Source organism: Paenibacillus sp. USDA918EY (genome assembly GCF_009870825.1).
GTDB classification, from domain to species: domain Bacteria; phylum Bacillota; class Bacilli; order Paenibacillales; family Paenibacillaceae; genus Paenibacillus_AQ; species Paenibacillus_AQ albilobatus.
This window is the reverse complement of sequence record NZ_WTWY01000005.1, coordinates 173,015-288,357: the sequence shown is the minus strand read 5'-3', so window position 1 is coordinate 288,357 and position 115,343 is coordinate 173,015. Positions and strand designations below refer to the sequence as shown.

The 115,343-nt window shown below is 50.9% G+C and carries 110 protein-coding genes, 2 pseudogenes and 2 riboswitches (1 of these 114 cut by a window edge); of the genes and pseudogenes, 70 read left to right on the top strand and 42 right to left on the bottom strand.

The features are described 5' to 3' along the window. Window positions 1–97: 97 nt before the first annotated feature. The gene (locus GQY55_RS13410) at window positions 98–1,327 is read right to left on the bottom strand and encodes an aminopeptidase (RefSeq protein ID WP_160042109.1); all 1,230 of its coding nucleotides are present in this window, start codon (window positions 1,325–1,327) and stop codon (window positions 98–100) included. 199 nt (window positions 1,328–1,526) lie between these two features. After that, entirely contained in the window at window positions 1,527–2,759 is a 1,233-nt protein-coding gene (locus tag GQY55_RS13405; protein WP_160042107.1) for an aminopeptidase, read from the bottom strand. 215 nt (window positions 2,760–2,974) lie between these two features. Between GQY55_RS13405 and GQY55_RS13400 the strand changes: the two genes are divergently transcribed. From GQY55_RS13400 to GQY55_RS13375, 6 genes are all read left to right on the top strand, one after another. Further along, the gene (locus tag GQY55_RS13400; RefSeq protein ID WP_160042105.1) at window positions 2,975–3,241 is read left to right on the top strand and encodes a hypothetical protein; all 267 of its coding nucleotides are present in this window, start codon (window positions 2,975–2,977) and stop codon (window positions 3,239–3,241) included. Between the two features lie 51 nt (window positions 3,242–3,292). After that, on the top strand, window positions 3,293–3,553 hold the full coding sequence (locus tag GQY55_RS13395) for a metal-sensitive transcriptional regulator (protein ID WP_160042103.1): 261 nt from the start codon (window positions 3,293–3,295) through the stop codon (window positions 3,551–3,553). A 78-nt stretch (window positions 3,554–3,631) separates the two neighbouring features. Further along, entirely contained in the window at window positions 3,632–4,096 is a 465-nt protein-coding gene (gene lspA / locus GQY55_RS13390; protein ID WP_160042101.1) for a signal peptidase II, read from the top strand. Window positions 4,097–4,131: 35 nt separating this feature from the next. Further along, window positions 4,132–4,695, top strand: a complete 564-nt coding sequence (locus tag GQY55_RS13385) for a nitroreductase family protein (protein WP_160042099.1) — start codon at window positions 4,132–4,134, stop codon at window positions 4,693–4,695. A 122-nt stretch (window positions 4,696–4,817) separates the two neighbouring features. Continuing rightward, a complete protein-coding gene (locus tag GQY55_RS13380) occupies window positions 4,818–6,065 on the top strand; it encodes a DUF445 domain-containing protein (protein WP_160042097.1) in 1,248 nt (415 codons plus the stop codon). A 40-nt stretch (window positions 6,066–6,105) separates the two neighbouring features. Further along, window positions 6,106–7,014 (top strand): aldo/keto reductase, encoded by a 909-nt coding sequence (locus tag GQY55_RS13375; RefSeq protein WP_160042095.1) that lies wholly within the window; start codon window positions 6,106–6,108, stop codon window positions 7,012–7,014. A 103-nt stretch (window positions 7,015–7,117) separates the two neighbouring features. On the opposite strand, the gene GQY55_RS13370 is transcribed toward GQY55_RS13375, so the two are convergent. Then, complete coding sequence (locus GQY55_RS13370) at window positions 7,118–7,483, bottom strand: MerR family transcriptional regulator (protein WP_160042093.1); 366 nt, start codon at window positions 7,481–7,483, stop codon at window positions 7,118–7,120. A gap of 94 nt (window positions 7,484–7,577) precedes the next feature. On the opposite strand from GQY55_RS13370, the gene GQY55_RS13365 reads away from it, so the two are divergent. Next, entirely contained in the window at window positions 7,578–8,432 is an 855-nt protein-coding gene (locus tag GQY55_RS13365; protein ID WP_160042091.1) for a patatin-like phospholipase family protein, read from the top strand. A gap of 209 nt (window positions 8,433–8,641) precedes the next feature. Here GQY55_RS13365 and def read toward each other — a convergent pair whose 3' ends face one another. Both def and GQY55_RS13355 read right to left on the bottom strand, forming a co-directional pair. After that, window positions 8,642–9,154 (bottom strand): peptide deformylase, encoded by a 513-nt coding sequence (def, locus tag GQY55_RS13360; RefSeq protein WP_160042089.1) that lies wholly within the window; start codon window positions 9,152–9,154, stop codon window positions 8,642–8,644. Window positions 9,155–9,178: 24 nt separating this feature from the next. Continuing rightward, entirely contained in the window at window positions 9,179–9,418 is a 240-nt protein-coding gene (locus tag GQY55_RS13355) for a helix-turn-helix domain-containing protein (RefSeq protein WP_160042087.1), read from the bottom strand. Window positions 9,419–9,954: 536 nt separating this feature from the next. Here GQY55_RS13355 and GQY55_RS13350 point away from each other — a divergent pair. The 11 genes from GQY55_RS13350 to GQY55_RS13300 all read left to right on the top strand — a co-directional run bounded on the left by GQY55_RS13350 (window position 9,955) and on the right by GQY55_RS13300 (window position 23,242). After that, window positions 9,955–11,649, top strand: coding sequence for a M3 family oligoendopeptidase (locus GQY55_RS13350; protein ID WP_160042085.1), 1,695 nt, complete (start codon window positions 9,955–9,957; stop codon window positions 11,647–11,649). 296 nt (window positions 11,650–11,945) lie between these two features. Further along, on the top strand, window positions 11,946–12,380 hold the full coding sequence (locus tag GQY55_RS13345) for an Hsp20/alpha crystallin family protein (RefSeq protein ID WP_160042083.1): 435 nt from the start codon (window positions 11,946–11,948) through the stop codon (window positions 12,378–12,380). Window positions 12,381–12,440: 60 nt separating this feature from the next. Next, window positions 12,441–12,613, top strand: a riboswitch (M-box (ykoK) riboswitch). A gap of 186 nt (window positions 12,614–12,799) precedes the next feature. Further along, entirely contained in the window at window positions 12,800–13,504 is a 705-nt protein-coding gene (locus GQY55_RS13340; protein WP_160042308.1) for a response regulator transcription factor, read from the top strand. A 4-nt stretch (window positions 13,505–13,508) separates the two neighbouring features. Further along, the gene (locus GQY55_RS13335) at window positions 13,509–14,915 is read left to right on the top strand and encodes a HAMP domain-containing sensor histidine kinase (protein WP_160042081.1); all 1,407 of its coding nucleotides are present in this window, start codon (window positions 13,509–13,511) and stop codon (window positions 14,913–14,915) included. 66 nt (window positions 14,916–14,981) lie between these two features. Further along, window positions 14,982–15,515, top strand: coding sequence for an FG-GAP repeat protein (locus GQY55_RS13330; RefSeq protein WP_160042079.1), 534 nt, complete (start codon window positions 14,982–14,984; stop codon window positions 15,513–15,515). Between the two features lie 23 nt (window positions 15,516–15,538). Further along, window positions 15,539–16,669: a putative lipid II flippase FtsW gene (gene ftsW, locus GQY55_RS13325; RefSeq protein ID WP_268895013.1), complete on the top strand. Its 1,131-nt coding sequence runs from the start codon at window positions 15,539–15,541 to the stop codon at window positions 16,667–16,669. A 23-nt stretch (window positions 16,670–16,692) separates the two neighbouring features. Further along, the gene (locus tag GQY55_RS13320) at window positions 16,693–17,823 is read left to right on the top strand and encodes an FtsW/RodA/SpoVE family cell cycle protein (RefSeq protein WP_160042075.1); all 1,131 of its coding nucleotides are present in this window, start codon (window positions 16,693–16,695) and stop codon (window positions 17,821–17,823) included. Window positions 17,824–18,071: 248 nt separating this feature from the next. Next, on the top strand, window positions 18,072–19,247 hold the full coding sequence (locus GQY55_RS13315) for a type III polyketide synthase (protein ID WP_328803737.1): 1,176 nt from the start codon (window positions 18,072–18,074) through the stop codon (window positions 19,245–19,247). Continuing rightward, on the top strand, window positions 19,240–19,977 hold the full coding sequence (locus GQY55_RS13310) for a methyltransferase domain-containing protein (protein ID WP_160042071.1): 738 nt from the start codon (window positions 19,240–19,242) through the stop codon (window positions 19,975–19,977). The genes GQY55_RS13315 and GQY55_RS13310 overlap by 8 nt, the downstream gene beginning before the upstream one ends. Window positions 19,978–19,995: 18 nt before the next feature. Then, window positions 19,996–21,159: an NAD(P)/FAD-dependent oxidoreductase gene (locus GQY55_RS13305; protein ID WP_160042069.1), complete on the top strand. Its 1,164-nt coding sequence runs from the start codon at window positions 19,996–19,998 to the stop codon at window positions 21,157–21,159. Then, the gene (locus GQY55_RS13300) at window positions 21,152–23,242 is read left to right on the top strand and encodes an MMPL family transporter (RefSeq protein ID WP_160042067.1); all 2,091 of its coding nucleotides are present in this window, start codon (window positions 21,152–21,154) and stop codon (window positions 23,240–23,242) included. Before GQY55_RS13305 ends, GQY55_RS13300 begins: the two co-directional genes overlap by 8 nt. Before the next feature lie 36 nt (window positions 23,243–23,278). Here GQY55_RS13300 and coaA read toward each other — a convergent pair whose 3' ends face one another. After that, a complete protein-coding gene (coaA, locus tag GQY55_RS13295) occupies window positions 23,279–24,202 on the bottom strand; it encodes a type I pantothenate kinase (protein WP_160042065.1) in 924 nt (307 codons plus the stop codon). A 287-nt stretch (window positions 24,203–24,489) separates the two neighbouring features. On the opposite strand from coaA, the gene GQY55_RS13290 reads away from it, so the two are divergent. The 6 genes from GQY55_RS13290 (at window position 24,490) to GQY55_RS13265 (ending at window position 30,946) form a co-directional block, all read left to right on the top strand. Continuing rightward, window positions 24,490–25,425: a sugar-binding transcriptional regulator gene (locus GQY55_RS13290; RefSeq protein ID WP_160042063.1), complete on the top strand. Its 936-nt coding sequence runs from the start codon at window positions 24,490–24,492 to the stop codon at window positions 25,423–25,425. 193 nt (window positions 25,426–25,618) lie between these two features. Beyond that, a complete protein-coding gene (gene deoC, locus GQY55_RS13285) occupies window positions 25,619–26,287 on the top strand; it encodes a deoxyribose-phosphate aldolase (protein ID WP_236575588.1) in 669 nt (222 codons plus the stop codon). Between the two features lie 160 nt (window positions 26,288–26,447). Further along, window positions 26,448–27,629 carry a NupC/NupG family nucleoside CNT transporter gene (locus GQY55_RS13280; protein ID WP_160042059.1) on the top strand — a complete coding sequence of 394 codons (1,182 nt, stop codon included), beginning with the start codon at window positions 26,448–26,450 and terminating at the stop codon, window positions 27,627–27,629. A 41-nt stretch (window positions 27,630–27,670) separates the two neighbouring features. After that, window positions 27,671–28,852, top strand: coding sequence for a phosphopentomutase (deoB, locus tag GQY55_RS13275; protein ID WP_160042057.1), 1,182 nt, complete (start codon window positions 27,671–27,673; stop codon window positions 28,850–28,852). Window positions 28,853–28,893: 41 nt separating this feature from the next. Continuing rightward, window positions 28,894–29,601 carry a purine-nucleoside phosphorylase gene (gene deoD, locus GQY55_RS13270; protein WP_160042055.1) on the top strand — a complete coding sequence of 236 codons (708 nt, stop codon included), beginning with the start codon at window positions 28,894–28,896 and terminating at the stop codon, window positions 29,599–29,601. 43 nt (window positions 29,602–29,644) lie between these two features. Further along, window positions 29,645–30,946 (top strand): pyrimidine-nucleoside phosphorylase, encoded by a 1,302-nt coding sequence (locus tag GQY55_RS13265; RefSeq protein ID WP_160042053.1) that lies wholly within the window; start codon window positions 29,645–29,647, stop codon window positions 30,944–30,946. Window positions 30,947–31,207: 261 nt separating this feature from the next. Here GQY55_RS13265 and GQY55_RS13260 read toward each other — a convergent pair whose 3' ends face one another. Both GQY55_RS13260 and GQY55_RS13255 read right to left on the bottom strand, forming a co-directional pair. Then, entirely contained in the window at window positions 31,208–31,621 is a 414-nt protein-coding gene (locus GQY55_RS13260; RefSeq protein WP_160042051.1) for a DUF4190 domain-containing protein, read from the bottom strand. A 99-nt stretch (window positions 31,622–31,720) separates the two neighbouring features. Continuing rightward, the gene (locus GQY55_RS13255; RefSeq protein WP_236575586.1) at window positions 31,721–32,566 is read right to left on the bottom strand and encodes an AraC family transcriptional regulator; all 846 of its coding nucleotides are present in this window, start codon (window positions 32,564–32,566) and stop codon (window positions 31,721–31,723) included. 229 nt (window positions 32,567–32,795) lie between these two features. Here GQY55_RS13255 and GQY55_RS13250 point away from each other — a divergent pair, with 229 nt between their 5' ends. The 5 genes from GQY55_RS13250 to GQY55_RS13230 all read left to right on the top strand — a co-directional run bounded on the left by GQY55_RS13250 (window position 32,796) and on the right by GQY55_RS13230 (window position 36,679). Further along, window positions 32,796–33,854 carry a Gfo/Idh/MocA family protein gene (locus tag GQY55_RS13250; protein WP_160042047.1) on the top strand — a complete coding sequence of 353 codons (1,059 nt, stop codon included), beginning with the start codon at window positions 32,796–32,798 and terminating at the stop codon, window positions 33,852–33,854. Continuing rightward, window positions 33,851–34,708: a sugar phosphate isomerase/epimerase family protein gene (locus tag GQY55_RS13245; protein ID WP_160042045.1), complete on the top strand. Its 858-nt coding sequence runs from the start codon at window positions 33,851–33,853 to the stop codon at window positions 34,706–34,708. The genes GQY55_RS13250 and GQY55_RS13245 overlap by 4 nt, the downstream gene beginning before the upstream one ends. A gap of 30 nt (window positions 34,709–34,738) precedes the next feature. Further along, window positions 34,739–35,611, top strand: a complete 873-nt coding sequence (locus GQY55_RS13240) for a sugar phosphate isomerase/epimerase family protein (RefSeq protein ID WP_160042043.1) — start codon at window positions 34,739–34,741, stop codon at window positions 35,609–35,611. A 307-nt stretch (window positions 35,612–35,918) separates the two neighbouring features. Then, window positions 35,919–36,344 carry an SRPBCC family protein gene (locus tag GQY55_RS13235; protein WP_160042041.1) on the top strand — a complete coding sequence of 142 codons (426 nt, stop codon included), beginning with the start codon at window positions 35,919–35,921 and terminating at the stop codon, window positions 36,342–36,344. 2 nt (window positions 36,345–36,346) lie between these two features. Next, entirely contained in the window at window positions 36,347–36,679 is a 333-nt protein-coding gene (locus GQY55_RS13230; protein ID WP_160042039.1) for an ArsR/SmtB family transcription factor, read from the top strand. A 93-nt stretch (window positions 36,680–36,772) separates the two neighbouring features. Here the strand turns inward: GQY55_RS13230 and GQY55_RS13225 are convergent, their stop codons facing one another. From GQY55_RS13225 to GQY55_RS13215, 3 genes are all read right to left on the bottom strand, one after another. After that, a complete protein-coding gene (locus GQY55_RS13225; protein WP_160042037.1) occupies window positions 36,773–37,417 on the bottom strand; it encodes a helix-turn-helix transcriptional regulator in 645 nt (214 codons plus the stop codon). Window positions 37,418–37,533: 116 nt separating this feature from the next. Further along, entirely contained in the window at window positions 37,534–37,773 is a 240-nt protein-coding gene (locus GQY55_RS13220; protein ID WP_160042035.1) for a DUF362 domain-containing protein, read from the bottom strand. 18 nt (window positions 37,774–37,791) lie between these two features. After that, on the bottom strand, window positions 37,792–38,868 hold the full coding sequence (locus GQY55_RS13215) for a P-loop NTPase (protein WP_160042033.1): 1,077 nt from the start codon (window positions 38,866–38,868) through the stop codon (window positions 37,792–37,794). A gap of 491 nt (window positions 38,869–39,359) precedes the next feature. On the opposite strand from GQY55_RS13215, the gene GQY55_RS13210 reads away from it, so the two are divergent. From GQY55_RS13210 to mnmH, 5 genes are all read left to right on the top strand, one after another. Continuing rightward, complete coding sequence (locus GQY55_RS13210; RefSeq protein WP_373309159.1) at window positions 39,360–39,725, top strand: globin domain-containing protein; 366 nt, start codon at window positions 39,360–39,362, stop codon at window positions 39,723–39,725. Window positions 39,726–39,930: 205 nt separating this feature from the next. Beyond that, complete coding sequence (locus tag GQY55_RS13205) at window positions 39,931–40,467, top strand: NADPH-dependent FMN reductase (RefSeq protein WP_160042029.1); 537 nt, start codon at window positions 39,931–39,933, stop codon at window positions 40,465–40,467. Between the two features lie 198 nt (window positions 40,468–40,665). Continuing rightward, window positions 40,666–41,715 (top strand): M15 family metallopeptidase, encoded by a 1,050-nt coding sequence (locus GQY55_RS13200; RefSeq protein ID WP_160042027.1) that lies wholly within the window; start codon window positions 40,666–40,668, stop codon window positions 41,713–41,715. A gap of 209 nt (window positions 41,716–41,924) precedes the next feature. Next, entirely contained in the window at window positions 41,925–42,974 is a 1,050-nt protein-coding gene (selD, locus tag GQY55_RS13195) for a selenide, water dikinase SelD (RefSeq protein ID WP_160042025.1), read from the top strand. Window positions 42,975–42,984: 10 nt separating this feature from the next. Continuing rightward, window positions 42,985–44,064, top strand: coding sequence for a tRNA 2-selenouridine(34) synthase MnmH (gene mnmH, locus GQY55_RS13190; protein WP_160042023.1), 1,080 nt, complete (start codon window positions 42,985–42,987; stop codon window positions 44,062–44,064). Window positions 44,065–44,141: 77 nt separating this feature from the next. On the opposite strand, the gene GQY55_RS13185 is transcribed toward mnmH, so the two are convergent. Next, window positions 44,142–45,323, bottom strand: coding sequence for an MGDG synthase family glycosyltransferase (locus tag GQY55_RS13185; RefSeq protein WP_160042021.1), 1,182 nt, complete (start codon window positions 45,321–45,323; stop codon window positions 44,142–44,144). Between the two features lie 681 nt (window positions 45,324–46,004). Between GQY55_RS13185 and GQY55_RS13180 the strand changes: the two are divergent. Continuing rightward, a pseudogene (locus tag GQY55_RS13180) lies at window positions 46,005–46,769 on the top strand (SDR family oxidoreductase). Window positions 46,770–46,848: 79 nt separating this feature from the next. Here the strand turns inward: GQY55_RS13180 and GQY55_RS13175 are convergent. Beyond that, window positions 46,849–47,034, bottom strand: a complete 186-nt coding sequence (locus GQY55_RS13175) for a hypothetical protein (protein WP_160042019.1) — start codon at window positions 47,032–47,034, stop codon at window positions 46,849–46,851. Between the two features lie 138 nt (window positions 47,035–47,172). Here GQY55_RS13175 and GQY55_RS13170 point away from each other — a divergent pair, with 138 nt between their 5' ends. From GQY55_RS13170 to GQY55_RS13160, 3 genes are all read left to right on the top strand, one after another. Next, complete coding sequence (locus GQY55_RS13170) at window positions 47,173–49,569, top strand: YcdB/YcdC domain-containing protein (protein ID WP_160042017.1); 2,397 nt, start codon at window positions 47,173–47,175, stop codon at window positions 49,567–49,569. Between the two features lie 146 nt (window positions 49,570–49,715). Further along, window positions 49,716–50,222 (top strand): hypothetical protein, encoded by a 507-nt coding sequence (locus GQY55_RS13165; protein WP_160042015.1) that lies wholly within the window; start codon window positions 49,716–49,718, stop codon window positions 50,220–50,222. A gap of 57 nt (window positions 50,223–50,279) precedes the next feature. Further along, window positions 50,280–50,678 (top strand): potassium channel family protein, encoded by a 399-nt coding sequence (locus GQY55_RS13160; protein WP_160042013.1) that lies wholly within the window; start codon window positions 50,280–50,282, stop codon window positions 50,676–50,678. A 121-nt stretch (window positions 50,679–50,799) separates the two neighbouring features. Here the strand turns inward: GQY55_RS13160 and GQY55_RS13155 are convergent, their stop codons facing one another. After that, window positions 50,800–51,312 (bottom strand): acyl-CoA thioesterase, encoded by a 513-nt coding sequence (locus tag GQY55_RS13155; RefSeq protein ID WP_160042011.1) that lies wholly within the window; start codon window positions 51,310–51,312, stop codon window positions 50,800–50,802. A gap of 225 nt (window positions 51,313–51,537) precedes the next feature. Here GQY55_RS13155 and hemG point away from each other — a divergent pair, with 225 nt between their 5' ends. Together hemG and GQY55_RS13145 are read left to right on the top strand one after the other, a co-directional pair. Beyond that, a complete protein-coding gene (gene hemG, locus GQY55_RS13150; RefSeq protein ID WP_160042306.1) occupies window positions 51,538–52,932 on the top strand; it encodes a protoporphyrinogen oxidase in 1,395 nt (464 codons plus the stop codon). Between the two features lie 229 nt (window positions 52,933–53,161). Beyond that, a complete protein-coding gene (locus tag GQY55_RS13145; protein ID WP_306434040.1) occupies window positions 53,162–54,895 on the top strand; it encodes an RNA polymerase sigma factor in 1,734 nt (577 codons plus the stop codon). A gap of 97 nt (window positions 54,896–54,992) precedes the next feature. On the opposite strand, the gene GQY55_RS13140 is transcribed toward GQY55_RS13145, so the two are convergent. Continuing rightward, entirely contained in the window at window positions 54,993–55,898 is a 906-nt protein-coding gene (locus tag GQY55_RS13140; RefSeq protein WP_160042009.1) for a helix-turn-helix transcriptional regulator, read from the bottom strand. A gap of 96 nt (window positions 55,899–55,994) precedes the next feature. On the opposite strand from GQY55_RS13140, the gene GQY55_RS13135 reads away from it, so the two are divergent. Beyond that, window positions 55,995–56,537, top strand: coding sequence for a dihydrofolate reductase family protein (locus GQY55_RS13135; protein WP_160042007.1), 543 nt, complete (start codon window positions 55,995–55,997; stop codon window positions 56,535–56,537). A 259-nt stretch (window positions 56,538–56,796) separates the two neighbouring features. Here GQY55_RS13135 and GQY55_RS13130 read toward each other — a convergent pair whose 3' ends face one another. The 3 genes from GQY55_RS13130 to GQY55_RS13120 are packed head-to-tail and all read right to left on the bottom strand — an operon-like array spanning window position 56,797 to window position 60,021. Beyond that, entirely contained in the window at window positions 56,797–57,786 is a 990-nt protein-coding gene (locus tag GQY55_RS13130; RefSeq protein WP_160042302.1) for an ABC transporter permease, read from the bottom strand. A gap of 58 nt (window positions 57,787–57,844) precedes the next feature. Beyond that, entirely contained in the window at window positions 57,845–58,858 is a 1,014-nt protein-coding gene (locus tag GQY55_RS13125) for an ABC transporter ATP-binding protein (RefSeq protein ID WP_160042005.1), read from the bottom strand. Beyond that, window positions 58,858–60,021: a COG1470 family protein gene (locus GQY55_RS13120; RefSeq protein WP_160042003.1), complete on the bottom strand. Its 1,164-nt coding sequence runs from the start codon at window positions 60,019–60,021 to the stop codon at window positions 58,858–58,860. The genes GQY55_RS13125 and GQY55_RS13120 overlap by 1 nt, the downstream gene beginning before the upstream one ends. A 229-nt stretch (window positions 60,022–60,250) precedes the next feature. Here GQY55_RS13120 and GQY55_RS13115 point away from each other — a divergent pair, with 229 nt between their 5' ends. Together GQY55_RS13115 and GQY55_RS13110 are read left to right on the top strand one after the other, a co-directional pair. Beyond that, window positions 60,251–60,868 (top strand): RNA polymerase sigma factor, encoded by a 618-nt coding sequence (locus GQY55_RS13115; protein WP_160042001.1) that lies wholly within the window; start codon window positions 60,251–60,253, stop codon window positions 60,866–60,868. Continuing rightward, window positions 60,837–61,688: an anti-sigma factor domain-containing protein gene (locus GQY55_RS13110; RefSeq protein ID WP_160041999.1), complete on the top strand. Its 852-nt coding sequence runs from the start codon at window positions 60,837–60,839 to the stop codon at window positions 61,686–61,688. The genes GQY55_RS13115 and GQY55_RS13110 overlap by 32 nt, the downstream gene beginning before the upstream one ends. Window positions 61,689–61,814: 126 nt before the next feature. Here the strand turns inward: GQY55_RS13110 and queF are convergent, their stop codons facing one another. The 7 genes from queF to GQY55_RS13075 all read right to left on the bottom strand — a co-directional run bounded on the left by queF (window position 61,815) and on the right by GQY55_RS13075 (window position 67,370). Continuing rightward, window positions 61,815–62,312 carry a preQ(1) synthase gene (gene queF / locus GQY55_RS13105; protein WP_160041997.1) on the bottom strand — a complete coding sequence of 166 codons (498 nt, stop codon included), beginning with the start codon at window positions 62,310–62,312 and terminating at the stop codon, window positions 61,815–61,817. Window positions 62,313–62,355: 43 nt separating this feature from the next. Further along, a complete protein-coding gene (gene queE, locus GQY55_RS13100; protein ID WP_160041995.1) occupies window positions 62,356–63,114 on the bottom strand; it encodes a 7-carboxy-7-deazaguanine synthase QueE in 759 nt (252 codons plus the stop codon). Next, the gene (queD, locus tag GQY55_RS13095; protein ID WP_160042300.1) at window positions 63,111–63,602 is read right to left on the bottom strand and encodes a 6-carboxytetrahydropterin synthase QueD; all 492 of its coding nucleotides are present in this window, start codon (window positions 63,600–63,602) and stop codon (window positions 63,111–63,113) included. The genes queE and queD overlap by 4 nt, the downstream gene beginning before the upstream one ends. Beyond that, window positions 63,602–64,270 (bottom strand): 7-cyano-7-deazaguanine synthase QueC, encoded by a 669-nt coding sequence (gene queC, locus GQY55_RS13090; RefSeq protein ID WP_160041993.1) that lies wholly within the window; start codon window positions 64,268–64,270, stop codon window positions 63,602–63,604. The genes queD and queC overlap by 1 nt, the downstream gene beginning before the upstream one ends. Window positions 64,271–64,398: 128 nt before the next feature. Further along, a riboswitch (PreQ1 riboswitch) is annotated at window positions 64,399–64,437 on the bottom strand. Between the two features lie 107 nt (window positions 64,438–64,544). Then, window positions 64,545–65,204, bottom strand: coding sequence for a PadR family transcriptional regulator (locus GQY55_RS13085; protein ID WP_160041991.1), 660 nt, complete (start codon window positions 65,202–65,204; stop codon window positions 64,545–64,547). A gap of 36 nt (window positions 65,205–65,240) precedes the next feature. Then, window positions 65,241–66,464: an MFS transporter gene (locus GQY55_RS13080; protein WP_160041989.1), complete on the bottom strand. Its 1,224-nt coding sequence runs from the start codon at window positions 66,462–66,464 to the stop codon at window positions 65,241–65,243. Between the two features lie 264 nt (window positions 66,465–66,728). Continuing rightward, on the bottom strand, window positions 66,729–67,370 hold the full coding sequence (locus tag GQY55_RS13075) for an FMN-dependent NADH-azoreductase (protein WP_160041987.1): 642 nt from the start codon (window positions 67,368–67,370) through the stop codon (window positions 66,729–66,731). A gap of 319 nt (window positions 67,371–67,689) precedes the next feature. Here GQY55_RS13075 and GQY55_RS13070 point away from each other — a divergent pair, with 319 nt between their 5' ends. Beyond that, window positions 67,690–68,508 (top strand): Cof-type HAD-IIB family hydrolase, encoded by an 819-nt coding sequence (locus tag GQY55_RS13070; RefSeq protein WP_160041985.1) that lies wholly within the window; start codon window positions 67,690–67,692, stop codon window positions 68,506–68,508. A gap of 68 nt (window positions 68,509–68,576) precedes the next feature. Here GQY55_RS13070 and GQY55_RS13065 read toward each other — a convergent pair whose 3' ends face one another. From GQY55_RS13065 to GQY55_RS13050, 4 genes are all read right to left on the bottom strand, one after another. Beyond that, window positions 68,577–69,020, bottom strand: a complete 444-nt coding sequence (locus tag GQY55_RS13065; RefSeq protein WP_160041983.1) for a hypothetical protein — start codon at window positions 69,018–69,020, stop codon at window positions 68,577–68,579. Between the two features lie 156 nt (window positions 69,021–69,176). Continuing rightward, window positions 69,177–70,151, bottom strand: a complete 975-nt coding sequence (locus GQY55_RS13060) for an electron transfer flavoprotein subunit alpha/FixB family protein (protein ID WP_160041981.1) — start codon at window positions 70,149–70,151, stop codon at window positions 69,177–69,179. A 69-nt stretch (window positions 70,152–70,220) separates the two neighbouring features. Next, entirely contained in the window at window positions 70,221–70,988 is a 768-nt protein-coding gene (locus tag GQY55_RS13055) for an electron transfer flavoprotein subunit beta/FixA family protein (RefSeq protein ID WP_160041979.1), read from the bottom strand. A 172-nt stretch (window positions 70,989–71,160) separates the two neighbouring features. Next, window positions 71,161–71,742, bottom strand: coding sequence for a TetR/AcrR family transcriptional regulator (locus tag GQY55_RS13050; RefSeq protein WP_160041977.1), 582 nt, complete (start codon window positions 71,740–71,742; stop codon window positions 71,161–71,163). Between the two features lie 240 nt (window positions 71,743–71,982). On the opposite strand from GQY55_RS13050, the gene GQY55_RS13045 reads away from it, so the two are divergent. The 7 genes from GQY55_RS13045 to GQY55_RS13015 all read left to right on the top strand — a co-directional run bounded on the left by GQY55_RS13045 (window position 71,983) and on the right by GQY55_RS13015 (window position 82,190). Next, window positions 71,983–74,160 (top strand): (Fe-S)-binding protein, encoded by a 2,178-nt coding sequence (locus GQY55_RS13045; RefSeq protein WP_201452148.1) that lies wholly within the window; start codon window positions 71,983–71,985, stop codon window positions 74,158–74,160. Beyond that, complete coding sequence (locus GQY55_RS13040; RefSeq protein ID WP_160041967.1) at window positions 74,157–76,559, top strand: 3-hydroxyacyl-CoA dehydrogenase/enoyl-CoA hydratase family protein; 2,403 nt, start codon at window positions 74,157–74,159, stop codon at window positions 76,557–76,559. Before GQY55_RS13045 ends, GQY55_RS13040 begins: the two co-directional genes overlap by 4 nt. Window positions 76,560–76,583: 24 nt before the next feature. After that, on the top strand, window positions 76,584–77,768 hold the full coding sequence (locus GQY55_RS13035) for an acetyl-CoA C-acetyltransferase (protein WP_160041965.1): 1,185 nt from the start codon (window positions 76,584–76,586) through the stop codon (window positions 77,766–77,768). Between the two features lie 24 nt (window positions 77,769–77,792). After that, on the top strand, window positions 77,793–79,574 hold the full coding sequence (locus GQY55_RS13030) for an acyl-CoA dehydrogenase family protein (RefSeq protein ID WP_160041963.1): 1,782 nt from the start codon (window positions 77,793–77,795) through the stop codon (window positions 79,572–79,574). 48 nt (window positions 79,575–79,622) lie between these two features. Then, the gene (locus GQY55_RS13025; RefSeq protein WP_160041961.1) at window positions 79,623–81,317 is read left to right on the top strand and encodes an AMP-binding protein; all 1,695 of its coding nucleotides are present in this window, start codon (window positions 79,623–79,625) and stop codon (window positions 81,315–81,317) included. 85 nt (window positions 81,318–81,402) lie between these two features. Beyond that, the gene (locus tag GQY55_RS13020) at window positions 81,403–81,852 is read left to right on the top strand and encodes a PaaI family thioesterase (protein ID WP_160041959.1); all 450 of its coding nucleotides are present in this window, start codon (window positions 81,403–81,405) and stop codon (window positions 81,850–81,852) included. Between the two features lie 11 nt (window positions 81,853–81,863). Continuing rightward, complete coding sequence (locus tag GQY55_RS13015; protein ID WP_160041957.1) at window positions 81,864–82,190, top strand: SCP2 sterol-binding domain-containing protein; 327 nt, start codon at window positions 81,864–81,866, stop codon at window positions 82,188–82,190. 427 nt (window positions 82,191–82,617) lie between these two features. Here GQY55_RS13015 and GQY55_RS13010 read toward each other — a convergent pair whose 3' ends face one another. Further along, complete coding sequence (locus tag GQY55_RS13010; RefSeq protein WP_160041955.1) at window positions 82,618–83,472, bottom strand: SDR family oxidoreductase; 855 nt, start codon at window positions 83,470–83,472, stop codon at window positions 82,618–82,620. Between the two features lie 529 nt (window positions 83,473–84,001). Further along, on the bottom strand, window positions 84,002–85,351 hold the full coding sequence (locus tag GQY55_RS13005; protein WP_160041953.1) for a lytic polysaccharide monooxygenase: 1,350 nt from the start codon (window positions 85,349–85,351) through the stop codon (window positions 84,002–84,004). 771 nt (window positions 85,352–86,122) lie between these two features. Here GQY55_RS13005 and GQY55_RS13000 point away from each other — a divergent pair. The 6 genes from GQY55_RS13000 (at window position 86,123) to GQY55_RS12975 (ending at window position 93,655) form a co-directional block, all read left to right on the top strand. Further along, a complete protein-coding gene (locus GQY55_RS13000; RefSeq protein ID WP_160041951.1) occupies window positions 86,123–86,842 on the top strand; it encodes a YebC/PmpR family DNA-binding transcriptional regulator in 720 nt (239 codons plus the stop codon). Window positions 86,843–87,152: 310 nt separating this feature from the next. Further along, a complete protein-coding gene (locus GQY55_RS12995) occupies window positions 87,153–88,196 on the top strand; it encodes a LacI family DNA-binding transcriptional regulator (protein WP_160041949.1) in 1,044 nt (347 codons plus the stop codon). A 593-nt stretch (window positions 88,197–88,789) separates the two neighbouring features. Next, entirely contained in the window at window positions 88,790–89,728 is a 939-nt protein-coding gene (locus GQY55_RS12990) for an ABC transporter permease (protein ID WP_160042296.1), read from the top strand. A 12-nt stretch (window positions 89,729–89,740) separates the two neighbouring features. Next, window positions 89,741–90,625 carry a carbohydrate ABC transporter permease gene (locus GQY55_RS12985; protein WP_160041947.1) on the top strand — a complete coding sequence of 295 codons (885 nt, stop codon included), beginning with the start codon at window positions 89,741–89,743 and terminating at the stop codon, window positions 90,623–90,625. Window positions 90,626–90,669: 44 nt separating this feature from the next. Continuing rightward, on the top strand, window positions 90,670–92,292 hold the full coding sequence (locus GQY55_RS12980) for an extracellular solute-binding protein (RefSeq protein WP_160041945.1): 1,623 nt from the start codon (window positions 90,670–90,672) through the stop codon (window positions 92,290–92,292). Window positions 92,293–92,383: 91 nt separating this feature from the next. Next, on the top strand, window positions 92,384–93,655 hold the full coding sequence (locus GQY55_RS12975; protein WP_160041943.1) for a Gfo/Idh/MocA family protein: 1,272 nt from the start codon (window positions 92,384–92,386) through the stop codon (window positions 93,653–93,655). A 128-nt stretch (window positions 93,656–93,783) separates the two neighbouring features. Here GQY55_RS12975 and GQY55_RS12970 read toward each other — a convergent pair whose 3' ends face one another. Both GQY55_RS12970 and GQY55_RS12965 read right to left on the bottom strand, forming a co-directional pair. Next, window positions 93,784–94,101: a hypothetical protein gene (locus GQY55_RS12970; protein WP_160041941.1), complete on the bottom strand. Its 318-nt coding sequence runs from the start codon at window positions 94,099–94,101 to the stop codon at window positions 93,784–93,786. A 19-nt stretch (window positions 94,102–94,120) separates the two neighbouring features. Next, window positions 94,121–94,354: a hypothetical protein gene (locus GQY55_RS12965; RefSeq protein WP_160041939.1), complete on the bottom strand. Its 234-nt coding sequence runs from the start codon at window positions 94,352–94,354 to the stop codon at window positions 94,121–94,123. Between the two features lie 361 nt (window positions 94,355–94,715). Between GQY55_RS12965 and GQY55_RS12960 the strand changes: the two genes are divergently transcribed. From GQY55_RS12960 to GQY55_RS12945, 4 genes are all read left to right on the top strand, one after another. Continuing rightward, window positions 94,716–95,357, top strand: a complete 642-nt coding sequence (locus tag GQY55_RS12960; protein WP_160042294.1) for a CBS domain-containing protein — start codon at window positions 94,716–94,718, stop codon at window positions 95,355–95,357. 13 nt (window positions 95,358–95,370) lie between these two features. Beyond that, window positions 95,371–96,174: a pyruvate, water dikinase regulatory protein gene (locus GQY55_RS12955; protein WP_160041937.1), complete on the top strand. Its 804-nt coding sequence runs from the start codon at window positions 95,371–95,373 to the stop codon at window positions 96,172–96,174. Window positions 96,175–96,232: 58 nt separating this feature from the next. Further along, a complete protein-coding gene (gene glpX, locus GQY55_RS12950; RefSeq protein WP_160041935.1) occupies window positions 96,233–97,207 on the top strand; it encodes a class II fructose-bisphosphatase in 975 nt (324 codons plus the stop codon). A 278-nt stretch (window positions 97,208–97,485) separates the two neighbouring features. Continuing rightward, window positions 97,486–97,875, top strand: coding sequence for a RidA family protein (locus GQY55_RS12945; protein WP_160041933.1), 390 nt, complete (start codon window positions 97,486–97,488; stop codon window positions 97,873–97,875). Window positions 97,876–97,934: 59 nt separating this feature from the next. Here GQY55_RS12945 and GQY55_RS12940 read toward each other — a convergent pair whose 3' ends face one another. After that, on the bottom strand, window positions 97,935–98,780 hold the full coding sequence (locus tag GQY55_RS12940) for an NmrA/HSCARG family protein (RefSeq protein WP_160041931.1): 846 nt from the start codon (window positions 98,778–98,780) through the stop codon (window positions 97,935–97,937). 142 nt (window positions 98,781–98,922) lie between these two features. On the opposite strand from GQY55_RS12940, the gene GQY55_RS12935 reads away from it, so the two are divergent. From GQY55_RS12935 to xerS, 8 genes are all read left to right on the top strand, one after another. Beyond that, window positions 98,923–99,258, top strand: a complete 336-nt coding sequence (locus GQY55_RS12935; protein ID WP_160041929.1) for a winged helix-turn-helix transcriptional regulator — start codon at window positions 98,923–98,925, stop codon at window positions 99,256–99,258. Between the two features lie 355 nt (window positions 99,259–99,613). Next, the gene (locus tag GQY55_RS12930) at window positions 99,614–100,108 is read left to right on the top strand and encodes a sigma-70 family RNA polymerase sigma factor (RefSeq protein WP_160042292.1); all 495 of its coding nucleotides are present in this window, start codon (window positions 99,614–99,616) and stop codon (window positions 100,106–100,108) included. A 20-nt stretch (window positions 100,109–100,128) separates the two neighbouring features. Continuing rightward, window positions 100,129–101,562: a DUF4179 domain-containing protein gene (locus GQY55_RS12925; protein WP_160041927.1), complete on the top strand. Its 1,434-nt coding sequence runs from the start codon at window positions 100,129–100,131 to the stop codon at window positions 101,560–101,562. Between the two features lie 194 nt (window positions 101,563–101,756). Further along, window positions 101,757–102,734 carry a phosphotransferase enzyme family protein gene (locus GQY55_RS12920; protein WP_160041925.1) on the top strand — a complete coding sequence of 326 codons (978 nt, stop codon included), beginning with the start codon at window positions 101,757–101,759 and terminating at the stop codon, window positions 102,732–102,734. Window positions 102,735–103,186: 452 nt separating this feature from the next. Then, on the top strand, window positions 103,187–104,434 hold the full coding sequence (locus tag GQY55_RS12915; RefSeq protein WP_160041923.1) for an MFS transporter: 1,248 nt from the start codon (window positions 103,187–103,189) through the stop codon (window positions 104,432–104,434). Between the two features lie 702 nt (window positions 104,435–105,136). After that, window positions 105,137–106,108, top strand: coding sequence for a helix-turn-helix transcriptional regulator (locus GQY55_RS12910; protein WP_160041921.1), 972 nt, complete (start codon window positions 105,137–105,139; stop codon window positions 106,106–106,108). 596 nt (window positions 106,109–106,704) lie between these two features. Next, entirely contained in the window at window positions 106,705–107,142 is a 438-nt protein-coding gene (locus GQY55_RS12905) for a DoxX family protein (protein WP_160041919.1), read from the top strand. A gap of 377 nt (window positions 107,143–107,519) precedes the next feature. Beyond that, complete coding sequence (xerS, locus tag GQY55_RS12900) at window positions 107,520–108,590, top strand: tyrosine recombinase XerS (protein ID WP_160041917.1); 1,071 nt, start codon at window positions 107,520–107,522, stop codon at window positions 108,588–108,590. Window positions 108,591–109,176: 586 nt separating this feature from the next. Here xerS and GQY55_RS12895 read toward each other — a convergent pair. Continuing rightward, window positions 109,177–110,037, bottom strand: a complete 861-nt coding sequence (locus GQY55_RS12895) for an SDR family oxidoreductase (RefSeq protein ID WP_160041915.1) — start codon at window positions 110,035–110,037, stop codon at window positions 109,177–109,179. Window positions 110,038–110,130: 93 nt separating this feature from the next. Here GQY55_RS12895 and GQY55_RS12890 point away from each other — a divergent pair, with 93 nt between their 5' ends. Beyond that, complete coding sequence (locus GQY55_RS12890; RefSeq protein WP_201452147.1) at window positions 110,131–110,544, top strand: MerR family transcriptional regulator; 414 nt, start codon at window positions 110,131–110,133, stop codon at window positions 110,542–110,544. 227 nt (window positions 110,545–110,771) lie between these two features. Here GQY55_RS12890 and GQY55_RS12885 read toward each other — a convergent pair. The 7 genes and pseudogenes from GQY55_RS12885 to GQY55_RS12855 form a co-directional block, all read right to left on the bottom strand. Beyond that, window positions 110,772–110,993, bottom strand: a pseudogene (locus GQY55_RS12885) (MerR family transcriptional regulator); the annotation flags it as partial. A 333-nt stretch (window positions 110,994–111,326) separates the two neighbouring features. Next, window positions 111,327–111,587 (bottom strand): hypothetical protein, encoded by a 261-nt coding sequence (locus tag GQY55_RS12880; RefSeq protein WP_160041911.1) that lies wholly within the window; start codon window positions 111,585–111,587, stop codon window positions 111,327–111,329. Between the two features lie 266 nt (window positions 111,588–111,853). Further along, window positions 111,854–112,528: a hypothetical protein gene (locus GQY55_RS12875; RefSeq protein ID WP_160041909.1), complete on the bottom strand. Its 675-nt coding sequence runs from the start codon at window positions 112,526–112,528 to the stop codon at window positions 111,854–111,856. Further along, the gene (locus GQY55_RS32060; protein WP_373309158.1) at window positions 112,525–112,689 is read right to left on the bottom strand and encodes an HNH endonuclease signature motif containing protein; all 165 of its coding nucleotides are present in this window, start codon (window positions 112,687–112,689) and stop codon (window positions 112,525–112,527) included. Before GQY55_RS32060 ends, GQY55_RS12875 begins: the two co-directional genes overlap by 4 nt. Before the next feature lie 474 nt (window positions 112,690–113,163). Next, window positions 113,164–113,928 (bottom strand): helix-turn-helix domain-containing protein, encoded by a 765-nt coding sequence (locus GQY55_RS12865; protein ID WP_160041907.1) that lies wholly within the window; start codon window positions 113,926–113,928, stop codon window positions 113,164–113,166. Between the two features lie 503 nt (window positions 113,929–114,431). Further along, window positions 114,432–114,977: a hypothetical protein gene (locus GQY55_RS12860; RefSeq protein WP_160041905.1), complete on the bottom strand. Its 546-nt coding sequence runs from the start codon at window positions 114,975–114,977 to the stop codon at window positions 114,432–114,434. A 67-nt stretch (window positions 114,978–115,044) separates the two neighbouring features. Beyond that, a protein-coding gene (locus GQY55_RS12855) for a hypothetical protein (protein ID WP_160041903.1) crosses the window boundary here: on the bottom strand, window positions 115,045–115,343 show its 3' portion. 196 nt of this gene lie beyond the right edge of the window; the window shows 299 of its 495 coding nt (coding positions 197–495); its start codon lies off the right edge, out of view; its stop codon occupies window positions 115,045–115,047.

Genomic DNA, 115,343 nt, shown 5'->3' with positions numbered 1-115,343 from the left:
TTCCCGGCTTTGCTTTGGCTTAACATGATTGAAATTATTTTATTTGTTCCCCGCAGAGCACTTGAATCGGTTTCGGAGCACAGCTCCCGGGGGTATTTTAGGCCCAATCGCCGTTGATGAAAATCGGCTCTTCCTTGCCGTCGCGGGTGATGCCCGTGATGCTCATTTCCGGAGACCCAAACATGAAGTCGACGTGCGTGATGCTCGCATTCATGCCGTGAGCGGCCAGCTCTTCGGCCGACATCGTCTTGCCGCCTTCCAGGTTAAAGGCATAGGAGCTGCCGATCGCGAGATGGCAGGACGCGTTTTCGTCGAACAGGGTGGTCAGGAACAAAATATTGCTTTGGGAAATCGGAGAATGGTACGGTACAAGCGCCACTTCGCCAAGATAACGGGAGCCTTCGTCCATGCCGATCAGGCGCTCCAACGTATCCTGTCCTTCCTCCGCCGTAAAATCCACGATTTTTCCGTTTTCGAACGTCAGCTTGAAGCGGTCGATGATATTGCCGCCGTAGCTGAGCGGCTTGGTGCTGCTGACATAGCCGTTGACGCCGGTCTTCAATGGTGCCGTAAACACCTCTTCGGTTGGAATATTCGCCACGAACGGGGTTCCTTTTTCGTTCAAACTGCCGGCTTGCGCCCAAATATGTCCCTCAGGCAGCTCAATGGTCAAATCCGTGCCCGGTGCGACGAAATGAAGCTTGTGGTATTTTTTGCCGTTCAGCTCATCCGATTTGGATTGCAGCGTTTCGATATGTTTGTGCCACGCGGCGATCGGATCCTCCTGGTCTGCGCGCACGGCATGGAAGATGGCATCCCACAGCTTGGCAACCGCTTCTTCCTGCGGCAGGCCCGGGAATACTTTCTCCGCCCAGTCCGGCGAAGGGAAGGCGATGCCCGTCCAGCTCATTTTATCAGCCTGTTGATATTGGCGGTATTTGGCCATGGCTTGACCGAAGGTCCGCTGGTTGTTAGCAATACGCTCGGGATCCACGCCTTTCAGCAAATCGGGATTGGCGGAAATGACGGTCAAAAACGCAGCATTCTGCTCGGCAAGCTCGGTCCACTCCCGCGCTTGTGCGGCAGGGGGAATCAGGAAGGATTCATCCGGGGCCAGATCATATCTAAGGCGCGTAACCACTTCGTCGGTGTAATTGACTTTGACGAAGTTCGCTCCGGCCTCATAGGCTTTTTTGACGATCAGACGGACAAGCTCGGCTGCGTCGATGGCGGCGCTGACGACCAAAGTCTGTCCGGGCTGCACATTCGCTCCGATCTTGACCGCAAGCTCGGCGTAATTGTTTAGTTTTTGTTCAAACGTTAGCATGTCGGAATCCTCCTTCGAAACGATGGGTTATTTTTCTATTGTAAATCAACCACAGGTCAAATAAAACTAAAACTTGTTGAAACGATTATTCGTATGTACGCGAAATGGAGCCTTTCCCGCTTCTGCAGGAAAGACTCCAGCTGGCTCCAAGGTTGACATCGTATGCGGTTAAAGCATTGATGGCTTTTGGAGACAAAACTTAAAATGCCCAGTTTCCCTTTTTAAATACAGGCTCTTCTTTTCCATCCGCCGTGACGCCGAAAATGTCCATTTCGCCGGAGCCGATCATGAAATCGACGTGCGTGACGCTGGTGTTCAGGCCGCGCTCGGCAAGCTGCTCCTGCGTCATGTCTTTACCGCCCTCCAGACAGAAGGCATAAGCGCTGCCGATCGCCAGATGGTTGGAAGCATTTTCGTCGAACAGCGTATTGAAGTACAAAATGTTGGACTCCGAAATCGGCGATTGGTGCGGCACGAGCGCAACTTCGCCAAGGTAACGGGCGCCTTCGTCCATTTCCACGAGATGTTCAAGCACCTGCTGGCCTTGTTCCGCTTCGACCTTTACGATTTTTCCGTTCTCGAACGTGATGGTGAAGCGGTCGATGATATTGCCGCCGTAGCTGAGCGGTTTCGTGCTGCTGACGTAGCCGTTGACGCCGGTTTTCAGCGGAGCGGTAAACACTTCCTCGGTCGGCATGTTGGCTACAAAGCTGTGGCCATTTTCGTTAAAGCTTTCGCCGGCGGCCCAAATATGCCCTTCGGGAAGTTCGATCGTCAGGTCGGTCCCTGGCGCTATGTAATGCAGTTTTTTGTATTTCTTTTCGTTGAGGATTTTGGATTTTTGATCCAACGTCTGCAGATGCTCGGTCCATGCCTCGACCGGATTGTCCTGGTCGACCCGCACCGTATGGAAAATAGCGTCCCACAACTTTTGCACGCGTTCTTCCTGCGGCGCGTCCGGGAACACTTTGTCGGCCCATGCCGGCGACGGAACCGCGATCAGGCACCAGCTGAATTTATCCGCTTGCTGGTACGCGCGGTATTTGGTCATCGCTTGGCCTCTCGCTTTTTGGCTGGCGGCAATCCGCTCCTGTTTAATTCCCTTTAACAGATCGGGATTTTCCGCGAGCACGTGCAGGACGGCCGCTCCTTTTTCCACAAGCTCGGTCATTTCCCCGGCATACCATTTCGGCGCTTCCGAAAATACTTCATCGGCGGCATGCTCGTATTTCAGGCGCGTAATTTTTTCATCGTTCCAGTTGACGCGGACTTCGCTGGCTCCCGCCTGATACGCTTTTTCGGTAATCATGCGCACGAATTCCGCCGATTCCACCGGAGCGTTCACCACAAGGATTTGTCCTTTTTGGACGTTGACGCCGACTCTGACGGCCAGATCGGCATATTTGTTCAAATTTTCCTGAAAGTTTGCCATGGTCTTATACCCTCCAATATGTTTCATCGTGCCCCGCGATTTCGTTGGAATGAAACTTCGTTTGCCACCCTCCCGAGTCCGCCGACTCGAGCGATGGTTTTATTATTGTACTAAATCGGATGACATATTGAAAACATGTTCGCTCTGGATGGAAAGCATACCGTGTATGGTATACTATAGAGACATGGATTAGTTTATAAAGGAGACCAGCTTATATGGAATATCAAATCATGAAAGCAGACATGGCGCAGGACGATGAAAAACACTACCTGGGTCACGTGACGTTTACGCTCGCGGGCCATCAATCGCAATACGAAATTACGCTTTTCAGCAAAAACGGCAAAGAGTGGGATTACAGCTTGAATTTTGCCGGGGATTCCGGGATTGAAGAGGAATTTCTCAAAGCAGACGAGCTGCTTGAGGAAGACGACGACTTGTTCGACGCGCTTGTGGATGCGGCGATGGATTCGATGGAACAATAAAGGACCTGCGGCGCGTCATTCGTAAACTCGCTCAAGAAAGGATGGTTTGACATGAATTACGATGATAACGTTGTCCGGCGCTTAAAGCGGCTTGAAGGCCAAATCCGCGGAGTGCTCGGCATGATGGAAGAAGGAAAAGACTGCAAGGAAGTCATCGCCCAGCTGTCCGCCGTTCGGAGCGCAACCGATAAAGCGATGGCGTACATCGTCGCGACCAATCTGGAGCAATGCATTCTGATGGAGCAAGCCAAAGGAAATGAAACCGGCAATCTGGTGAAGGAAGCGGTAGAGCTTTTGATTAAAAGCCGTTAACCGGCTATCATCCCGGGCAAGGAAGGGGAGCTTATATCATCCCGAAACTTTCCCTGGTAGACCTTAAGGAGGGGTTCGATGGCTTTTTACATGTTGGCACTCATCGTATTGCTGATCGATCAAGGCTCGAAATGGTGGATTCGCGTTCATATGTTCGTTGGAGAACAGCGGAATGTCCTTGCACCGTACCTTCATTTTGAATATTATCAAAATAGCGGCGCCGCCTTCAGTTCATTTCAAGGTTACGGCAAATGGTTTGCGTACCTTGCGGTCGTGGTGGTAGCAGCGCTGATCTACTATCGAGTCAATGGAGCCATCCGCGGATGGGTTTTGGAGCTTGCGGCCGGCTTTATTGCCGGAGGGGCGCTCGGGAATGCACTGGACCGGCTCATATTCGGGAAAGTAACCGATTTTATCGTATGGGGTTCCGGTTCGGGCATTATGAACATCGCCGATCTGGCGATCAACGCAGGCGTAATTCTCCTGATCGTCGGCATGCTGATCCGCAGCTGGCAGGACAAACGCAGCTATTCTTTTAAATGACGTTTACTTGAAGTGGAGAGGTAGAGGAATTACGGATGGAACAGGTGAAAAAAACGCAGCTTGCCCAAATCATCAGGGAAAGACGATCGGTAAAAACGGGTTATAAGGACGATCCAATCCCGCAGGAACTGGTGCTCGAACTGCTGAATGACGCGGTATATGCACCGACGCACAAGCTTCGCGAGCCGTGGAGGTTTATTTTTGTGCCGACCGAAGCGAAACCGTTTTTTGCCATCGAAATGGCGCAGCATTATCCCGATGAAATGTTTGAATACCGCGTCAAATATTTTAACGAACCTGCCGCTTATTTGATCGTCGTCATGGCGGACAGCGGCAATCCGAAGGAACGTGAAGAGGATTACGGGGCGGTCGGCTCGATGATTCAAAATTTTCAGCTGCTTGCTTGGGAGCGCGGGCTCGGTACCGTTTGGAAAACGAATCCGCATATTTACGATCCGAACGTCAAAGAAGTTCTCGGAGTCGGACCGGACGAAAAAATCGCGGGATTTCTGCACCTCGGATTTTTCCATGAAGCGCCGAAGGGGCAGCCGAGAACGCCTGCGGAGGAGAAGTTTACGGTGTACAAGCCGAGGTTTTGAAATTGATGGCTCCCGTCTGAGCGGGAGTTTTTCTATTGGCGGAGGAAGCGGTTGTAAGCTTGCAACTCCAATATGGTTACAATACTATTAGTTAACGGATACATAGAGCGGAGGGATATGACTTGAAATCCAGGTATTTGGCAGGGACCTCGCTGGCGGTCATGGGAGCCGGGTTTCTGATCACCTTGTTTTTGCCCCAGAACGTGGCGGTGCGCCTGCTGCAGGGAGGTTTTGAGGCGGGACTGGTCGGCGGATTTGCGGACTGGTTTGCGGTGACGGCATTATTCCGGCATCCGCTCGGCATTCCGATCCCGCATACGTCCTTGCTGCTGAAAAACCGCAACAAAATCGTCAACTCGCTGATTTCGGCGCTGGAAACGGAGCTGCTGAACAAAGAAAGCATCACGGGACGATTGCGGCAGATGAAGCTGTTCAAAGCGTTGTCGTCCGGGATTTTGAAGCTGATCGGCAAAAAGGAAATCCGCGTTAAAATGATCGATGCCGTCAGCGAAGCCGTGCGGCAAATTCCGCTTCAAAACATCACGCCGGCCGCGCAAAAGCTGCTTGTCGACTTGGTGGGAAAACAGGATTTATCGCCGATGCTCGAAGCGGCATCAAAGCAGGCTTTTCGCAGCCAGCTGGATGAAAAGGCGTTCAATTTCGTGCTGAACTTTGCCGGCCGTTGGATAAGCCGTCCCGAAAATGAATATATGCTAGGCCAGCTCGCAATGAACAAGCTGCAGGAAATCCAGCTGAGCGGAATGAAAGGATTCGCGCTGCAAGCGATGTTGGGTTTCATGAGCGAGGAAAAGCTCGGGAATATGCTGAAAAACCTGATCCAGTCCACGTTATATGAACTTGCCTACGAAAATAGTCCGGTCCGGCAGCGTATTTTGACGGAAGTGCGGCAGCAGGTCACCGATTTCGCGGAAAATCCGGAAGTCGCCGAGCGCATCAAAACCCTGATCGGGGAAAAGCTTGCGGCTCCCGGTACCGAGGAATGGATGCTGCGCAAGCTTGAAGAGATCCGGGAGCGAGTGCTGGCATTGCTGGAGCAGGAGCGGGTGAACGGAGGGCGCGCCATCGTCAAATTGTACCGGTGGGCCACGAACATGCTGCGGGACAAGGAAGAGACGATGGACCGCTGGGAACAGGGCATTTTGTCTCTGATCGTGAAGGCGGTCGAAGCGAACTACTACCGGATCGGTCTGCTGGTGCGCGAGAACCTTGATCAGCTGGATGACCAGTCGCTGGTGCAAATGCTGGAAGAGAAGGTCGGCAGCGACCTGCAGTGGATTCGGGTAAACGGAGCCATCTGCGGATTTTTGATCGGGCTTGTGTTGACGGTCATCCATATGCTGCTGGCGTAAGGAATAAATTCAATCATTAATGACGGGGAGGAGTTTTGATATGAAAAAAAACCGGCTTGGAACTTCGGAGCTGTTCGTTAGCGAAATCGGGCTTGGCTGCATGTCGCTCGGAACGGAAGAACAACCCGCCGAACGATTAATTCATGAGGCGCTTGAGCGGGGAATCAACTTTTTGGATACGGCCGATTTGTACGACGCGGGCCGGAACGAGGAAATTGTGGGCAAAGCCCTAAAAGGCCGCCGCGGCGACGCCATTTTGGCCACCAAAGTCGGCAACCGCCGGATTCCGGGCAAAGAGGGCTGGAGCTGGGACCCGTCCAAAGCTTATATCAAAACAGCCGTAAAAGACAGCTTGCGCCGCCTTCAGACCGATTACATCGATCTGTACCAACTCCATGGCGGCACGCTGGACGATCCCATCGACGAAACGATTGAAGCGTTCGAGGAATTGAAGCAGGAAGGGGTCATCCGTTATTACGGCATCTCTTCGATCCGTCCGAACGTCATCCGCGAATACGTCAAACGTTCGAACATCGTATCCGTCATGAGCCAGTACAGCATTCTTGACCGCAGGCCGGAAGAAGAGGTGCTGCCGCTGCTCGACGGGCACGGCGTCAGCGTCATCGCGCGCGGGCCCGTCGCTTCGGGCGTTCTGGCTGAAACGGGCGAAGCAAAAGCCGGCAAAGGTTACTTGGACTACACTCCGGAAGAGCTCCTGGAAATCCGCAAAAAACTGGAGGCATTCGTTCGTCCCGACCGTTCCATGTCGCAGACCGCTATCCGTTATTCGTTGGGTCATCCTGCGGTAGCGGCAGCCATTCCCGGGGCGAGCTCGCTTGAGCAGCTTCGGCACAATGTGGCCGCGGGCGATTCGCCCGATCTGACCCCGAAGGAATTGGAGCAAATCCGCGGCATCAGCCGCGCCAACGTTTATGAGGCGCATAGATAAAATGACTATGTTATAGGTTTGAAGACAAAAAAACCGTCCTGCTGCCATCATGCAGGGCGGTTTTTTTGAGAAGGAGTACTTATGATTTGAAGCAGTGGTTGAATCATGTTTTTGTTCCCTTCTTCTCCAACAGCGCCAGTTTGTGGGCAATCATCCGGGCGAGAAGTTCCTGCGTTTGCTCCAATTCCTTTTTCCTGCAGTCCATTTCCTTCATCTTCTCCTGCAACAATTCAACGACCCGGGAGAGCTCTCCTTTTTCTTTCATAATGGCTTTAATGTCTCCGAGCGTGAATCCCGCAGCCTGAACTTTTTTGATCAGCCGAAGGTGTTCGACCGCTTCCTCGGTATAATTCCGATAATTATTGTCCATTCGCTCAACATGGCGTTTATCCAGCAGTCCTTCCTTCTCATAATAACGAATGGTAGGCGGCGTTAATCCGGTTTTTTGCGCCAGCATATGAATTTTCATCCGATCCTCCGCACATTAGGCTTGACCTTCAAGTTTACTTTATGGTGTATACTCTAGAGGCTGAAAGAAAAATTGTCAAAAGGAGGGGCTGTGAATGAACGCCCAGAAAAGGAATTCCCCAACCCGAGCCGTCGTTTTGGGCGGCGGCGGCGTGACCGGCATCGCATGGGAGGTGGGCGTTTTAGCGGGATTGTTCGAATCCGGTGTCGATCTCTACCGATCTGACGTGATCATCGGGACGTCTGCCGGAGCATTTGTCGGAGCAGCTTTAGCCAGCGGGTACGACATGAACAAGCTGTTTGCCGAACAGTTGGAGTCGAATCCGACCGAGATATCGGTCGCCGCGTCCAATGAATTGATGCAAGCGTGGTATCATGCATTCGACGCAGGAGGTAGCGATCCGCAAAAAGTAGGGGCGGAATTCGGTCTTATCGCCAAAAGCAATCCCTCCCCGGTGTCGCTCGAACAACGGCGCAAGGTTGTAGAGAGCCGCCTAACGACCAGAACTTGGCCGCCTCATCTTCGGGTGACTGCCATTGATGCCGATACGGGGGAGCTGCATGCTTTCGATCATCAATCGGGAGTTTCTTTGCTTGATGCCGTGTCGGCCAGCGGAGCCGTTCCGGGGATATGGCCGCTTGTTTCCATCGGTGGGCGCATCTGGACCGACGGAGGCATGGTGTCCACGACCAACGCACGACTTGCGGAAGGATATGAACGGATCGTGATTCTTTCCCCTATGCCGAAAGGTTATGGTTCTATTCCGGGAGCTGAGGAAGATGCGGCAGACATGCGTGCCAACGCGGAAGTTTATCTCATCATACCGGATGAACGCAGCGTCGCGGCGATCGGACCCAATCCGTATGACCCCGCCCGTCGGGGCGCAACGGCAATCGCGGGACGGGAACAAGGCCGAAACATTGCCGAAGCCGTTCTGGCCATGTGGTAAGAAGCCTTTATTCTGTTCTAACGAACACAAGGGTGGTATAGGCTCTTTCCGAGGCAAGGAACAACGTTTCAAAAAATTCGGTACAGGACAAATTAGCCGCGAACCATATGGTTTCACGGCTAATTTGCTTTAAAATAATGTTCAAAGGTCGGCAAGAATAGAATTCATTCATGCCAGCATTGTTGATTTATTAACGCCGTCGTATAAGACTATTTTTGCGTTAGCTTCAATGCCTTCAACAGGTCGGCCTTCTGCTTGGACGGCTCGTGATAAAACTGGTCGCCTTCGATCCGGTCGATAAATAATACGCCGTCGAGGTGATCGATTTCGTGCTGGATGCAGCGCGCCAAATAGCCGGTCCCCTCCAATACGACCGATTCGCCCGCCCGGGTCAGCGTTCTGACTTTGACGTAGTCGGCCCGTTTGACGATTCCTGAATAGCCCGGATACGACAAGCAAGCTTCCGGCCCGATTTGCTCGCCGCTTTTTTCGAGTATTTCGGGATTGATCAGTTCAATAAGTCCTTCCCCGCAATCCATCACGACCATTCTGCGCAAAAATCCGATTTGGGGCGCGGCCAAGCCCGCGCGTCCGTCTTCGGCGTACAGCGTATCGACGAGATCGTCAAGGATGCGCAGCATTTTTGGTGTCAGCTCCGTAACGGGTTTTGCGATTTTGCGGAGCACAGGATCCCCGAAGGGAACAATTTCTCTTTCCGCCACTGTTCATTAGCCTCCTGACTTGTATTAAGCGCCTTGAACGCCCGATGGCGTGTGCACCCATAAATCGCCGGTCGTGCATTCCAGCGCCGTGCACAGCGCATCCAGCGTTTCGGCTTTCATTTGTTTAGGTTGTCCCCGCAGCAAAGCGCTGATGGAAGGGGGGGACAGCTCGTATCCGGCTTTTTCCTTCAACAATCTTGCCAGCTCGGCACCCGACCAAATCCCCTTTTGCGCCATGACTTGCCGAAGCATCCAAACTAGCATCTTTGCATGCACCCTTTCCTTATTGTGGTATAATATTAGGTAGCGCCTAAATAATTTATTTGTTACCTAATATATCATGGCTCGGTCCAACACACAATGGTGATCTGGATTCGGCAAAAAAGACGTTTGACGGGCGACGCATAAGGCTTTTCAAAGATATAAGAAAGAGAAGCCTCGAAGCGATGGCATCCTTATAACTCAAGAAAAATTTCCGCCAAGCGCGGCCTGTCTTCAGTGGAGGTACGTCGTTAGATTTTTGTTATGTTATTAAATCGTATGACGGAGGATGGGATGGATGATACAAGGGAGATGGAAAAAATTTGCCTTTATAGCAGCGAAGTTGCTGGCCGGCCTCGTCCTGTTGCTTCTCGGATTGTTTTTCAGCATACAAATTGCGGTGATTTTGATCTTATGGTGGGCCGGTTAAGCGGTATGGAATCAAAGAACATTAAATTTTTTTGAACGGTGGTAGAATCTTCTTCTCAACTCCATGTATAATAGACAATGATCCCAAGGCGAGAGGAAGTGTCCAATCCATGAAATTTAACGAATACAAGTATGAGCGTCCGGATATCGAGTCCATCAAAGGGCAGTTCGGGCAGCTCGTGCAGAAGTTTGAATCCGCTGAACGGCTGGAAGATCAGGAGAAGGCTTTGTCCGAGATCAACCATCTCCGCGGGGAAATGGAGTCGATGGCTCAAATCGTCGCAGTCCGCCATTCGATCGATACCAACGATGCGTTTTATAAAGCCGAACAGGACTATATTGACGAGATCGTGCCGATCTACCAGGAATACATAACCGATTTCTACCGCGCGCTTGTTCATTCCAAGTTCAGAGCCGAACTCGAGGCGAAATGGGGAACCCAGCTGTTCCAGCTGGCCGAGCTTGCCCTCAAGACGTTCAGCCCCGAAATCATTGAAGATCTGCAAGCAGAAAACAAGCTTTCGACCGAATATGCGCAGCTGATCGCTTCCGCCAAAATTCCGTTCGAAGGCGAAGAGCGCACGCTCACCCAACTGACGCCGTTCGAGCTGTCCACGGACCGCGACCTGCGCCGCCGGGCTTCCGAAGCCAGATACCAATTTATGGCCGAACATGAAGCGGATTTTGACCGGATTTACGACGAACTGGTCAAGACGCGCACGCGCATCGCCCATAAGCTTGGCTACAAAAATTTCGTGGAGCTGGCCTATGTGCGGATGAACCGCACGGATTACAACGCCGAAATGGTTGCGAACTTCCGGAAGCAGGTATTGGAGCACATCGTGCCGGTGGCCACCAAATTGAAGGAACGCCAGCGCCAACGGATCGGCGTCGACCAGCTATACATCTACGACGACGGTTTCAGCTTCAAAACCGGTAATGCGGCGCCAAAAGGAGATCCGGATTGGATCCTGGAGCGCGGGGTGAAAATGTATTCGGAGCTGTCGCCTGAAACGAAGGAATTTTTCGGTTTTATGGTTGAAAACGGCCTCATGGACCTTGTCAGCAAAAAAGGCAAACAAGGCGGGGGGTATTGCACGTATATCAGCAAATACGGCGCGCCGTTTATCTTCTCGAACTTCAACGGAACTTCCGGCGACATCGACGTTCTGACGCACGAAGCGGGCCATGCGTTCCAGGTATATTCGAGCCGCCATTTCGAGGTGCCTGAATATCACTGGCCTACGTATGAAGCAGCCGAAATCCATTCGATGAGCATGGAATTTTTCACCTGGCCGTGGATGAATCTGTTCTTCGAGGAAGACACGGAAAAATACAAATTCGATCATTTGAGCAGCGCGCTTCTGTTCGTTCCTTACGGCGTGTCGGTCGACGAATTCCAGCATTTCGTATATGAAAATCCGGATGCAACGCCGACGGAACGCAAGCAGGCATGGCGCGATATCGAGAAGAAATATCTGCCTCACCGCAATTTCGGAGGCAACGATTATCTGGAACGCGGCGGCTTCTGGCATAAGCAGGGCCATATTTTCCAATCGCCGTTCTACTACATCGATTACACGCTTGCGCAGCTGTGCGCTTTCCAATTCTGGAAACGCATGAACGAAGACTATAAATCCGCATGGGCCGATTACTTGAAGCTCTGCAAAGTCGGCGGCAGCATGTCGTTTGTAGGCTTGGCCCAATATGCCGGATTGAAATCGCCGTTCGAAGACGGCTGCGTAGCTTCGGTGATCGGCGACATTGAAAACTGGCTGAATCAAGTAAACGACGAAGCCCTTTAATACTGGGTATGCATTGCCACGCCATACAACAAAAACGCCTGTCCTTCAATACTCGAAGGCAGGCGTTTTGTTCATGCGGGCATAAAAGTCAAAGACAGTTAAGGTCAAGATCTTGAAAACCGGCTCTGTTCGATTCTAATCGCCTGATTTCTCCCGAAACCGGTTTTGCCCGATTTCCGAAGGAAGCATACAATGGAACTGTAAGATTCAACGCCCGCCAAAGCGGCCGCTCGCAAAGTCAAGCCTGCAGGATGCTGCTGATTTTGCAAAGTCATTAATCAAAGGAGGAACAAGACATGTTTGATTTGATTCCTTTCAATAGAAAAAGCGACGTATTTTTTAACAACATGATGAAATCCTTTAACGATTTGTTCGATTCCGTCGGCATGGCCGAGTTCGGAACAAAATCCTTCCGCGCGGACATCCGTGAAACCGAAGACGCCTATTATATCGACGCCGAGCTTCCCGGTTTCAATAAGGAGGATATCCGGATCGAGCTGAAGGATCATGATTTGACCATTTCCGCCAAACGCAACGACATGTTTGAAACGAAAGACGACGATCAAAAAGTGATCCGACGCGAGCGCCATTACGGTGAATTCGTCCGTCGATTCTACCTTGAGCGCGCGGATGCGGAGCAAGTGAAAGCCAAGCTGGAAAACGGCGTGCTTCAGATCGAGATTCCAAAAAGAGCGCAGGACGACGGGACGAAACGCATTCGCATCGACTGACAGCATGTGGACAACGACTTGACAAGTGCCAAGACAAGGATTAAGATGACTTAGAAATTGAATGGTCCTCGTTAGGTGAGGCTCCTATATAAACACAGGCCACTGCCCAGAAATATCGAAAGATACCTATGGGTAGAACAGGGATTGCCGGATTAAGGCTTTTCATAACGTGGCTAAGGGACGAAACGTCCCTTTACGTTGTATAGTGCCAAAACTCGACTAGGGGGAGACGAAGGTGTTATTAATATTCATGCCCTCTAGCTGTGTACATCAGCGGAGGGCTTTTTGCATGGAAAAGAAGAGGTTGGCACCAAGGGAACATTCTATAAACGTTTATACGTTTAAACTCTTCCTTACCCGGTGGAGTTTTTTATTTTTGTCACATTGTTGGCGGTTTGGCCGATGCGGAGGTGGGGATGATGGATATTCAAAAACGGAATCAAGTGCTGATCGTGGAAGATGAAGATCACATCAGACGTTTCATTTCGATCAATTTGGCAAACAACGGATTTGAGGTGAGCGAGGCTGCATATGGAGAAGAAGCGATGAGAAGCTTTCAGGCGAATCGCCACCATGTCGTTGTTTTGGATATTATGCTGCCGGATATGGACGGATTCGAAATATGCCGCAGGATTAGGGAAGAAGACCCGGAGGTCATTATTATCTTCTTAACGGCATCGGGGCAGGATATGAATAAAATCAAAGGGCTTGAAATCGGTGCCGACGATTATATCGTCAAACCGTTTAATCCGCTTGAGCTTGTGGCCCGAATCAAAGCGGTATTGCGCCGTACAGAGGTCTCTTTTAAGCCGCCGATCCAGGTGCTTCATTCCGGTCCCATCCGAATGGATATGCGTTCGAATATCGTCTTCAAACATGACGAACCTGTTGAATTGACGCCGAAGGAATTTCATATGGTACGGGCTTTTCTTGAGCATCCCAATACGGCGCTTTCAAGAGATGAATTGTTGAACCTCGTATGGGGCGAAGATTTCATCGGAGATCCAAAAACGGTTGACGTTCATATACGCAAGCTGCGGGAAAAGCTGGAGGATGACAGCTCCAACCCGCATTGGATCGAAACGGTATGGGGACTCGGGTACCGCTGGAAGAAGGACGAGTGAAGAGATGGGCATCCGAAAAAGATTGGTAGGAAGTTATTTTGGGGTCATTTGTCTCACGGTGCTTATTCTTGAAATTTTTCTCATTTTATTCGTCAACTATTATTATTTTCATAACGTGGAGCGGATCCTGATGAACCAAGCGGAACTGTCCGCTTCTTTTTTTCAGCAGTATTTCGCTGGCGAAGATTTGGAAAAGCAATCCGGCCGCTTGCTGCAAGGGTTTGCCAGTCAGTCCGAGGCGGAGGTCCAAATCTTGGATTCATCCGGCCGGCTGCTACGGGATTCCACCGGCTATCGAGCGGATAAGAGCATGGCGGAATACGCCGATGTGCAATCAGCGATTACAGGTCGGCCCGACACTTGGAAGGGAAATGATCCTATAACCCGGGAGCCGATTTTGGCAGTTTCTTTCCCTTTAAAAGCACATGACAAAACGATAGGGGTAGTCAGGTTTGTCACTTCTTTGACCGAAACGATAAAGACGGTAAGACAAATCGCCGTTTTGCTGGTCGGGGTCGGATTGCTCGTGCTTGCGATCGTTACCTTGCTTTCGCTGCTGTTGTCATGGACCATTACAAGATCAATAAAAGATCTTAAGCAGGCGGCGGATCGGATGACAGAGGGCGATTTCAGCATCCGGGTGCATAAGCGATATCGCGATGAATTGGGTTCTCTCGCGGATACGTTAAACATGATGGCCGGCAGGATCGCGCAAAGCGAGCAGCTGAAAAATGAATTTATTTCATCCGTTTCGCATGAACTGCGAACGCCGTTAACTTCGATCAAAGGCTGGGTTGTTACATTAAAAGCAAATGGGGCGGGAGATGGACGGTTATTTCAAGACGGACTGGGTATTATCGATTCGGAAAGCGACAGACTTGCCCGAATGGTAGACGAGCTGCTGGATTTCTCCAAACTGGATAGCGGGAGAATAAACGTACGGTTTGAAGCCGTGAACCTTCCGGAACTGCTGCGTCACATCGAAAGGCAGCTGGCCCCTAGAGCAGCCAGGCAAGGGGTCACGCTGGAAGTACTCGCGGATGAGAATATGCCTGAGATCCAAGCAGATGAAAATCGGCTGAAACAAGTGCTGATCAATCTTGTGGACAATGCGCTCAAGTTCACGGAGCACCCGGGTCGAATCACCCTTCAAGTTTATTCTAATTCCGGGTACGCTGTATTGGCCGTCGAAGATACAGGTTCGGGCATCTCGGAAGAAAACTTGAAGAATGTAGTTCAAAAGTTTTACAAAGTCGATCCTCATGCCCCCGGCAGCGGGCTCGGCCTTGCGATATCCGAACAGATCATAAAGCTGCATCGCGGCAAACTTCACATCTTCAGCAGGCCGGGGCAAGGAACCAAGGTAGAAATTTGTCTGCCGATCGAAAATGATCGAAATTTAACGATTTGATAACCACTTTTTTGTCACCCGACGATAGAATGAAAATAAGCTTGCCAGCGAGGAGTAGGTGAACAAATGCCGAGAAGGTTCATCATTGCAAGTGTTATATTGACGCCTTTTTTATTTCTTGCAGGATGCGGCGCGCCCGCAACCCCGGTTGATCTGATCAGGCCCCCATTAGCTGTAACGAACCTGCAAACCGACCATATCAGCCGCGACCTGGCCAAATTGCTGCCGGATCAAGCGCAAATATTGTCCCCTATGCAGCAAAAAGGCGGCAAAGATATTTCGTTCGGCGATCTTGACGGCGACGGGGTTGATGAAGCGGTCGTCGTTTTTCAGGTCAAAAACAGGACGGGCAAACTTTTAAAAGCCGCACTTTTTATGCAGCATAACAAAAAGTGGCGCATCGTCTCGGAAGTGGATGGATTCGGTTATGGTTTGGACGTTGCCGAAATTAAGGATGTCAACCATGACGGCCGTCCTGAGCTGGCGCTTGGCTGGTCGCTTGGCGACGCTGGAAACGGTCTTGACATTTACGGATGGGAGGAAGACAAGCTGAAACTCATCTCCAAAAAGGTGTATCAAGGCCCGTTAGAGCTTGATTAATACGCCGTTTTGAAGCTGCGGAGGTGTTTGATGTATTGAATGATAAAATACGAGGTCGACCGGATTTTTTGCTGCTGTTTTTGACCTTCTTTCTGGTTGGGTTTGGCTTGGTCATGATTTTTAGCGCAAGTTATCCGGTTTCGATCTCAAAACATCAAGGTCCGTGGCATTATGTCGTCAAACAAGGCATTTTCGCGCTTATCGGCTTATTTGCTATGTCCTTTTTTATGATTGTTCCTTATTCACGCCTGAAAAAGGTTGCGCCGCTTTTGCTGCTGATTTCGCTTCTGCTGCTGCTGTTTGTGCTAATCGAAGGCGGAAGCATCAACGGCGCAAAACGGTGGTTTTCCGTGGCCGGCTTTACGCTGCAGCCCTCCGAGTTCGTTAAATTAACAGTCATCGTTTATTTGTCGACGATCATAAGCCGAAAAGGCGAGGGCATCCGAAATTTTAAGCGAGGTCTGCTTCCGATCATGGCGGTCGTCGGCCTGATTATACTGCTTGTCCTGAAACAACCCGATTTCGGTACCGTGCTGATATTGACAGGCATCGCCGTCTCGGTCCTCCTCGTGGGAAATACAGACCTGCGCCATCTGCTGCTGCTCGGTCTGGCTTTGATTCCCGTATTTGTGTACCTTGCCTTCAGCAAAAGCTACCGTCTCGCGCGGATCAGTTCTTTTCTCAACCCGTTCGACGATCCGCAAGGATCGGGGTACCAGGTCATCCAATCTCTATACGCATTCCAGCATGGCGGGGTTACGGGAACAGGGATCGGCCATAGCGTGCAAAAGCTTTTTTATTTGCCGGAAGCGCACACGGATTTTATTTTTGCGATCATAGGCGAGGAACTGGGTTTTGTTGGGACTACTCTGGTCATGATTGCTTTTTTTCTATACATATGGCGCGGGTTTACGGCTTCGGTCAGATGCAAAGACGATCCGTTCGGATTCATGCTCGGGATGGGGATCGTCATGATGATTTTCTTTCAGTTCATGCTGAACGCAGGGGCGGCCATCGGCAGTTTGCCGGTTACCGGCGTACCGCTTCCTTTTATTAGTTATGGAGGATCATCGCTCATATTGTGTCTGGCGTGCACCGGCATTCTGCTGAACATTTCGAGGGCAAATGCGAGAAGACGTCAAGAAACACGCTGAAATCGACAAAATGAGGTCTTCCTATGTTCAACATCCGCAACATTGCCAAATTGGACAAATCGACGCTGTTCGTTGTCCTCTGCCTTGCGTCCGCGGGCACGTTTGTTATTTACAGAGCCACTGCGGATACGCATTTAAAAGGTCTTCACTTGTATAATATGTATCTGTTTATCGCGTTTTGCATTCCGATGTTATGCCTTGCTCTGCTGGATTATCGCGTTCTTTTGGGCAAGATGTCCTATGTTTTATATGGGATCGGCATCGTGATGCTGCTTCTGGTCAAGATTGCCGGAGAAAATATAAACGGGGCGGCCCGATGGCTGAGCATTGGAGGGTTCCAGCTGCAGCCTTCGGAATTGGCAAAAATATCTTCGATATTGCTGATTGCTCATTTATTGGGGAAGCGAAATGGCCAAAAGCTCCGTTTATACCAGGATGTATTACCGATATGCGGCGTTTTTTTGATTCCGTTTGTTTTGATCATGAAGCAACCGGATTTAGGCACTTCCCTCGTTTTCCTGGGCATTCTGTTAAGCATGCTGTGGATCGGCAACATCCGTTCGTTGTATATGCTTGTTTTCATCGGAGTAGTCATTCTTGCCATTGGGACGATATTGTGGCTGTATTATGCCAATTTCGAGTTGTTGTCCAAAATCGTGCAGCCGCATCAATTGGCGAGAATCCAGACCTTTCTGGATCCCGCCAGCGATCCCGATAAATCTTGGCATGTGAAAAACGCGATGAAAGCCATCGGTTCGGGTGGATTGGACGGCAGCGACGGCTCGTACGTACGAAGAGGTTTTATCCCTTATGTGTATTCCGATTCGATTTATGTCGTCATCGGGGAGGAATTTGGCTTTATCGGCTCTGCGGCGCTGCTTTTGTTGTATATGCTTCTCGTGTACCGAATGGTGCATATCGCCATGGAAAGCAGAGATTATGCAGGTTCCTATCTTGTAGCCGGTTTTATCGGGATGCTGGTCTTTCAGGTTTCCGTTAACATCGGCATGCATATAGGCATTTTGCCTTTGACGGGTATTTCACTGCCGTTCATCAGTTATGGGGGCAGCTCGCTGCTGACCAATATGATCGCGGTCGGCCTTATTTTGAGTGTTCATGCCCATAAGGATGAAAAAGATATTATGAACGTTTGATTACCAAAAAGGACCATTTCGAATGTGTCCTTTTTTCTATGATTTTGCATATTTTATCCTTTTCAGGAATAGACTTGTCTCACGAAATCTTTTATTTGATGCCCCGTTCCTTGACCTGCTTTTTGATAAACATAGAAATTTTTAGATTTGGGCGAAGTTGATCCATCCTGTGATCGCAAGACTAATCTCCGCTAAACGCGGTCTGTCTTCCGCGAAAGTACGCCGATAGATGTTATTCTTATCATTGAATGAGGGGGAGAAGGATGAAGGACCCCATATTTGCCGGCAGAACGGCCATAACCGGAATCGGTACGAGCATCCCGCCGTACAAATTGGAACAAGACAAGGTTTTTCAGAGGATTGAAGATTCCTGTAAATATCATTCGGATCTTATGCGATGGGCCCGGAGAATCTTCAGGCAAAACGGCGTCGAATCGCGGTATACGGTTGAACCGGATTTTCTGCGGCCGGCCGGAGAGTGCCGCTATCTTCCCGATGGGCCGGGCGTACCGGTTCCAACGACAGCGGAACGGATGGGCAGCTATGAACGGGAATCCGTTCCTCTCGCGGTTCATGCGGCGCGGGAAGCGATGGCCGACGCCCGGATTCACCCGGAAAACGTAACCCACCTTATAACGGTCAGCTGCACCGGGCAATTTTTGCCTGGACTGGATTCCATATTGCTTCAGGAATTGGGGTTGTCCATGCGAGTGAACCGCATACCGCTCCAGTTTCAAGGATGCCATGCCGGACTCAAGGCGATCCAGTTGGCGAGGAACATCGCCGAAAGTACGGGGGAGCATACGGTGCTCGTCGTCTGCGTCGAGCTTTGCACCATACATTTTCAGCCGCCGACCTCTCGCGATGCGCTGTTCGGGGCTTCTTTTTTCGGCGATGGCGCATCGTCCTGCGTTATCCAAGCCGCCTCAAGCCGTCAGGAGAACGTATTTCTCCTTGGACAAGGCCATTCCGTGCTTGTGCCGGATTCGCGGGAAGAGATGATCTGGCGGGTTGGGGATCATGGATTTGATTTATACCTGTCTCCGGCGATCCCTAAGCTGCTTAAAAGGTTTTTGCGGGAAGAAATCCAATTTCTGCTTGACGATCGGGAGCTGCCGTTTCTGTGGGCCGTGCATCCCGGGGGAAGAGGAATCGTTGACGCCGTGCAGGACCTATTCGCCCTGAACGACGCACAGGTTTCATTCAGCCGCAGCGTTCTTAAGCATGTCGGGAATTTATCCTCCGCCACGATATTATTCGTATTCAAAGAAATGAAAAACGAGCTGGTCAAGCAGCGAAAAGCACAAGCCGAAGGAATCTCGCTTGCATTCGGGCCGGGATTGACGGCTGAGCTTCTGGCATTTACGTATGCAGCCAAGACGGAATCGCCAGAGGAATCCAGGAGCGAAAGCATGTATGTTTAGGGCGCTGTCCAGCCGTTCGGCAAAAGAAGAATATATGGACGATTTTGCTGCAGGCGGGGAAGAGCTTACGGAAGCGCTTCGCCATCTGCGCAGATTAAACCGGATCTTCGCGGCCTCCGGGCCGATGTTAAACGGCGTTAAGGAATTATGGAGACGCTCGGGCCGTCCGGACCAGCTTCACCTGATGGATGTCGGTGCAGGATCGGGGGAAGTAAACCGCCGCATTCTCCGCTGGGCGGACCGAACGGGAATCCGCATCCGAATCACGTTGGTGGACATGACCGAAGAGGCATGCCGCGAAGCTGACCGAATTTTCCAAGATGAGCCGCGCGTACGCGTCGTTCGTCAAAATGTGTTCGACATCGGGCATGCCGCAGCCGATATGCTGATTTGCTCGCAATTTTTGCATCATTTTCCGGATGACCGGCTGACGGAGGTGGTGGAACATATGCTGAATTCTTCCAAGCTCGGCATCGTCGTCAGCGACATTCATCGCCATTGGGTCGCCTGGTCAGCCGTTTGGCTTGTAGCACGCCTAATTTCGAAAAACCGGTATATCCGCCATGACGGACCGCTTTCCGTTGCGAAAGGCTTTCAATCCCGGGATTGGGAGCGTTTAAGATGTTCGCTGAAGCAGCAAGGAAGCTACCAATTGAGATATCAGTGGAAGCCATTGTTCCGATACCGTGCCATCATTATGAAGGAAGATTCATTGCCGGAAGTTGAATAAAAGAGGGAGGTAGGTGGAATGCCGGACGCGATCGTCATTGGAGGTGGACCGGCCGGAAGCAGTCTGGCCATCCGTCTCGCACACCGCGGTTGGGAAACGCAGCTGTTTGACCGCCAGCGTTTTCCGCGGCATAAAGCCTGCGGCGAATTTCTATCACCGGAAACGTTAGGAATGTTCAGGGAGCTTGGCGTGTACGATCAAATGGAAGCGCTGCAGCCCGGAAAAATCACGAATGCGCGCATCGTGTTCAGGTTTGGCGGCGTCGTTGAAGCGAAGCTGGAACGGCCTGCATGGGGACTCAGCCGCTATGCGATGGATAAGATTCTGCTGAAGGCGGCGGAAGAAGCGGGCGTACGTGTGCATACGGGAACTTCGGTATCCAGCATCGCCTCCGATGCGGAAGGCTTTCGCGTTGGTACGCGCACCGGCGGCATGTCCGCAATTTCCTATTCCCGAACCGCATTCGCGGCCTGGGGCGTACATCCTCGCGCGGACCTTGCCGATAGAAGCCTGGATCGGCGCGGGAAAAAAGCCTATATCGGGCTTAAAGCCCATATCAGCGGGATACGTCTCGACGCGTCCGTTGAGCTTTATTTCATTCACAAAGGATACATCGGCATTTCGCCCGTCGAAGGCGGAAAATGGAACGTCGCGGCATTGCTGCCGCTGGACGGGATCCGCAAAAAAGGAAGCTCGGTCCGGGAGCTGCTGCAGGCGGCTGCAGCGGAAAACCGGCTTCTTGCGGAGCGGCTTCACGGCGGCGTCCTGATTCCGGATACGGAAGTATCCACCGCGCCGGTCTATTTGTCCTTCAAGCCACAATCGTGGGGGATCGTTCCGCAGATCGGCGATGCCGGCGCGATGATTCCTCCGCTTTTTGGCGACGGCATGTCGGCCGCGCTCCGCTCAGCCCGCAGATGCGCCGATTACGGCGATCTATATCTGCGAGGCGACATCCCGATGGAAGCATGGAAAGCCGGTTATCTTCTGGATATGCAAAAGGAATACGCCCCTATTTTGCAATGGGGACGATTGCTGCAAACGCTGGCGAACATGCCGGTCGTGCCGCGATTGTTTACGGCTTGCGCGCGTTTGTTTCCGCAGCTTGGCCCTTATGTGGTGCAGGCCACAAGGATGGGCGGTAAACCGCCTCTGTCGAGTGGGAACGATGCGTATGGGTGAACGGTTATATCGTTTCGTATATCGCCATTCGGGTGCGATCGTGGCATGCTGGACGGCGATTTTTATTATGTTCGGCTCGTTTTCCGCGATGCTTCCATCGGTTGTCAAAGGGCCGGGATTGTATACGTGCGGATCGGCGTACGAGGTGCAGCAACTTATGAAAGACAGGTTCGGAATGCCGGAGGATCCAATCATCGTCGTTTTCGAGAAGCAAGGAACCGTTTCCGATACTCGCTTCTCGGCTGTCGTCCGGAGTACATTGGAAAAATTGGGCGATTTGCATGGAATGGCCTTCATGATGTCTCCGCTTGAACACGATGAGCTCATGGTACGTGATGCGGCTTATGCGATGCTGGGTTTTGACCCGTCTTCGAATGGTCGGGACGAGATAAAGCAAATTCGGGACCGACTGCCCCGGTACGAAGACATTTCCGTTGCATTAACGGGAAAAACGGTTGTTCAAGAGGATGTCAACCAGGCGAGCATGGAAGATTTTGAACGGGCGGAACGGTTCGGCATTCCTCTGGCATTCCTCGTATTGCTGTTTTCGTTCGGCGGTTTTTTCTACGCGCTTATGCCAGTCCTTATGGGATTGTTGTCCGTCTCGACGGCGATGGGTTTGGTTGCGGTTCTGGGGCGCATTTTTGATTTGGAGCTATCCAATTTCGTTCTAAACGTCATCCCGATGACGGGTTTGGCGCTTTGCCTCGACTTCGCATTTATTGTGATCAATCGTTTTCGTGAAGAGTTGGAAAAGGAAAGCCTTGAAAAAGCGCTGGAAACCGCGATGCGTACGTCTGGGAGAGCGGTTTATTTTTCGACCGTGTGCGTTTTGTGCGGACTGGCCGCTGTTGCGTTGATCCCGATGCCGATGTTCCGGAGCGCGGCCTTCTGCGCCATGTTGACCGTGATTCTGGCGGCCGCCGTGAATTTGAGCCTGGTGCCGGCGCTGCTGCTGCTCTTTTCGCCGTGGCTCAAGCGGAAACGTTTCACAAGTGCTTTCCATCGGAGGAGTTATAAGCTCTGGGCATTTTGGGCCGATATCGTCATGGGCAAACCCGGCAGGATGTTGGTTGCGGCCTGCTGTATCCTGCTGCTGCTTGTTTTACCTGCATTCCGGTTGACGACAGCCGTTCCCGATGCAAGCTCGCTCCCGCCCGGGACGGCATCGAGGGAAGCGGATGAGGCAATCCGGAATCATTTTCGGCAGAATGGCATTTCGGAGGTGCTGCTTGCGGTTCAATCCGCCAACGGGAAGTTTACTTTGGAAGAATGGAGAGAAATCGCGGGATGGATAAAGCAAATTCAAAAGGATTTGTCGGTTACGAGCGTTAAACCGTGGCTCGAAAGCGTCCAATCGAACTTGAAATCATCCGCCAATGCAACGGCACTTTTTCGCATCTCATTGATGGGGGAACCGGGATCATCGGAGGTAAACGAATGGCTGCGGGTGACGGAAAACAAGGCCAAGCAAGCGGGACTTCGCATAGAATTGGGCGGGGAGGCCAAGTCCCGGCAGGAAGTGGTCGATGCGATTGCAGACGTTTTGCCCAATATGCTTTTGTTGATCGCAGGCACCAATGCGCTTGTTTTGTTTGCGGCGTTCCGGTCGGTTTTGATCCCCCTGAAAGCCATTCTGATGAATATGCTCAGCATTGCGGCCTCGTTTGGCGTATTGGTGATCGTATTTCAAAGCGGAATCGCCGGGAAAACCCCCGAAAACATCGCGATTATGGTGCCGGTCTTTGTTTTTGGTTTGGTTTTCGGTGTAAGTATGGATTATGGGGTATTTTTGTTGTCGCGCATGTCGGAAGCCTTTTGGAAAAAGGGAGATGTCGTTACGGCGATCAGGGAAGGACTGGCTTCTACCGGCAAGCTGATCACGGCGGCTGCGGCCATTTTGATCGCGGTGACGCTGCCGTTTGCTTTTGGCAAAGTAGAGGGGGTCAGGCAGCTCGGCGTAGGAATCGCGGCTGCGGTTTTTATAGACGCGACGCTGGTCCGTCTGCTCATGGTGCCGTCATTGATGAAACTGCTGGGGCATTTTAATTGGTGGGTGCCGCGTTGGTTCCGTTCACGCTGAACGTTCGGGGCACCCGTGGTGGAAAAGACTAATGGTCTATTTGCGGAGCAGTACTTTATCGATCATATGGTCGGAGCCTTTTTTGATGATCATTTTCGCGCGCTCTTTCGTAGGCAAAATGTTTTCATGCAAATTTTTGGCGTTGATGTCCTGCCATATTTTGGCTGCAGTATTGATCGCTTCTTCTTCCGAAAGGGCGGCGTATTTATGGAAATACGAGCGCGGATCCTGAAACGCCGAGTCGCGGAGCAGAAGAAACCTTTCGATATACCATTTGCGGATGTTCGTTTCGTCCGCGTCGATGTAAATGGAAAAGTCAAAGAAGTCGCTGACGAAAAACGGTTCGCGGGTGTTCACCTGCAGGACGTTGATCCCTTCGACGATCAAAATGTCCGGCCGATCCACCAACTGCGTCCGGTCGTTTAACACGTCATAAGTGAAATGGGAGTACAACGGCGCCTCCAAGGCCGGTTCACCCGACTTGACGCTGCTGATGAAATGCATCAGCTTGTTGATGTCATAGCTTTCGGGAAAGCCTTTTTTGTTCATGATGCCTTTGGCTTCCAGCACCCGGTTGGGATAAAGGAATCCGTCCGTTGTGACGAGATCCACCTTAGGATGCTCGGGCCAATGCGACAAAAGAGTTTGCAGCAATCTGGCCGTCGTGCTTTTTCCGACGCTTACGCTTCCGGCGATGCCGATGACAAACGGTGCTTTGGTGCCGGGGACGCTCAAAAAAGAATTCATTTTCGATTGAAGCTGCATAAAGGCGGTGACATATACATGGATAAGCCGCGCAAGCGGCAAATACACCTCGGAGACTTCTTCAATCGCGATTTTTTCGTTTAAACCCTTTAATTTTTCGAATTCCTCTTCCGATATGGTAAGGGATGGCAGATCACGGGACAACGCCCAGGATGTCCGGTCAAACTCAAAGTACGGGGAATATGTATTTTTCATGATCGCTCGCTTTCTGTCCGGCCTGCAAGGGCGGGCCCGCGCGTCTTGTATTTCATCGTCCTTTTTCGGGGGCCGGGCTTGTCTTTAACAATATACGTCAATCCGCCATTTTTGTTATACTGTTTGTGACGGAAAATTCACATTTACTATCTTATCAAATAAACGGCGCCGGAAAAAGCATATCTTTCAAGAAGGAATCGGGCAAGCGTACAGGAATTATATTAGGACCGGATGCGCAAACGCAAGACCAAAGAGACTAGAGAGATAAAGACGGGTGATGATCACGAATGGACATAGAAAAACAACGATTGTCGATAGAAGCTGCGAGACTTTACTATCAATCGGACTTCAGTCAGCAGGATATCGCGCAGCGGCTCGGCGTATCCCGTCCGACGGTATCGAGGCTGCTGCAGTTCGCGAAGGAACAAGGGTATGTCAGGATCGAAATCGTGGATCCGCAGGAAGACTCGCACATGTTATCGAAAAAGCTGGAGCAAAAATACGGCCTTGATACCGTCCAAGTGTGTTATTCGCCGTTGAATACCTACGAGGAGATTCAAAAGCATATTGCCAAACAAACCGCGGATTACCTGCATGAAATCGTCCAGGATAAGGATATTATCGGGGTAACCTGGGGAACGACGATGTTCGCGGTCGCCCGGCAGCTGCAGCCCAAGAGCGTAAGGGGCGTCGAGGTCGTGCAGCTGAAGGGAGGCGTGAGCCATTCCCACGTCAACACGTACGCAGCCGATACGGTGAATCTATTTGCTGAAGCCTATCAGACGGTGGCGAGATATCTTCCGCTGCCGGTTATTTTTGACAATATCGCCCTGAAGCGCATCGTCGAGGAGGACCGGCATATCAGCCGGATCATCGAGTTGGGCAAGCAGGCGAACATTGCCGTGTTTACGGTCGGAACCGTTAGAGAGGACGCGCTGCTTTTCCGGCTGGGGTATTTTACCGATGAAGAGCAACATCTCCTGAAAAAAAAGGGGGTCGGAGACATCTCCTCCCGTTTTTTCGATAAGGACGGAAATATTTGCAGCGAGGAAATCAACAATCGAACGGTCGGGATCGATTTGCAGGAGCTGCGGAAAAAGGAAAAATCCATCCTCGTCGCCGGCGGGCAAAGCAAGGTTGACGCGATTCGGGCCGCGCTCGCAGGGAAGTACGCGAATATTTTGGTCACGGATCAATTCACTGCCCAATCCCTTCTTGTATAAAGAATGCAAAATCTGCCATAGGTACATATGGCAGATTTTTTTTGCGCAAAATAGGCGGGTAATTCCACTTCTTCCGTCATGAACATAATTTCAAGACAGTGTTTACATATGTTCTGACGAGTGTTATGATAGGTCTGCAGCAACGAAAGAATGATAGAAATTTTGGGTAATTATTGTTGAAGGAGATGACATGATGGCAAATCTTGCAGGTATGATCGATCATACGTTGCTTCGCGCGGATGCAAGCCAAAGCGAAATCCAAAAACTGACGGAAGAAGCGAAGAAATACGAATTTGCTTCCGTATGTGTAAACCCGACATGGGTTAAATATGCTGCCGAACAATTAAACGGCACCAATGTGAAAGTGTGCACCGTCATCGGCTTCCCTCTGGGAGCGACGACTTCGGCCGTCAAAGCGTTTGAAACGCAAAACGCGATCGAAAACGGCGCCACCGAAGTGGATATGGTGATCAACATCGGCGCATTGAAGGATAAGCAGGACGCGTTTGTTGAACAAGACATCAAAGCCGTCGTTGATGCGGCCAAAGGGAAAGCGCTTGTTAAGGTCATTATCGAAACCAGCCTCCTTACGGATGAAGAAAAAGAGCGCGCTTCCCGCTTGTCCGTGAAAGCGGGTGCAGACTTCGTCAAAACGTCCACCGGATTTTCCACGGGCGGAGCGACGCCTGAGGATGTCCGTTTGATGCGTCAAACGGTGGGTCCGAACATCGGCGTCAAAGCCTCGGGCGGCGTGCGCAGCCTTGAAGACATGAACAAAATGATCGAAGCCGGCGCCAACCGGATCGGAGCAAGTTCCGGCGTGAAAATCATGGAGGGCGGACAGTCTACGTCTTCTTATTAATACGGCTGACGGTTTCGATCTTGCCGGCCGTAAAGCGGAGATAATTGGATAAGCCATGCTCCGCTTTTTCATGAATGCTATGGAAGCGCTTTATGAAAATAACTTTTCAACGCAGGCATCATAAGAATCTTTAAACTAAACTCAACATAGGGAGACAGCCATGAAATATTTGATTGCGGTATTAGGTTTACTCGTTGTGTTCGCACTGTCTTTTGTTGCCAGCAATAACAAGCGTGGCATTCGATATCGTCCGTTGATCATCATGGTTATCCTGCAACTCATTCTGGCGTTTATTTTGCTGAATACGGTTGTCGGAACTGCGCTGATTAAAGGATTTTCGGATATTTTCAAAAACTTGCTGGATTTTGCCGCGGAAGGCATCAATTTCGTGTTCGGCGGTATTGCCAACGAAGGGCAAACTCCGTTCTTCCTGAACGTGCTGCTGCCGATTATCTTCATTTCCGCTTTGATCGGCATTTTGCAATACTTCAAAATACTGCCGCTGATCATTCGGTTCATCGGTCTCGTGCTCAGCAAGATAAACGGCATGGGCAAGCTCGAATCCTACAATGCCGTTGCTTCGGCCATTTTGGGACAATCCGAGGTCTTTATTTCCGTCAAAAAACAGATCGGCTCGCTGCCGAAGCATCGTTTGTATACGCTTTGCGCATCCGCGATGTCGACGGTCTCCATGTCGATCGTGGGCGCGTACATGACCATGATCAATCCGAAATACGTCGTGACGGCCCTCGTCCTGAACTTGTTCGGCGGCTTCATTATTGCTTCCATCCTGAATCCATACCGGGTAACGCCTGAAGAAGACGAGCTGCAAGTGCAGGAGGAGTCGGAAAAACAATCGTTTTTCGAAATGCTGGGAGAATATATCATGGACGGTTTCAAAGTCGCGATTACCGTGGCGGCGATGCTTATCGGTTTCGTAGCGCTGATCGCCATGATCAACGGCATCTTCAACGGTATTTTCGGCATTTCATTCCAGGAACTTCTCGGTTACGTCTTCGCGCCGTTTGCTTTCGTGATGGGCGTGCCTTGGAATGAAGCGGTGGAAGCCGGCAGCATCATGGCAACGAAGATGGTATCCAACGAATTTGTCGCCATGCTGGAACTCGGCAAACATACGGCAATGTCCGCGCGGGCCGTCGGCATCGTATCGGTGTTCCTCGTATCGTTTGCGAACTTCTCGTCCATCGGCATCATCGCCGGCGCGGTGAAGGGATTGCATGAGAAGCAGGGCAACGTCGTGGCCCGTTTCGGCCTCAAGCTTTTGTACGGGGCGACGCTCGTCAGCGTGCTTTCCGCAACGATTGCCGGAGTGTTTTTGTAAAAACAGATGCGTTATACTCATAGATGAAGGAGTGATCATAAATGGCAGATTTTAAACGCGTACATTTGATCGTAATGGATTCGGTAGGGATCGGCGAAGCGCCAGACGCCGCCCAATTCGATGATTTCGACGTCGATACGCTCGGCCACATCGCGAGAGAACGGAACGGTCTGAACATGCCGAACATGGCCAAGCTCGGCTTGTCCAACATTCGGGAAATCCAAGGCGTCGAAAAGGCCGGCAAACCGCTTGCCTACTATACGAAGATGCAGGAAAAATCCGCAGGCAAAGATACGATGACCGGACACTGGGAAATTATGGGCCTGTATATCGATACGCCGTTCCGCGTTTTCCCTGACGGTTTTCCGGATGAACTTATCCAGCGCATCGAAGAAAAAACCGGACGCAAGGTCATCGGCAACAAGCCGGCAAGCGGTACGGAAATCATCGACGAGCTTGGCGAAGAACAGATGAAGACCGGAGCGCTGATCGTCTACACATCGGCGGACTCCGTATTGCAGATCGCCGCGCATGAAGACGTGATTCCGCTCAAAGAGCTTTATGAAATCTGCGAATTTTGCCGCGAAATCACGCTGGATGATCCGTACATGCTGGGCCGCATCATCGCACGTCCTTACGTGGGCCAGCCGGGTTCGTTCAAACGTACGGCCAACCGCCACGATTACGCGCTGAAGCCGTTTAACCGCACGGTGATGAACGAGCTGAAGGACGCGGGCTTTGACGTCATCGCGCTCGGCAAAATTTCCGACATCTATGACGGGGAAGGCGTTACCGAGGCGATCCGCACGTCCTCCAACATGGACGGCATGGACAAATTTATCGCGACGATGGACAAGGACTTTACCGGCCTCAGCTTCCTGAACCTGGTCGATTTCGACGCGCTGTACGGACACCGCCGCGACCCGCAAGGTTACGGCCAGGCGCTTGAGGATTACGATGCGCGCCTGCCGGAAGTTTTCGCAAAAATGACCGACGACGATCTGCTGATCATCACCGCGGACCACGGCAACGATCCGACTTACCGCGGTACGGACCATACGCGCGAATACGTGCCGCTGCTCGTCTATTCCCCGCGTTTCAAAAACGGCGGAAGCGAGCTTGCGCTGCGGAACACGTTTGCGGACCTCGGCGCCACCGTGGCCGACAACTTTAAAGTAACGATGCCGGAATACGGCACCAGCTTCCTTAAAGAGTTGAAATAATCGACGCATTCCTATCAAATACCTGTCGGGAGGACAAATTCATGAGCACACATATTGGAGCAAAAGCCGGCGATATCGCCGAAACGATTCTGCTGCCTGGCGATCCGCTTCGGGCGAAATACATCGCGGAAACGTATCTGCAGGATGTGACCTGCTACAACGAAGTGAGAGGGATGCTTGGTTTTACGGGGACATATAAAGGCAAAAAAGTTTCCGTTCAAGGCACGGGCATGGGGATTCCGTCCATCAGCATTTACGTAAACGAGCTGATCAACGAATACGGCGTCAAAAACCTGATGCGTGTCGGCACCTGCGGCAGCATGCAGAAAGACGTTCATGTCCGCGACGTCATTTTGGCGCAGGCGTCCTGCACGGACTCCGGGGCGAACCGCCATTATTTCGGAGGATATGATTTCTCGCCGATCGCCAGCTTCCAGCTGCTGAAAACAGCTTACGACAAAGGCGTGGAAAAGGGACTGAAGCTGCATGTCGGCAACGTGTTCAGCTCGGACATTTTCTACCGCGACGACAAGTCCGTCGTTGAAAAGCTGATGCAGCACGGCATTCTCGGCGTGGAGATGGAAACCACCGCTTTGTACACGCTCGCGGCCAAATTCGGCGTCAACGCGCTTACGCTGCTCACCGTCAGCGACCATCTGTTGACAGGCGAAGAAACAACGGCGGAAGAACGCCAAACGACGTTCAACGACATGATGGAAGTTGCGCTCGAAACGGCAATCACGCTGTAAGTTATCATAATTATTATCTTTTGAAAGAGAGGCATTGCTACCTATGAGAATGGTCGACTTGATTGAAAAGAAACGTGACGGCGGAGAATTGACAACGGAAGAAATCAATTTCATCATAGAAGGCTATACGAAAGGGGAAATTCCTGATTACCAGGTCAGTGCCTTGGCAATGGCGATTTTCTTTAAAGACATGACCCAGCGGGAGCGCGCCGATTTGACGATGGCCATGGTCCATTCCGGCGATACGATCGATCTGTCGGAGATCGAAGGGATCAAGGTCGACAAGCACTCCACGGGCGGCGTTGGCGATACGACGACGCTGGTGTTGGCACCGCTGGTCGCCGCGCTTGATATTCCCGTAGCCAAAATGTCCGGCCGCGGCTTGGGCCATACCGGCGGAACGATCGACAAACTCGAGTCCATCGAAGGTTTCCATGTGGAAATCGAACGCGAACAGTTCGTTGAACTGGTGAACAAGCATAAAATCGCGGTCATCGGCCAAACCGGCAACCTGACCCCTGCGGACAAAAAACTGTACGCGCTCCGCGACGTAACGGGCACGGTTGATTCGATTTCCCTGATTTCCAGCTCCATCATGAGCAAAAAAATCGCCGCAGGATCCGACGCGATCGTGCTTGACGTCAAAACGGGAGCCGGCGCGTTCATGAAAACGGTCGAGGACGCGAAAGAGCTGGCGCATGCCATGGTCAGCATCGGCAACAACGTCGGACGCAAAACGATGGCCGTCATCTCCGACATGAGCCAGCCGCTTGGTTTTGCCATCGGCAACTCCCTTGAGGTGAAAGAAGCCATCGATACGCTGAAAGGCCAAGGGCCAAAAGATCTCGAAGAATTGTGCCTGGCACTCGGCCGCCAAATGGTGTATCTGGCGAAGAAAGCCGATTCGCTTGAGGAAGCGGAAGAAATGCTGAAGGAAGTCATCCGCAACGGGAAGGCGCTTGAGAAATTCAAGGAATTTATCCGCAACCAGGGCGGCAACCCGGACGTGGTGGATCATCCCGAAAAACTTCCGCAAGCGAAATACCTCATCGAAGTTCCTGCGAAGGAAGACGGCGTAGTAGCGGAAATCGTCGCCGACGAGATCGGAACAGCGGCAATGTGGCTTGGCGCCGGACGTGCCACCAAAGAATCGGAAATCGATTTGGCCGTCGGCCTCATGCTGAACAAAAAAATCGGGGATCGCGTGAAGAAAGGCGAATCGCTTGTCACGATTCATGCCAACCGTGAAAACGTGGACGACGTCATGAACAAAATCTACGAGAACATCCGCATCTCCGACCATGCCGAAGCACCCGTATTGATTTACGGAACGGTGACGGAATAAAATCCGGCAATAATTGCTGTAAAAGCTGCCCTATGGCCATTGATGGCCGGGGCAGCTTTTTTATATAGCCCCAAAACAAATTCGGTTAGGTTTTGTTTCCGGTTGATTATGCATCAAAAAACGCTTCCAAGGTCACATCGCTAATAAGCGGGGTTTCTCGAGAATAAAGGGTTGTACGATAAATTAGACCCTGTACTTCCTTATATGCGCAAAAAAGGATTGAAGCTCTCGCTTCAATCCTTTTTACTTTCTGATTCTGTTTTATCCCATGTTCAACGACGGAATGGACGAAAGCACGTCATAGTAGTCGGTAGAAGCGCTAAAAGCCATCAGGGCGATAACCAGAATAACGATAATGATTCCGTATAACGCGGTTCCGATAATGCCGCACACGAGCCCTCCGATGGCTAGGCCGCGTCCGCCTTCTTGTCTCTGCTTGATTTCCTTAAAGGAGAGGCAGGCGAGAACGATGGCGATGATGCCGAGGATGAGGCCGACGTACGGGATCATCAAGCTGAGAATGCCGAGCACGAGCGCGGCGATCGCCTTGCCGTTCGTCTTCGGCGGCTGCATCGGCGGCATTTGTTGATACTGGTTAAACTGACCGGATGAATATGGATCCAAAGAATTGTTCCTCCTCAAATTGAAACTATATGTATGAAAGATATCAAACATTCAGAACTATTATACCCAGAAAAAAGGAGATTGACCATGCAAAATCCCTATTTTTATTCGACAATATTTGATTTCTTGCACAAACCATGAAAATTTCATTTAGATATGAAAGTTTTTACGCATTTCGGAAGGAGACACATGCTTATATTTTTTGAAAGAACGGCTGAAATAATAAATATCTTTAAAGCCCGTCGATAACGCGATTTCGGAAATGTTCATGCGCGAGTTGCGGAGCAGGTATTCTGATTTGTTGATCCGCAGCGTATTAATATAATCCGTAATGGTGCGCCCGGTCAGCTCCTTGAACAGCCTGCTGAAATGGAACCGGCTTAGGCCCGCGAGCCCGGACAACTGGTCGACGCTAAGATCCTCCGGGTAATGCTCTTCGATATATTGAAAAACGGGCGTAAAGCGCTCCAAATTTTTCAGCCGCTGCTGGTCTTCCTCCGTCGACAATTTATTCGTTCCGTAACGGCGCAGCAAAATGGTTAAAATGCGGTACAAATAGGATTTGATCGACAGCTCGTAGCCGAGCTCGCGCTGGTTCAGCTCCTGGATCAGGGAAGAAACGCAGCTGATGACCTCGGCATCGCCGGTGATTTTGCTGGCGAACAAAATCCGGTTTTGCGAAATCGGCGTGATGAATTTGGTTTCGATCGCATCGATCGAGTGGCTGTGCAGCAGCTTGATGTCTATGATCATCGCATAATAGACCAAATCGTCGCATTGGCTGACCCCGTAATGAAGATCGTTGCTGTTGATGACCACCAGATCCCCTTCGCTAACTTCGTAAGGAACGGAATTCAGCTCGATCATCGCGGACCCTTTTGTGAAATACAGGAATTCGAGATGATTGTGCCAATGATGGTTAAACAGCGTGATCCCGTATTCTTTGGCGGTCGTATGGTGCACTTTGATCGGGAAGAAGCGGTTGGGCATATCCATCGGTTCTAAAAGTGAAAGGGGTCTTTCCATATTGGTCACCTCAAAATCGCACAATTATACAAATAAACAGCAAGGCTCTGCATGGCAGACGAATCTAGAAATATTATAATTCAAAGTAAGAAAAACATCTATCAAAGTACTTCAGCGAGGCCAAACGCATTATACAAAATAAACCGCCGAAGCGCTTCGCAAAAAGTATGAAAACGAGTAAAAGGAGCGTCGAATTCGAATGAGCAAAATCAAAGTAGGGATTATCGGTGCGGGTTCCATTTCCGAATCGCACATGAATTCGTACCAAAAAAACCCGGATGCCGAAATCGTGGCCATCTGCGACCTTAACGAACAAAGAGCGAAAGCGGCCGCACAAAAATACGGCGCAGCGCACACCTATACAGATTACAACGAGCTGCTCGCCAATCCCGACATTGATGCCGTCAGCATTTGCACATGGAACAATTCCCACGCGGAAATCAGCATCGCGGCGATTAAGGCAGGCAAGCATGTCCTGGTGGAAAAACCGCTGTGCCGCACCGTTGAAGAGGCGTTGAACGTGCAAAAAGCGGTACGCGCAAGCGACAAGCTGCTTCAAGTCGGCTTCGTGCGCCGGTATGACCCGAACATCGGCATGCTGCAGGGATTTATCCAAAACGACGAGTTCGGCGAACTGTATTATGCAAAAGCATCGATTTTGCGCCGCCTTGGCAATCCGGGCGGATGGTTCGCGGACAAGGAACGCTCCGGCGGCGGACCGCTGATCGATATCGGCGTTCACGTCATCGACCTCTGCTGGTACATGCTGGGCAGACCAAAAGTGAAATCGGTTACAGGAAACGTTTATCATAAGCTTGGCAACCGCTCGAACGTCAAACATTTGTCCTTCTATAAGGCTGCCGACTACGACGCAAACAAAAACACGGTCGAAGACCTCGCGAATGCCCTCATCCGTTTTGAGAACGGCGCATCGCTGATGGTGGACGTCAGCTTCTCCCTGCACGCGAAAAAGGATGAGTCGGCGGTTCGCCTCTACGGTACGAAGGGCGGATTCGAAATCGATCCGGAAGTGGTGATCGTGACCGAAAAGAACGACGTCATGGTCAACATCGAGCCGCAAATCGATTACAAAGGATTTAACTTCGCAGCCGCGTTCCAAAACGAAATCGACCAGTTCATCCTTAACATCCAGAACAACAGGGAGCCGATGAGCCCGGTGGAAGACGGATTGGAACTGATGAGAATATTGACGGGCATTTACGAGTCCGCCGAAAAAGGAGTCGAAATCCAGCTATGAAAGTGGGAGTAAGCACGTACAGTTTGTACCGTCCCGTGCATGAAGGGAAAATGACGATTCTCGAGGCCATCGAAAAAATCGCGGAAATCGGGGGAGAGCACGTGGAGATCGTGCCGATCGGGTACTCTCTGTCCGACAATCCCGAACTGACGGACCAAATCGTGGCCAAAGCGAAGGAAGTCGGCATCGAAGTTTCCAATTATGCGATTTACGCCAACTTCGGCGTCGACAGCGACGAAGAATTCGCCAAAGAGATCGAACGCGTCAAAAAAGAAGTGGACGTCGCCGCCCGGTTGGGCGTCAAGCTGATGCGCCATGACGTCGCAGGCCGCAGCGACACCTCCATCAAGCAGTTTAACGGGGAGCTTCAACGTCTGGCCGAAGCATGCCGCCAGGTTGCGGATTATGCGGCGCAATACGGCATCACGACAAGCGTCGAAAACCACGGGTATTACATTCAAGCTAGCGACCGCGTGCAGGCGCTCGTTCAAGCCGTGGACCGCCCGAATTTCAAAACGACGCTCGACGTCGGCAACTTCATGTGCGTCGACGAAGACCCGGTCATTGCCGTCCGCAAAAACCTGCCGTTTGCGTCCATGGTGCACATCAAGGATTTCTACCTGCGCCAAGCATCCCAGGATCCGGGCGAAGGATGGTTCAAAACGGCTGGAGGCAATTTCTTAAGAGGAGCCATCGCCGGGCATGGCGACATCAAGCTGCGTGAATCGATCCGCCTCATCAAGGCATCGGGTTACGACGGATATCTGTCCATCGAATTCGAGGGCATGGAAGACGCGGTACAAGGAACGCGAATCGGATTGGAAAACGTGAAACGCTTCTGGAACGAAGCATAAACATACAAATTTGAAAGGAGTCAAATCGATATGAACAATAAAATCGGCGTTATTGTAGACAGCTTTCGCGCAGGCGTTCGGGAAGGGCTGCAGCGGGCCAGAAAGGTCGGAGCGGACGGCGTTCAAATCTATGCGGTAAGCGGGGAAATGGACCCGGCAAACCTCTCTGCGGCGCAGCGCAAAGAGCTGAAAGATTACATCGCTTCGCTTGGCTTGGAAATTTCCGCGCTTGTCGGCGATCTGGGCGGTTATGGTTTCCAGGATAAGAGCGTAAACGCGGAGAAAATCGAAAAATCAAAGCGGATTCTCGATCTGGCCGTCGAGCTGGGCACTTCCGTCGTGACGACGCATATCGGAATCGTGCCAGAAGACCGGAACAGCGAGATTTACCAAAACATGCATGATGCCTGCGAAGAGCTGGCTTCGTACGCGACAAGCATGAACGCCTATTTTGCGATCGAGACCGGTCCGGAGCCGTCCGCAAGATTGAAGGAGTTCCTTGACGGGCTTGGGTCCAAAGGCGTTTCCGTCAACTTCGACCCGGCCAACATGGTTATGGTTACGGGCGACGATCCCGCGCAAGGCGTATACAACCTGAAGGATTACATCGTCCATACGCATGCCAAGGACGGCATTCGTTTGCGTGAAGTGCCGGCCTACTATATTTACGAATCCCTCGGTTATGACGCGCCTGTGAACGAAAACAACACGTTTGTACCGGGCGAAGGGCAATATTTCCGCGAAGTTCCGCTCGGCGAAGGCAGCGTCAATTGGACGGAGTACCTGAAAGCGCTCAAGGATATCGGATATACCGGATATTTGACGATCGAACGCGAAGTGGGCGAAGATCCGGAAGCGGACATTTCCAAAGCGGTACAATTTTTGAAACAGTTCAGAGGTTAATGCGAAGCGTTTTACGGCGAAAACAGTGGACGTGTTGCGGATTATTCCGCGGCGCGCCGCTGTTTTTTTTGTTCAAACCGAAATATGGAATACTACCCTAAAAGGGCAAGGCAAAAATTGGACTTGATATGAAACCAAATGGTTGTATATAATAAAACAGAAATGAAACCAAAAGGTTTCGCATCAGCGAGAGAGGAACGATAAGATGTCAGTCAGCAACGTCGCCGTCGATGACCGGTGGTCCGCGCTGCGTTTTCGTCATATCGACTTGGTCAAATCCAAAAAATAATCCGGGAGGAATAAGACGATGGAAACCGTAAAACCAGGGGCTATGCCCGATATTCGTTACACCGGCGTATTTAAGGCGCCGATTCAAAAGGTATGGAAGGCGGTCGCTACGGCGGATGGCCTGTCGGCATGGTTTATGCCTAACGATCTCGAGCCTGTCGTAGGGCATGAATTCCACCTCAACGCGGGACCTTACGGGATGTCGCCATGCAAGGTGACGGAGGTGGACGAGCCTTACAAAATTTCGTTCCGCTGGGGAAAGGACTGGACGCTAACCTTTGAATTGAAGGACTTGGAAGGCCAGACCGAAGTAACGCTCATCCATTCCGGCTGGAACGAGCATACGCTGACCGAATTCGGACAACCTCATCCCGTTATTCGCGGCGTGATGGACAAAGGCTGGTCGGGTCTGCATCAAAAACTGGGTGCATACGTCGAGGGGTAACCATGGGAGAACCGCAGGCCAAACACGACGTGTTTCAGGCGATTGCCGATCCGACGCGCAGACGGCTTCTGAAGCTTCTGGCCGATCAAGAAATGCCGGTGACGGTCATTAGCGGCCATTTTCCGATGAGCCGTACGGCGGTGTCGAAGCATCTTCGCATATTGTCCGAAGCGGGATTGGTAAAGGAGAGAAGGGTTGGAAGGGAAAACAGGTACCGGCTCGATCCGGAGCCGCTGCAGGAGATTAAACATTGGTATGCCTATTTCGAACGGTTCTGGGAAAACAAATGGGCTGCGCTGCAGCATTTCGTGGAATTGGACGACCCGGACCAGTAAAGAAAAACGTTCATAAAAACGATAAAAAACCTCGCATGAACCAAGCTGCATTCCTTGTGTCGGGAATACGGGCTTCCGGACATCCGGCCCGGATCAATGCGAGGTTTTCTTTTTGTTTTTAAGCGTATAAGCGCATTTTTTGTCGCCTTGTGCCAGGCATTCGGTACGTACCACTTCGGCTCCCAGCAGCGATTCGAACATTTTCATTTCGCAGGTGCAGGCGTGGTTGTATTTTTTGGCGATTCGCGAGATCGGACAGTTGTATTCCAATAACGCATATTCATCTTCGCTGTTTTGTTCAAGCTCGACCATATACCCGTTGTCGTTCTGGATTTCAGCCAAAATGGCGACCTTTTCGCCAAACGATTTGCCTTTCATTTTGGCCGCATGGTTCTTTTGGAGCGATTCGCTGCGGCGTTCGAACAATCGGTCGACCATCGCCGAACCCGCGTCCAATTCAAGCTCGCCAAGAAGGTCCAACGTCAGCGTATGGTATTTGTTCGGGAAAAAGGACTCGGCTTGATCCGTCAAATGATAAATCGCCGTAGGCCTGCCCATCGGCTGCCGAATCGTTTTCGATTCGATCAAACCTTCTTTCTCCAGCGTGTTGATATGCCTGCGCACCGCCATGCTCGTAATCCCGATGAACTCGGTAATCTCCTTGGCACTGAGCTCCCCCTTGGTTTTCAGCAGCTGCAGGATTTTGTCCCGGGTTGAAATATCCAGTTGTTGGTTCATTTTCATCACCGCCTGTTCTGCTTTTTCCTTAAGCTCTGGTGCAAAGTGCATAACAGCCTGCCGACACGGGGATCAACAGGCTGCAACCACTCGAAATGTATCGTTTGTTTATCGAATTATCTGTTTTTGTAGAAATTTTCGGCTTTTTCGATGTATCCTTTTTCTTCTTCAGGCAAATCCGCGTCGTAATATACCGCGCCGACAGGACAAGCCACTTCGCATGCGCCGCATTCGATGCAAATGTCGGTGTCGATGAAATACTGATCCGGACCTTCCTCGATGCAATCTACTGGACAAACATCCACGCAATCGGCCGCTTTTTCATCGATGCAAGCCGAGGTAATAACGTATGCCATTTCTTTCACCCTTTCTGTTTAGTTCGCATTTTTGCTGTTCATAATTTTTGATGCCATATCCATAAAAATATGCCACTGTTCGCTGTTTTCGTCAAACAGGGTCGAAGCCGCATCGGCGCCATCCGGCGTATCGGCTGATTGAATCGGGATCTCCGCCAACAGTTCCGTGTTCAGCTCTTCGGCAAGCTTTTGCCCGCCGCCGCGGCCGAACAGATAATGGCGTCTGCCCTCCGGATCCGTAAAATAGGACATATTTTCGACGACGCCAAGAACGGGGTGGTTCGTCTGCAGCGCCATTTCGCCGGCTCTGGCTGCAACATGGTGCGCCGTCTTATGAGGCGTAGTCACCACGATTTCGGCGCATTGCGGAATCCGGTTATGGACATCGAGCGCAACGTCGCCGGTTCCCGGTGGCAGATCCAGGATAATATAATCCACGGAGCCCCATTCCACTTCGTTCAGGAAGGTGCCGATCATTTTTCCGAGCATCGGGCCTCTCCAGACGACGGGTTTGTTGCCTTGGACGAAAAATCCCGTCGAAATGACCTTCATGCCGTGGCTTTCCACGGGAGCGATCCGGTTGCCCTGCTTTTGCGGCAGCTCCTTGATCCCGAGCATTTCAGGGATGCTGTGTCCGTATATGTCGGCATCGATGATTCCTACGCGGTTGCCTTGCTTGGCCAAAGCTCTGGCCAAATTGACGGTAACGGTAGATTTTCCGACGCCGCCTTTACCGCTGGCCACGGCAATAAACGTCACGCCGGAACCTTCGGATAGAAGCGGGGAATTCATCAGCGTCGGGGCACGGCGCACCGATTTGTTAAGCTTAATAGCTATAATATCATTTTTTTCTTCATTTGAAATCGTTTTGAAGCGTATGTGAATATCGGTAATTCCTGTCTTTTGCACCGCACGGGTGATTTGCTCTCTAAGCTCCTGCTCCCGGGAAACGGAATCGGGGGGAAGGAGGACGGTCATGGCTGCACGATCCTTGTTCGTGGTAATATCCCGGATCAGCCCGATGTCCGTGAGCGGCAGCTGGTGCTCTTCGTCTTTAATATGGGCGATGGCCGCGACCAGATCTTCTTTCGTCAAATGTTCTCACCTTCAATCCACTTCGATCTTTAACACAAAGTATGTCCATTATATCGCAAACCTTTACCGGATTCGCTTGACTGTACCATGCCTGCATGTAATGAAGCCAAGGAAACCAAGGTTTGAAAAACCGCTTGGAACGACCGCGCGCACAATTCAGGACACGGTAATTGTAGAACACGCAACGAATATAGTCAACATATATGTATAAAAAGTAAAACAATATTCATGATCCGTACTTGACAAAGGGTTTAAAGGATTATAATAATTAATATACATTTATGTATACTAATTAGAATGGCTGCGATTGGCAAAAGCGCCGTTCATGAATATGGAAAAGCCGCCTGTCCGTTTTTATGTATTCGGGGATGCGGCGAACATTCCTCATTTCCGGAAGGAGGCTTTATTTTTTTATGAATTCAGACAGCAATCATGACGCTGAAACACAGCCGGGGGGAACGGCGCGGCGGCCGATATCCTACTACGAGCAGATGGGCGGGGCGGAGACGATACGCGCGATCGTTGAAGCGTTTTACCCGAAAGTCGTTGAACATCCGCTGCTTGCTCCGTTGTTTCCGGAAGACATTCGGCCCGTTATGGAGAAACAGGAAATGTTTTTGACGCAATATTTCGGAGGGCCGCAGCTTTATACGATGAAGGAAGGCCATCCCCGCATGAGGGCAAGGCATATCCGGTTCCCGATCACGCCGGACCGGGCGACCGCTTGGCTTAGCTGCATGCAGCAGGCGATGGACGAAGTCGTGGAAGACTCCGCGCTGCGCGAGCAGATGATGGAGCGTCTGGCTATGACCGCATATTTCTTCGTAAACACGGACGAACAAGAAGCCGATATGTAATTTTTCGCTATACAAGCTGCGTTTTGAACGGATATGGGAATAAGATAGGAAGTGTAAGGAACTTAATGTAACGGCAGAAAACGGCTGAAGGAATACTCCCGTTACCGGCAAAATAAAGCGAACATCACCATAGGGGCATTGCCAAACCGGATCCGTGGGATCCTTGCATGTTGCGGCGCCTCTGCATGAAAAGGAGACTGCCTTCATGAAGCTGGTTGGAATATCAGGTGCGATCATCGGCAGCAAAACCGCCATCGTCGTACAAAAAGTATTGGAAGAAGTCAGAAAACTGGATCCGGAAATCGAAACCGAACTGCTGGACATGAAACATTACGATGTCCAATTTTGCGACGGGCGCGATCCGTCCGCGTATACGGGGGACACGAAAAAAGTAATCGATGCCGTCAGCTCCAGCGATTTTTGCCTGATCGGCACTCCGATTTATCAAGCCTCCATGTCCGGCGTGCTCAAAAATCTGTTCGACTTGATTCCGCAGTCCGCGCTGCAGCAAAAAGTCGTCGGATTCGTGGCGACGGGGGGAACCTATCAGCATTACCTCGTCATCGAGAACCAGTTGAAGCCCATCGCCGGCTACTTCAGATCGTACGTTGCCCCCGGTTACGTCTATGTGCATGACGATCACTTTAATGAATTCAAGGAAATCCATGATCCCAACGTGCTGGAACGGATCGAAAGACTCGCCGCAGAACTCGTATTTATGCAAAAACGCCTAAAGTCTTAAAGACTGACGGTTTACATAGCTTTTAAATGAGGATTTTGCAAAATTATGAATTAGGAACGAATGGCCTGATCAATCAGTTGATCAGGTCATTTTTTGTCGTATAATGAAATAGTAGATTCATAGATTTGTAGATCATAATGTCGAAACAAAGGGATTTTTATCGGGGAACAAGCTTAACATGGGGAGAGATGCTCGTTTATGCGTAAATATATCGTTACCTTTGCAGCAGCCGTTTTGATCGTCGCGGGAGGTTTTTGGGCATGGGGGAAAAACCAGGCTCCGGCAGCGGATGGCGCACAGATTGAAAAACCGCCCGCACTGGCACAGCAGCATTCGCAGGGTACGCCGACGACCGTTCTGGATGGACAAAACGACGGTTCGGCTTCATCGGAAAACAAACCTGAGCAAGATAAGGACCAACGGCCGTCCGGCAGCGTGGGCGGTCAGGACAAGCCTGCCAAACCGGCCAAACCGGCTGCGGATCAGTCCAAACCCGCAAAAAACACGAACACGGGAGCGGCGCAAAACGGAAAGCCCTCCCAAAACGCTTCCTTCGGAAAGACGCCAACGGGCGGCAAATCGGCCTCGGGGACGGGAAGCGGCAGCAGCAAAACGGGTGGAAAAGGTTTTATCAATACGTACAGCGTAGAGCATGTCGTATCCAATCCGAAGAGCATCGAGGTGCTGGTCAATAAAACGTACAGGCTCCCGGAAGGTTATGTCCCGCCGGATCTTGTCTACCCGAACGTACCGTTTATTTTTTCGGAAAAAGTGGATAAACGCAAAATGCGCAGGGAAGCGGCGGCGGCGCTAGAGAAGCTGTTTGCGGCTGCGAAAAAGGACGGGGTCGAGCTGGCGGGCGTATCCGGTTACCGGTCGGAATCCCGGCAAAAGACGCTGTATAACAACTACGTCCAGCGCGACGGCGTTAAGGCGGCCGATACGTACAGCGCCCGTCCGGGCCACAGCGAGCACCAGACCGGGCTGACGATCGACGTATCCGGGATCACGGGCAAATGTGCCGCGGAAAGCTGTTTTGCCGGCACGAAAGAAGCGAAATGGCTGGACAAACACGCGCATGAATACGGATTTATCATCCGTTATCCGGAAGGCAAAGATTCGATTACGGGTTATAAATATGAGCCCTGGCATCTGCGGTACGTGGGCACCCGTATCGCGAATGAAATCGCGAGCCGTTCCACGACGTTGGAACAATATTTTGGCAGTGCGGTCCCCGTATCCAAATAAGTTTTGGCCCTCTTCTAGGAAATATTGAGGCGGATGGAGACGTTAAACAGGATTTCCGGCATGCGTGATGCGCGCCGGAGTCCTGTTCTTTTCATTTGCCTTTTTTCCGAGGGATGTGTACGATTTATAGGGGACATTGTCCAATCCGGAACGGAAATGAAAAAAATGGATTCCGATACATTATGTGAGATGAAAGGTCGTGCAAACGAATGAATTCCGATATGAACATTAAATTGACTTCTCTTTCGAGCAAAGGGGGCTGCGGCTGCAAGATCGGCCCGGCCGACCTAAGCCAGGTGCTTCGGAACCTGCCTCCCGCAGAGCCGAACCCGAACTTGCTCGTCGGCCTGGACACCAGTGACGACGCCGGCGTATACAAGCTGAATGACGAATTGGCGCTCGTGCAAACCCTCGACTTTTTCACGCCGATCGTGGACGATCCCTATTCCTTCGGGCAAATCGCCGCGGCAAACGCCATCAGCGACATTTACGCCATGGGGGCAAAACCTTTAACGGTATTAAATATTGTCGCATTCCCGATTTCCACGCTGGATAAACGGATCCTTTCCGAGATTTTGCGGGGAGCGGGGGATAAAGTGAAGGAAGCGGGAGCAACGCTTGTAGGCGGCCATTCCATCGACGACAAAGAGCCAAAATTCGGTTTAGCGGTAACCGGACTGGTCCATCCTGATAAAGTACGCAGCAACGCCGGGGCGAAGGTAGGGGACAAGCTGATCCTGACGAAACCGATCGGTGTCGGCATCATGACCACCTCCATCAAAAAGGACCGCCTAACGGCCGAAGAAATTGCGCGTGTAACTCAGGTGATGTCAACCTTAAACAAAACGGCAGCCGAAGTGATGGAAGGTTACGACGTTCATGCTTGCACGGACGTGACGGGCTTTGGCCTGATGGGCCACTCGCTCGAAATGGCGAAAGGAAGCGGCGTAGAGATCCGGATCCGCAAGGATGACGTTCCCGTGCTTCCTAGAGTGCGCGAACTGGCGGAAGAGGGGCAGGTCCCGGGTGGTTCCAAAAACAACTACGAGCATGTGAAGGACAGCGTTCGTTTTCCGGAAACGATGGATCAAATCGACCGCTGGATTCTGTGCGATGCCGTGACTTCCGGGGGGCTGCTTATTTCCGTGGGCGCGGACGAAGCGGAGAAACTCCATGCAGAGCTCGTCAAAGCGGGCGTCGAGGCCAACATCATCGGCGAGGTTACGGCAAGCGGCAGCGGACAAATCGTGATCGAATAAGGAGATTTCTATGTTCCAGGACATTTCGATAGAAAAACTGAATGAACTTCGCAGCAAAAAAGAAATGACGGTTATCGATGTGCGTTCTCCTTCCGAGTTCGCGGAATCGACCATTCCGGGAAGCATCAACATTCCTTTTTTTACCGATGAAGAACGGGCCGAAATCGGGACGTTGTACAAGCAGGTCAGCGTACAAACCGCCAAGGAGCGCGGCCTCGAGATCATGTCCGCCAAGCTGCCCGCGTTCGTCAAAGAGTTTGCGGAAATTCAGGGCAACAAGGCCGTTTTTTGCTGGCGAGGCGGCATGCGCAGCCGGACGACGGCTACCGTGCTCTCCTTGATGGGGATCCACGTATACCGTTTGGACGGAGGCTACCGCGCTTATCGCCGCTGGGTGGTCGAAACGCTGGGGAGCCTCGAATTTTCACCGGAGGTTTACGTGCTTCACGGTTATACCGGCACCGGCAAGACGGAAATTTTAAGAGCCTTGAAAGACAAAGGATATCCGGTTATCGACCTGGAAGGATTGGCGGGCCACAGAGGATCGATCTTCGGCGAGATCGGGCTGAAAAGCCATAATCAGAAAACGTTCGACGCGCTGTTGCTGGAAGAGCTTCTGCGTTACAACCATGAGCCGTACATTTTGATCGAGGCGGAAAGCAAGCGCATAGGCAAAGTGGTTTTGCCGGAGTTCCTGATCGAAAAGAAGGAAAAGGGCACCCACATCCTGCTGCAGGCGCCGACGGATTTGCGGGTAAGGAACATTATTCAAGATTACCGGCCGGCGGAGCATGCGGAACAAAGCCTCAATGCATTTAAGCAAATCAAATCGCGCATCCATACGCCGATCGCCCAGGAAATCGAAAGCTGCCTGCTGTCCGGCGATTACGCGCGCGCGGTGGAGTTGCTGCTTTCGTATTATTATGATCCGAGATATGCCCATACGGCGTCTTCCTACGGGGAAGAATTCGAAAAATTAAAGCCGATTTCCTTCGAAACGATTGATGAGGCCGTGATGCTAATCGAAGAGCGCCTGCGGGAATTGTCGAAATCGGAGTCGACGGAGCGAAAGGTTCAGCCGGGCGCATAATTTGGCTGAATATCGTTTATATACCGAAAAAGAGAGCTGGCGGGCTCTCTTTTTTTATAGTTATATTTTGCAGCGGATCAAATTCCGACCGGAATGCCATGCACGTTGATCATGCCCTCGCGCTGCTGAGGGTATTCCAGCGTTTTAGCCACCTCAGTCGCGCATCGGCTCGGGCTGTAACTATCCTTGGCGGGGGAGTCGAAGCGGGAAGGCTGGGAGCCGCGTTCCAAGCGGAGCTGTTCGCCGTGCGCCAGCTTGCGCAGCCACTCTTCCAGGACGTTTTCGTTCTGCAGCGCTTCCCCGTATCCGCGTTTGACGAAATATTCGCGGTTCATTTCTTCCTGGCCGGGCAGCGACTCGCAGAACAGCATCGGCAGACCTTTGGCCAGCGCCTCGGTGCAGGTCATTCCCCCCGGTTTGGTGATCAAAAGATCGGAGGCGTCCATCCATTTGCTGATCTCGCGGGTATGGCCCAGGAGCACAATGTTTTCATGCGCGAATCTCGGGTCGTTTTTCAATTTATCCAGCAGCTTCTGGTTGCTGCCGCAGCAGAATACGAGCTGGACCTGGTCTTTCCAGCGAACGAGCTGCTGAACGAGACGATGGTTGGACACGAGTCCCCATCCGCCCCCCATCACCAGGACGGTCGGCATGTTTTTGATGTTCAGCGCGTTCCGGACGCAGGTTTTGTCTTCGGAGGACCAAAAGTCCGGATGGACCGGTATGCCGGTCACTTTGACGTTTTCCGGATATACCCCGCGGTCGAGAAGAAGCTGGCGGACGGTGTCGGTGGAGACGAGAAAGCGGTCGACTTCCTTGTTGATCCATGAAGCGTGCGCGTCGTAGTCCGTAATGACGGTATACAACGGAACATTCAGTCCGGCAGCCTTAAGTCTGGAAATGATGTTGGTCGGAATCGGGTGCGTGCTCACGATCAGGTCCGGACGCAAATGCTCGATGACCTCGGCGGTGTGATGATAAAATATCCGGTGCAGCGCCATGGTGGTCAGTTTGCTCAGCGGTTTATCGTGCTGCTTGCGGTAGAGCAAACCGACAAGACCGGGATTGGTATGAATGGTCAGACGATATGCCGAAATGATCCAGGGAGCGACGGTAGGGTTCAAAAACGAACCCAGTTCAATCACCTTGGCTTGAATGTTGGGGTTCATTTTTTTCATGCCTGCGGCTAACGCGTATCCGGCCTGGGTATGCCCGCTGCCGAAACCTTCGGATAAAATCAGTACTCTTTTCTTGCGCATATGATCACCTTCGATCTTATATATTGGATGCCGTTCGTAAAAAGGCAGCTTATGTTCTAACGTTAAGTAACCCTGTGAATGCATGCGGCGTTCAGCCCTATGCTTGGTCGCGATATGTGATTAATTTAAGTGTATGACGAATCGATACGGGTCCAAAACGGACCGCGGACTGGTTTCATGCTGGACCAAGGTCGGGGGAACACTGCCTGTTCGGGTTGTTCTATGTAGTTAGACGATGCGCAAAAAGATAACCATGCAAGGTTATTGAAATTTTTTCGAAAAGAAAGCAGCGGGCATGAAAATCGGTTGTTATTCTACTAATAATAGATTATTAGGGAATTTATGTCTGATCAAGAGGGCAAATGATGCAAAATATGAAAAGCGGGACGGCAGCACAAGGAAAGTTAACATCGTTGTTTGCCGGGAATTTCTGGTTCCTTGAATATCAATCATAGCCCGAATACGGCAAAATCTGCAGGAAACAAGGCACTGCCCGATTTGAGTTTACAGGCCGATCGTATGCGTCGTATTTTCAGCATGTAAAAATACAATCAAATCATTAGCGGAAATTTGGAAAATAGCCATACTTTCGCGTATAAACGATTTGAAGCCTTCGGGGACAAGCATTACAATATATTATAGACATGATGTCTAATTATATATCCCATAGGAGGAATTGCGATGAAGCTCCAAGACAAAGTTGCGGTAATTACGGGTGCCGGTTCGGGCATGGGAAAAGAAATGGCGCTGTTGTTCGGGCGTGAAGGCGCCAAGCTGGTCCTTGCGGATATCACTCAGGCTTCGCTTGATTAAGTCGTTGCGGAAGTGAAGCAAAACGGGGGACATGCGGTCGGCGTCACCGCCAACGTCGCTAAGGAAGAAGACGTTCAGAACATGATTGAAACCGCTGTCAATACGTATGGTTCGCTGGATATACTGGTGAACAATGCAGGGATCATGGACAAAATGACACCGGTTACGGAATTGACGGATGAGCTGTGGGAACGCGTCATTGCGGTGAATGCGACGGGACCGATGCGCGCGATTCGCAAAGCCCTCCCGATCATGATCAAGCAAGGCAAAGGGGTTATCATCAACACGGCTTCGGTCGGCGGATTGTACGGTTCACGCGCCGGGGCGGCTTACACCGCATCCAAGCATGCGGTCATCGGCTTGACCAAAAACGTGGGCTTCCAATACGCCGATGCAGGCATCCGCTGCAACGCGATTGCTCCGGGAGGCGTAGAGACGAATATTATGGCGGACGCGGGTGACATGAACCCCGAATCGCGCGGGTTAAGGAAAGCCATGTCCGGCGCCGGATTCAACCCTCGAAACGGCAAACCGGAGGAAATCGCCAAAGTCGCGCTTTTCCTGGCTTCCGACGATTCCAGTTTCGTGAACGGCACGGTGATCACCGCCGACGCAGGTTGGACCGCATACTAATTTTCATTGCTTAAGGTTATCCGGGAATCATTAAAAATAGAATGAAGGCGGGGTTCAAACGTCGGGGGTAGGCAACTGGTCAGGAAGCAATAAAAAAAGCGCCGTCGTCCGTGCCTTTACGGCACCACGTTCGGCGCTGCTCCGCTTTTTTGTTCATGACGACTTGCGTCATCGGCTTCCGGTTCCAAGTGATTCGTCCTCCAAGCACCGGCCCTGCTTCTCCGGTCCGTGCGGATCTCGCGGACATCTTATTCCGTTTCTTCATCCAAACATCGCTCCTTGTTATACATGTTACGTTTCCAGCATAAAACATTTTAAACATGAACTCAAGCAAACTGCGTAAAATGAAATGGTATGCTATAATTATTTTGGTTTTATATGGAAATCATGGGAGGTTGAAAGGATGAAGCGCCACAAGTCCAAGAGACAAGCCCGTACGGTTGTTTCCGCCAACAAAGTAGCCAAAACCGTCATTGCCGGAACGATCGGGCTAAGCCTGCTTCAAATCCCTGTCTGGGCGGGAGCATCGCCGGAATCCATATCCGGAACCGGAACGGCGACGGCAAAGGAGAGTCCGGCCGCGCCCGCCGGCGCAGCGACAGGGGAAAAAGCAAAAATCACCAAAGAGGAAGCCGCGAAAAAAATGATCGCCTTGTTTCCGGTTTTGCAGGAAGCGAAGCTGCAGGATACCGAATATTCGGAGGGGATGAACAATCCCGGCACCGAATCGGTATGGATGCTGACATGGACGGTGACGAAAGGAAACAGCACCTATTCTTTTACAACCGGTGTGGATGCCGTTACGGGCGATGTGCTTAGTTTCTATCAACCGGAGTATTTGTCCCCCGATAACAAAGCCTATTATCCTCCTGAAATCAGTAAAGCCCAGGCCGAAAAAGCAGCCAAGGATTTTATCGCGCAAGCCGCCAGTTCGGTTAAAGTCGATGACCTCGTTCCCCAGGATGGAGCCTACTATGGCAGCAAAACGTTGTTCGGACCGGTCACCTACAATTTCAGCTATACCGCCAAAGTGAACGGCATCCCTTCCGATGCCGAAAATTTCAATGTCGGCGTCGACGGAAAAGGGCGAATTTTCAGCTACAACCGGATGTCCACCGTCAAATCGTATCCGTCCGCCAAGCCTAAGATCTCTTCATCGGAAGCGGTGGAGTCGTTTAAAAAGGATCTGTCTCTTACGCTCGCCTACGTGCCTTTTAACGATGTGTTTAATCAAGCTAATGTCAAAAAGGATTGGCGATTGGAATACATACCCGCTCCTTCGTTGACGTCCATGGACGCGGGAACCGGGAAAAGAATCAATCCGCTCCTGATTTCGGATACGCCTGTTCCTCAAACCTTTGAGTATACGGCGCTGCCTGCCGGCAAAGATTCCTTTAAAGCCCGCCAAGGCGGAACGCTGACCTCCAAAGAAGTACTTCAGCTGTATGGCGATATCGCTCCTTCAGGAAACGAATACTCGCTTTCCTCCTCGCTCAGCAGTTATTGGAGTGGGACAGGGAAGCAGGTTTGGAATTTGAACTGGTATAAAAAAACCGGGGCGGGAATGCCCGGCGATAGCGTGTATATGACGGTAGACGCGGAAACGGGACAACTGCTCAATTACAATATTAACGAATATCCGATCTACCTGAATGTGGACGAAAAAGCCCCGGCAAATTCGAAAGCGGGCGCAAACAACAATGCTTCGGCCATTTCCGAATCGGAGGCGCGGGAAAAAGCGTTCGGGCTTGTCGGACGCTTCTACCCGGATGCTGCCCGGACATTAAAACTGTCGAACGAGTCTTCCGTGGATCGGACAGACGGCAAAACGAAATATAGATTCGTGTTCCAGCAATTTTACAAGGATTTGCCATTGTACAACTATCAAGCAAACCTTGTGCTGGACGGCAGCGGAAAAATGATTTCCTATAACGCGAACCTGCCGCTTTCCTCCCAAAACCTAAAGGAGCTTGATGCATTGGCGGCGAAAGTGAAACCGGAAGAAGCGGCTCAAACGTATCGGGATGCTTTGGGAGCGCAGCTTATTTACGCCTCGACCGGCGGTTTTTACACGGAAACCAAATTCGTGGAGCCCAAAGTCCTGCTGGCTTATATGCCAACCTTTCAAGGCGAACGGAGATTGCCGTTCATTAACGCCGTTACCGGAAAAAGCGAAATCTATGCTTACCCGTCCTCCCAAAACGGCGAAGCCGCGGCCGTTCTTCCTTCGGACGCCGCTTCGCATGCTGCAAGCAAGGATCTTGCGACACTGCTGGAATACGGCGTGATCGCGCCGGGAAATGACGGGCTGCTGCATCCGGATGCGGAGCTGACTTACGGCGATTTGCTGGTGATGATCGCAAAAGGGGTAAATCCGGGTTCCAACTATTACGATCCGGGCCGTCTCGGGAAACAATTCAAGGATGTGCCGGCCGATAGCCCTTATGCCGAAGCGGTCCAGTTTTTGGCGGACCGGGGCTGGCTTCCGGATACGTCTGGAGAACTTCGCCCTGAACAGAAATTGACGCGGGAGAAGCTGGCCGAGACGATCGTGAACCTGCTGAATTACGATAAATTGGCCAAGTTTTATGACGCGGATCCTCAAGTCCTCGCTCTGTCCGATGCCGGATCCATCCAAAATAAAGGGGTGGTGAAGCAGGTCATTCAACTCGGGCTGATGTCCGCCAAAGACGGCAAGTTCGAGCCGGGTAAAACGGTGACCAAAGCCGATGCCGCTCAAGTGCTCGTGTTGTTGGCTCACATGCAAGGCAAGGTGGATTCCCCAATCGTTGGCTACTAAACCATCGAATCCGGCTGCGGCATACGGCAGCCGGATTCTTTTTCAAATGATCGATTTTCCGTGTGGCGCGAGATGATGGCGGAGAGCTGGAAAGGGCAATGACCGTTCATGTTTTCATGATTTTATATAGTCCGGAGGTGGGCTTTTTGGCTACTCATACTCAAAAATCCAAACCTTTGTTATGGAGCGTATCAGCCGTTGCGCTGGCGCTGATCGTATACAGCTTGGCCGCTCCGCCGCAGAAACAAGCGGAGGCGCCGTCTTCCGGCGGCGAGCCTGTCCGCGAACAAGAGGGCGGCACGATTCAAACGGCTGCAGCCGACACCCTTAAAACCGATTTCGGCTCCATCATCTACGGCGCCGATGACTACGCGATCAACCTCGTTTTGGATTTAGACCGGATACAATACGACCAAGTAGGAATTACATTCCTCGGCGCGGACGATAAAGGCGTAATGTTCGGGGACATGATTAGCAGCGTAAAAGTTGGGCATGTTGATGATGAGACGACTTTTGTGCCGGTGAACCATAAGCTGGTCCTCTGGACACAGTTGCCGATCCGCTTTCTCGGGGAAACCCGCGAAGGCTGGCTCGAAATGACAGACAAGGAGAGCGGAAAATCCTTATTTAAAGAAAAGCTGTCATTCCGGTAAAGTATTTTGGGAAGGGTGCCAAATGAACCTGCATCGAAAGAATGTGAATATACAACCATGATTTCGTTTGTCCTGACGTTAAAACGGCTGTTAAGCGGCCTGTTCCATGTTTTTCATCATAAAAGGTTCAGGGTTTTGTTCGTGGTGATCGTGTTCATGCTGTTGTCAGGGACGATTTTTTATTCGCGCGAGGAAGGACTGCCTGTGTTGGACGCCCTGTATTTTTGTATTGCCACCCTTAGCACGTCGGGCCATCCGAGTTTCGTTCCTCACACCACATTCGGCAAAATTTTTACGATGCTGTATATCGTCGTCGGCACGGGGCTGTTCATGGCGCTGATGAGTTACATCGCATACGGTGTCATCAAAAGCAGCCAACGGGAAGAGGATAAGGAGAAGGATCAAAAGAAACAACATACCGGCGGGCGGAGCGGACGATCGGAAGAAAGCCGTTAAGGAGCCGGATCAAGCATGAATTGGATATGAAGGGCGCCCGTCTTTTTTTCTAACCATTCAAAAAAATGATGGGGCAAGATGCTCAGATACGAACGGACGCCATGTGGCTGAAGCGAAGAGCTTATTCCCAAGGAAAATCGATGGTTAAGTAATTTGCGAATTTTTTGCTTTCTTCCCTGCGATGCTTGCGCATGTCCGCCCGGCGGGGCGCCGTCTCGTGAAGCCGGGTTTCCTCTTCCGTCTCGGGTATGACCTTCGGCACCGGCGCCGGTTTTTTATCCTCACCGATCGCTACGAACGTCAAAAACGACGTTGCGGCGATATGGCGCTCACCGGTTCTCAGATCTTCGGTAATGACCTTCACGAACACTTCCATCGAACTTCTTCCCGTCCAGGTGACGTACGACTCCAAACAAACCGAATCGGTCATCCGGATCGGCAGCAAAAAATCGACCGAGTCGGTTGACGCCGTCACGACCATTTTCCGGCTGTGCTTCGATGCGGAAATGGAAGCGATGTCATCGATGTAAGCCATCAATTTGCCGCCAAACAGCGTTTCGTGGTTGTTGACGTCCGTAGGAAAGACACGCGCGATCTTAAAACATTTCGATTCTTTTGCAAAACGTTGTTCCATGATCATCCCTCTTTTTGGTTTGCGTTTTTCGTTTCTGTAGTATTTTCCTGTATCCGAATACCCATGCACATTTATTTAGATATACGTAAAATATATTATGTAAACTTGATAGTTATACATACTCATCGCATTGTCGTAGGAACGTCACAAATTGACGCGGGAATCGATCGAACAGGCTGTGATATAATGGAGGCATCGATTATGACGGAAGCAGGTGTCCCGATTTTGAAAAAAGCAGTGATTATCGGCGGCGGCATCACCGGATTGTCTGCCGCTTATTTTTTGCAGAAAAAAGCCCGCGAAAGCGGACAAACCATTCATATTACGATTGTGGAAGCCGAAGAGCGGTTAGGCGGCAAAATCAGAACCGTCCATGACGGAGATTTCACGATGGAAACGGGCGCCGATTCCATTGTAACGCGCAAAACGAACGCGGCCGATCTAATTGAAGAGCTGGGTTTAAAGTACGAAGTCGTATATAACGCAACGGGTGTCTCGTATATTTATGCCGACGGGAAGCTGAAACAAATTCCGAAAGAGGCCGTTTTCGGCATTCCGACAAGCATCGAGTCGCTGGCGACGACGGAATTGGTGTCGGCCGAAGGGAAGGTCGAAGCGCTTAAAGACTTTTATACCCCCAACGAGACTTTTACCAAAGACGACTCGGTAGGCGAGTTCCTTGAAGCATTTCTCGGCAAGGAATTGGTTCAAAAGCAGATCGCTCCCGTCCTGTCCGGCGTATATTCGGGAAAGCTGAGCGAACTGACCATCGCCTCGACGCTGCCGTATCTCATCGATTATAAAAACGAATACGGAAGCATCATTCGGGGATTGTCCGAACATAAGGCAAAATTCCAAAGCGGGGGCGGGAAGAAGTTCCTGTCGTTTCGCCAAGGCGTTTCCCAGCTGATCGACGGATTGGAGCAGAAGCTGGATCAAGCCGAAATCCTCAAGGGCGTCGCTGCCGAAGCTTTGAAGCCCTCGGCGGGCGGCGGCTACGAGATTACGCTGATGGACGGACGCGTGCTTGAAGCCGACGTCGTAGCGATCGGCACCTTATCCGCTGCGGCCCAAAAACTTCTGAAGAACGAACGGCTGGATGAGGAGTTTAATCAATTCCGGCACAGCTCGCTGATCAGCGTGTACATGGCGTTCGACGTGCCTGACGAGGAACTGCCGGCAGACGGCACCGGCTTTATAACGGCGGATAGCGACGATGTGAAATGCAACGCATGCACATGGACAAGCCGGAAATGGGAGCATACGTCGGCGGAGGGCCGGCTTTTGGTCAGACTTTTTTACAAGAGCGTCAATCCGCATTACGAATCCCTGGTGAACATGACCGAAGACGAGCTGCTGCAAATCGGCATGGAAGATATTAAAACCAGCTTGGGAATCGCAAGCAAACCGCTGACATATAACGTAACGAAATGGCATGAAGTGATGCCGAACTATCATATCAAGCACCATCAAATCGTCCAATCGCTCGAAGCGAAAATGGAGAAGCTGTTTCCGAACGTCTTGTTGGCCGGATGCTCCTATTACGGGGTAGGGATTCCGGACTGCATCGCGAACGGGGAGGAAACGGCGGCCAAAATGCTGGAACGCATCTCGGAATAACGCTTTTTAGAAGAAAGGCTCGGACTTTGGATCCGAAGCCTTTTTTGCATTCGCCCGGCAAACCCCCGTCATTGGGATTGGCTAGCACCTTGAAATCACGGATAATGGGGTTAACCTAAATCATCAGAAAAAAAATTTACAAAGAGCCGCTCCATTTTGTCAGAAATCGCTGCCTTTCGAAGTCAATATAGCAAGTCAACGTAAGAGAGGGGATCTTTACTTGAGTCATGTGCGGGAAATGATCGAAGACTGGGAAACATTGGACGATGCGGCGCTGGTCGCGGAAGCCAAGGAAGGGAACCGGGAGGCTTTCGGCGAGTTGGTCCGCAGGCACCGTTCCAAGGTGTACGGATATGCGCGAAGCATGGTTCAGGAAGCCCACGCGGCGGAGGATATCGTTCAGGATGCGCTGATCCGCGCATTTCTCCATCTGGGCAAGCTGGTTGATGTCGAGCGTTTCTTGCCATGGGTTCACCGGATCGTACGCAATCAGGCGATGACCCGTTTGAAACAGGGCGGCCGGCAGCGGGAAACGACCTTTACCGGGCTTGAGGCGGCGATGTCCGGAGGCGAGGAAGAAATCGAAATGTGGGGACGACTGGACTATGTGCTGAACCGCGTCGCCCGCGGGATGGAAAAGGAAATGCTCCAGGATGGCCTGCCGGAGGAACGGCTGATGCGGCTGGAAACGCAGCGGGTGCTTATGGAGATCGTCTCCTGCCTGAAACCGAGGGAGAGGCAAATTTTCGAGTCGCATTTTTTCCGCCAGCTATCCCCTCAGGAAATCGCCCGGGAGTTCAGCCTGTCATCCGCCAATGTCTATCAAGTGATTTCCCGCACCCGTAAAAAAGTGATTCAGGAACGAATCCGGATTACCGTTGACTCTTATATTCAAACGAGAAAGGATTGGGGTACGATGGGTAAAACGATGTTGGAGACGGGAAAATGGCAGGAGAACGCCCATTCTTGGGCAACGGCGGGCAACGTGCTGCATGCGCTGGCCAAGGCGGCCGGGAGAGACGACTCTTTGGCGATGGTCATGGGACTTACCGCATTGGCATTCCGGATTCAGGTGCTGCCGGACGTTCATATTGCCGGACCGACGGCTTTCGATTTTGCGGAGGTGTTCCGCAGAGGGCTTCTAAACTTGGGGCTAAGCGTCAAGATCGTCAACGGGATGAAGCCGGGGATCGTCGAGAACTACAATCTGCTTGATGAAACAGAGAAGGGCCCGAAAGCGATGGCAAAAAGGGGGATCCATCAGGCGCTTCCCGAAGCGCTTGAACTGATTCATCAGTCGTTGGACCGGGGATATCCGGTGCTTGCATGGGATCTGTGCATTCCGGAGTTCGGCATGCTCTACGGATATGACGACGAGCAAAAACTTCTTTACATGGAGGAATGCGGCCGCAAAGATACCCTCGCCTATGAGAGTTTGGGACGGGGCGTGATGGAAGAAATTTTCGTGCTGGCCGTCGACGCCGTGAATCCCGCCTCGTTTAAGGATGGATTGCGCGGGGCGCTGGACATGATCAAGGAGCATTATTCCGGCAAAGAACCGAACGTTCATGCCGGAGCCGTCAATGGTCTGAAAGCGTACGACGTGTGGATCGGAGCGTTCCGCGGCAAAGGCGTGGAAGCAAACGGGAACGCTTATAACGCCGTGGTTGTGGGAGACAGCCGGAAGTATGCGGCATGGTTTTTGGAAGAGGCGGCCCGCAGCTGGGAAGCGGCCGGGCAAGGGGATGAAAAGGTCAAGCGATTATTGAGCGAAGCGGCGGAAACTTATCGTCAAATCGCTCAAGCTTTCGCGGAACTACATGCCTTGTTCCCGTATCCCGAAGGAGGCAATCCGAATGACCCGAAGGTAGCGCCGCAGGCGATCGCTTTGCTGGAAAAAGCGAAAAAGCTCGAAACACAAGGGGCAAAGCAGCTGGAAAATCTGTCGAACTTCATTGATTAATGTCGATAATAATTAATGACATAAAATAAAAAAGAAGGCTTGATCTTAATCGGTCAGGCCTTTTTCCCGTTTCGGGTTTTCGCCGCTTTTCGCAGCTTCATGTCAAATACGGTTTTAAGCTATCCTGAAGAAGGGTTTTGACCATACCTCTCAGCTCTTCCGGATAAAGGACTTCGGCTTCCGGTCCATACTTGAGCAAAAGGCGGGACATGAAAGGGAATTCCTCGGGGGGGATGCTCCCGGCCCACTCCTGCCCGGAAATGTTTTGAAACAGCGGATCGGATTCGGCCAGCCGCACGCCAAAAGGACTAAACCGGATTTTGGCCGGTATTCCTTCATGCGGGCCGGTAGCATGCAGCCATTGTTTGAGGGTTGGCAGCCCGGATTCGGTGCCATCCAGCATCGTTATGTCGACAATCCGATCCGCCCGGTACAGCAGGATCCGATCCCTGCCTAATGCCGGCATATACCAATATCCGTTTTCAAAATACAATCCGACGGGATGTACCTCAAGGTTTTTCCTGCCGGATGCGGAGGCATATGTCATCCGCACGCGCCGTTTGTCCATGGCGGCTTCCAAAATAAGCGAAGTAAAAGGCGATGCGGCCGTGGTAGGCGTCATGCGAAAGGCGACGTAATCCTTCAAATGGTCGACCCGAACCTGCACGTCTTCGGGAAGCTCGGCATAATAGTGTTCGGACAAGTGGGCGCGCACCTCCCCGAACGGGATGTCCGGAAGGTCCTCCAACAGCTTCAGCATCAAAAACAGTCCGATTGCTTCGTCGCGGGACAGGTGAAGCGGGGGGAGAAGCCGATTCGGCAGCGCCCGGTACCCGCCGTGCGGTCCGGTTTCGGTGTAGAGAGGAAGCCCGATCTGCTGCAAATAATCGAGATCCCGTTGGATCGTCCGCACCGAGACGTTAAACCGCTCGGCAAGCTCGCGGGCGGTATACTTTTTCCGCGAATCGAGCATTCTCATTAAAGCAACTCTGCGTTCATTCATCCTTGGTCCGCTCCTTCCGAACATCAATCCCTATATATACGACAACTAATGTCATAAATGTATTGTAGCATAGAATCAGAAGGGAGCGATAAACCAATGAACCAATCGAATGCCAAAAAAGTGGTGTTGTATCTTGCGATCAGTCTGGACGGGTATATTGCCCTGCCGGACGGTTCTGTGGATTGGCTGATGGACGTCAAAGGAGACGGCGGCGACAACGGATACGCCGAATTTTACGGCACGGTAGGCACGATCATCATGGGCAGGCAGACTTACGACGAGATGCTCAAGTTGACTGATGAATTTCCTTATCCAGGCAAACCTTGTTACGTCGTAACCCGCAATCCGTCCGGGCAAAAAGAAAACGCTCATGTCACGTTTACGAACGAGGCGCTGACGGGACTGGTCCAGCGGCTCCAAAAACAAACCGAAGGAGCGGTCTGGCTCGCAGGCGGCGGCAAGCTGGTCCAAGCCTTCATGGAAGAAAGGCTGATGGACGAAGCCATGATTGCCGTCGTCCCGAAGGTGCTTGGCCGCGGCATCCCATTGTTTCCGCAAGGAACCGTTCCCTCGACGTTCGAACTGCACGATATCAAACGACTCGGGGATATTGCCATGCTGCATTATAAGGTTCATTAAAAATAGGTGCCGGATTTCCTGTTCAGAGCGTTGTGGCCTGCCTTGGCCAAGGCGCTTTTTGTCGTTCATAGTAGACAAATTCATCATATTTGCTTGGCCCGTAACTGGTGGGCGTACGAACAGGCTTGAACGTCCTCTTCCATTCCGGTCCACGCAGCGCCCTTCCTAAGGAAACGAAAAGGTCGCTAAACGAAAAGCAGCCTCCCCGGATAGGTTTTCAGGGAGAGCTGCTTTCCGTGGATGTGCCGAAGTTATCGGCTTATGAGCGGCCGCGGATTTCCTGACGAAGAAACATCACATAGGAAATGGCGAAGCAGACCAGCGTCAGCGCAACAAGTCCGGTGACCTGCGGCCACACGAGCAACAGGCTTTGCCCGAACGGAAGCGGGCTGTCGATGGCCCCGTATGCCTGCTCGGTCGTCAACGGCCCCAGGTTGCGCACGGTAGGCATCAGCAGAGTCGATGTCGCTTCATTAAAAAGCGTATACGGCGAAATCCGGCTGAGCCCCATCATCAGGCTGACATGATGCAGCATGTCGTCGACGGATGCGTTTTGGCCGTTGCGCAGCAGCACGGAGGACACCAGATTCAGGATCATGTCGTAAAAGAAGCTGAAGAACAGCCAAACGGCGATCCCGGCCAGCGCCGACGTTGCCGGCTGGCGGAAACGGACCGAAAACAGGATGGACAGGTTAAGCCAAAATCCGATATAAAATACGGTCACGACCAAAAACGCGATAATCCGCAGCAATTCCTCGAAGGACGGGGGAAGCCCCACGATAAGCAAACCGAGCGATAAAACCAGCAGGCCGAGCGCCAAAAACATGAACCCGATGATAAACAGGGCGGCGGTGAATTTGGCGTTGAGCAGATCGTCGCGGTGGATAGGCTGCGCCATGATCCGGCTGAGCGTCCCCTTGTTGCGTTCGCTGTTGACGGCGTCAAAACCGAGGCCGATCCCCAGCAGCGGCCCGAGAAACCCGATGAACCCGATAAAGGAAGGCAAGGTGCCGTCCGAGATGGTGAATAGCTTCAAGATGACGAAATCGCTGTAGCCGTCTTCCGATTTGATGGCATCCTGCAGGCTGTGCAAGGCCGTATAAAGAGAGGCTACGCAAGTCAAAAAAATGATGGCCAGAAGCAGAATAAAGCGCCAGCTCCGGACATGGTCGGCGATTTCCTTGCGGACAAGCACCCGAAATGCTGCCGGATTGGCATTGGACTTGTCAAACCGGTCGCGGTCCGACAAGGAGCCCGCAAATTTCCGGAAGCCGTCGGGAAGCCTCTCGGATACTTCATGTACCCATTTATTTAACCGTTTTTTTAGTGCGCTTGCTTCCACGTTCCTCACCTCCCGCAAAATAACGCCGATAGATTTCGTCCAGCCCGTATTGTTTCCGCTGCAGACTGAATAAGGATACGCCCGACGAGACGATGAACCGGGCAATCGCATCGCTGCAATCCTCGCTGCACCCGATCTGGATCAGGACGCGGCTGCTTGGCGCAAGAAACGCATCCTGATCCTGCGTTGCTACTTCCGCACCCTGAACTCCTTCCAAATCGTTCAATCCGTCCAAAAGCTGCCGGTCGGCGCGATCCACTTCGGCGGTGATCAGGATCGGCGTATCCGTCAGCAGTTGGCGCGTCAGTGTATCGAGATTGCCTTCCGCGAGCAGTTTGCCTTTGACGAACAATCCGACCCGGTCGCAAATTTGCTGGACCTGATGCAGCTGGTGGGAGGATAACAAGACGGTTAACCCTTGTTCCCGGCTTAGTCCGTAAATCAGCGCCAGCAGCTCGTCGATCCCTTTCGGGTCGATCCCGAGCGTCGGTTCGTCGAGGATGATGATTTCCGGCCGCTTGATCAGCACGTCCGCGAGTCCGAGGCGCTGCCGCATCCCGCGCGAATAGGCGCCTGCCTTTTTGTGGGCGGCTTCTTTTAGGCCCACCTGGTCCAGCAGCCTTATCGCGCGTTCATGGGCTTCCTTTTCGCCGATTCCGTTCAGCCTTGCGGTCAGCTTGAGGTTCTCAAGGCCGGTCCAATCCTCGTAAAAGCCGACGTCGTCGGGCAAATACCCGACGCGGCGTTTGACTTCGATCGGCTGCCGGGTCGGATTCATGCCGAGCACGTTAATCGTTCCGCCATCGGGCTCGCTGAGCCCGAGCAGCATCAGAATCGTCGTGGATTTCCCGGCGCCGTTCGGGCCGAGCAGACCGAAGATTTCACCGCGGCGGATTTGCAGGGACAAGCTGTCAACGGCCCGATGGGTGCCGTAGCTTTTGGACAATTGCTCGATGTCGATGACTGTTTCCGCCACCATTATCTCCTCCCGTATTTACGAATAAGCACATAGATTCCGCCGAGGATGACGAGAATGATCAACACGCCGATCCAACCCCAAAGAACGGAGCCTTTGACCGCTACCCGGAAGGTCGCCGTCGAGGAAGCTTCCGAAGCTTGCGCCGTCATGTCCGTGACGTAATCGCCCGCAATGGCTTTATCGCTGGACGTCAGCTTGGCTTCGACGGTGGTTGACTTGCCGGCCGCCAGCTTATCGATCGTTTTCGGATTAAACGTAACCTCCCAATTGCTTGGCGCGGAAGACGTCAAATTGATGTCGGTCAGATCGGCCGTGCCGGTGTTTTTGACCACGAGTTCGACCGTTTTGCTGCCGCCGGCTTTGACGTCGGTGCTGAGCAATCCGCTGGGCGTCGTCAGTTCCATGCTGTATTTTCCGGAAATGGCCGCTTCAAGGACAAGCTGGGCGTCCGTTGATTGGTTATAGGCGCGAATCGGGATTTTAAACGTTCCTTTCGTGACGTTTTCCGCCGGTTTGACGTTGACCGTAATCGCTTTGCTGCCGCCGGGATCCACTTCGACGGAAGACACCTGCTTGCTGTCCGCGCTGAATGTGACGTCCCAGCCGGGTTCCGCTTGGGAGGTCAGCGCATAGGTTTGCTTCTCGGCCGTCCGGTTCTGCAGATTGACCGAATACGTAAACGTCGCGTCCGAATGGCCTTCCAAATTGGCCTGTTCGGTGGTCAGCTCGGTTTGGTAGGTGCCTTTTTCCGTAATTTGCACGGTCAGCGGCAAGGAAGCCAAACTTCCGGCTTTCAGCGTGAAGCGGTACGTGCCTTTATCGATTTGCATCGGCACCGTAACGGCAAGGGAGATCGTTTGCGACGAATTCGGCAGAACCGAAATTTCGTTCAAATCCCAGCCGTCGCCGGTCATTTTGGCGGTCCAGTTTTGAGGCAGGTCGGGGATGGAGAGTGGAGCCGTGATGACGCTGCCGGTATCGTTTTTCAGTTCGACGTTATAATTCAGCGATTCGCCGGGAGGGACCGAGATGGATGTATACGAAGTATACAAAGTCACCCCGCCGGCTGCGTGGGCGGATATGCCGCCGAGAAGCGGCCCGATTCCGAGCGCAATAACAAGAATAAGGCCCGTCAGTTTGATGTTCCTAAGGAATCGTGTCATGAAACATAACCCTCCTAATTGAAATTGTTTTTTTCATTTGGAGTACGTAGCCCGGAACGGAATCGGATTTATCCGAAGCTTAAAAAAAGATAAAAAATTGCTGAAAATCAGATAAAACTCTCAGGAAGGTGAATCCGTTCCCATCCGCTTCTGCTAAAATGTTGCTGAATAATCACGACAGCCCGGACTTGAAAAAGGGTGAATGACACATGAGGGGGGATCATCGAAGATGGAAGAACATCCTGCCGAGTGGCTCAAAGAAATCGCGGAAGGCTCGGCGGCAGCCTTTAACCGTTTCTATGATGCGTTTGCGCCCATGGTTTACCGGCTTTCGGAGCACTGGCTGAAGGATGCGCTCGAAGCGGAGGATGTATGCCAGGAGGTCTTCATCGAAGTGATGCAAAAGGCGGGCCAATACGACCCGGAGCGGGGGAGCGTGGAAGCATGGCTTGCCGTCCGCGTGCGGAGCAGGGCGATGGACCGGCTCCGGAAAAAACAGCGCGTGGCCGCCATGGAACAAACAGGCGGGGATTTGAGCGAGTCGCATTGGGCGGGTCAGCTTGAATCCGCCGAACTGGAAGCGTTCCGGCATCTGGATCGGGAACGGATCCGCCATGCGCTGGGCAGCATCCCGCCTTTGCAGCGGATGGCGCTGTACGGCAGCTACATCATGCAGCTCTCGCACCGCGAACTTGCCGACAGGATGCAAAAGCCCGTGGGCACCGTCAAATCTTTGATCCGATACGGGATTCGCAATTTGCGGGGACAGCTGCAGGAGAATCAGGCGAAACAAGCAGCGAACGGAGGTGAGCCGCATGCATTCATGGAGACCGGAAAGTGGGAATAAAGAGGAGAGCCGCAATTGTGTTGTCCTGCCCGAAGAAAAACTGGTCGATTACGCCATGAATCGTCTGGGGGAAGCCGAGCGGCTGCGGGTTGCGGCCCATGCTGCGCAATGTTCGCATTGCGCGGAAAGGCTAAACGAGTGGGAAAGTTTAATGGCGGTTCCGGAAATGCAAGCCTTAAGCTTGCGGGAGCAAGGAAACACGCCGGAAGATGAAGCCTGCATGGTTGAACCCGACAAAATGATCGCCCGTACCGTTCAACCCGACTTCGGGCCTCCCGCGCGTTTGGGCCGAAAGCTTCGTTTGCTTGCCTTGCTGCGCTCATTCCGCATTCGGCTGAAGCTAAAGCGCAGATTTATCCTTCCAGGCGCAGCCGGGCTGGCACTGATGATATGCTTGTTCGCCGGGCTGTTCGCTTTGAAACATCAAGCAAACCCTTCCGACGCGTCCATCGAGCGGCAGGTAACCTCAAAAATCGCTTACATGCAATCCGCGGACTACGAGAAATACCCTATCGCGCCGCTTCCGCCGCTGCACGGCTCCGGAGGGCTTTGGATCAATCCGGACTCGGGCGAACTGCTCATCGTCATGGACGGATTAAATCCGTCCGAGGAAAAGGATTACCAGGTATGGCTTCAGCATGAACAGCAATCGTTCAGCGCCGGAATGATGTTAACCCGCAATCTGCAAGGAAAAGGGTATTATTACGGATACGGCATCATGAATCCCGACCGGATCGTGATCAGTCTGGAGCCCAAAGGGGGAAGCCTTGTGCAGACCGGACCCGAAACCGTAAGGATCAAGTTGAATAAGCAGCCTTGAGCAAGAAATGCAAAAATGCAAGAAATGCATCTGTCAAATTCCTCTTTATTAGATCGAGAAACGAAGGCAACCGCATTTAAAATGAAAAAGCCGCAGCAATGCGGCTTTTTTGCTTGGTTCGCCCGATTAGCGATTATCGATTTTTTCGGGATACAGATCATGGTTCATGAGGCGGTGTTCCGCCATCTTTTCGTATTTGGTTCCGGGTTTTCCGTAATTGCAATACGGATCGATGGAAATCCCGCCCCGTGGCGTAAATTTGCCCCATACTTCGATATAGCGGGGATCCATCAGCTTGATCAGATCGTTCATGATAATGTTCATGCAGTCTTCGTGGAAATCGCCGTGGTTGCGGAAGCTGAAAAGATACAATTTCAGGGACTTGCTCTCAACCATCTTTTGGTCCGGAATGTAGCTGATATGCAGCGTGGCGAAATCCGGCTGGCCCGTAATGGGGCACAGGCTCGTAAACTCCGGAAAATTGAATTTCACGAAATAATCGCGGTATGCATGTTTATTGTCAAAGCTCTCAAGCACCTCGGGCGCGTATTTGAACACGTATTTCGTCCCCTGGTTGCCGAGCAGCGTCAAATCCTTCATTTCATCAGGTTGTCTTCCAGCCATTGTTTTTCCTCCTTGTTGTAAAAAAGAGATCGTTCGCTTCGTCCTAAACGCCCCGTTTATTGCCCCACACGAGCGTATGAAGCTGCGGAAGCACGCGCACCTCGTTTAATGCTTCCGATGCCGTAACCTTGTCGATCAACGACTCATACTGCATGAGCAGCTCGGCGGCATGTCTGTCCTTGTCCATCCGCGACGTATCCCGGTTTCCGACCTGCAAATACATCGGCACGCCGGGATAACGGAAAAGCACGGACTCCGCGTACTCCAGGTCCCGGTCATCGAATATGACGACCTTCAAGCTGAACGCGTAAGGAACCGGACGTCTGCGGAGCCGGTCCACGATATCGTCCAGCCGTTCCCAATCGGTCGTCATTCCGGAGCTTGGCGGCTTCGGCGATATCGTGACTTCATCGATTTCCGCCAGCCAATCCTGCCATCTCGAGCCTTGGGTTTCTACGGCGATCCGGATGCCTTCGGATTGAAGCAGTTCCACGAGGGAAGAGAGCTGGGGAAGCAGGAGCGGGTTGCCGCCTGAAATCGTCACATGCGAGAAACGGTTTCCTCCGATGCGTTTCAACTCGCCCCATACCTCCGCGGCGTTCATCTTCCGGATGTCCTTGACTCCGCTTCCGTCCCAAGTAAATGCGGAGTCGCACCAAGCGCAGCGGTAGTCGCAGCCGGCGGTGCGGACGAACATCGTTTTTTGCCCGATGACCATGCCTTCGCCTTGAACCGTTGGACCGAATATCTCCAATACGGGAATGGGGGGAGGGGACTTCACGGTGCTGCGCGTTTCGCTCATGCTTCCACCCACTCTCTCCGAAATTCGGCGTAGCTGGTCGGCGTTTCGTATAACCTCACGAATTCCGTACGGCCTTGCTCGATCAGATCGGCATACGGCTTTTCGGCAAGCGCGGCTTCCATTTGCTCATACAGCCAAATCGCCATGTTTTCCGCGGTCGTGTTCATCGGAGGCAGCGTTTCATTGAGATAACGATGGTCGAGATAAGGTTCGATGCGCTGCTTCCATATTTCTTTGATCAGCCCGAAATCGGCAGCGATTCCGATCTCGTTCGGGTATGCGCTGATCCCAAACACCGCTTTATAGGTATGGCCATGCAGGTTTTTGCATTTCCCTTCGTAAGCGTGCAGGTGATGGGCGGCGTCAAAAGTAAATTCTTTGCTGACCATGACACGGTAATGGCGGTATTTCAATTCGCTTGGCTGAATGTCCGTTCCCAGCTGCTGCAGTTTCTCGACGATCCGGAATTCGCCCGGCGTTCGGCCCATCATCGGGATGCCTCCTGCGTCCGGCGCTCCAGGTATTGTTCCAGGCCCCTGCGCCGCAGCTGGCAGGAAGGACATTCGCCGCAGCCGTCGCCGATGACGCCGTTGTAGCAGGTCAGCGTCCGCTCGCGAACAAAATCGAATGCGCCGAGATCGTCCGCCATGGCCCAGGTTTCGGCTTTATCCAGCCACATCAGCGGCGTGTGGATCACGAAATTGTAATCCATCGCCAAATTCAAGGTCACGTTCAGCGACTTGACGAAAGAGTCCCGGCAATCCGGGTATCCGCTGAAATCCGTTTCGCAAACGCCGGTCACCAGATGTCTGGCGCCGGACACCTTGGCCAGCACGGCCGCAAAGCTGAGGAACAGATGATTTCTTCCTTCGACGAAGGTGCTCGGCAGCTCGCCGTCTTCCTGCGTGATTTCGATATCGCTTCTTGTCAGCGCGTTCGGGGCGAGCTGATTGAGCAGACTCATATCCAGAACGGTGTTTTTGACGCCGAGTTCTTTGGCGATCCCTTGCGCGCATTCGATTTCAAGACGGTGGCGCTGGCCATAGTCGAACGTCACCGTCTCGACCTCCGCAAATTGCCGTTTGGCCCAGAACAGGCAGGTGGTGCTGTCTTGGCCGCCGCTGAATACGACGACCGCTTTTTCGTTTTTGAGCATAAAAAAACCTCTCCATCTTCAAAATTTGTCGTACAAGCGCAGGTAAAACGCTTCTACCTTCGAAGAGAGAGGGTTCTTGAACTGACCGTAAAAAACAAGCCCAGACGGAAATAAACCCGACGGGCGACCTTAGTTTTTTATAGAGGGAGTTCGCGAACCTCTCCCGGGCGGTGCATAACCGCAGCCGGATTTCTTCTGTTTTGTGCGCGATTGAAACGCACCGGTCCATTATAACATAACGATGGCCGATGTGGGTACCTGGTTTGCAACCGTTTTAGATGTCGTCGATCTGAAGCAGTTCGCCGAAAAATTTCCGGAAAGCCGGTTCGACCTCCGAAAAAGGGATTGTCTTTTCTTCCCGGTCTTCGGCGTCCGCTGTCCACAGATGGGAGCATGCTTCCACCAGCTCGATCGTATCCTTGCACCAGCGTATGTAATGAAGCTCTTGTTCCAATCCTCTTCTGACGACGGCCGAACTCATCAAAATACGCGATTTCATGAGGTTCCGCTCGCGAATGCTTTCCCAGCGTTCAAGCAGGATCCGTTTCATTTTTGCCAGCCGCTGTTCCCGCTCCTTTTGATAAGCTTTTAACTGAAAAACCACTTCCTCGATCGGAATGTTGTCCATGAAAGAGACCTGCATAAGAAATACGTCTTTGATTTTCGGGGATTCGGGAGGAGAGAGCAGCCACGAGGAAAGCTCACGCTTGCCTTTCTCCGTAATGGCGTACACTTTTTTGTCCGGTTTGCCTGATTGCGGTTCCATGCGGCTTGCAATGAATCCATCTTGTTCGAGCCGCCCAAGCTCCGGATAAATTTGCGAAAGATGCGAGTGCCAGAAAATGCTCATAAAATCATCGAATTCTTTTTTCAGGTCATACCCCGTAGCTTCCCATTTGCTTAAAAAACCTAAAATGCCGTATCGCAGCGACATGCGAATCCTTCCTTTCCCGAATCATATTCCGGCTGCCTAACCGGCCGCCTCAAGTTTCGTATCTTCCTGTGAAGTTCCTTTTCCCAACGGCGGGATCACGACGATCCCGGCCACACCAAGCACAAGCAAAAAGCCGCTGACGACAAGCACCGTATTCATCACGCCCATGCCGGAAAGCAGCGCTCCGGTCATCAGGATGCCGGGCAGGGCCGAAATGCTCGATATCATATGGTACAAGCTGAACGTGCGGGTGTAATTTTCCTGTTCCACGACGTCCTGCAAATAGGTGACAAACGTAATGTTAAAGCATCCCAGCGCAATGCCCTGCACGAAAAAGAACGGCAAAATGAAAAGCCAATGCCGAATCAAATACAAGCTGCCGATGGCGGCGCAAAGCGCGAATAAAGAAGGGACGACAAGCCATTTTCGTTCTATTCTTTTATACCATTTCGGAACGAGAGCCGCACCTGTAATCATGCCGCAAAGCGAGGCGGTGCCGATAAAGCTCAAATTCTCCACCCCCGATCCGAGCACGTCCCGCAAAAAGGAAACGAGTATCAAATCGGTGGAGGAAGCGATGAACAAGGCCGCCGCCAAAAAGGCGAATATCGGGCCAAGCCGGCGGTGTTTGGCGATATAACGGATGCCTTCCTTCATCATGGACCACCGGTTTTGACTTTTGGGCTTGGGCAGCCTCACCAACGGTTTCACGCGCAAAATGCACAGCATGGAACAAAGGAGGAGCATTGAGGCGGTTAACAGCAGCATAGCGGGGGAGACGGTGCTTTTGAGCATCATGGCGGTGAAAGTTTGTCCCGCAATTTTGACGACGGTGTATCCCATTTGCAGCCAGCTGTTCGCCGCGGGACGGTTCTCTGCGCTGACGATTTGCGGCAGCAGCGATTGATTGGCAGGCATAAAAAAGAGCCCGACGATGCTCTCCAGCACGAGTAGCGCATATACCCAGTAGACCGGAATCCATTCGGCAAACGACACGAACAACAGCATGCCGGCAATGCGAACCGCATTGGACCAGGACATGACATGCTGCAGCGTTTTTCCGTTAATCCATACTCCCGCAGGAAGCGCCAATAGTGCGATCGGCACATAATAAGCCGCGTAAAAAAGCGTAAAGGAATTAGCGTTGCCCGATTTCAGCTCGATCCATTTCAACAACGAAAAAAAGAGGATCGAATCCGCGAACACGCTCAGGATTCTTCCGAAAAACAATCGCCTGAAGCTCTTGTTTTGAAACAGCATGCAGTGACCACCTTTTTGGATGATTTTGGTGAGTCCATTGTATGCTGAATCGGTTTATAAGTAAAGTATTATATATAAACATTTATCTATAAGAGTAAAAAAACACCCTTACGGACTGCCGCGATGGCGTACCGAAAAGGTGTCTTCTCTGACAATATAAGAAAGTATAAGTTTCAGAGCATCGGAGCAAGAAAAACTGCCCCTAACCGCTGCCTGTCTTTTATGAAAGCACGTCAATAGACGTTTTTTTCGAAATGTGCCGGATTAAGCGTGTTGAAGCGTCAGCTGTTTCGCTACTTCTCTTACTTTGTTCAGGCCGGCTTCGATAAACTCGTCTTTTTTATGCGGCATCGCGTTATGGCCTTCAATGACCACTTCGCCGATGATTTCCATGCCGAATACGCCGCCGAAGACGTTGCGCATGTAGTTGACGGCCATTTCCATAGGCGCCGTTTCAGGGCTGGAATAGAATCCGCCGCGCGCGTTCAGGAAGATCGCTTTTTTGTCCGGCATCAGCGAAACCATGTTGCCTTCTGCGTCATATTTGAATGCAAATCCTGCAGCGTATACGTAATCGATGAACGTTTGCAATTTGGCAGGGATCGTCAAATTCCACAGCGGAAAGGCGAAGACCACGACGTCAGCCGCCGTCAGGGCGTCCATCGCTTTTTGCTTCGCGGCCACGATGCGTTTTTCAACATCCGTCAATTCGCCGCCGTTTTGCATTTTGCCGAAGGCATTAAACAAGTCTTGTCCAAAGTATGGCGTGTCTTCTTCATATACGTCGTACGTAGTCACATTCAGGTTTTCGGCGCCTTTCACGGCTTCCATGAATGCTTCGTACATTTTAGTGGAAACGGCATCGGATGCCGGACGGTTGTTCGCTTTAACGACTAATACGTTCATGTTGTTTCTTCCTCCTAATGTCAACACAAAGATGAACTTGGCTCAGTACAATATCTTGTGTTCGTGATTTTTGATATAAAACAAATGAAGCATAGTTGAATTGTAAGCAACTTTCGAAAATTCCGCAACCCCTAAAAAATAGTTTTTAAGGACAAGCTTGATATATGTTCATAAAATGTTCAAATTTATAACCTGTGGTTCGACACGTTCCGGTTGATTCAGAACGAGCCGTCTTATCCTGACGATTGAATCGTGTTATAGTATAGGAATGGTTTTATCATCAGATTGATCTATCACATAAAAAAAGGATGTTGCCATCATGAAATACAAAATGATCGTTTTGGATCTGGACGATACGCTGCTTCGCGATGATCTGACCATCTCGCCCCGAACGAAAGAGGCGCTGATGACCGCCCAGAAAGAAGGGATGAAGGTCGTGCTGGCCTCCGGGCGCCCCACGTTCGGGATGAAGCCGATCGCGAAGGAGCTTGAGCTGGAGAAATACGGAAGCTTCATTTTATCGTTTAACGGCGCGAAAATTACGGACTGCCGAACAGGAGAAGAGATTTTCAGCAGCACGTTATCCGTCGACACCGTGCATCGACTGTACCGGATCAGCCAGGAAGAAGGTTTGTCCATTCTGACGTATTCCTCGGACCGGATCATTACGGAAAACAGCAACGAATATACGGAGATCGAATCCGGCCTGACGGGCATGAGCATTCAAGAAGTGGAAAGCTTTGTGGAAACGGTTCGGGAGCCGGTCGTCAAAACGTTGATGGTTGGTGCGCCGGAAAAAGTGGCGGAGGCCGAGAAAAAGCTGCAGGCGGAATTGGCCGGCGAGCTTAGCGTCATGCGCTCGAAGCCGTTTTTCCTGGAATTCACCGAAGCGGGAGTGGACAAGGGGACAAGCCTGCACCAATTGATCGGCCACCTTGGCATTCAGCAGGAGGAAGTGATCGCGATGGGCGACAGCTCCAATGATCTGCCGATGATTCGCTTTGCCGGCCTTGGGGTTGCCATGGGCAATGCCCGGGAAGAGATCAAGGAAGCCGCCGATTACGTGACGGACTCCAACATGAACGACGGCGTGGCGAAGGTGATCGAGAAGTTCGTGTTTGCTTATCAGGAGGCGTAATATAAACAACCGGCGTTGCCAGGAACGGCAGCCCGGTTGTTTTTGTTTTGGGGGAGGCGACGTTGTCGTCATTTCAAGGTAAACGTCGCAGCGGCGACGCCGTCGCCCCATTCCACCCGGATCGCATACGTTCCGGGTTTTATATTTTTGAACGTTTTTGTATCCGTGTAAGCTTCTCCTTGAGCCAGATCGATGTAATCTTTGATCGGAACGGAGCCTTTTTCCAAAACGGCATTGCCGTTCTGCAATGTGTATTTTGCGCCGCCTACCACTTCAATAGGATGTTCCGTTTGGTTTTTGAAGGTGTAGGTGACTTTTACGTTCGATCCTTGCTTTTCGACTTTGACCGTTCCTTCCAAACGGCCGGCGGCAATCCCGTGGGAGGAAGGCGCTTCTTGTTTGGGTGGCGACGCGGTACCGGAATGGGTTTCAACTTTTGGGATCTTATAACAGCTTGTCAGTACGGCGGCAGCGATCACGATTGAAAAAAGAAGCAGAGACGCATTTTTCATGTTTACTCACCTCGCTTTACGGCTGCTTTTAAAATCATTGACGAAAGGCCGGCGGCAATTGTTGCCGACATGAGGGCATGTCAGGCATTAAAAAAGCATGGGAATAAGCCGCCTTGAAGGCGAACTTACTTCCATGCTTTTTGGCAATTATTCGAATTATACCAGCGCTTTGCGGAACTCCTGGGTAAGCAGCGGGACGACCTCGAACAGATCGCCGACGATGCCGTAATCCGCGATTTTGAAGATCGGCGCTTCCGGATCTTTATTGATCGCGATGATGATCCGGGATTGGCTCATTCCGGCCAAATGCTGAATCGCGCCGCTGATGCCGCAGGCGATGTAGATTTCGGGCGTCACCACTTTGCCGGTCTGGCCGATCTGCATCGAATAGTCGCAATAACCGGCGTCGCAGGCGGCGCGGGAAGCGCCCACGGCGCCGTTTAGCACCTCGGCCAGCTCCTCTAGCGGTTTGAAGCCTTCCGCGCTTTTGACGCCGCGGCCGCCGGAGACGACGACTTTGGCTTCGGTCAGGTCGACTTTACCCGACGTTTTGCGAACGATGTCTTTGACGATCGAACGGAGGGAGCCTGAAGGCGTATAATCCAATTCGACGATTTCGCCGGGGGATGATGCCGCTTCGACCGGGGCGAAGTTGTTCGGACGGATGGTGACGACCTGCGGGCCGCCCGTAAATTGCCTTTGCTCGAAAGCTTTGCCTGCGTAAATCGGACGGGTAAACAGGATATCATCGCCGTTTTTTTCGATGGCCGTCACGTCCGATATTTGCCCGGCGCCGAGATGCGCCGCGATCGCCGGTCCCAAATCGCGTCCCAGTGCGGTGTGACCCAGCACGACCGCATCCGGCGCTACGCGATCAAAGACCGTTTTCATCACGTTCAGATAGCTTTCCGGATTATAAATTTCAAGGTCGGGATGGTCGACGGAAAAGACCTGCCCATCTACATAATTTGCCAGCTCCGATGCGAGCGGCGTAATTTGCGATCCGATGAGGACCGCTGCCGCGACGTCGCCATCCTGTTTGGCGGCCGCCACCGCTTGAAGCGCTTCCAGCGAAACTTGGCGCAGACTGCCTCCGCGAACCTCGGCTACCACGACATACGTTTTACCCATCTCAAGATTCCTCCTTTAACAGTTAAGACCCTTGAACTGCAAGTCGCTTTATGGATTGGTGCATCATCATTAGACCAGCTTGGCTTCGTTCCGCAGCAGGTTGACCAGCTCGGCGGCCTGCTGGGCGTAGTCGCCTTGAAGAATGCGTCCGGCCTCGCGCTTTGGCGGCAGGGAAAGGGAAACGCGCTGCGTTTTTGACGCAACGTCGGCGTTTTCGAGGCCAAGCTCGGCCGGCGTTACCTGATGGAAAGGTTTCTTTTTCGCCTTCATGATGCCCGGCAGGGAAGGGTAGCGAGGCTCATTAAGCCCTTGCTGGGCGGTAAAGACGGCGGGAAGGGCGACCTCCAGCGATTCCATGTCGCCTTCGGCGTCGCGTTCCACGGCAGCCTTTTGGCCGTCGATGGCCAGTTTGGTGATGGAGGACGTATGCGGAAGATCGAGCAGCCGCGCCAGTCGGACCGCAACCTGTCCGCCGCCGCTGTCCACCGAGAAGTTGCCTCCGAGAATCAGATCGTAAGACTGCTTTTCCAGGTAAGCCGCCAGGAGGCGGGAAACCGTATATTCATCCGTCTCCAAACCGTCGCTTTGGATCAACACCGCTTCGTCCGCTCCCATCGCGAGCGCGGTCCGCAGCGCTTCGGCCGTTCGGTCCGGCCCGACGCTCACGACGGTTACCGTTCCGCCATGCCGATCCCGTTGCAGCAGCGCTTCCTCAACGGCGTACTCATCGTACGGATTCATGACGTATTTCACGCCGTCGTCGGAAATTTCCCCATTTTGAATCACGATACGTTCTTCCGTATCAAAGGTCTGTTTCAGCAGTACAAAGATATTCATGCGGCAAACTCCTCTCATTTTGGTTTGGCGGGCGATGTTCGCCCGCGGATTTATTTCAGGATTTTGCAAAATTCGATTCCTGCCGCTTCAGGCTACAATATATAGACGAATTAAACCGTTTCGCTCTATAGATTGCTGATTGGAAGTCGCTTTTTGGATTTTTGCAAAACCCTCATTTGAGTCCCTTCAGAAAAAACTCGACCGTCTTATCGACCTGGGCGGAAAGCGAATATTTGCGTCCGGATATCAGCCAGGAGGTGACCACCTCATCCATGGCGCCGAAAATAAGCAGCCGGGTCAATTTCGCGTCGAGCTCCTTGCGGAAGGAACCTTCCGTCTTGCCTCTTTCCACAATATGCTCGATCAGCTGGATATAGGGCTTAACGACAAGCCCGATCGCTTTGCGCAGCTCCAACGAGCTTTGCCTCAGTTCGATTTGGGTGACGTAGGCGAGGTTTACGTTGTTCTCGAGCTCGGTAAAATGGATTTCGCATACTTTGCGGAGCGCGTCTTCCGCCGTGGACGATTCCTTGATGCTGCTGTGGAACATCCCGACCAGGTTGCCGAGGCGTTCCTGAAAGAGCGAAATAAGGATATCTTCCTTGTTTTTAAAATATAGATATATCGTACCGTCCGCGACACCAGCCTCCTTTGCGATTTTGGAAATTTGGGAGCCGTGAAAACCGTTCTCCGCAATGACCTTTAACGCTGCATCCAAAATTAACTCATATTTTTCCAATTTTCTACTTGTCATCAGGCCACCCCAGTGATAGAATTCAATTAACTGAATGAATACTCATTCATTTTTTCTTAATCTTATGGTAAACGATGCCAATTGTCAATGACTCAGGCAAGATTTCTTGGAAACGTTTCGCGAAGAGGGTGAAGGACCAAACATTCGACGCGAAACTCGCTTATGTCGCATTTTGTAATCGCTATCTATAGGAAACCAGTAATTAAATTACTATTATTCCAATATAGGGAGGAACAGCGAATGATGTGGCAAATGATCAACTTGAACTTGTTTCTCGCTGCGGCAGGTTACGGCGTGTACCTTTTTTACAAAGCGGTATACCACCGGATCCTGTACGTCAAATTGGGCAAGCCGGCCGATTTCCGCAAGCAGCGCGAAGGAAAGTGGGGCGAATTTCTGTCGCAGGTATTCGGGCAGAAAAAGCTGTTCAAAGACATGAAAAGCGGCATCATGCACGTCATCGTTTTTTACGGCTTCATCATCCTGCAGTTCGGCGCCTTGGATCTGATCGTCAAAGGGCTGACGAACGGAGGCCATCTGCCGCTGCCGGCATACGAAGCGTTCGGTCTGCTGCAGGAGACTACCGTATTCCTCATTTTGGTCGCCATCGGCTATGCGGCCTACCGACGGTACGGCGAGAAGCTGCCCAGACTTAAAAAGGGCTGGAAGCCCAGCCTCGTCATCTTCTTCATTTTTTTCCTCATGCTGTCCGTCGTCTTATCCCTGGGGTTCGAAAGGGTATGGCTTGGGCAGGAGGCCTCGGCGCTCGCGCCGATTTCATCGCTGCTGGCCGCTCTCTTCGGCGGACTCTCCACGGCAGCTGCGCAGGTTCTTTTCTATATATGCTGGTGGGCGCATCTGCTCATTCTGCTCTCATTCCTTGTTTATGTGCCGCAATCCAAACATTTTCATTTGATCTCCGCCCCGGTCAACATTTATCTCGGCCGCTCCGAACCGGTAGGCAAACTCAGCAAGCTGGATTTGGAGGACGAAGAAGCCGAAAGCTTCGGCGTCGGCAAGATCGAGGATTTTACGCAAAAACAGATGATCGATTTTTACGCCTGCGTGGAATGCGGGCGCTGTACCAACGTCTGTCCGGCATCCAACACCGGCAAAGCGCTGTCGCCGATGCATTTGATCGTCAAGCTGCGCGACCACTTAACGGAAAAAGGAACCGCGATTACCGGCAAGCCGCCTTACGTTCCCGAATTCGCGTTTTCGACCCTCGGCGCCCATGCATTGTCCTCTTCATGCGGAGAGCCTGATTTTGACAGCGGTGCCGTTACCGATATCCGTCCGACTCTTGCCTGGCAAAAATCGACATGGACCCATCAAGCCAAAGACCCGCAGGAATTGAACCTGATCGGCGACGTCATGACGGAAGAAGAAATCTGGTCATGCACGACATGCCGCAACTGCGAAGACCAATGTCCGGTCGGCAACGAGCATGTGGACAAAATCATCGATCTGCGCCGACATTTGGTGCTGATGGAGGGCAGTATGCCGGCCGAGGGCCAGCGCGCCCTGCAGAACATTGAGAGACAAAGCAACCCGTGGGGTCTGAACCGCAACGACCGCGCCAATTGGAGCGGGGAAGTGGAAGGCATCAAAGTGCCGACGGTTAAGGATAACCCCGGTTTCGAATATTTGTTTTTCGTCGGTTCCATGGGCTCATACGATCTCCGCAGCCGAAAAGTATCCAGAGCCTTCGTCAGATTGCTGAACGAAGCGGGCGTCAACTACGCCATTCTCGGCAACGAGGAGAAAAATTCGGGTGACACGCCGCGCAGGATGGGCAACGAAATGCTTTTTCAGCAGCTCTGCATGGAAAACATCGCCACATTCGAAAAATACGGCGTCCAAAAAATCGTGACCGCCTGCCCGCACACCTTCAATACGTTCAAAAACGAATATCCGGAATTCGGACTCGAAGGCGTGGAGGTGCTTCACCATACACAGCTTCTGGATCAACTGATCCGCGAGGGCAAGCTTAAGCCGAAACATGAAGTCAAAGAACGCATCGTCTATCACGACTCCTGTTATCTCGGCCGCTACAACAACGTATATGACCAGCCGCGCAACGTGCTGAAGGCCATCCCGGGCGTCGAACTCGCCGAAATGAAGCGCACCCGCGAAAACGCGATGTGCTGCGGCGCCGGCGGCGGGATGATGTGGATGGAGGAAACCTCCGGCAAACGCGTCAATTTGGCGCGGACGGAGCAGGCGCTGGAAGTGAACCCGGGCATCCTCAGCAGCGCATGTCCTTACTGCCTGACGATGATGGAAGACGGGACGAAAATGAAGGAAGTCGAAGACCGTGTGAAAGCGAAGGACGTCGCGGAAATACTGGAATTCTCCGTATTCGGCGATCATTCCGCTCACAATAAAGGACTAGAAATGGAGGCAAGCGCACAATGAACAAAGCCATTCGAAAAGCAGCCGTCATCGGTTCGGGAATCATGGGTTCCGGCATCGCGGCCCAATTGGCCAACGTCGGGATCCCGTGCTTATTGCTGGATATCGTTCCGCGGCGGTTGACCGATGAAGAGGCGGCCAAAGGATTGACCTTGGAGCATCCGCCGGTGCGTAACCGGCTTGCGGCTTCGGCGATCGCCAAGCTGGCCAAGACGAAACCCGCTCCCCTGTATGATCCGTCATTCGCGGAACGCATCACGCCGGGCAACCTGGAAGACCACCTTTCCCAGCTTGCCCAGGTCGATTGGATCATCGAGGTCGTCGTGGAAAACCTGGAAGTGAAAAAAGGGCTGCTGGAAAAAATCGAAAGCGTATGGAAACCGGGAATCATCGTGAGCTCGAATACATCCGGCATTTCGATCAACGCGATGGCGGCGGAGCGAAGCGACGAGTTCAAAAAACATTTTATGGGCACGCACTTCTTTAACCCGCCGAGATATATGAAACTGCTCGAAATTATCCCCGGCGAGCGCACCGATCCGGAGCTTGTGGGTTTTATGAAAGGCTTTAGCGAGAAGGTGCTCGGCAAAGGCGTCGTGCTCGCCAAGGACACCCCGAATTTTATTGCCAACCGGATCGGGACATACGGGCTGCTCGTTACGCTGAAGGAAATGACGGAAAACGGCTTTACCGTGGAAGAAGTCGACGCCGTCACCGGACCGGCCATGGGCCGTCCGAAAAGCGCCACCTTCCGGACGCTGGATCTCGTCGGGTTGGATACGTTCGTGCATGTGGCGAACAACGTATACGACAATGTATCGGACGAAAAGGAAAAAGCGATTTTTGACGTTCCCGCCATCATGAAGAGCATGGTCGAAAAGGGCTGGCTCGGGGAAAAATCGGGGCAAGGCTTTTATTTAAAGAAAAAAGGCCCCGGCGGCAGCGAAATTCTCGCGCTGGATCTGACGACGATGGAATATGCGCCGCAATCGAAGCCGAAATCCGCCTCGATTGAAGCGGCAAAGCTGGCAAAGGGCGCTAAAGAGAAGACCAAAGCGCTGCTTGCAGCCAAGGACCGCTATTCCGACCTGGCTTGGAACATTTTGAAGCAGGTGTTGGTGTACTCGGCGGAAAAGGTCGGTGAAATTGCGGACTCCGTCCAAGAAATCGACGAGGCGATGAAATGGGGATTTTCGTGGGAACTCGGGCCGTTCGAAACCTGGGACGCGATTGGGCTTGTACGCTCGGTCGAACGGATGGAGGCTGAAGGGCTGACCGTTCCGGCTTGGGTGAAGGATTGGATCGCGGCGGGGCATGCCTCCTTTTACAAGCAGGAAGAAGGAAAGCTGCATTCCGTTCAGATTAACACCGGTCAGTTTAAAGAAATTGAATTTGCCCCGGAAATCGTGAACCTGCGCAGTTTGAAGGAACAAAACATGGTGATCAAGGGCAACAGCGGCGCCAGCCTGATCGATATCGGGGACGGCGTGGCGTGCCTTGAGTTCCATTCGCCGAACAATGCCATCGGCGAGGATATTCTCAGCATGATTACCCAGAGCCTTGAAGAGGTCCGCAAAAACTACAAAGGCATGGTCATCGCCAACCAAGGCCGCAATTTCTGCGTCGGCGCAAACATCATGCTCCTTTTGATGGAAGCCCAGGACGAGGAATGGGATGAAATCAACGATATTATCCATTTATTCCAAAGCACGATGTACAAAGTCAAACGCTTCGAAAAACCGGTCGTGGCCGCACCGCACCGGATGTGTTTGGGCGGCGGCGTCGAAGCCTGCATGCCGGCCGACCAGGTGGTCGCTTCCGCCGAAACCTATTACGGGCTCGTTGAAGTCGGCGTCGGCCTGATCCCGGCGGGAGGCGGATGCAAGGAGCTTGCGCTGCGCGCCAGCCAGCATGCCAGCGTGGAAGGCGTCGATCTCCAGCCGTTTATCAACCACGTGTTCCAGACGGTCGGCACCGCCACCGTATCCAGCAGCGGGCATGATGCGAAAAGATTAGGTTATTTGCGTTCGACCGACCGTGTAGTCGTCAATCAGGATTTTGCCATTCATGAAGCGAAGCAGTCGGTTCTCGGGCTCGCGGATACGGATTACAAGCCGATTCCGGAAGAAAAGATCCGCGTCGTTGGTTCCGAAGGCAAGGCGGTGCTGCAGCTTGGGGCGATCGAGATGAAACGCGGCGGATACATCAGCGACCATGATCTGCTGATCGCCAACAAGCTCGCCCATGTGCTGGCGGGCGGCGATGTTCCGGCGGGATCGCTTGTCACCGAGCAATACATGCTCGACCTGGAGCGCGAAGCGTTCCTCAGCCTTTGCGGCGAGCCGAAAACCCAGCAGCGGATGCACCACATGCTGACCAAAGGCAAAGCGCTCCGCAACTAACATCCCAGGGAGGGTGAAATCCAAATGAAAGAAGCAGTAATCGTATCGATGGCCCGTACCGCCGTCGGAAAAGCCAAAAAAGGCAGCCTGGCCCAAACCCGGGCGGATGATCTTGGAAAGGCCGTTTTGGAAGCGGTCATAGACCGCGCGCCGGGACTGCGCAAGGAAGACGTCGAGGACATCATTATCGGCTGCGCCATGCCGGAAGGGGAGCAGGGCCTGAATTTTGCGCGCATCATGTCGCTTTATGCCGGGTTCCCCGTGACGGTGCCCGCGCTGACCATCAACCGTTTCTGCTCCTCGGGGCTGCAAGCGATCGCCTTTGCGGCGGAGCGGATCATGCTCGGCCACGCGGAGGTGCTTATTGCAGGCGGCGTCGAAAGCATGAGCCACGTGCCGATGACGGGGTTCAAAGTGTCGCCGAATCCGAAGCTGGTTGCCGACATGCCGGAAGTGTACATGGGGATGGGCCATACCGCCGAAGAGGTGGCTGAACGTTTCGGCATTTCCCGCGAGGATCAGGACCGGTTTGCCGCCCGTTCGCACGCGAAGGCAGCCGAAGCGATCGCGGAAGGGAAATTCCGGGAGGAGATTGTTCCGATTCAGGTTGAGCTGAAAGCCGTCGATGAAAAAGGAAAGGTACAGTCGCGTTCGTTTACGTTCGATACGGATGAAGGCGTTCGTCCAGACACGACTCCTGAAATTCTCGGCAAACTCAAGCCTTCGTTCAAGCTTGGCGGAACCGTCACCGCGGGGAACGCGTCCCAGACGAGCGACGGCGCGGCCGCAGTCGTCGTCATGAGCCGGGAGAAGGCGGACGCTCTTGGTTTGAAACCGCTGGCCACCTTCCGCTCGTTCGCGCTCAGCGGCGTCGAACCGGAAATTATGGGCGTCGGCCCGGTCAAAGCCATTCCGAAAGCACTGCAAATGGCGGGCATTACGCAGGACGACGTGAAACTGTTTGAAATCAACGAAGCTTTCGCTTCCCAATGCGTGCATATCATTCGCGAGCTGAACATTGACGAGGAGAAGGTCAACGTCAATGGCGGCGCGATCGCGCTCGGCCATCCGCTGGGCTGTACCGGCACGAAGCTGACGACGACGCTGATCGGCGAACTTCGGCGCAGAGGCGGGGGATATGGGGTCGTTTCGATGTGTATCGGCGGCGGCATGGGAGCCGCAGGCGTTTTTGAAGTCCATTCCGAATAATCATGATAAAGGAGAGGAAAGCGCATGAGCACGATGATGAACAAAGTGGTTGGCGGCAGTTTTATCATTGAAGATACCGATTTCAACCAAGTCGTTACCCCGGAGGATTTTACCGAAGAGCATCGGATGATCGCCCAGACGACGGCCGATTTTGTCGAAGGTGAAATCGTACCCCGCGACGAAGAAATCGAAAAGCTCAATTATGAGCTGACGGTGGAAAAAATGCGGGCGGCCGGAGAGCTTGGCCTGTTGGGTGCGGATGTGCCCGAAGAGTACGGAGGGCTTGGGCTCGACAAGGTCAGCTCGACCTTGATCAATGAAAAGCTGACAAAAGCCTCCGCTTTTGCCCTATCGATCGGAGCGCATGTCGGCATCGGAACGCTGCCGATCGTCTATTTCGGCACGGAAGAGCAGAAGCAAAAATATTTGCCGCTTCTTGCCACGGGCGAAAAGATTGCCGCATATTGCTTGACGGAGCCTTCCTCCGGATCGGACGCGCTCGGCGCCAAGACGACAGCCACCTTATCGGAGGACGGCGAATATTATGTATTGAACGGCACGAAGCAGTTTATTACGAACGCCGGATTCGCGGACATTTTTATCGTATACGCCAAAGTGGACGGCAAGGATTTCAGCACGTTTATCGTCGAACGCTCGATGGATGGCGTCAGCATCGGTCCGGAAGAGAAAAAGATGGGGATCAAAGGGTCTTCGACCTGTCAGCTCATTTTGGAGGATGTAAAGGTTCCCGTCGAAAATTTGCTCTGGGAAGTCGGCAAAGGCCATTTGATTGCGTTCAACATTCTGAACATCGGACGTTTCAAGCTGGCTGCCGGCTGCGTCGGCGCTTCCAAGGACACGATCGAGCTGGCCGCGGCTTACGCCAATGAGCGGACGCAGTTCGGACGGAAAATTTCCTCTTTCCCGCTGATCGGCAAAAAGCTTGCCGACATGAACACGAAGGCTTACGTGCTTGAGAGCATGGTTTACCGCACGGCGGGTTTGTTCGACGTAGGTTTGGCCGAAGTGGATCACGCGAGCTCCCAGGTTGGTTATCAATCCGCCAAAGCCATTGCCGAATATCAGCTCGAATGCTCCATCAACAAAGTGTTCGGCTCCGAGGTGCTGGATTTTATCGTCGATGAAGGCGTCCAAATTCACGGCGGTTACGGCTTTACCCAGGAATACCGGATCGAGCGGAATTATCGCGATTCGCGCATCAACCGGATTTTCGAAGGCACCAATGAAATCAACCGCCTGCTGATCCCGGGAGCGCTGGTAAAAAAGGCGATGAAAGGCCAACTGCCTTTGATGCAAAAAGCGATGGCTCTGCAAAACGAACTGATGGAGCCGATTCCGAACCAAATCTTTGAAGGCACGCTCGAACAGGAAGCCCATTTGCTGAAAATGTCGAAGAAGATCTTCCTGATGTGCGGCGCGCAGGCCGTTCAAAAATATCAAATGAAGCTGGAAGAACAACAGGAGATACTCAGCAACTTGGCCGATATCATGATTTCGGTATATGCGATGGAAAGCGCGCTGCTCCGCACCCGAAAGATCATCGACCGTTCCGGCGAAGACAAAGCGCGGCTTGCGATCCGAATGACAACCGTATTCATTCATGATGAATTCGCGAAAATCGAGCAGTGGGCAAAAGAGGTGCTGGCGGCGATGGAATCCGGCGATACGCTGCGCACGCAGCTCTCCGTGCTGAAAAAGCTGATCCGCAAATCGCCGATCGACACGATCGGCATCAAACGCGAGATTGCCGCTGAAGTCATCGACGCCGGCGCGTACGTATTGTGAAGCTTAAATTTTTGCAAAACCTCAATTACTTGAGATGGGGTGACCTGGATGACAAATAATCCATGGTTGGATCAATATCCTGAAGAGGTTCCGCACAGTTACGATTACCCGAGGCAAAACCTGGCCAAATTTTTGGTGCATTCAGCCACCGCCCATCCCCAGCACATCGCTCTTGATTTTCTGGGGAAGAAAATTAGTTATGCCAATCTGCTTGAATCGGTATACCGTTTTGCGAACGCCCTGCAAAGTCTGGGCGTCCGCAAAGGGGACCGGATTGCGATTATGCTGCCCAACTGCCCGCAGGGAGTGATTGCCTATTACGGCACACTCCTTATCGGCGGTATTGTGGTCATGACCAATCCGCTTTACGTCCCGCGCGAGATCGAACACCAGCTGACGGATTCGGGAGCGAAAATCATCGTTACGATGGATGCGCTGGTGGAGCGCGTCCATAAAGCGATGGAACGCAGGCCGCTGGATTATACCATCGTCACCTCGATGAAGGACTACCTGCCGTTTCCGAAAAACGTGCTGTATCCCATCAAGGCGAAAAAGGACGGCATGGCGGCCAGGATCGAATACAATGAGCGCGTATTGTCCTTCGTTTCGCTTCTGAAAAACGCCGCCGATACGCCGGTGGAAGTTTCCGTCGATCCCGAAGAGGATTTGGCGCTGATCCAATACACCGGCGGCACGACCGGATTTGCCAAAGGCGTCATGCTCACGCATATGAACCTCGTATCCAATACGATCCAGGCGCAGCTTTGGTGTTACCGAACGAAAATCGCCTACGAAAAATATCTCGCCGCGCTGCCTTTTTTCCATGTCTTCGGCCTGACTGTACTGCTCAATCAGGCGATGTATATCGCCGGCACGCTGATCTTAATTCCGCGCTTTCAAATCGACGACGTTCTAAAGACGATCCACAAGAAAAAACCGACCGTGTTCCCGGGAGCGCCGACCATGTATATAGCCGTCATCCATCATCCGGAGGTCGGGAGCTTTGATCTTTCATCCATTCAAATTTGCGTCAGCGGCGCGGCGCCCCTGCCGCTTGAAGTGCAGGAGCGGTTTGAAAAGATTACCGGGGGCAAGCTGATCGAAGGATACGGCTTGACCGAAGCTTCGCCGGTAACGCATGCGAACAACATTTGGGAAAAACGGAAGCAAGGATCGATCGGCATTCCGTTTCCGGATACGCTTGCGAGGATTGTGCATCCCGAAACGGGAGAAGAGCTGCCGATCGGCGAAATCGGCGAGCTTGTCGTCAAAGGCCCCCAGGTGATGAAAGGCTATTGGAACCGTCCCGAAGAGAACGAACGCACGCTTCGCGACGGTTGGCTCTTCACCGGTGATCTGGCACGGATGGATGAAGAAGGGTTCTTTTATATTTTGGACCGGCGCAAAGACATGATCATTGCCGGAGGGTATAACATATACCCGCGCGAAGTGGAGGAAGTGCTGTTCGAGCATCCTGACGTGGAGGAGGCGGTCGTCGCCGGTGTAAAGGACCCTTACCGCGGCGAAAATGTAAAGGCTTACATCGTCCTGCGCAAAGGTTCAAACGTCACCGAACAGGAGCTTAAAAGCTGGTGCAAGGAACGGCTTGCGGTCTACAAGGTTCCGAAAATTTACGAATTCCGCGAATCGCTTCCCAAAACGCTGGTAGGCAAAGTGCTTCGCCGCAAGCTCATTGATGAGGAAAACGAAAAGCTCGTCAACCAATCCAAAGTGGATTTGTAAGGGTGGGCAACGAAACGGACATTGGGTAACCTTTAGGGTTTGCCAAAACTTCGGCATATTCCGAACAAAAGGGGAGGTTTGGCACATGGAGCACGCGTCCGGCGGAAAACTTCCCGATCTGGAACGTCTGGAGCGGGCAGCAAAAAACACGTTTTGGGATTTTATCGGTTGCGAAACCGTCGAAGTGAGCGATAAAAAAGTTGTCGTTGCGTTTGACATCCGGCCGCATCATTTGAATCTGATCGGGATCTTGCATGGAGGGATGCATGCCTCGGCCATCGATTCCGCAATGGGCATCGTCGTGATGCTGGCAAGACCTGAAGCAAGCGTTGTAACCGTCGGTTTGAACATGAATTACGTAGCCCCGGTGTCCGAAGGCCGCGTTCGGGTCACAGCGGAGCTCATTCACAGCTCGCGCAAGCTGATGACCGCCCAGGCGTTTGCGCATAAGGAAAACGGCGATCTGCTCGCGTTCGGCACGGGAACCTTCCGGGTAATGGAGCATAAACCCGTACCGGCGGAACATTCCACATAAGGAGGTGGCGTATGTCTATTCGTGAGGAACTGGAGCAGCTCGCAGGCCGAATGAACGCCAGACCGGATGAAATCGAGTCGCTTCATGCGGTCTATCAGTTTAATATCGGGGAATTAGATCCGATTCAAGTCGTTTTCGACAACGCGAGTGTCGAGGTCCTTGAAGACGCATCCGAAACGGCGGACTGTACGCTCACTTTATCGGAGAAAAATTTCCGCAAATTGCTCGAAAACGACCTTAATTCAACGATGGCTTTTATGACCGGCTCGCTGAAGGTTGACGGCAAGCTTGGTTTGGCCTTGAAGCTGCAGGAAATATTAAAGCAATTTACGGCGTGAATTTCACCTTCGACGTCCATACTTGGACAAATAAGCAACCAAAGATCAAGCCCAGTTTCTTTGAAATCTTTCGGGAAACTGGGCTTGAAAATTGTCGAAAATTAATTAATGATATTAAACATTAATAAGATGAATAACGACAAAATCGTATAAGTAATGCCATGAACTAATAAATATCGACGGCATCGGCATCCGTCGGAAGTAGACGAACATGCTCCAAATAGGCCGATACACGCTGATCATCTTGACGCGGATATGCTAACCCGAAATGTCCTCGACGAAAAGCGCGCTGTTTCGGAACAAACGGCGCATCGCAAACAAGGCGTTTCATGCCTCTTCGCAACTTCCGCTGCGGTATGTAAATATCGGTTCATCCTTATGAGCAACGGATAAGATGATGTCGATCATTTCCTTATGCGTTCCCATCTTATTTTCCTTTTCTGGTCAATTGGGCAAGGACGTCCCACTGCTCCTCCGTGACGTGACGGAGATCGTTGAATTGTCCCGCTCCTTGAAGCCATTCGCCGCCATCGATCGTAATCACTTCGCCATTGATGTAGGCTGCGTAATCGGAGATGAGGAAAGCGGCCAAATTCGCAAGCTCTTCCGCATCCCCGACCCGGCCGAGCGGAACCCGGTCCAACATTTTCGCTTCAAGCTCGGGCGTTGGAGAGAGCCGAGACCACGCTCCATCGGTCGGAAAAGGACCCGGGGCGATGGCAACCTGACGGATGCCGTATTTGGCCCATTCGACCGCAAGCGAACGTGTGAGGGCCAACACGCCGGCTTTGGCGGCTGCGGACGGGACGACGTAACCGGAGCCGCTGGAGGCGTATGTCGTCACGATGTTCAGCATGGCGCCAGGACGCTTGCGCTCAATCCAGCGTTTGCCCACTTCAAGCGTCGCGTAAAAGGTGCCGTGCAGCACGATGTTGAGCACCGCGTCGACGGCGCGGGGTGAGAGGCGTTCGGTCGGACTGATGAAGTTGCCCGCAGCGTTGTTGACGAGGACGTCCAGCCCGCCGTAATGCTCCTCAACGGCATCGATCAAAGCGCTAATTTCCGCGGGATCCCGTACGTCGCAAGATTTGTACATCACCTCGTAGCCGAGCGAGGCGAATTCGTCCGCCGTTTGCTTTAGCACTTCTTCCCGGCGCCCGGCGATGACCAGCTTTGCGCCCAGCTTCGCGAATTTTTCGCCCATCGCCTTGCCAAGCCCGGTTCCGCCTCCCGTAATCAAAACAACCTTGCCTTGCAGCAAATCGCTCGAAAACGCTTCCATACGAAAGTCCTCCTTCAACGTGATATCTATTGAATACTGAAACAACCTTGAATTCCGGGCACGCCAGACCCAGGCATAAGACCGGAAATTCAAGCAAGGAACGGGAACGGAAATGGATGCCTTCAAGAAAAATCTCCCAAAAACCTTGCATGTCACCATTGTACCTTATGCCGATTCGGTTCGAAAGGAAGGAATCGAAGTCCGTCAAACCAAATGATCGGACTGGTCAGATGCGCAAGCAATCATATCCAATCGTTCATCTCCAAAAGCTCAACAAGGATAACTCTAACGCCGCAATAAAAAATGCTTGCATCATGACAAAAACGAATGGTTTTTGCCCGTGAAGCTATAAAAGCCGCAGCCCTCATCCGATTGCTGAGAGGGTGCGGCATTTTGGCGAAGTTTAACCGGCAGCAACATCAGCTGCCTTCCGGCGGTCAAATACAGTCATACGAATCTAGCTGTCTGCATATCTATCACAATAAAGAAGAGGACAAACGTAAACTGAATGCAATAGATCAAGAGACGATTATTTCAACAACCAAAGCGCAGGCACGTTCGGCGGCTCCCATCCAACGATCGATGTATGCGCTTGGCGGCATTCATACGTTTGGCCGTCATAGCTGACAAGGGTGCCCGGCGTGTAAGCGACGTTAGGCGCCCATGGAGCTGCTGACGAAGCTGGGGCTGTGGTCGCCGTTACGGCGTTGCTGTCGGCGGATTCGTTCCCGGCGGCATCAATCGCCCTTACGGTGAATGTATATGAGGTGTTTGCAGTCAAGCCGGTAACGGTGTAGCTCAGCGTCGTTCCGGAGACGGTTCCTGCAAGTGCCGTTCCTTTATAAATACGATATCCGGTGACGCCGACATTATCTGTGGCCGCATTCCAGGACAAAGAAACCGAAGAGGAGGTCGGCGTTCCGTTCACCTTCAAGCCCGTCGGAGCGGTTGGGGCTTGATTGTCGGCCGGAGGATTGGAGGCCGTCGTGAACGTAACCGGATTGCTGGCTGCGGAAGTGTTGCCTGCGGCGTCAACGGCTTTAACCGTAAACGTATAGGACGTGTTGGCGGCAAGTCCTGTGACGTTATAGCTAGTTTGGCTTGTTGTCGTTACCAGCGCAGAACCGTTGTATACTTTGTAGCCCGTTACGCCGACGTTATCCGTGGAAGCTCCCCAGGTAAGCGTGGCGCCCGAGCTGGAAACGTTGGAAACCGCGAGGTTGGAAGGCGCGCTTGGAGGCGTTGTGTCGGCAGGATTGCCGCCGCCGCCAAAGTCTGCGTCAATGACATTGTAGAAAGCATTGGCCGTGTCTGCGATTTCCCATACCGCGAGAATGACTTGATAACCGGTTCTGTTCGGTACCGTGCATGTATCCGAATAGGTGCCCGGAGGTTGTTTTCCGCCGTAACCAACGGAGCAGAACGGTGTCAGATCAAAGGAATCGCGCGTCAGCGGGGCGTTTGGATTCCAGTTTTGTTTGGTAATGTAATATTTCCAGCTTGTCGTGGCATGTGCGGCCGACAAATGCCACGTAAAGGTGTTCGTGCCCGGAGTCATGCTGACTTTCGTCCAGCGTGTGGCGGATTGCTGGTCCAATTCCGGAAATGCGCCGTTTGCGCTGGCGATTTTGCCGTCTTCAGGTCCCGCTGCCGGAAATCCTTTTTTGGCTTCAAGGCTTTGAGGCTCATACTGGATCGCCCCGCAGTTGGTATTGGCGCCTGTTTTGCATAGATAACCGCGGCTGCCCGGCGATTCGATGTAGCCGTGTGCGGAAGCGCGGTCGGCGATCAGAAGCATAAGGGCAGTCATCACGAAAAACATTCCACCGACAATCAGCCATTTCATAACGCTGTTGTTCGGCAAACGAAGCGTTGTCATCGAAATCTCCTCCTATTTTTGGCATTGAATGAACAAGACGGCAAAAGACAACTAGAAACCAATGTGTAAAAGATCCGTTTTTACGCAACACCTCCTTGATTTGTACGAAGACGAAAAGAAGGACCGGGAACGTATGCTTCATGGATGAAAGATTTATATAAACTCATAAAATGAGTCTATATCGGATAGTTAAAGCGGTTACATTTTGGACCGGGATGGATGATTCCGCATGAAAGAATTTGATGATGCGAATCAATGCAACTAGAAGCAGAAGCGATCCATGATTGTGTTACGTTAACAACGAGCGCGGGGACTGAAGGGACTTGATGAACCCGTTTACTCTTCTTTCGTTTGCCGAAATGATTAATATAATTAAAGTTATTTTTGTCAATTAATAGTATTTGCAATATTAAAATAAACCATATTTCCAGGATCTACAATGATATAAAACTACGATTTCGTATACTATTCGACGATTTTCAATGTTCGTGCAGCGAAAGTTCCAAATGTGACCATGAAGTAGCTCGATCATCAAGTAAACAACATAAATGTTATGTAAACCATTGTTTAACGTCTAAGATCTTATACATTAAAACGGGTCGGGATTGGAACGATCTCCGATGTCGACACATGGCGAAAGAACCCTTTTTCCAGCCGCTTTTCATGCGGTCCGATGCTGAAACTTGTTCATCCGCTCAATTCAAGCTATAATATAGCAGTGTATTTATTAGACCGAAGTCAAGAATCAATAGCGAAAGAGAGCGGAAAAGTATGGGTCGTAAGTGGAATAATATCAAAGAGAAAAAAGCTTCAAAAGACGCAAATACAAGCCGGGTTTACGCTAAATTCGGCCGCGAGATTTATGTCGTGGCCAAGCAGGGCGAGCCGGATCCCGAATCCAACCGCGCGTTGAAAGTCGTACTGGAACGCGCGAAAACGTATAACGTGCCGAAAGCCATCATTGACCGCGCGCTCGAAAAAGCGAGAGGCAACTCCGATGAGGTATATGACGAGCTTCGTTACGAAGGTTTCGGACCAAACGGTTCGATGGTCATCGTCGATGCGTTGACCAACAACGTCAACCGCACGGCATCCGAAGTGCGCGCCGCATTCAGCAAAAACGGCGGCAACCTCGGCGTGAGCGGTTCCGTTGCATACATGTTCGACCAAACGGCCGTCATCGGCATCGAAGGCAAAACGGAGGAGGAAGTGCTCGAGCTGTTAATGGAAGCCGACGTCGACGTGCGCGATATCGTAAGCGAAGAAGACGCCGTGATCGTATACGCCGAGCCGGATCAATTCCAGGCGGTTCAAGATGCGTTCAGAGCGGCAGGCATTACGGAGTTTACGGTTGCGGAAATCACCATGCTGGCGCAAAACCATCTGACGCTTCCGGCAGACGTCCTGCCGCAGTTTGAGAAAATGATCGATGCGCTCGAAGATCTGGACGACGTGCAGCATGTGTATCATAACGTCGAATTCGAAGAATAAACTCCTCATTGGATGGTTCTGACTCACCCGGAAGGCATATTGCCGGTGAATCGAAAGACCCGCAGCGGATAAACCGCTGCGGGTCTTTTTTGAAGAGATGAGAAGGTTTCGATCCAACCCCTTTTCTTGTGTACGGCCTAACACTTGCTGGATTCATGCATCATCGTTTAGAAAGTGTGTTTTCTTTATGAAGATCATCGAAATTTGTAGTTCTCCCGAATTTTTGCATCTTTTCGCAAAGCAAATTATGATATGATCTAACAAGAGGAATTTTTGGCTCCAAAAATAGACAAAGAGAGGAGAGGGAGCATTGGCGAAACTGAAGGATATTGCAGTGCGTGTCGGCGTTTCCATTTCGACCGTTTCCCGGGCGATCAGCAACGATACGAGCCGGCCGGTCAATGAGGAAACCAAGCGGAAAATCCGCGAAGCGGCGCAGGAGCTCGGATACCCGCTTCAGGAAGAAACGGTATCCGGCCGGCCGGGACACGCCTCCCATAAACGGATCGCCTGCGTCGTGCCTCAGCAGTTGATCGAAAATCATCCGTATTTCAGCGAGGTGCTCGCAGGTTTCCATGACCGGATGAACGAGCTCGGACATCCCCCGGCGATCGTGCGGACGCTGGATGAAGTGAGCGATGCGGAGCAGATCAGAAATCTTATCAAGGAAAACGGGATCGAGGGCGTCGTCATCATCAGCTGGTATGACCAATCGCTGATCGAGCAGCTCGAAAAAGAATCCGTGGCCGTGCTTGGCGTAAGCCTGAACGATGAACGTTTAACGGTGCCGGTCGTCGATTGCGACCGCATTTTTTCGGCCCGAACCGCGGTTCGCCACCTTATTGAGCAAGGACACCGCCGGATCGGCTTTATCGGAGGACCCGCTTATTCCCGGAAAATGGACAACGACGAACGCTATATCGGATATAAATTCGCGATGATGGAAGCAGGCCTCTCCATGCCGGAGGATTGGATCATCAATACCAACTGGACCGTGGATTTAAGCTACAGCATGCTTACCGAGCTGCTTACGGGCCGTCCGAAAAGCGAATGGCCGACGGCTATCTTTTGCGCGAGCGACATGCTGGCCATTCCGGCCATGCGCGCCGTGGTCGAGCAAAAAGCGCGAATCCCGCAGGATATCGCGTTTGTCGGCATGGACGACATTTCGTTTGCGCAGTACACGAATCCGCCGCTGACATCGGTGCATGTCCCTAAATACGAAATCGGGAAAGCGGCGGCCCAATTCATGATGGATTACCTGGACGGCGATTATCCGGCGCTGCCGAAAATACTGCTGCCTTGCCGTCTTGTCGTCCGCGAATCTTCCGATTACGTCAGACAGCAGGCGTAGATAATGTAATGACGACGTAATTCCCCCATAGATCCTCAAAGAGAGCCTGATACGAAATGGAGTGTCAGGTTTTTTTGCCGTGCATTTTTCCTCGCATCAAAACAATCTCCAATTCAATTTGCAAATGAACTCCAAAAATAATCCAAATTAATGTTTGACAATCCAAATATCCCTGCATTATGATGAAAAAAATAAAAACAGTTTGGCTAATTATCCAAAAAAACCATGGAATCAGCAAATCATGAATTATTTTCGATATAAATTGGTTGCGCTTACATTACGTTTAGTATGGCGAATATAACTTTTATCGTAAGATCCATCCCGGGCACTTCTTCGCCTTACACGATGAGAAGCATATCCAAATTATTATCCAAAAACGATTCATATTTGCCGTGAAATTCTATTTTTCCACGTGATCATGAACCTTTATATAGAGTTGTCACATCGTAATATCGGATTCATGAACGCTTTCGCTTAAATCGGGAAAGGAGGGAATTGATTACAGTCTAATTATTGCGTCTTGATCATGACTTGACGAACTCATGTCCAAGCTCAAAGGGGGGATCCATGTGGCCAATGCCAAAGTTTCCGCAATGACCGGCGCGGCGCCGGAACCGAAAAAGGAATCCCGTTTGAAATGGAGCCGGATCGCCCGGAACTGGCAGCTGTACCTGCTCGTTTTGCCCGTGGTCGCGTACTACATTCTTTTTCACTACGTTCCGATGTACGGCATCCAAATCGCGTTTAAGGATTTTATCGCCACGAAAGGGATTACCGGAAGCCCGTGGGTGGGAACCGAACATTTCAATCGTTTTTTCCACAGCTATTTTTTCTGGCGTTTGATCAAAAACACGTTGGGGCTCGGGCTGTACAGCCTGGCCTTGGGTTTTCCGATTCCCATTCTGCTCGCCCTTCTGATGAATGAAGCCAAGTCGGCCAAATTCAAAAAATTCGTTCAAACCGTCACGTACGCGCCGCATTTTTTGTCCACGGTCGTCGTCGTCGGCATGATGATGATTTTTCTGTCCCCCCGATACGGGATGGTTAACCACGTCATCTCTTTATTTGGCGGGCGTCCGATCGATTTTATGGCCCAACCGGGCTGGTTCAAATCGCTTTACGTTTTTTCGGACGTGTGGCAGACGATGGGATGGAGCTCGATCATCTATTTGGCCGCGCTGGCCGGCGTGGACCATCAGCTGCATGAAGCGGCCCGCGTCGACGGTGCCGGCAGAATAAGGCGGATCTGGCATATTAACCTCCCCGGCATCCGTCCGACGATCGTCATTTTGCTCATTTTGAACATCGGCAGCATTATGGGCATCGGCTTTGAAAAGGTGCTCCTCATGCAGAACAACCTGAACATGGAAACCTCGGATATCATCGCGACCTACGTGTACCGTGCCGGTATACAGGGCGCCGAGTACAGCTTCTCCGCAGCGATCGGATTGTTTAATTCCGTCGTGAACTTCATTCTGCTCATCACCGTCAACGGGGTAACCAAACGGATGGGCGAAACGAGTCTATGGTAAGGAGGAAACGGCATGCTTCTGGAATCCCGCGGAGACCGCGTGTTCAATGTGATGATCTATATCATTCTCAGCCTTGTTGCCGTCATCGTGCTGTATCCGCTCCTATTTGTTCTCAGCGCCTCGTTCAGCGATCCGCAGGCGGTGCTGCGCGGCGAGATGCTGCTATGGCCGAAAGGCGTCAACCTGAACTCTTACGCGAAAATATTCCAAAACCAGGACATACTGACCGGTTATTCGAACACGCTGCTGTATACCTCCATCGGCACCTTGATCAACCTCGTGATGACCGTGCTCGGCGCATATCCGCTTTCGCGCAAAGATTTCGTGGGCAAAAATGCGATTATGGCGCTTTTTGTGTTCACGATGTTTTTCGGAGGCGGACTTATTCCGACCTACCTGCTGATCAAAGACCTGGGCATGCTGAATACCTTCTGGGTTATGGTCTTACCGAATGCCGTGTCCATTTGGAACATCATCATCATGCGCACCTTCTTCCAGCAGTCCATCCCGTACGAGCTGCAGGAGGCGGCGACGATCGACGGCTGCTCCAACATCCAGATTCTAACCCGCATCATTTTGCCTTTGTCGATGCCGATCATCGCCGTCATGATCCTTTTTTACGCGGTTGGACACTGGAATGCGTTTTTTAATGCACTGCTCTATCTGTCGGATAAAAACAAATTCCCGCTCCAGTTGATTCTTCGTGAAATTCTGATTCAAGGCCAAACGAACGACATGGTCAAAATGTCCACCGAATCGGCCATCAAGCAGCAGCGGGAAGTGGAAGGCATCAAATACGCCGTGCTTGTCGTCGCCAATATTCCGGTGCTCGTTCTGTATCCATTCCTGCAAAGATATTTTGTGAAAGGCGTCATGATCGGTGCCATCAAAGGGTAAACCCTTGAGTGGATAAAAGATGAGGCAAAGGGAGGAAGGTTAAGATGAACAGAAGCAAAAGGGGGAACATGCTGCTGGCCTGCCTGGTTTCCATTACGTTGCTTGCGGGGTGCAGCTCAGGCAAATCGGCCGATTCGGGAGGCGGAAAAGCGCAGGATGCGGCGGACGCCAAAATCAACCAGGAGGGTTTCCCGATCGTCAACGACAGCATCACGGTCAAAGCGTTTGCCGCCAAATTTTTTGCTAATGCGGATTGGAACAACATCAGGCTGTGGAAGGACTACGAGAAAAAGTCGAACATCCATGTCCAGTGGGACACCGTCCAGACCGAAACGTTGAAGGAAAAACGGAACCTGCTGCTCGCCGGCAACGACTACCCGGAAATGTTCTACGCTTCGGCTTTTTCGAGGTCCGACCTGCTGAAATACGGGAAACAGGGCGTCTTCATTCCGCTTAACGACCTGATCGACAAATATGCTCCCAATTTCAAAGCCGTGATGGAAAAATATCCGATCATCGCCAAAGGGCTCACGATGCCGGACGGAAACATTTACGGCCTGCCGACCATTTACGATCCCGAGTTCAAATCCGTTTTGTACGGCACGCCGTGGGTAAAGCAGGAATGGCTGGATAAGCTCGGCCTGAAGCAGCCGGAGACGCTGGACGATTTTTACAACATGCTGAAGGCGTTTAAGGAAAAAGATCCGAACGGCAACGGCCAAAAGGACGAAATCGCATGGGGCGCGGTCGGCACGGCCGGCATCGTCAATTATTTGCGGGGTTCCTTCGGGCTGAACAACCACGGCACGTCGAACTTGAACGTGGATACGGATCCCGAAACCGGCAATATCCGCTTCATTCCAGCCGATCCGCGTTATAAGGAACTGCTCCAGTTCGTGAACAAGCTGTATAAAGACGGGCTGCTGGAGCAGGACATCGTTTCGGTCAAGAGCACCGAAGTCGATGCCAAAGGCATGCAGGGACTGCTCGGCGTGTCCGACAGCGTGGATCCGGTGGCCATCTACAACCAAAAGGGATATGTCGGACTTTCCGTTTTAAAAGGGCCTCATGGCGACCAGGAGTATAACGCATACGGTTCCCCGCTCGGCAACATCGGCATGTTCGTGCTGACGGACAAAGCGAAACATCCGGAAGCGATGATGAGATGGATGGATTATTTCTACAGCGACGAAGGCATCAAGCTCTTTTTCATGGGCTGGAAAGATGAAACGTATACCGAAGACGCAAACGGCAACGTCGACTATACCGACGAAATCAAAAACAATCCGAATGGTCTCAACCTGGATCAGGCGGTGGGGCAATATTTGATTTGGCCGGGCGGATATTATCCGGGATTCGTCAAGCAGAAGTTTTTTAAAGGGGCGGAAGGCCTTCCGACTTCGGTCGAAAACGCCAAAAAAGCCGAACCTTACGTGCTGCCGCAGGATCAGGTCTGGCCGCCGTTCAACTTTACGCAGGATGAGCAAAGCGAGCTGACGACGATCCAGACGGACATCGAAACTTACGTCAACGAAATGAGAGATAAGTTCATCACCGGCAATGAATCCTTCGATAACTGGGACCAATACGTTGCCGCATTGAAGAAAATGGGCGTCGACCGCTATGTGGCGATTTATCAATCGGCTTCCGAGCGTTACGCCAAATAAATCACAAAATCCGTATACGCAGGAGTCTCGTATTCTACCGAAGGCATCCCTGTAAGGATTTCCATCAACCAAAGGGTAGGGGAGAACAAACATGGACAAACTGACAGCTGTTTTAATCGGAGCGGGAGCAAGGGGAGGGGCGTATGCCCGGTACGCGCTTGATTATCCGCATGAACTGGACGTCGTTGCCGTGGCCGAGGCCGACCCGGTGCGCAGGGACAAGTTCGCGCAGGATCATAACATCCCGCAGGAGCGGTGTTACGAATCTTGGGAGCTGCTGCTGAAAGAGCCGCGGATGGCCGACATCGCCATCATTTGCACGCAGGACCGGATGCACCATGGGCCCACGATGCAGGCATTAAAGCAGAAATATCACGTCTTGTTGGAAAAACCGATGTCGCCGTCGCCGGAGGAATGTCTCGAGATGGAGCGGATGGCCGCCGAGCAGGGGCGTTTGCTGACGATTTGCCACGTGCTGCGGTATACGCCGTTTTGGAGCACGATTAAAAAAGTGATTCAGGAAGGGCGGATCGGGGAAATCGTCTCCATCCAATTAAACGAAAACGTCGGTTATTGGCATATCGCCCACAGCTTCGTTCGGGGCAACTGGAACAATTCCGACAAATCGAGCCCGATGATCCTGCAGAAGTCCTGCCATGACATGGATGTCCTCTCCTGGCTTATGGATCGTCCTTGCGTTCGGGTCAGCTCCTTCGGTTCCTTGAAGTATTTTCATGAAGGCAATGCGCCGGAGCGTTCGTCTGCCCGCTGCCTGACCTGCGCCGTGGAACCCCATTGCGCATACTCCGCGCCCCGCTTTTATCTAAGCAACGAGTTCCGAGGGTGGGCAAGGCATTTTACTCCGGACCTGACCAGGGACAACATCGTCAAAGGATTGCAGGAGACGGACTACGGCCGCTGCGTGTTCCGGAGCGACAACAACGTCGTCGACCATCAGGTCGTCAATCTGGAGTTCGAAGGCGGCGCCACGGCGATGTTCAGCATGTGCGGCTTTACGTTCGAGCAGGAACGGCGGATTCAAATTATGGGTACGCAGGGCGAGCTGCGCGGGGAAGAAGACAAAATCACGCTGTATGATTTTCTTACCCACCAGAAGACAACCATCGAAATTCCCGTCCAAACCAGCGGCCATGGCGGCGGGGACAGCGGCATCGTGCGAAGCTTCATGAATCAGGTAAGAGATTACAGCGGCGGAGAAGGGTTAACGTCGGCCTCCGTTTCGGTGCGCAGCCACATGATCGCTTTTGCCGCGGAAGAATCCCGGCTGAACGGAGGGCAGGTCATCGAATTAAGCGATTTTATGGAAAAATGGCAGCCTGCCAACGCCGATTCGGCCCAATAATTATGACGTCCTAATTCATAAACTGGTTGTATAAAAAGATCTGCATGGCTCCGATACGGGGCTGGTGCAGATCTTTTTTTTTTGCATTTAGGGCGAAACGGGGATGCCGATCAGGAGGCTAGGCGGATTTAGAGCCTTTCTTCGAGCACATTCATCGACGTGATGTGATCTTTGGTTTCCTGCGTCCCCAGGCGGTACAACATCTGATAAATATCCTTCAGGTCGCGCTCGAAATAATCGTTATCCCGGTCATAATGCTCCGGGATGCCCGGATAATGCATACGGTAATAGGTTTCCATGTCAAAATGGTGCATCGAGTCGAAAAGTCCGCGAAGCGCCGTAATTTCTTCCGGCGTCGCTTCGATGACGAACTCGTAAGCCGAATCGCCTTCGGATTGCATGATCGTTCGGGATTGAACGGATACGTAATATCTTTTCTTTTCCAAGTCGAACACTCCTGACGAATTAGGTTAGTCCTTTGATTTCGAAATACCACCAAGCAAGCGCGCCCAACACGATCAGCACGGGAACGGCCAAATACAATATGACAATGGGGTTCGCGAGAAGCGGGTGCCTGGCGACCGTGGGATGGATCTGATCTTGTTCATGATGCTGTTGTTTGCGCATGATGGAAATCGACATGAACAGCGAAGCGGCGCAGACGATGACGGCGAGGACGATCAGAACGGTGTACATCATTGGATTCGTTTTCTCCCCTTTCGGCGTTCGGAAATGTATCGGTAAACGTATAAGTCGTTATGCGAATAGGCATGTTTTCTTCGGATTTCAGCAAAATAAGAACGGAGCAATGTCACTGCCATGTTTTCCATTCTTATCGTGCGCGGAATCGCTGAAATTATTCATTTTTCGATAGCCAAATCAGACATCATGAAGTGATGAAAACGGGATGTCATGCACCCTTTTAAGTGCGTAGAAAATAAGGATTTCATTTCATAATCAGGTTGTTTTAAATGAAATAGGATGTATTATATATTGATTTATTTATTTATATGACGTATTATACAAACAGAAAATTGATCGCCACAGGGAGGAGGCCACCATTATAAAACTGACTCCGCGCCAACAGGAAATTCTCGATATCGTCAAAAAGCACGCTCCCGTCACGAGCGAGCAAATCGCCGAAATGCTCAATTTAACGAGACCGACGATCCGTTCGGATTTATCCATCCTCGTCTGTCTCGATTACATTGCAGCCAAACCGAAGGTGGGTTACTTTCCGGGAACCAAAAAAACCGCGGCCGAAGAAAGCAAATCGTCTCTCCTGGATCTGAAGGTCGGCGATATTCACGGCGTTCCCGTGATCGTGCGGGAAACGACGACGATCCATGATGCGGCGGTGACATTGTTTCTGGAAAACGTGGGCCATCTCATCGTTACCGATGAAGAAGGCAAACTCGTCGGCATCGTGTCGCGCAAAGACATGCTGAAAGTGACGCTTGGAAATGCGGCAGCTTCCAACATGCCCGTGAGTTTTATCATGACCCGCAGAGCCAATGTGGTGACCGTGTCTCCGGAAGACACCGTTCTTGATGCGGCCCGAAAGATCATCACGCACCAAATCGACAGCCTGCCGGTCGTCGTGCCCGCGGAGTCCGGCGTTGACGGGGAGGTTCGCGTGGTCGGACGGATTTCCAAAACGAATATCATTCGAAAGATGCTTGAGATATTAGCACCGGAATAGTGGGAGGAATGGGATGAAACAGGCGTCAACTCGTGTTATAGCCATATGCTCGGATGCCATCGGCGAAACTGCGGAAGCAGTCGCCGTGGCAACCCTTCGGCAGTTTGAGCTGACGAACACGGAGATCAAACGAATCATGAATGTGCGGCATGAAGATGAAATCACGCGGTTGATGGAGGAAGTGGCCGTACGCGGCGGGCTTGTCGTCTACACGATCGTTCAGCCGGAGCTTCGGGAGGCCATCAAGGAGGAATCCATTCGTCTCAACGTCCGGACTGTCGATATTATGGGGCCCATGATGCAGGCGGTCATCGATACGTTTAACGATACGCCGAAACGGCTGCCCGGCCTTTTGCACCGACTGGACGAAGACTACTTCCGCCGCATCGAGGCCGTTGAATTTGCGGTCGCCAACGATGACGGCAAAGATGTGGGAGCAATCCTCAAAGCGGACATTATCCTGCTTGGCGTATCCAGAGTTTCGAAAACGCCGCTGTCGATTTTTTTGGCACATAAAGGGAAAAAGGTCGTCAATTACCCCGTCGTTCCCGAGCTGGCCCCACCGGCGCAGCTGCGCGAGGTGACGACAGGCAAAATCTTCGGACTTCATATCGACGCCGGGCAGCTGGTCAAAATCCGTTCCGAACGCCTCAAATCGTTGGGCCTTCCCATCGAAGCCCATTATGCATCCCTGGAACGCGTGCAGGCCGAATTAAAATACGCGCAGTCGTTGTATGAATCGTTAGGCTGTCCGGTCATCGACGTTACGGATAAAGCGATCGAAGAAACCGCAGGTCTTATTATGCAATTTTTCTAATTCAAGATTTTAAAAATGTTCAAATATACTTTCATGGATAGATGGAGGGAAAAAGAAAATGGAACATCAAATAGCTTTGGAGCTCGTTCGCATTACGGAGAAAGCTGCGCTTGAGGCGGCTCGCTGGACGGGAAGAGGAGACAAAAACAGCGCAGACGAGGCTGCCACCACGGCGATCCGGAGTCATCTGAACTCCGTGGCTATTGATGGGACCGTCGTGATCGGGGAGGGCGAAATGGATGAAGCGCCGATGCTGTATATCGGCGAAAACGTAGGGAACCGCAAAGGCCCGAAAATCGACATTGCGGTCGATCCGATCGAAGGGACCGAAACGGTGGCCAATGGGCTGAACGACGCGATTTCGGTATTGGCCGCGGCACCGGAAGGAAATCTGCTGCACGCCCCCGACATTTATATGGAGAAATTGGCCGTAGGGCCGCTGCTTGCCGGTCACCTGTCATTGGACGACCCGATCGAGACGACGCTGGCGAAAGCGTCCGGCATCTTGAACAAATCGATGTCCGAGATGACCGTATCGATTTTGGACCGGGAACGCCATCGCGGGCTGATCGCGGCGCTTCGGAAAGCCGGCGTCCGCATCAAGCTGTTGAACCATGGCGACGTCATGGGGGCCATCGAAGCGGCCACGGACAGCGACGTGGATATGTACATCGGTTCCGGCGGGGCTCCCGAAGGCGTTTTGGCCGCTGCGGCGCTGAAAAGCCTGGGGGGAGAAATGCAAGGACGTCTGCTGCCGGACGGCCCCGAAGAAACGGCCCGCGTAATAAAAATGGGACTCCCGGATCCCGGTCAGCTGCTTTACATGGATGATTTGGTTGGAACGGGAAACGTCATTTTCGTCGCCACCGGCATTACGGGAGGAGATTTTTTGAACGGCGTTCGTTATATGCAGAACCAAAAAGCTGAAACCCATTCCGTCATTATGCATTCCGAAAGCCAGATGGTCAGCTTCCTGCGTACGATTCATAAGCTCCCGTTAACGAGAGAAGTATTGACGCATGCAGCGATGTAAATCGTAGCTGAGCCAATGACCAACAAAGGATAGGCGAAATATGCCCGTCCTTTGTTGGTGTTTAATGTTATTTATGCTTGATAAATTCATATCATAGTAATAAAATATTATTATATGAACATCATTGTTGGTTTCCCAAGCCTTATTGCGTACGCGTCATTTTCTTACCAATTCCATTGAATGACACCTATCGGTCTTGTACGCGTCATTAATCTTAGGTCCGACAATACTGCATTTGATCAGGTTTTCTCTTAAAAAAGAATGAAGGAGCCATGACTATGACACAACCAACGATTCAGCCCATCGCAACGACAAACGCCCCTGGAGCGATCGGTCCATATTCGCAGGCCGTTCGCATGGGTAATCTGCTGTTCGCTTCCGGACAACTCGGCATCGATCCCGCTACGGGCGAAATGCCGGCAACGGTGGAAGAGCAAACCCATCAATCCTTGAAAAACGCGAAAGCGATCCTTGAAGCCGCAGGCACGGACTTGTCCCACGTGGTTAAAACGACGGTGTTCCTGAACGACATGAACGATTTTGCGAAAGTGAACGAGATTTATGCAAGCTATTTCGCGCAGCCGTTCCCTGCCCGCAGCGCCGTTCAGGTGGCCAAACTGCCGAAGGACGGACTTGTCGAAATCGAAGTCATCGCAATGATTCCGTAAGCTTGGAACAAGCAGCTCATGAAGATGGGCTGCTTTTTTTATTCCGCTCTATGCCCAATTTAAAATGAAATGTTCGATTGCGGCAGCCAGGATGCAAAACTCAAAAGATCGGGATGAAGCTGCCTGAGATATTCCAGATCCGCCTTGTAACCTTCCCTGATAAAGAACTGGGTGGCTTTGATTCCGTCGTGTTCATGTTTCGGAACGGGGGCCGAGTGCGGATAGACGGCAGCGGTGGCAAAAAAACGGCTTATATGTTCAGCAAGCTCTTTGACCGATAGCTCATCGCCGGCAATCTCCAGCGATTGTCCGATGAATTGATCCGGCTGCTCGAAAGCTATCCGCGCAAATACGCCAATGTCCTGAACGGCAATCATTTGTACTCTTGTATCCGCTTCACCTTTATAAGGAAGTAAAATTTGGCCATCGACTTTTTGGAGAGTAAATCTAAAGTTCTCCATGAACATGACAGGGCGAAGGATTGTTGCCGGAAGATTTAACGCTTGAATATACCGCTCAATTTTTCCCTTATTTTCAAATGAGGTAATTCCTGTATTTCGATCGGCACCAGCCGCGGAACTGTAAACAAAATGCGACACTCCCGTTGCCTTGGCGATTTCCGCTAAACGTTTCCCCTGCTGTTCTTCCTTTTCGGGATGATTTAGATCCAAGGATTGAACGCTAAACACCCCATATACGTTTTTGATGGCGCGCAGCAACGAATCGGAGTCCTCCAAATCCCCCTTTACGACTTCGATCCCTGGCTTCATAAGCGATTGCGAAGCGGGGTGGCCGGGATCGCGCACCAAGGCACGAACCTTCCACCCGTTTGCCGACAGCTGCCTTGCCACGGTACCTCCTTGTTGTCCCGTAGCCCCAGTCACCAAAATGATTTTAGAAGACATTCCTTTTCCTCCTTAGCTTTGCAAGTAAGCGATAAATCCGCTGTTGATAGTGTAATTGGGATGAAATAAGATTTAAAGAAGGCAATATTTTTAAATATAGTTTCAAAAAGTGAATTTACTATCTTTTTTATAGGAGAAATGTATGAGCATAAAAACGGAAGAAGAACAGTGTCTTTACAACATCCAGCAGGCCATTGAGGTACTGGGGGGGAAGTGGTCCTTTTTGGTTCTGGGACAACTGTTTTGCCATGACGTTCAGCGTTTTAACCAGATGCGTAGAACTTTGAAGCACATCAGCACCAAATCTTTGACCGATACGCTGCGTCATTTGGAACAAAATGAAATCGTTAAGCGGACCGTGCTTCCCACCGTACCTGTCACCGTGGAATATTCCTTGACCGAAAAAGGAAAGGATTTTAAAACCGTTATTTCCGAAATGCGGAGCTGGGGAGAAAAATGGGGCGGCGGCATAGAGTGATCTTATGCAGCTAAAAGTTCACCTTCTTCATCAACGAGTGCTGGACTGGGGATGCGCCTATGCCACTGATAGCGTAACCTGGAACAAGCGGCTTTCGTTTGCGGAATGGGCAGATCGTTTTGTTCAGTTTGCATCAGGCATGAATTGAATAACCGTTGTCTGCATGAAACAGCCTGGTGCATCCAGCATGAGGCTGTTTTGCTGCGTGTAAAGGATCCAAACGGAATAAAATGGTAAAATTATTTTTAATCGTTTTTCGGAGCTGAAGCGTCTTACATATGTTAGTGAGGGTTGAAAGATTCCATCTCATACCGGAATAAAGAGAGAAGGGGGGCGGTGATGGTTGGAAAACACGATGAACAAAATCAACGTCGCGAGTTTAGGGGTTATGGACGAGGAAGCTTTTTTCAAATGCCTGGCGGAGGAGCAGCGCAAATTGTATTCGATCGCTTACAGCTACATGCGGAACGAAGCGGACGCGCTTGAAATCGTGCAGGAAGTGTCCTGCCGGGCATGGATGAAACGCAAAAAACTCAAAAACGAGCAAGCTTTTACACCGTGGCTGATCCGGATTACGATCAACTGCTGCATGGACGAGCTGAGGCGCAAAAAACGCGTTTTCCCGTCGGAAACGATCAAGGAAGAAGCGGTTCAGGAAATGAAAAGCAGCGACCGGATCGACTTGGAGCGGGCCATGGCCAAGATGAAGAAAAAGTACCGCCACGTCGTGATGCTGAAATATTACCAGGACATGACGACAGCCGAAATCGCCAAGGTGCTTCAAAAACCGGAGGGCACCATCAAAAGCTGGCTGCGCGAAGGGCTAAAACAGCTTCGTAAATATCTGTAAAGACAGGAGGCGATGGATACATGCTGGAAAAAGAACAGCGCATTCTGGAGCGGGATTCGGAGGACGTGAGCGGAAGAGTTCATCACCTGCCGGAGATGAAGCTATCCACGGCGGTACGAAAAGGCATTGCACAAGGGAGGAGCCGGGAAATGAGAAAACGAAAATTATTGTACGGAATCGGGGCCATCGCCGCAACCGCGGCAGCGATACTCATCACCGTGTCTTCGCTGGGAGTCGCGCCAAAGGAAAAACAATACGATCTCGTGCAAACGACAAGCATACCGCAACCGGCAGATTTGGAATCTTTCCGCCCGATTGCCAAATACGATCAAGGCATCGCTGCCGCACTCGACAAAGGCATCGTAAAGCCGATCAATCAAAGCGTGGAGCGCAAAGGGTTCCGCATCGATATTGCGGGCGCTTTCACGGACGGACGTAAAGCATATATCATGTACAGCGCGACAAATAATACGGATCATACGGGTTATTCTTTAATAGATTTTCTCGAATTCGGAGGAGTCGAAGCATCCTCTATAAGGGCGGAGTCGAAGCATGCCATGGGCAGTAATGCACTCATGCCGGGACAGACAGGTTATTATGTGTATACGGCAAACCTTGTGCCATCTGCTCCTTATAAGGAAGGCGCGACGATAGGCGTTAAAATTTGGGATGCCACCAGCGGCAATTACCGGGATCAATTCAAATTTACGCTTCCACTCGAACCAAACTTGTTCAAAAACGAGGAGCGAATTTACCACCCGGGCAGCACGCTGATCGTCGACGGGCAAAAAATCAACGTGCGCCAAGTGCAGTTTACGCCGCTGAACGCCTACGTGGATCTGGAATACGACAAGAGCAACGACAAACAAATTTTTAAGCTGCTAAATCCCGTTTTGATCGGAAAAAGCGGCGACGAAACCAAAAAAGTATATTATCCGGATACGATGTTTTCCGACGATACGAAAGTCACGCTGGTGTTTAAAACAAACGAATTTGACCGGCTGGACCGCACCGACCTGAAAATCGCCGGCATGGCCGCTTTGGATAAAAACAAAATGAAAATCGTGGTCGATTTGAACAAAAAGCAAATTATTGAGGCGCCCGATACGCACATTCAAATCATTGAACCGGATAATCCGGCAGGAGCGGGGGAAATTTTGTTCCATTTCAAGCTTGAAAAAGCGCAAGCGGCGGAAAGCTTCGGGATGTGGCTGGAGGACAGCTTCACGGATGCCAATGGCGTAAAACATAAAAGGCTATCCCCGGAAAACATCAAGCAAGGAGGGCATTTGGTTTCTACTGCGGATGACTACACGGAGGACTACAACGCCTATAATTTCGGAAAAGAAGCCCTCAACTATCCGCAGCCGCTGACCATCGGGGTGAAGAAATATTGGAACCCCATCATGGAGTCGCAATCCGTAGAACTGGTTACCAACCAGCCGAATAAGTGAGACAAAAATCGATATAAAGGCAGGAAAAAGAGCGCTTCAGACCTTCTTTTCCCTGCCTTTTTCGTTGCTCCCGGATATCTTTTCATCCTATACTTGGATCAAATCGGAATTATTTTTCAGGCGGCGAGAAGTTTTTGTCAAAAAGGATTGTTTTCAAAAGGATTAAAAATAGCAGCGAGGGGGAGGTAGAGACGATGGACGAGATCCTGTATCGAATCACAAGCCGTTTTGGCATCGATCGGCCGGAAATTACGTTTCTTAGGCACAACGAAAATCGCACGTACCGGGTCCGTGACGCCGGCGGCAGCTCCTATTTGCTGCGCATTCATGAGCCGGTAAAAGAAAGCATGGCAGGATTGCAGCATACGTACGACGGCCTGCTCGGCGAACTGGAAATGCTGGAGGCTTTAGCCGGTGGGAGCAGCTTGGTCGTACAAAAGCCCATTCGCAATGAAGAGGGAGAATTGATTACGGTCATTGAGCATGATGGAAAACGCCTGAACTGCTCGCTGTTGACGTGGCTGGAAGGAAGAGATGTTTGCAAAGAGGACGTCCAGGATGCAGGGCTCGTACAAAGGTTTGGCCAACAAATTGCAGAACTTCATTCTTTTTACCGTCAATATCAATCCATGACTGTAGAAAACCGTCCCGCCCAAGGGATTGCTTATCTTACTGAAATGGCGAACAAAATTCGTCTTGGTCTGCGGCTCGGTTTATTTACGCCCGCCGACGTCGACGTCATCGAACAAAGCATCCTTTTGATCAACGCCAGGCTCGGAAAGATCGGCACATCGCCCGCTTCATGGGGGCTAATTCACGGCGATTTGGGAATGGGGAATGTGATCGTATCTCCGGAAGGGAAACTGCATCTGATCGATTTTGGCTTTTTCGGACCCGGATATTACTTGCTTGACGTGGCTATGGGGGCGTTAATCATTCCGGCGGAACACAGGGACACCTTTTTGCGAGGCTACTTTGGACATGACGACCTGCATGAAAGGGACTTCGCTCTGCTGGAAGGGTTTATGCTCGTCGCTATTATCGGATATTACGCCTTTCAAATGGGGAACGAATCGGTGCATACCTGGATGGAGGAGCGAATGCCGCGGCTTTGCGCCAACTACTGCATCCCGTTTTTAAACGGCGAACGCATTTTTTATAAAATAACCTGATCCTGTCCAATAGAAAATGGATGTTACGGACTGAATCGAATCCGACTCGAATACAATGCATCAGCTTATGTAATAGAATGCAGCCTGAATCTACCGTGGATGGGCTGCTTTTTTATGGAGCGAGGCAGGTATTAGTTTTATCGTAAAAAAGTAAAATTTTGTTTTACAACGTAACAATGTTATGTTACATTGTTTGTGCGGAAGAGATCATCGGGCGGGAATACGTTCAAATCGCTGCTAGCTACAAACACAACGCTATTCCATCATATCTCTAAGCAAGCAGAGTGTTGGTCGCGTTCTTTGTTTATCCGTTTAAAACAGCATGTAATGGAAAAAAAGGGGTTAACAAAGAATCAAAAGAAAAATATGTAACATTGTTCTGTGATGAAGGCTTGTTGCTATATGAACAGGGCAGCGTTACTGCATTATTCAGGGAAGGGAGAGAAAAAACTATGAATGCCAAAGCATCGGCATCATCCCTGCTGAGCAACCGTTTCGTGCAGGTGATTTTGATGTCCACCTTGTTTTTACAGATCGGGATTTGGGTACGAAACATCGCTATACTGCTGTACGTGAAAAAAATGACCCATGATGATGCGTTTGCCGTCTCCATGATATCCGTCGCGGAATACGCGCCGATCTTCGTGTTTTCGTTTGTCGGAGGAACCTTTGCGGACCGCTGGAGGCCGAAGAGGACGATGGTAAGTTGTGATTTGTTAAGCGCCGCTTCCATTGTGGCCATATTGCTTGCCATGATGTTCGGTTCATGGAAAATCGTATTTTTCGCCACGTTCGTGTCGTCCATCTTGTCCCAATTTTCGCAGCCTGCCGGATTGAAGCTGTTCAAGCTGCATGTGCCGGAGCATTTGCTGCAAAAAGGGATGTCTGCCTACCAAACGCTGTTTGCCGTTTTCATGATATTCGGGCCGGTGGTGGGCATGTACGTGTACCAAACCTACGGCATCGAGACGGCCATCAGCATCATGGGGATTGCTTTCCTGCTATCGGCCGCTTCGCTTTCGTTTCTGCCGCGGGACCGCAAGATGGATGGCGAAGGCGAAAAAGCGCGGGTTTGGGAAGACATTAAAGCAGGGGTTCGGTATATCCGTTCAAGCGTAATTTTGCGGAATCTCGGCGGTGCTTTTTTTGCGGTCGGACTTGGCTTTGGGCTGATCCAACCGCTGAGCATCTTTCTGATCACGGAGCGGCTTGGACGTCCGGAATCCGATCTGCAGTGGTTCTCCTTGATAAACGGCATCGCCATGATCATCGGCGGCGTCGCGGCTATGAGCTTTTCCAGCAAAGTATCGCCGCAAAAGCTGCTCACGTTCAGCATGGCTGCCGTCGGTTTGACGACCGCTGCCATGGGACTGTCGACGAATTATGCGGTCACGCTTGCGCTGCAGTTCTTTAGCGGCCTGGTTTTTCCGTGCGTCAATATCGGGATCAACACGCTGATGATGCAAAATACCGAAGAGTCGTTCCTCGGCCGGGTCAACGGGATTTTGAGCCCGCTCTTTACGGGTTCCATGGTCGTGACCATGATGTTTTCCGGGATCGCCAAAAACGCGTTTTCGCTTGTCGCTGTTTTTATCCTTGCAGGTATGTTCATTTTGGCGGGCGTGCTGGCTCTCATTCCGCTGTTTAAGGTGAAGGGCGGTTTGAAAGCCAAAGCAGCCGATTTGCCGGATCGGGTTTGAACGAGGTTTTATGTTGATTCAATTGCTACGAAGAAGACTTCTTTCGTTAAAGCAAGGCTGAAGCGGTGGGAAAGATCAAAAGGTGCAAAAAGGTCTGCATATGTAAATGCAGGCTTTTTTATTTTTCATGGAAGCAGAGCATCGATGAGTTAAAGTCTTGATAGTAAATAGAGCATAAAAACCCGGAGGGTTTATTTGTATTCAAAGCATTTAGTCAGGCGATTACCGTAAGTAGAAAGGTAAAAACCATTTATAAAGGAGGACAAAATGCTACGAATTCAGCAGGTAGGCTAATTGGAGCGGCTGATCTGGAACTGCAGACGAAACAGGCGCTTCATAATATTGCAACTATTTTAGCTTCTGAAATGCAAGTTTCGCCAATCTGGTCAAACTAAATATCTATTTAGTTCGTGGGAGTGACCCGCAAATTGGTTATAAAGCGTTTCAAGAGGTGGCCGGTTCATTAGATCATCCACCGTTGGTCTCCGTTCTATTCGTATCGGAATTTCCGCGTCCATCTTGCCTTCTTGAAATAGTCATTGAGGACAAGGACTAACATTTTATTTTATAATCTATGGTATAACTTGCTAGTGAGAAATAAACGAGCAACTTCATCGATGGTCAGAAAAATGCAACACTGACGTTAGCACAAATGAACAATACCCAAATCAGTTTCATTTTGAAGAAATGAGGATACTCCCTATGGCGAAATGGGATAACATGCTGTCCATGCTCTGGATGCTCCGATCCGGAAGGAAGCTCACCGCCGCGCAGATCGCGGAGAGTTTGGAGATCAGCGTCCGCACTGTGTACCGGTATATCGACGCATTAGGTGCCAGCGGCGTGCCGGTCGTCGCGGAATCGGGACATGACGGAGGCATAAGCATATTGGAGAGCTTCAAGGAAACACCTTTGTTCTTTAGCAGCGTAGAGCTGAAGGCGCTTGTGGAAGCGTTCAAGTTTGCGCAAGGCGCCGGCTATCCGTATACAGAGGAACTGGAAAGCGCGCTTGCCAAGGTGGAGAACGGGCTGCACGAAGAGCAGCGCCACGATCTGTCCCTTCAGACGGGCGGTTTGGATGTGATTACTCCGGCACGTCCGCCTTCCGTCGTTCCGCTGCTTAGGGACCTGGAACAGGCGGAGAAGGACAGGCGAACGATCCGCATCGCTTATCGAAAAGCAAATGCGGAACAGGCCGACGAACGTGAAATCAATCCGTACGGGTTGGCTTACGACCGAAACGAATGGTACGCTGTCGCGTTCTGTCATCGGTCGCAGGCAGTGCGGACGTTTCGTGTGGACCGCATCGAGCGGTTGGAGCCAACCGAAGCGTCGTTCGAAAAGCCGGAGCGATTTTCCGCGGCCGCCTTTTTCCGCGACCAGTCCGAACAAAAACGGGAGGCGTACGGACCGCTGACAGTTATCCGCATCGAGGGGGAACCTGACACGCTGAACGCGCTTTGCGCTCACTGGCATCTGCGCCACTATTTGACGGAACGGACCGATCGGGAGGCGCGGTTTTTGCTCGACGTTCCGACGATGAACAAATACCTTCCGATGTATCTGATGAGCTTCGGCACGGGCATCTGCATTCGGGAGCCTCTGGAGCTGAAGCATCGGATACGGGAAATGGCATACGAAATCGCAAAACATTATCAAAACGATTCTGATTGAACTTAGCTGACAACGCTTGTTAGCGAACCTGGGTCAACTTAGAGATAGGGCTGTGGCAGGGCTGATACAGCCAAGTAACACAATCGAATTTTGAAACAATATACTCTGGAAGGTAATTATGGTCTATGTCGCATTACTCCACGGAATCAATGTTGGCGGAAAAAATTGACATGAGGTTGCTTAAAGAATCTATCGAGCGCGCCAATATGAGTAATGTGGTTACATATATCAATTCAGTCAATATGATTTCTCCCTACTCGCTAAATATATGAGCTTATCGAAAAGAAAGATGTCGGATGACAAGAGCATAGATCCTTAAAGTCGCGTGGTTGCGGCTTTTTTTGTTTTACCGTAAATGAGATACCGAAATAAATGCTGATATTGTATTACCTAGATAATGAAGCCTTGTTTGACAGTCGAAAATTCAAGGCGATGGGGGACATAGGTAAGCTGTTGGAAGATCGATTAATCCGTTTGCTTTTTTATGGAGGCTCCTAAACAGTATCATTTTTTGACTTAATTTAAGGCTATGATAAACCCATCAAGTGAAAAGGAAAAATCATTTGGTTCATTTAAAAAGGAGGAAGGGATCAAGGATGAAAACGAATGGAAAAAAGATTGCTTATTGGACAGTCACATCACTACTTGTAGTAGCTATTATGTTAAGTGGTATCGGGCAACTCATGCAATATGGGGGAAACGTCGAGTTAGTGACGAATCTTGGTTACCCATTATACATCATGACCATTCTTGGGATATGGAAAGTGCTCGGAGCCATTGCACTCCTCGTGCCAGGTTTTCCTCGACTTAAAGAATGGGTTCACGCCGGAATTTTCTTTTTAATGACTGGTGCGGCATTATCTCATGCGTTTGCTAATGATTACGGTAATTACGGTTTTAATATGATTCTTCCTCTTTCGTATGCTGCGCTTAACATCGCTTCATGGATACTGAGACCACAAAGCCGAATCTTAGGGAGTTTGCTTGGCAATACTATAGAACGTGCAAAAAAACAAAGTTTAGCATTCAAATGAATCTATGTATATGCTTTGTAACCGCATTTTTCTTACGAGCGTAACCCGATATCAAATACAAACGGAAGTTTCATGTATACAAGAAGTGTATGGAAGGGCATTCCTTTAATAAGGGATGCTTTTTTATTATTGAAGTAGAGGGATATTCATGGAAGAATAAAATTTGAAAAGATAACTTTAATCAAGGATCGTTTAAGACGTTATGGCTATTTTAAAAATGGTTATTTGCAATAGAAGCGGGAGGATTCGGATACAAAAGCAGCTCCGTGCGGCTGACTTTTTTAGGCGGTTATTCGTGCTTTAAAATTACGTAAAATAATAATTTTACGAATAAATAGATAATGGTTATACTGATAGTAAGGAGGTTTTAGCAGGAAATGGATAAAAACGCAAGGCTGCATTACATGAAACGCGTTGATCAGAAATGCAGCGAACTTCCATGGTACGTTACCGAATTTATAGATAGCCGCAAACGGAAGCTTTCGCACATGACGCTGTTGAATTACTGCCATGATTACCTCATTTTTTTTGATTGGCTTGTCGAGGAAAAATTGGCGTCAAATCACCGCAAAGACATTGATTTATCCGTGTTGGAATCGCTGAAGGTGCGCGAAGTTGAAAATTTCCTTGCTTTTTTGGAATATCGATTAGGAAACAACAAATATACGATTAACAGAAAAATATCCGCATTAAAATCGCTTTTTGATTATCTTCAGAACAAGGCTGAAACAGCGGATCTGAAGCCGTATATTCAGCGGAACGTTATGGCCAAAATCGATTTTAATTCGATTAAAGAAAGCCAGGAAACGATCGCCAACCGAATTGAAGGGAAAATTCTCCGGGAAAACGATTTTGAGAAGTTCCGCCAGTTTGTATCGCATGACTTCGGTGAGATGATCAAAACAAACAAACGGATGCTGCGTTTCCATGAATTTAATCGTGAACGCGATACGGCTATCGTGTCGTTGATTCTTGGATCCGGACTGCGTTTATCCGAAGTAGCTGGAATCAACCTCGAGGATGTGGATATGAACAAAGGCCAAGTGCGCGTGCTGCGTAAAGGCAATAAAGAGCAATATGTATATTTTAGCCAGCAAGCCTTGATGGATCTGGAGAGTTATTTGAAGATCCGCGAAACCCGATATATACCGAAAAAATCGGAAAATTACTTATTTATAGCAGCTCCGATCGGTCGTAAAGGCCAAAGCCGGCGACTGACGCCGAGATCGATTGAAAAGCTGATCGAAAAGTACGCTGCAGCGTTCGGAAAACCGGCATTGACCGTGCATTCGTTAAGGCATTCATTTGCGACGCGTTATCATCTGGAGAACAACGACGTACCGAAGCTGAAAAATCAGCTCGGGCATTCGTCGATCCAAACGACGATGATTTATACGCATTTAACGGATGAAGAGATGAGAAAAGCCGTCAATAATATGGATAGATAAAAAATGGATTTTTACGTGGAAATGGCCTGCGGTCAGGCCGTTCCGTTAATACATTTTCACAAAACTCGTATTTTGTACATATGTCATTAACATGCTTATTTCTTTGTGTAAAAGGATTTTTACCACTTAATTTGAAATGCAATTGTTCAAAATCCTACAATACGGATCACATTTGTGTCATTAGACAAAATTGGACGATCCTAACTGATAATTTGTAATGAATTTCTCTGTTGTCGTTGATTTCAAACTCGCGGTTCTTTGGCTCCTACGTTACACACCTCACCAATTCTATGGCCCAGATGAATCCTCTCCTTCTGCATATTTGGGTCATGTGCGAAATACGTTCGGCTGTGAATCAATACAATCAATTAATTTCAATCACTTCCCAAAATTTGTTAACAATGATAAACAACTATGGAAAAATGTTATTTGATCAAGGACTTTTGTTATCGAATCCTGCCCTTTAGTTTAACAGCGGCGGATTTAAAAGGAAACCCGCCGCCCATAAACATGACCGAGCATACCCTGGATGAAATCCAGGGGTGTCCTTAAGCAGCCATTTAAGGCTGTTGTACACCCTCCTTTTTTATGCAAAATAATGTCCTTCTTCGAGATCGGCAATCAGTCCGGGTTGCACCGGTTTCCAGCCCAAAAGCTCCCGTGTTGCCAGACTCTCCTGCGCAGTGCTGAACGCGCCTGCGATGTCGAATGCCGCAATGGGGCCTAGAAAGCCGAAATGGGCGGCAGCTTCTTCAGGTGTGATGCTGACCGTCGGCAAGTTCAATTGCCGCCCGATGACCTCAGCGATCTCGCGGAACGGAATGCCTACATCGCCGACTGCAACCATCTGTGAGCCCGCCGGGGCGAATTCCAGCGCCAGTCTGTACAGAACCGCTGCATCCAGGCGGTGAACCGCCGGCCAGCGGTTCGTTCCATCGCCGATATAGGCGGAGAAGCCCTTCTCCCGGGCGATGTTGATCATCGTCGGCACGAATGCCCTATCGCCTTCGCCATGCACGGTCGGTGCAAGCGTGACGATGGATGCCCGAATACCCCGCTCTGCCATTGCGAGCACTGCATCGTCCACGGTATGTCCATTTTCATGAGGGTGACCTGTGGTAATGAACGGCTTTCCGGAGCCTTCGAGCGCCGCTCCAATGGCTTGGACAGCCCGCAAATCCAGAGCCAGCGCACCTTCAAAGTTGGAAAAATCGTTGGTGGGTGAACTGAACGCCAGATGAATCACGCCGTCCGCAGCCGCGGCGGCACTGCGCAGAGTATCCAGATCGTCCAGCGTGCCGTATAGCGCTCCGGCTCCCGCCTCCTTTAATCCCGCAGCTTTCTCTTCAGAGCGGCAAAGACCCGTTACTGTATGTCCCGCACCGAGCAGTTCCCGGACGACCGCAGAACCGATATACCCGGTTGCTCCTGTAACAAAAACATGCATAATGATTTCCTCCTTCATAGTTGACTGATTGAACATATTAAGTATAAACTATGAAGCGAACTCTAGGGCAAGCGGTCCAAAGGAGAAATGGTGATGAAAATTCAAGAACTTGCGGACAAGATGGGATTAACGATCCATACGATCCGCTATTATGAAAAGGAAGGCTTGCTGGATGATCGGCATGTTCGGCGAGAATCCAACAATTATCGTAACTATTCGGATGAGGCTGTCGAGCGGTTGAGGCTTATCAAGAATTTTCAGTCCATCGGCTGTTCGCTGGCCGAACTGAAGGAAGCTTTGCAGGACTGCGACACCAATATGAGCACCAATCTGCAAATTATAGAATGGATTCATGGCAAGAAAAAGGAGATCGAAAGCAAGAAGGAAGAATACGACCAAATGCTGGACACCCTTAACAAGATGCTGGAGTACAAGACTCTACTCATGGACGATCCGCAAAAAGCTCAGGAGTTGCAAAAGACTTGGTATGCCAGGTCATCCAATTAAGCTGCTTTGAAAGGTTGGTTTGGAGGAAGGCTTCGAGGTCTTGACGGGTGATCCGCAAGGGGTGGGTGGCCTTAAGTGGCTTGCCCCTTGTTTTTTTGGTTCTTAACCGCCAATTTTCGACGGTGTTTCTTCAGTAGTCGTTATAGTTTTTGACCTCAAGTTCGAATTCATGATCTTCACGGCTGCATTCCTTCCAAAGCACCGTTCTCGGCCCGGACAAGACAGGCGGAAATATCTTCTTGAAGCAGCTGAGTAATTTGCTGCAGCGTGAACCCAAGCTCTTTGAAAATGACATTGCGGTTGATCTCCAGAAGCTGCTCGGCGGCATAATGCCGATACCCGGTCAAGCTATCGATCCTAGCCGGCTTTAACAGCCCGATCTGGTCGTAATAGCGCAATGTCTGCAGCGGGATTCGGCTTAGCCTGGAAAACTCGCTGATTTTAAACAATATCCCACCTTCCTCCTTCGAATTTCAGGATGTGTATATACCTTCGAGTTGACTATAAAGTCAAGGGGCAACCGATAAATGGGGCCTTCATTATATTCTCATACATTTACTGGGACGTTTGGAACATCGGTATGGTAGCAATATTTTGTTGGGTAGTACATTTTCATAGATTTTCTGGCCACCGTATGCTTGCGATAGTTCACTCAATATCATAATAAAACCTCCTATTAGAGCAGTTTAATGTCTAGTTTGCTCATATAGGAGGCTTTTTAGATTTTAATTTGATCTGCATTTGAACCAGCGTATCCCGTTAGCTGAAAAATATTGAGATTGCTACTCTGCCTTAGAAGACAGCTTTAAAACGTATTCTTCGACTTCCTCAGCACGTGCATTGGAAAACCCCTTGTCTTCATCACAAATCTTAAAGCCGTATTTTTTCAATACCCGAATAGAAGCTGTATTATCTTTCGCCGCACGAGTTGGGTCTTTGGCAGTAAAGGCAGCCATATAGTTGGAAAAATTGTCCAATTGTTGCTCGAAATATATCGGCAAATCATCTTTATTCACGTCTCGCAATTTCACTTCGCTATCCATATCTTCACCCCACTAAGTGGTGTTATCGGAATCCTAACTTTCAATGAATTCAAGATAATTGCTCAACTATCCTGCCCGGTAGCTTTAATTAATCTGATATTTTGTATGGTACTTCTTCTCAAGCGCTGTGATCATACGGCTCGCGATGGACAAAATGGCTGTTTTCATCCAACCCAACTTTGCCTTCCGTATTTTAGGTTTGGCGAACATCCTATAGGTAGAACAAAGGTTATGGGAATCATTCGGCACTAGGAGCCGCCCAGTACCTAACTCTCCCACTCTATCCCGATTTCCTCAAACGAAGTTTTACTTTCACTCAACCCCTCATGATCATCCGTTCCAATCATTTCAATTTCTCTTTTTGTTAGTATGATCTTTGCTTCTGGGTTTTTAATTTTCCTAGTATATATCGACTCTAACAGATCGACTTGTACATTGGTCATCTCATAATAATCTCGCCAAGACTCAACCGCAGAGTCATATTCCATTAGCTGTTTCTCTAAAAGATAACCACCATTTTGAATTAATCTTACGATATTATCATTAGAAAAAATTTTGTCGTCATCAGCCCAAAATGCTGTTGTAATGGAAGGGCTTGACTTACCATCGTCTCTTTCCTCTAGAAGATACTCTAACGTCTCATATTCTGATAACTCAAGGACGTCATGTGGTGCGCCTGTATAAAAGTCAATAGCCGAAGAAAACTCTGTACGGGTAACGTTATCATTGCGAAACGCCCCAACACAATATTTATCCTTAAATGTAATTGTTCCTCTTCCTCCTGAACCATCAACTACGCAATAGTTTATTCCGTCCCATGAATGTTCATATGATAACTCAGGATAGTGAGCAACCATAATTGCATGTGCAATTGATGCAAGTATGCAACCGTTCCACAGACTCTTTTTATTCAAACCATCATTCAAAATAATTGGTTTCATTTCTTCCTCCTTGTCGGCTTAGAAGGTGGCTTATTTTTATTTGGTTCATTTGAGTCAGAAGGTAATTTATTTGACTTATCTCTATTTTCTTTACGAGTAAGAACTTGAGCATTACTATAACTGTTAGTTCCACCTTTATCTTTAGGAATAATGTGATCAATTTGCCACTCATTTGGATCTGGTGTAACACCTTTTTTGCTCTTTTGTGGCTTAGTAGCAACTTGATCTGACGAATCAGATTTAACTACCCCACCATTTTTCTTCTTATTCTCTTCTATTATCTTTTTCTTTTGAGCAGCAGTAAAGTCCTTTCCAGGACCTACAAACTTTGAATCTTCAAGATGCGAATATGGACCATTTCCAGTTTGGGTATTGCTTTTCTTTTCAGGAGTATGTTTTTGAGGTTTTTGAGGTCTAACATCACCCGTCCCCTCCTAGAACCAAGAATTCCCCCGAAATCGCAGACCGCCAATGGCGTGTCTTCCAGTATTTTTTCTCTTTATCTTCTTTACTTGATTCTTTTTAAGTACTTATTATTATGAGGCAATTCATAACTTCCTCAGAGCTGAGGTTTGGCTATCCTGAGAATATGAGATGACTATCCCATAGTTTATCTTTACCTTCGAGAACCATGATTACAGTTGTTGAGTAAGCTCATCTTCGTCAGTATCATCATTCTGCTCTTTTTCAGATGGAAGATAGTTATTCCAATCGCATTCATCCCCATTTTCAAATCCAATACGTTCAAGATACAGATTGAAATGCTTCTGGAAATCAGCGAATATCGGTACTGACACTTGCAACCCTTTCTCATCCCAAAGCTTATTTCTGATTTCCATCATCAGTTCCAATTGAGTGTCTAGAACAAGATTGGGATAAGACGTGCCTGAACTTGTTGTACGATACGCTGAATATGGTTTAGTTGCGTAACTAGCGTATAACTCGCTATTGACCACAGATGATATAACCGATTGGATGGCAGACCTCTTAATATATTTAGGCTGGTACAGCTTCAAGAAATAATGAATGGTTTCAGACAATCCGATATACGGATTATTTTCAAGTGCGCCAATCCTATAACGATTTACGTGACCTCTCCTGCGTGCAGTTTTGATGAATTTTTTCTTCACAAGAACGTTAATAGCCGATTTTACAGTGGATTCACTAAGACCTAAATTACAAGCTATTGTTTCTTGAGAAGGGAAAGCTTCATCGTTTTCTCCTAAATGACTGATAATATCAAGCAATACACTCCGCTCATTCATGCTTAAGCCGTAGCATTTTCGAAGCATATGAGGATATGGGATATAGTATTGATTTCGTTGGTATTGACCGTGAAAGTTATGCCATTCCATATCTACCGCCCATTCAATCAATCTTTCTTGAATTCTCTCTGGCATTGGAACTACGTCCTGTCTGAAAAGATTTTTTTAGGTGGCAGAAAACCCGATTGCCCGAATCGTCATCCTTACTGTTCTATGTTAACTGGTCGTCACCAGATTTATTGACTTGCACAGTAACTATCGCGGCAAATAGCCAGATTGTTGCGGGCAATTACAGATAAGTCCTGACAATATTAATAGTCGATCTATCCATTAAAGAAGGTGCGATGGTTTAGACAGCTTTTCTATCGGGGCGGCGTATTCTACAATTGCGAGTAAATTTGCAAAAACGCCAGAAAACGAAGATAACAAAAAGCAGGTCAATCATGGTGGTATCTGACCATAATCAACCTGCTAGATGTATTGGAATAGCGTTATTAGGGTATAAAATTAAAGCATTTGATGTGCGTACAACCGAAATGGAGAAATCTTTATATGGGTATTACATGGGTTATACGAGCTATTGGTTGAATGATGGATTCATTCGGGACTGGGAAGCCCTCTCGAACCGAAGATGCATCTCACTCTAAATAACCTGCCCTCTTGAGCGATGTAATATTTGCAGGAATAAGAACTTCTTGTTTTTGAAACTCTTCATCATCTGTATCAGTGAAGAAACATGATTCACAATGCCTATACAATCTTTCGCTATTGATATCAGTAAAGATTCTAAGATGGTCACTTTTACATTGCGGACATACTTCCGCTGATGTAAAAGTTATGATGTCTTTCACCAAGTTTGATATCCTTCGCAAAATCTCGAATTCTGACTTAGGTTCTCGGCTAATGTAGCTTCCAACAATTGAATTGAAATTATCGCCTGTAGAACCTATAACAAACATTTCAGGGTCGATAGTAGTAATGAATTGAAAAAAGTATATTTCGTTTTCTGAAAATTTGTAATCTTTCTTGCTTCGCCCTGAATTCAAGATTTGGTTGATAGCCTCATGATTACTTTTTACTATTTCAACTAATCCATGTAAAAAATCGGTCAAATCCATATTCTCTATTTCTGCAAACAACTCCAGTGCCTCTGACCATAATATAGTTGCCCTTTTATTATTCATAATCTACAGCCTTTCACAGAAAAGTTTCATTGAATGTGGGCAAGTTATGCCCCCATCACTAAATGTATCATTTTGGAACAGGTACTGGGAATGTTGTAACCAAATTTCCTCTACTATCTGTTAAAACTTGTATCCATGTGGTTTCAGTGCCACCAACGCCAGGGATACTTGGTTTTACAGTACCTACCTGTCCAGTATTAACTACACGAGAATACTGCCCTGAATCCAATACCGTAGCAGGTGTTTGGATAACATCTTTTCTACCTAAAATACTTTTTACTTCATCCTGACTAACAGTGAATTGCCCTGCATTTTTTCCAGGAGTAAAGTGTCGGTCAACAACATGTTCCCAACCTGCATTTTGAG

Bases quoted from the DNA above. Each gene is read 5' to 3' on its own strand.
- GQY55_RS13080 (WP_160041989.1), bottom strand. From the start codon at position 66,464: ATGCTGTTTCAAAACAAGAGCTTCAGGCGATTGTTTTTCGGAAGAATC.
- GQY55_RS13115 (WP_160042001.1), top strand. From the start codon at position 60,251: ATGGAAGAACATCCTGCCGAGTGGCTCAAAGAAATCGCGGAAGGCTCG.
- GQY55_RS13235 (WP_160042041.1), top strand. From the start codon at position 35,919: ATGGAAACCGTAAAACCAGGGGCTATGCCCGATATTCGTTACACCGGC.
- queC (WP_160041993.1), bottom strand. From the start codon at position 64,270: ATGCTCAAAAACGAAAAAGCGGTCGTCGTATTCAGCGGCGGCCAAGAC.
- GQY55_RS13280 (WP_160042059.1), top strand. From the start codon at position 26,448: ATGAAATATTTGATTGCGGTATTAGGTTTACTCGTTGTGTTCGCACTG.
- GQY55_RS12985 (WP_160041947.1), top strand. From the start codon at position 89,741: ATGCTTCTGGAATCCCGCGGAGACCGCGTGTTCAATGTGATGATCTAT.
- GQY55_RS13345 (WP_160042083.1), top strand. From the start codon at position 11,946: ATGTTTGATTTGATTCCTTTCAATAGAAAAAGCGACGTATTTTTTAAC.
- GQY55_RS12915 (WP_160041923.1), top strand. From the start codon at position 103,187: ATGAATGCCAAAGCATCGGCATCATCCCTGCTGAGCAACCGTTTCGTG.
- GQY55_RS13075 (WP_160041987.1), bottom strand. From the start codon at position 67,370: ATGAACGTATTAGTCGTTAAAGCGAACAACCGTCCGGCATCCGATGCC.
- GQY55_RS12945 (WP_160041933.1), top strand. From the start codon at position 97,486: ATGACACAACCAACGATTCAGCCCATCGCAACGACAAACGCCCCTGGA.
- GQY55_RS13000 (WP_160041951.1), top strand. From the start codon at position 86,123: ATGGGTCGTAAGTGGAATAATATCAAAGAGAAAAAAGCTTCAAAAGAC.
- deoC (WP_236575588.1), top strand. From the start codon at position 25,619: ATGGCAAATCTTGCAGGTATGATCGATCATACGTTGCTTCGCGCGGAT.
- GQY55_RS12865 (WP_160041907.1), bottom strand. From the start codon at position 113,928: ATGCCAGAGAGAATTCAAGAAAGATTGATTGAATGGGCGGTAGATATG.
- GQY55_RS13330 (WP_160042079.1), top strand. From the start codon at position 14,982: ATGCCGAGAAGGTTCATCATTGCAAGTGTTATATTGACGCCTTTTTTA.
- GQY55_RS12875 (WP_160041909.1), bottom strand. From the start codon at position 112,528: ATGAAACCAATTATTTTGAATGATGGTTTGAATAAAAAGAGTCTGTGG.
- GQY55_RS13155 (WP_160042011.1), bottom strand. From the start codon at position 51,312: ATGGAACAACGTTTTGCAAAAGAATCGAAATGTTTTAAGATCGCGCGT.
- GQY55_RS13160 (WP_160042013.1), top strand. From the start codon at position 50,280: ATGATTTCGTTTGTCCTGACGTTAAAACGGCTGTTAAGCGGCCTGTTC.
- queE (WP_160041995.1), bottom strand. From the start codon at position 63,114: ATGAGCGAAACGCGCAGCACCGTGAAGTCCCCTCCCCCCATTCCCGTA.
- GQY55_RS12890 (WP_201452147.1), top strand. From the start codon at position 110,131: ATGAAAATTCAAGAACTTGCGGACAAGATGGGATTAACGATCCATACG.
- GQY55_RS13340 (WP_160042308.1), top strand. From the start codon at position 12,800: ATGGATATTCAAAAACGGAATCAAGTGCTGATCGTGGAAGATGAAGAT.
- xerS (WP_160041917.1), top strand. From the start codon at position 107,520: ATGGATAAAAACGCAAGGCTGCATTACATGAAACGCGTTGATCAGAAA.
- GQY55_RS13055 (WP_160041979.1), bottom strand. From the start codon at position 70,988: ATGAATATCTTTGTACTGCTGAAACAGACCTTTGATACGGAAGAACGT.
- GQY55_RS13015 (WP_160041957.1), top strand. From the start codon at position 81,864: ATGTCTATTCGTGAGGAACTGGAGCAGCTCGCAGGCCGAATGAACGCC.
- GQY55_RS12880 (WP_160041911.1), bottom strand. From the start codon at position 111,587: ATGGATAGCGAAGTGAAATTGCGAGACGTGAATAAAGATGATTTGCCG.
- GQY55_RS13410 (WP_160042109.1), bottom strand. From the start codon at position 1,327: ATGCTAACGTTTGAACAAAAACTAAACAATTACGCCGAGCTTGCGGTC.
- GQY55_RS13045 (WP_201452148.1), top strand. From the start codon at position 71,983: ATGATGTGGCAAATGATCAACTTGAACTTGTTTCTCGCTGCGGCAGGT.
- GQY55_RS12955 (WP_160041937.1), top strand. From the start codon at position 95,371: ATGAAACAGGCGTCAACTCGTGTTATAGCCATATGCTCGGATGCCATC.
- GQY55_RS13365 (WP_160042091.1), top strand. From the start codon at position 7,578: ATGAACGCCCAGAAAAGGAATTCCCCAACCCGAGCCGTCGTTTTGGGC.
- GQY55_RS13060 (WP_160041981.1), bottom strand. From the start codon at position 70,151: ATGGGTAAAACGTATGTCGTGGTAGCCGAGGTTCGCGGAGGCAGTCTG.
- GQY55_RS13205 (WP_160042029.1), top strand. From the start codon at position 39,931: ATGAAGCTGGTTGGAATATCAGGTGCGATCATCGGCAGCAAAACCGCC.
- GQY55_RS13135 (WP_160042007.1), top strand. From the start codon at position 55,995: ATGAACCAATCGAATGCCAAAAAAGTGGTGTTGTATCTTGCGATCAGT.
- deoB (WP_160042057.1), top strand. From the start codon at position 27,671: ATGGCAGATTTTAAACGCGTACATTTGATCGTAATGGATTCGGTAGGG.
- GQY55_RS13225 (WP_160042037.1), bottom strand. From the start codon at position 37,417: ATGAACCAACAACTGGATATTTCAACCCGGGACAAAATCCTGCAGCTG.
- GQY55_RS13395 (WP_160042103.1), top strand. From the start codon at position 3,293: ATGAATTACGATGATAACGTTGTCCGGCGCTTAAAGCGGCTTGAAGGC.
- GQY55_RS13335 (WP_160042081.1), top strand. From the start codon at position 13,509: ATGGGCATCCGAAAAAGATTGGTAGGAAGTTATTTTGGGGTCATTTGT.
- GQY55_RS12910 (WP_160041921.1), top strand. From the start codon at position 105,137: ATGGCGAAATGGGATAACATGCTGTCCATGCTCTGGATGCTCCGATCC.
- GQY55_RS13025 (WP_160041961.1), top strand. From the start codon at position 79,623: ATGACAAATAATCCATGGTTGGATCAATATCCTGAAGAGGTTCCGCAC.
- GQY55_RS13200 (WP_160042027.1), top strand. From the start codon at position 40,666: ATGCGTAAATATATCGTTACCTTTGCAGCAGCCGTTTTGATCGTCGCG.
- GQY55_RS13320 (WP_160042075.1), top strand. From the start codon at position 16,693: ATGTTCAACATCCGCAACATTGCCAAATTGGACAAATCGACGCTGTTC.
- GQY55_RS13040 (WP_160041967.1), top strand. From the start codon at position 74,157: ATGAACAAAGCCATTCGAAAAGCAGCCGTCATCGGTTCGGGAATCATG.
- GQY55_RS12940 (WP_160041931.1), bottom strand. From the start codon at position 98,780: ATGTCTTCTAAAATCATTTTGGTGACTGGGGCTACGGGACAACAAGGA.
- GQY55_RS13110 (WP_160041999.1), top strand. From the start codon at position 60,837: ATGCATTCATGGAGACCGGAAAGTGGGAATAAAGAGGAGAGCCGCAAT.
- GQY55_RS12860 (WP_160041905.1), bottom strand. From the start codon at position 114,977: ATGAATAATAAAAGGGCAACTATATTATGGTCAGAGGCACTGGAGTTG.
- GQY55_RS13305 (WP_160042069.1), top strand. From the start codon at position 19,996: ATGCCGGACGCGATCGTCATTGGAGGTGGACCGGCCGGAAGCAGTCTG.
- GQY55_RS13405 (WP_160042107.1), bottom strand. From the start codon at position 2,759: ATGGCAAACTTTCAGGAAAATTTGAACAAATATGCCGATCTGGCCGTC.
- lspA (WP_160042101.1), top strand. From the start codon at position 3,632: ATGGCTTTTTACATGTTGGCACTCATCGTATTGCTGATCGATCAAGGC.
- GQY55_RS13085 (WP_160041991.1), bottom strand. From the start codon at position 65,204: ATGTCGCTGCGATACGGCATTTTAGGTTTTTTAAGCAAATGGGAAGCT.
- GQY55_RS13020 (WP_160041959.1), top strand. From the start codon at position 81,403: ATGGAGCACGCGTCCGGCGGAAAACTTCCCGATCTGGAACGTCTGGAG.
- queD (WP_160042300.1), bottom strand. From the start codon at position 63,602: ATGGGCCGAACGCCGGGCGAATTCCGGATCGTCGAGAAACTGCAGCAG.
- GQY55_RS13245 (WP_160042045.1), top strand. From the start codon at position 33,851: ATGAAAGTGGGAGTAAGCACGTACAGTTTGTACCGTCCCGTGCATGAA.
- GQY55_RS12935 (WP_160041929.1), top strand. From the start codon at position 98,923: ATGAGCATAAAAACGGAAGAAGAACAGTGTCTTTACAACATCCAGCAG.
- GQY55_RS13065 (WP_160041983.1), bottom strand. From the start codon at position 69,020: ATGAAAAATGCGTCTCTGCTTCTTTTTTCAATCGTGATCGCTGCCGCC.
- GQY55_RS12925 (WP_160041927.1), top strand. From the start codon at position 100,129: ATGCTGGAAAAAGAACAGCGCATTCTGGAGCGGGATTCGGAGGACGTG.
- coaA (WP_160042065.1), bottom strand. From the start codon at position 24,202: ATGAAAAATACATATTCCCCGTACTTTGAGTTTGACCGGACATCCTGG.
- GQY55_RS13260 (WP_160042051.1), bottom strand. From the start codon at position 31,621: ATGTTTGATATCTTTCATACATATAGTTTCAATTTGAGGAGGAACAAT.
- GQY55_RS13030 (WP_160041963.1), top strand. From the start codon at position 77,793: ATGAGCACGATGATGAACAAAGTGGTTGGCGGCAGTTTTATCATTGAA.
- glpX (WP_160041935.1), top strand. From the start codon at position 96,233: ATGGAACATCAAATAGCTTTGGAGCTCGTTCGCATTACGGAGAAAGCT.
- deoD (WP_160042055.1), top strand. From the start codon at position 28,894: ATGAGCACACATATTGGAGCAAAAGCCGGCGATATCGCCGAAACGATT.
- GQY55_RS13050 (WP_160041977.1), bottom strand. From the start codon at position 71,742: ATGACAAGTAGAAAATTGGAAAAATATGAGTTAATTTTGGATGCAGCG.
- GQY55_RS13125 (WP_160042005.1), bottom strand. From the start codon at position 58,858: ATGGTGGCGGAAACAGTCATCGACATCGAGCAATTGTCCAAAAGCTAC.
- GQY55_RS13375 (WP_160042095.1), top strand. From the start codon at position 6,106: ATGAAAAAAAACCGGCTTGGAACTTCGGAGCTGTTCGTTAGCGAAATC.
- GQY55_RS13300 (WP_160042067.1), top strand. From the start codon at position 21,152: ATGGGTGAACGGTTATATCGTTTCGTATATCGCCATTCGGGTGCGATC.
- GQY55_RS12920 (WP_160041925.1), top strand. From the start codon at position 101,757: ATGGACGAGATCCTGTATCGAATCACAAGCCGTTTTGGCATCGATCGG.
- GQY55_RS12990 (WP_160042296.1), top strand. From the start codon at position 88,790: ATGACCGGCGCGGCGCCGGAACCGAAAAAGGAATCCCGTTTGAAATGG.
- GQY55_RS13210 (WP_373309159.1), top strand. From the start codon at position 39,360: ATGGGCGGGGCGGAGACGATACGCGCGATCGTTGAAGCGTTTTACCCG.
- GQY55_RS13035 (WP_160041965.1), top strand. From the start codon at position 76,584: ATGAAAGAAGCAGTAATCGTATCGATGGCCCGTACCGCCGTCGGAAAA.
- GQY55_RS12975 (WP_160041943.1), top strand. From the start codon at position 92,384: ATGGACAAACTGACAGCTGTTTTAATCGGAGCGGGAGCAAGGGGAGGG.
- GQY55_RS13005 (WP_160041953.1), bottom strand. From the start codon at position 85,351: ATGACAACGCTTCGTTTGCCGAACAACAGCGTTATGAAATGGCTGATT.
- selD (WP_160042025.1), top strand. From the start codon at position 41,925: ATGAATTCCGATATGAACATTAAATTGACTTCTCTTTCGAGCAAAGGG.
- GQY55_RS12895 (WP_160041915.1), bottom strand. From the start codon at position 110,037: ATGCATGTTTTTGTTACAGGAGCAACCGGGTATATCGGTTCTGCGGTC.
- GQY55_RS13350 (WP_160042085.1), top strand. From the start codon at position 9,955: ATGAAATTTAACGAATACAAGTATGAGCGTCCGGATATCGAGTCCATC.
- GQY55_RS12930 (WP_160042292.1), top strand. From the start codon at position 99,614: ATGAACAAAATCAACGTCGCGAGTTTAGGGGTTATGGACGAGGAAGCT.
- GQY55_RS13315 (WP_328803737.1), top strand. From the start codon at position 18,072: ATGAGGGGGAGAAGGATGAAGGACCCCATATTTGCCGGCAGAACGGCC.
- GQY55_RS13265 (WP_160042053.1), top strand. From the start codon at position 29,645: ATGAGAATGGTCGACTTGATTGAAAAGAAACGTGACGGCGGAGAATTG.
- mnmH (WP_160042023.1), top strand. From the start codon at position 42,985: ATGTTCCAGGACATTTCGATAGAAAAACTGAATGAACTTCGCAGCAAA.
- GQY55_RS13370 (WP_160042093.1), bottom strand. From the start codon at position 7,483: ATGAAAATTCATATGCTGGCGCAAAAAACCGGATTAACGCCGCCTACC.
- GQY55_RS13170 (WP_160042017.1), top strand. From the start codon at position 47,173: ATGAAGCGCCACAAGTCCAAGAGACAAGCCCGTACGGTTGTTTCCGCC.
- GQY55_RS13120 (WP_160042003.1), bottom strand. From the start codon at position 60,021: ATGACACGATTCCTTAGGAACATCAAACTGACGGGCCTTATTCTTGTT.
- GQY55_RS12980 (WP_160041945.1), top strand. From the start codon at position 90,670: ATGAACAGAAGCAAAAGGGGGAACATGCTGCTGGCCTGCCTGGTTTCC.
- GQY55_RS13220 (WP_160042035.1), bottom strand. From the start codon at position 37,773: ATGGCATACGTTATTACCTCGGCTTGCATCGATGAAAAAGCGGCCGAT.
- queF (WP_160041997.1), bottom strand. From the start codon at position 62,312: ATGGCTGGAAGACAACCTGATGAAATGAAGGATTTGACGCTGCTCGGC.
- GQY55_RS13070 (WP_160041985.1), top strand. From the start codon at position 67,690: ATGAAATACAAAATGATCGTTTTGGATCTGGACGATACGCTGCTTCGC.
- GQY55_RS13250 (WP_160042047.1), top strand. From the start codon at position 32,796: ATGAGCAAAATCAAAGTAGGGATTATCGGTGCGGGTTCCATTTCCGAA.
- GQY55_RS13240 (WP_160042043.1), top strand. From the start codon at position 34,739: ATGAACAATAAAATCGGCGTTATTGTAGACAGCTTTCGCGCAGGCGTT.
- GQY55_RS13385 (WP_160042099.1), top strand. From the start codon at position 4,132: ATGGAACAGGTGAAAAAAACGCAGCTTGCCCAAATCATCAGGGAAAGA.
- GQY55_RS13310 (WP_160042071.1), top strand. From the start codon at position 19,240: ATGTTTAGGGCGCTGTCCAGCCGTTCGGCAAAAGAAGAATATATGGAC.
- GQY55_RS13230 (WP_160042039.1), top strand. From the start codon at position 36,347: ATGGGAGAACCGCAGGCCAAACACGACGTGTTTCAGGCGATTGCCGAT.
- GQY55_RS13185 (WP_160042021.1), bottom strand. From the start codon at position 45,323: ATGCGCAAGAAAAGAGTACTGATTTTATCCGAAGGTTTCGGCAGCGGG.
- GQY55_RS13400 (WP_160042105.1), top strand. From the start codon at position 2,975: ATGGAATATCAAATCATGAAAGCAGACATGGCGCAGGACGATGAAAAA.
- GQY55_RS13290 (WP_160042063.1), top strand. From the start codon at position 24,490: ATGGACATAGAAAAACAACGATTGTCGATAGAAGCTGCGAGACTTTAC.
- GQY55_RS13255 (WP_236575586.1), bottom strand. From the start codon at position 32,566: ATGGATATGCCCAACCGCTTCTTCCCGATCAAAGTGCACCATACGACC.
- GQY55_RS12965 (WP_160041939.1), bottom strand. From the start codon at position 94,354: ATGATGTACACCGTTCTGATCGTCCTCGCCGTCATCGTCTGCGCCGCT.
- GQY55_RS13175 (WP_160042019.1), bottom strand. From the start codon at position 47,034: ATGAAGAAACGGAATAAGATGTCCGCGAGATCCGCACGGACCGGAGAA.
- GQY55_RS13355 (WP_160042087.1), bottom strand. From the start codon at position 9,418: ATGCTAGTTTGGATGCTTCGGCAAGTCATGGCGCAAAAGGGGATTTGG.
- GQY55_RS12905 (WP_160041919.1), top strand. From the start codon at position 106,705: ATGAAAACGAATGGAAAAAAGATTGCTTATTGGACAGTCACATCACTA.
- GQY55_RS13010 (WP_160041955.1), bottom strand. From the start codon at position 83,472: ATGGAAGCGTTTTCGAGCGATTTGCTGCAAGGCAAGGTTGTTTTGATT.
- GQY55_RS13140 (WP_160042009.1), bottom strand. From the start codon at position 55,898: ATGAATGAACGCAGAGTTGCTTTAATGAGAATGCTCGATTCGCGGAAA.